The 115,343-nt window shown below is 35.0% G+C and carries 88 protein-coding genes and 4 pseudogenes; 57 read left to right on the top strand and 35 right to left on the bottom strand.

Annotated features, from left to right (window positions below; translation table 11 throughout):
• The first annotated feature begins 560 nt into the window (after positions 1-560).
• The 3 genes and pseudogenes from M014_RS0104710 to M014_RS26400 form a co-directional block, all read left to right on the top strand.
• Complete coding sequence (locus M014_RS0104710; RefSeq protein WP_026590688.1) at positions 561-2,279, top strand: alpha-keto acid decarboxylase family protein; 1,719 nt, start codon at positions 561-563, stop codon at positions 2,277-2,279.
• Positions 2,280-2,519: 240 nt separating this feature from the next.
• Positions 2,520-2,846 (top strand): annotated as a pseudogene (locus M014_RS0104705) (PQQ-dependent sugar dehydrogenase); the annotation flags it as partial.
• Between the two features lie 124 nt (positions 2,847-2,970).
• Positions 2,971-3,599 (top strand): annotated as a pseudogene (locus M014_RS26400) (phosphotransferase); the annotation flags it as partial.
• 324 nt (positions 3,600-3,923) lie between these two features.
• On the opposite strand, the gene M014_RS26395 reads toward M014_RS26400, so the two are convergent.
• Positions 3,924-5,321 carry a sigma-54 interaction domain-containing protein gene (locus M014_RS26395; RefSeq protein WP_035414565.1) on the bottom strand — a complete coding sequence of 466 codons (1,398 nt, stop codon included), beginning with the start codon at positions 5,319-5,321 and terminating at the stop codon, positions 3,924-3,926.
• A gap of 247 nt (positions 5,322-5,568) precedes the next feature.
• Here M014_RS26395 and M014_RS0104690 point away from each other — a divergent pair, with 247 nt between their 5' ends.
• From M014_RS0104690 to M014_RS0104680, 3 genes are read left to right on the top strand one after another with little or no spacing between them, the layout of a single operon-like run.
• Positions 5,569-6,573, top strand: a complete 1,005-nt coding sequence (locus tag M014_RS0104690; RefSeq protein ID WP_051588537.1) for a proline racemase family protein — start codon at positions 5,569-5,571, stop codon at positions 6,571-6,573.
• A 60-nt stretch (positions 6,574-6,633) separates the two neighbouring features.
• A complete protein-coding gene (locus tag M014_RS0104685) occupies positions 6,634-7,875 on the top strand; it encodes a dicarboxylate/amino acid:cation symporter (protein ID WP_026590685.1) in 1,242 nt (413 codons plus the stop codon).
• A complete protein-coding gene (locus tag M014_RS0104680; RefSeq protein ID WP_026590684.1) occupies positions 7,869-8,846 on the top strand; it encodes an ornithine cyclodeaminase family protein in 978 nt (325 codons plus the stop codon). Before M014_RS0104685 ends, M014_RS0104680 begins: the two co-directional genes overlap by 7 nt.
• Before the next feature lie 114 nt (positions 8,847-8,960).
• Here the strand turns inward: M014_RS0104680 and M014_RS0104675 are convergent, their stop codons facing one another.
• The 6 genes from M014_RS0104675 to M014_RS26390 all read right to left on the bottom strand — a co-directional run bounded on the left by M014_RS0104675 (position 8,961) and on the right by M014_RS26390 (position 11,454).
• Positions 8,961-9,275 (bottom strand): hypothetical protein, encoded by a 315-nt coding sequence (locus tag M014_RS0104675; protein ID WP_026590683.1) that lies wholly within the window; start codon positions 9,273-9,275, stop codon positions 8,961-8,963.
• A gap of 180 nt (positions 9,276-9,455) precedes the next feature.
• Positions 9,456-9,773 carry a DUF1433 domain-containing protein gene (locus tag M014_RS0104670; protein ID WP_026590682.1) on the bottom strand — a complete coding sequence of 106 codons (318 nt, stop codon included), beginning with the start codon at positions 9,771-9,773 and terminating at the stop codon, positions 9,456-9,458.
• A gap of 85 nt (positions 9,774-9,858) precedes the next feature.
• The gene (locus M014_RS0104665; RefSeq protein ID WP_035414561.1) at positions 9,859-10,149 is read right to left on the bottom strand and encodes a hypothetical protein; all 291 of its coding nucleotides are present in this window, start codon (positions 10,147-10,149) and stop codon (positions 9,859-9,861) included.
• A 214-nt stretch (positions 10,150-10,363) separates the two neighbouring features.
• Positions 10,364-10,693 carry a hypothetical protein gene (locus M014_RS0104660; protein WP_035414559.1) on the bottom strand — a complete coding sequence of 110 codons (330 nt, stop codon included), beginning with the start codon at positions 10,691-10,693 and terminating at the stop codon, positions 10,364-10,366.
• Positions 10,694-10,720: 27 nt separating this feature from the next.
• Positions 10,721-11,089, bottom strand: coding sequence for a hypothetical protein (locus tag M014_RS0104655; protein ID WP_231503898.1), 369 nt, complete (start codon positions 11,087-11,089; stop codon positions 10,721-10,723).
• Positions 11,090-11,103: 14 nt separating this feature from the next.
• A complete protein-coding gene (locus M014_RS26390) occupies positions 11,104-11,454 on the bottom strand; it encodes a hypothetical protein (RefSeq protein WP_035414557.1) in 351 nt (116 codons plus the stop codon).
• A 66-nt stretch (positions 11,455-11,520) separates the two neighbouring features.
• Here M014_RS26390 and M014_RS0104645 point away from each other — a divergent pair, with 66 nt between their 5' ends.
• Both M014_RS0104645 and M014_RS0104640 read left to right on the top strand, forming a co-directional pair.
• Positions 11,521-12,780, top strand: a complete 1,260-nt coding sequence (locus M014_RS0104645) for a lipase family protein (RefSeq protein ID WP_026590677.1) — start codon at positions 11,521-11,523, stop codon at positions 12,778-12,780.
• A gap of 13 nt (positions 12,781-12,793) precedes the next feature.
• Positions 12,794-13,090: a hypothetical protein gene (locus tag M014_RS0104640; protein ID WP_026590676.1), complete on the top strand. Its 297-nt coding sequence runs from the start codon at positions 12,794-12,796 to the stop codon at positions 13,088-13,090.
• 273 nt (positions 13,091-13,363) lie between these two features.
• Here the strand turns inward: M014_RS0104640 and M014_RS0104630 are convergent, their stop codons facing one another.
• Positions 13,364-13,699: a hypothetical protein gene (locus tag M014_RS0104630; protein WP_442852730.1), complete on the bottom strand. Its 336-nt coding sequence runs from the start codon at positions 13,697-13,699 to the stop codon at positions 13,364-13,366.
• A 383-nt stretch (positions 13,700-14,082) separates the two neighbouring features.
• On the opposite strand from M014_RS0104630, the gene M014_RS29095 reads away from it, so the two are divergent.
• Positions 14,083-14,223, top strand: coding sequence for a hypothetical protein (locus tag M014_RS29095; RefSeq protein WP_155924316.1), 141 nt, complete (start codon positions 14,083-14,085; stop codon positions 14,221-14,223).
• Between the two features lie 130 nt (positions 14,224-14,353).
• On the opposite strand, the gene M014_RS0104620 is transcribed toward M014_RS29095, so the two are convergent.
• A complete protein-coding gene (locus M014_RS0104620) occupies positions 14,354-14,929 on the bottom strand; it encodes a hypothetical protein (protein ID WP_026590674.1) in 576 nt (191 codons plus the stop codon).
• 701 nt (positions 14,930-15,630) lie between these two features.
• On the opposite strand from M014_RS0104620, the gene M014_RS0104610 reads away from it, so the two are divergent.
• Positions 15,631-17,499 carry an McrB family protein gene (locus M014_RS0104610; RefSeq protein ID WP_026590673.1) on the top strand — a complete coding sequence of 623 codons (1,869 nt, stop codon included), beginning with the start codon at positions 15,631-15,633 and terminating at the stop codon, positions 17,497-17,499.
• 5 nt (positions 17,500-17,504) lie between these two features.
• Positions 17,505-19,463 carry a hypothetical protein gene (locus M014_RS0104605; RefSeq protein ID WP_026590672.1) on the top strand — a complete coding sequence of 653 codons (1,959 nt, stop codon included), beginning with the start codon at positions 17,505-17,507 and terminating at the stop codon, positions 19,461-19,463.
• A gap of 152 nt (positions 19,464-19,615) precedes the next feature.
• Here the strand turns inward: M014_RS0104605 and M014_RS0104600 are convergent, their stop codons facing one another.
• Positions 19,616-20,962, bottom strand: coding sequence for an MFS transporter (locus M014_RS0104600; protein WP_026590671.1), 1,347 nt, complete (start codon positions 20,960-20,962; stop codon positions 19,616-19,618).
• Between the two features lie 435 nt (positions 20,963-21,397).
• Here M014_RS0104600 and M014_RS0104595 point away from each other — a divergent pair, with 435 nt between their 5' ends.
• From M014_RS0104595 to M014_RS0104490, 20 genes and pseudogenes are all read left to right on the top strand, one after another.
• Positions 21,398-23,248 carry a PDDEXK-like family protein gene (locus M014_RS0104595; protein WP_026590670.1) on the top strand — a complete coding sequence of 617 codons (1,851 nt, stop codon included), beginning with the start codon at positions 21,398-21,400 and terminating at the stop codon, positions 23,246-23,248.
• An 846-nt stretch (positions 23,249-24,094) separates the two neighbouring features.
• Entirely contained in the window at positions 24,095-24,955 is an 861-nt protein-coding gene (locus M014_RS0104590) for a DUF6602 domain-containing protein (RefSeq protein ID WP_026590669.1), read from the top strand.
• Positions 24,956-26,168: 1,213 nt separating this feature from the next.
• Entirely contained in the window at positions 26,169-28,631 is a 2,463-nt protein-coding gene (helD, locus tag M014_RS0104575; protein WP_026590668.1) for an RNA polymerase recycling motor HelD, read from the top strand.
• Between the two features lie 24 nt (positions 28,632-28,655).
• Positions 28,656-29,252 carry a DUF1819 family protein gene (locus M014_RS0104570; protein ID WP_231503897.1) on the top strand — a complete coding sequence of 199 codons (597 nt, stop codon included), beginning with the start codon at positions 28,656-28,658 and terminating at the stop codon, positions 29,250-29,252.
• Positions 29,253-29,263: 11 nt separating this feature from the next.
• Positions 29,264-29,809, top strand: a complete 546-nt coding sequence (locus M014_RS0104565; protein WP_026590666.1) for a DUF1788 domain-containing protein — start codon at positions 29,264-29,266, stop codon at positions 29,807-29,809.
• A gap of 21 nt (positions 29,810-29,830) precedes the next feature.
• Entirely contained in the window at positions 29,831-33,388 is a 3,558-nt protein-coding gene (brxC, locus tag M014_RS0104560) for a BREX system P-loop protein BrxC (protein WP_026590665.1), read from the top strand.
• 15 nt (positions 33,389-33,403) lie between these two features.
• Entirely contained in the window at positions 33,404-36,883 is a 3,480-nt protein-coding gene (gene pglX / locus M014_RS0104555; protein ID WP_026590664.1) for a BREX-1 system adenine-specific DNA-methyltransferase PglX, read from the top strand.
• 117 nt (positions 36,884-37,000) lie between these two features.
• Positions 37,001-39,547 carry a BREX-1 system phosphatase PglZ type A gene (gene pglZ, locus M014_RS0104550; protein ID WP_026590663.1) on the top strand — a complete coding sequence of 849 codons (2,547 nt, stop codon included), beginning with the start codon at positions 37,001-37,003 and terminating at the stop codon, positions 39,545-39,547.
• Between the two features lie 94 nt (positions 39,548-39,641).
• Complete coding sequence (locus tag M014_RS0104545; RefSeq protein ID WP_026590662.1) at positions 39,642-42,824, top strand: DEAD/DEAH box helicase; 3,183 nt, start codon at positions 39,642-39,644, stop codon at positions 42,822-42,824.
• A gap of 121 nt (positions 42,825-42,945) precedes the next feature.
• Positions 42,946-43,893: a helix-turn-helix transcriptional regulator gene (locus M014_RS0104540; RefSeq protein ID WP_026590661.1), complete on the top strand. Its 948-nt coding sequence runs from the start codon at positions 42,946-42,948 to the stop codon at positions 43,891-43,893.
• 272 nt (positions 43,894-44,165) lie between these two features.
• Complete coding sequence (locus M014_RS0104535) at positions 44,166-45,470, top strand: hypothetical protein (RefSeq protein ID WP_026590660.1); 1,305 nt, start codon at positions 44,166-44,168, stop codon at positions 45,468-45,470.
• A gap of 431 nt (positions 45,471-45,901) precedes the next feature.
• On the top strand, positions 45,902-48,091 hold the full coding sequence (locus tag M014_RS0104530; RefSeq protein WP_026590659.1) for a hypothetical protein: 2,190 nt from the start codon (positions 45,902-45,904) through the stop codon (positions 48,089-48,091).
• Between the two features lie 114 nt (positions 48,092-48,205).
• Positions 48,206-48,349, top strand: a pseudogene (locus M014_RS26380) (nucleoside triphosphate pyrophosphohydrolase); the annotation flags it as partial.
• A 120-nt stretch (positions 48,350-48,469) separates the two neighbouring features.
• Complete coding sequence (locus M014_RS0104520) at positions 48,470-50,200, top strand: sigma-54-dependent Fis family transcriptional regulator (protein WP_026590658.1); 1,731 nt, start codon at positions 48,470-48,472, stop codon at positions 50,198-50,200.
• Between the two features lie 228 nt (positions 50,201-50,428).
• Positions 50,429-52,033 carry an ATP-dependent acyl-CoA ligase gene (locus tag M014_RS0104515; protein ID WP_026590657.1) on the top strand — a complete coding sequence of 535 codons (1,605 nt, stop codon included), beginning with the start codon at positions 50,429-50,431 and terminating at the stop codon, positions 52,031-52,033.
• 38 nt (positions 52,034-52,071) lie between these two features.
• Positions 52,072-52,863, top strand: a complete 792-nt coding sequence (locus M014_RS0104510) for an enoyl-CoA hydratase (RefSeq protein WP_026590656.1) — start codon at positions 52,072-52,074, stop codon at positions 52,861-52,863.
• Positions 52,864-52,952: 89 nt separating this feature from the next.
• Entirely contained in the window at positions 52,953-54,389 is a 1,437-nt protein-coding gene (locus M014_RS0104505; RefSeq protein WP_026590655.1) for a GntP family permease, read from the top strand.
• A 378-nt stretch (positions 54,390-54,767) separates the two neighbouring features.
• Positions 54,768-55,094 (top strand): nucleoside triphosphate pyrophosphohydrolase, encoded by a 327-nt coding sequence (locus M014_RS0104500; RefSeq protein ID WP_026590654.1) that lies wholly within the window; start codon positions 54,768-54,770, stop codon positions 55,092-55,094.
• A gap of 134 nt (positions 55,095-55,228) precedes the next feature.
• The gene (locus M014_RS27555; protein WP_026590653.1) at positions 55,229-56,854 is read left to right on the top strand and encodes an McrB family protein; all 1,626 of its coding nucleotides are present in this window, start codon (positions 55,229-55,231) and stop codon (positions 56,852-56,854) included.
• On the top strand, positions 56,835-58,193 hold the full coding sequence (locus M014_RS0104490) for an McrC family protein (protein ID WP_231503902.1): 1,359 nt from the start codon (positions 56,835-56,837) through the stop codon (positions 58,191-58,193). Before M014_RS27555 ends, M014_RS0104490 begins: the two co-directional genes overlap by 20 nt.
• Positions 58,194-58,596: 403 nt before the next feature.
• Here M014_RS0104490 and M014_RS0104480 read toward each other — a convergent pair whose 3' ends face one another.
• Both M014_RS0104480 and M014_RS0104475 read right to left on the bottom strand, forming a co-directional pair.
• Positions 58,597-60,474: an ABC transporter ATP-binding protein gene (locus M014_RS0104480; protein WP_026590651.1), complete on the bottom strand. Its 1,878-nt coding sequence runs from the start codon at positions 60,472-60,474 to the stop codon at positions 58,597-58,599.
• Positions 60,471-62,717: an ABC transporter ATP-binding protein gene (locus M014_RS0104475; RefSeq protein ID WP_026590650.1), complete on the bottom strand. Its 2,247-nt coding sequence runs from the start codon at positions 62,715-62,717 to the stop codon at positions 60,471-60,473. The genes M014_RS0104480 and M014_RS0104475 overlap by 4 nt, the downstream gene beginning before the upstream one ends.
• Before the next feature lie 460 nt (positions 62,718-63,177).
• On the opposite strand from M014_RS0104475, the gene M014_RS0104470 reads away from it, so the two are divergent.
• The 3 genes from M014_RS0104470 to M014_RS0104455 all read left to right on the top strand — a co-directional run bounded on the left by M014_RS0104470 (position 63,178) and on the right by M014_RS0104455 (position 67,341).
• Positions 63,178-64,038: a DnaD domain-containing protein gene (locus M014_RS0104470; protein ID WP_026590649.1), complete on the top strand. Its 861-nt coding sequence runs from the start codon at positions 63,178-63,180 to the stop codon at positions 64,036-64,038.
• The gene (gene dnaB, locus M014_RS0104465; protein WP_026590648.1) at positions 64,035-65,324 is read left to right on the top strand and encodes a replicative DNA helicase; all 1,290 of its coding nucleotides are present in this window, start codon (positions 64,035-64,037) and stop codon (positions 65,322-65,324) included. The genes M014_RS0104470 and dnaB overlap by 4 nt, the downstream gene beginning before the upstream one ends.
• Positions 65,325-65,838: 514 nt before the next feature.
• A complete protein-coding gene (locus M014_RS0104455) occupies positions 65,839-67,341 on the top strand; it encodes a multicopper oxidase family protein (protein ID WP_026590646.1) in 1,503 nt (500 codons plus the stop codon).
• A gap of 169 nt (positions 67,342-67,510) precedes the next feature.
• On the opposite strand, the gene M014_RS0104450 is transcribed toward M014_RS0104455, so the two are convergent.
• Positions 67,511-68,323: a hypothetical protein gene (locus M014_RS0104450; RefSeq protein ID WP_026590645.1), complete on the bottom strand. Its 813-nt coding sequence runs from the start codon at positions 68,321-68,323 to the stop codon at positions 67,511-67,513.
• A 646-nt stretch (positions 68,324-68,969) separates the two neighbouring features.
• Between M014_RS0104450 and M014_RS0104445 the strand changes: the two genes are divergently transcribed.
• Positions 68,970-69,911, top strand: coding sequence for a hypothetical protein (locus tag M014_RS0104445; RefSeq protein WP_026590644.1), 942 nt, complete (start codon positions 68,970-68,972; stop codon positions 69,909-69,911).
• Between the two features lie 230 nt (positions 69,912-70,141).
• Here M014_RS0104445 and M014_RS0104440 read toward each other — a convergent pair whose 3' ends face one another.
• The 9 genes from M014_RS0104440 to M014_RS0104400 all read right to left on the bottom strand — a co-directional run bounded on the left by M014_RS0104440 (position 70,142) and on the right by M014_RS0104400 (position 79,296).
• Positions 70,142-71,683: a hypothetical protein gene (locus M014_RS0104440; RefSeq protein ID WP_026590643.1), complete on the bottom strand. Its 1,542-nt coding sequence runs from the start codon at positions 71,681-71,683 to the stop codon at positions 70,142-70,144.
• A 98-nt stretch (positions 71,684-71,781) separates the two neighbouring features.
• A complete protein-coding gene (locus M014_RS0104435) occupies positions 71,782-72,831 on the bottom strand; it encodes a glycosyltransferase family 4 protein (RefSeq protein WP_026590642.1) in 1,050 nt (349 codons plus the stop codon).
• 3 nt (positions 72,832-72,834) lie between these two features.
• Complete coding sequence (locus M014_RS0104430) at positions 72,835-73,638, bottom strand: glycosyltransferase family 2 protein (protein WP_026590641.1); 804 nt, start codon at positions 73,636-73,638, stop codon at positions 72,835-72,837.
• The gene (locus M014_RS26370; protein WP_051588536.1) at positions 73,616-74,836 is read right to left on the bottom strand and encodes an O-antigen ligase family protein; all 1,221 of its coding nucleotides are present in this window, start codon (positions 74,834-74,836) and stop codon (positions 73,616-73,618) included. Before M014_RS26370 ends, M014_RS0104430 begins: the two co-directional genes overlap by 23 nt.
• Positions 74,817-76,289, bottom strand: a complete 1,473-nt coding sequence (locus M014_RS0104420; RefSeq protein WP_026590640.1) for an oligosaccharide flippase family protein — start codon at positions 76,287-76,289, stop codon at positions 74,817-74,819. Before M014_RS0104420 ends, M014_RS26370 begins: the two co-directional genes overlap by 20 nt.
• Before the next feature lie 30 nt (positions 76,290-76,319).
• Positions 76,320-77,264: an NAD-dependent epimerase/dehydratase family protein gene (locus M014_RS0104415; protein ID WP_026590639.1), complete on the bottom strand. Its 945-nt coding sequence runs from the start codon at positions 77,262-77,264 to the stop codon at positions 76,320-76,322.
• A gap of 22 nt (positions 77,265-77,286) precedes the next feature.
• Positions 77,287-77,925 carry a sugar transferase gene (locus tag M014_RS0104410; protein WP_026590638.1) on the bottom strand — a complete coding sequence of 213 codons (639 nt, stop codon included), beginning with the start codon at positions 77,923-77,925 and terminating at the stop codon, positions 77,287-77,289.
• 14 nt (positions 77,926-77,939) lie between these two features.
• Complete coding sequence (locus M014_RS0104405; protein ID WP_026590637.1) at positions 77,940-78,560, bottom strand: CpsD/CapB family tyrosine-protein kinase; 621 nt, start codon at positions 78,558-78,560, stop codon at positions 77,940-77,942.
• Positions 78,550-79,296, bottom strand: coding sequence for a YveK family protein (locus M014_RS0104400; RefSeq protein ID WP_026590636.1), 747 nt, complete (start codon positions 79,294-79,296; stop codon positions 78,550-78,552). Before M014_RS0104400 ends, M014_RS0104405 begins: the two co-directional genes overlap by 11 nt.
• A gap of 521 nt (positions 79,297-79,817) precedes the next feature.
• On the opposite strand from M014_RS0104400, the gene M014_RS0104395 reads away from it, so the two are divergent.
• From M014_RS0104395 to M014_RS0104390, 3 genes and pseudogenes are all read left to right on the top strand, one after another.
• Positions 79,818-81,047 carry a helix-turn-helix domain-containing protein gene (locus M014_RS0104395; protein WP_026590635.1) on the top strand — a complete coding sequence of 410 codons (1,230 nt, stop codon included), beginning with the start codon at positions 79,818-79,820 and terminating at the stop codon, positions 81,045-81,047.
• A gap of 445 nt (positions 81,048-81,492) precedes the next feature.
• Positions 81,493-81,690, top strand: a pseudogene (locus M014_RS30560) (transposase); the annotation flags it as partial.
• A 68-nt stretch (positions 81,691-81,758) separates the two neighbouring features.
• Positions 81,759-82,910, top strand: coding sequence for an acyltransferase family protein (locus M014_RS0104390; protein ID WP_081810960.1), 1,152 nt, complete (start codon positions 81,759-81,761; stop codon positions 82,908-82,910).
• 273 nt (positions 82,911-83,183) lie between these two features.
• On the opposite strand, the gene M014_RS0104385 is transcribed toward M014_RS0104390, so the two are convergent.
• Entirely contained in the window at positions 83,184-84,215 is a 1,032-nt protein-coding gene (locus M014_RS0104385) for a S66 family peptidase (RefSeq protein WP_026590633.1), read from the bottom strand.
• A gap of 140 nt (positions 84,216-84,355) precedes the next feature.
• Positions 84,356-84,910 carry a hypothetical protein gene (locus M014_RS0104380; protein WP_026590632.1) on the bottom strand — a complete coding sequence of 185 codons (555 nt, stop codon included), beginning with the start codon at positions 84,908-84,910 and terminating at the stop codon, positions 84,356-84,358.
• 515 nt (positions 84,911-85,425) lie between these two features.
• Between M014_RS0104380 and M014_RS0104375 the strand changes: the two genes are divergently transcribed.
• Positions 85,426-87,099: an alkaline phosphatase gene (locus M014_RS0104375; RefSeq protein ID WP_026590631.1), complete on the top strand. Its 1,674-nt coding sequence runs from the start codon at positions 85,426-85,428 to the stop codon at positions 87,097-87,099.
• A 62-nt stretch (positions 87,100-87,161) separates the two neighbouring features.
• Here the strand turns inward: M014_RS0104375 and M014_RS0104370 are convergent, their stop codons facing one another.
• On the bottom strand, positions 87,162-88,466 hold the full coding sequence (locus M014_RS0104370) for a DUF5068 domain-containing protein (protein WP_026590630.1): 1,305 nt from the start codon (positions 88,464-88,466) through the stop codon (positions 87,162-87,164).
• Between the two features lie 438 nt (positions 88,467-88,904).
• On the opposite strand from M014_RS0104370, the gene M014_RS0104365 reads away from it, so the two are divergent.
• Entirely contained in the window at positions 88,905-89,987 is a 1,083-nt protein-coding gene (locus tag M014_RS0104365; protein ID WP_051588535.1) for a cell wall anchor protein, read from the top strand.
• 243 nt (positions 89,988-90,230) lie between these two features.
• On the opposite strand, the gene M014_RS0104360 is transcribed toward M014_RS0104365, so the two are convergent.
• A complete protein-coding gene (locus M014_RS0104360) occupies positions 90,231-90,761 on the bottom strand; it encodes a GNAT family N-acetyltransferase (protein ID WP_026590628.1) in 531 nt (176 codons plus the stop codon).
• Positions 90,762-90,958: 197 nt separating this feature from the next.
• On the opposite strand from M014_RS0104360, the gene M014_RS0104355 reads away from it, so the two are divergent.
• Positions 90,959-91,339, top strand: coding sequence for a VOC family protein (locus M014_RS0104355; RefSeq protein WP_026590627.1), 381 nt, complete (start codon positions 90,959-90,961; stop codon positions 91,337-91,339).
• A 263-nt stretch (positions 91,340-91,602) separates the two neighbouring features.
• On the opposite strand, the gene M014_RS0104350 is transcribed toward M014_RS0104355, so the two are convergent.
• On the bottom strand, positions 91,603-91,971 hold the full coding sequence (locus M014_RS0104350) for a hypothetical protein (protein WP_026590626.1): 369 nt from the start codon (positions 91,969-91,971) through the stop codon (positions 91,603-91,605).
• A gap of 438 nt (positions 91,972-92,409) precedes the next feature.
• Here M014_RS0104350 and dhaK point away from each other — a divergent pair, with 438 nt between their 5' ends.
• Positions 92,410-94,161 carry a dihydroxyacetone kinase subunit DhaK gene (gene dhaK / locus M014_RS27840; protein WP_026590625.1) on the top strand — a complete coding sequence of 584 codons (1,752 nt, stop codon included), beginning with the start codon at positions 92,410-92,412 and terminating at the stop codon, positions 94,159-94,161.
• A 348-nt stretch (positions 94,162-94,509) separates the two neighbouring features.
• On the top strand, positions 94,510-94,716 hold the full coding sequence (locus M014_RS0104335) for a hypothetical protein (RefSeq protein ID WP_026590624.1): 207 nt from the start codon (positions 94,510-94,512) through the stop codon (positions 94,714-94,716).
• 793 nt (positions 94,717-95,509) lie between these two features.
• On the opposite strand, the gene M014_RS29890 is transcribed toward M014_RS0104335, so the two are convergent.
• Complete coding sequence (locus M014_RS29890) at positions 95,510-95,713, bottom strand: hypothetical protein (protein ID WP_081810959.1); 204 nt, start codon at positions 95,711-95,713, stop codon at positions 95,510-95,512.
• Between the two features lie 480 nt (positions 95,714-96,193).
• Here M014_RS29890 and M014_RS0104330 point away from each other — a divergent pair, with 480 nt between their 5' ends.
• The 5 genes from M014_RS0104330 (at position 96,194) to M014_RS0104300 (ending at position 101,866) form a co-directional block, all read left to right on the top strand.
• Entirely contained in the window at positions 96,194-96,445 is a 252-nt protein-coding gene (locus M014_RS0104330) for a hypothetical protein (protein ID WP_026590623.1), read from the top strand.
• Positions 96,446-96,755: 310 nt separating this feature from the next.
• Positions 96,756-96,980, top strand: coding sequence for a hypothetical protein (locus tag M014_RS29520; protein WP_026590622.1), 225 nt, complete (start codon positions 96,756-96,758; stop codon positions 96,978-96,980).
• 1,054 nt (positions 96,981-98,034) lie between these two features.
• Positions 98,035-99,381 (top strand): SpaA isopeptide-forming pilin-related protein, encoded by a 1,347-nt coding sequence (locus tag M014_RS0104320; RefSeq protein ID WP_026590621.1) that lies wholly within the window; start codon positions 98,035-98,037, stop codon positions 99,379-99,381.
• A 591-nt stretch (positions 99,382-99,972) separates the two neighbouring features.
• Positions 99,973-100,254: a hypothetical protein gene (locus M014_RS0104310; RefSeq protein WP_026590619.1), complete on the top strand. Its 282-nt coding sequence runs from the start codon at positions 99,973-99,975 to the stop codon at positions 100,252-100,254.
• A 409-nt stretch (positions 100,255-100,663) separates the two neighbouring features.
• Positions 100,664-101,866, top strand: a complete 1,203-nt coding sequence (locus M014_RS0104300) for an L-lactate MFS transporter (RefSeq protein ID WP_026590618.1) — start codon at positions 100,664-100,666, stop codon at positions 101,864-101,866.
• A 77-nt stretch (positions 101,867-101,943) separates the two neighbouring features.
• Here M014_RS0104300 and tnpA read toward each other — a convergent pair whose 3' ends face one another.
• On the bottom strand, positions 101,944-102,057 hold the full coding sequence (gene tnpA / locus M014_RS30555; RefSeq protein ID WP_442852731.1) for an IS66 family insertion sequence element accessory protein TnpA: 114 nt from the start codon (positions 102,055-102,057) through the stop codon (positions 101,944-101,946).
• 489 nt (positions 102,058-102,546) lie between these two features.
• On the bottom strand, positions 102,547-103,470 hold the full coding sequence (locus M014_RS0104295) for a hypothetical protein (protein ID WP_026590617.1): 924 nt from the start codon (positions 103,468-103,470) through the stop codon (positions 102,547-102,549).
• 741 nt (positions 103,471-104,211) lie between these two features.
• Here M014_RS0104295 and M014_RS0104290 point away from each other — a divergent pair.
• The 5 genes from M014_RS0104290 (at position 104,212) to M014_RS0104265 (ending at position 109,629) form a co-directional block, all read left to right on the top strand.
• Positions 104,212-104,649, top strand: a complete 438-nt coding sequence (locus tag M014_RS0104290) for a GNAT family N-acetyltransferase (RefSeq protein WP_026590616.1) — start codon at positions 104,212-104,214, stop codon at positions 104,647-104,649.
• 95 nt (positions 104,650-104,744) lie between these two features.
• Entirely contained in the window at positions 104,745-105,290 is a 546-nt protein-coding gene (locus tag M014_RS0104285) for an SMI1/KNR4 family protein (protein WP_026590615.1), read from the top strand.
• A 1,043-nt stretch (positions 105,291-106,333) separates the two neighbouring features.
• Positions 106,334-107,290, top strand: a complete 957-nt coding sequence (locus tag M014_RS0104275; protein WP_026590613.1) for a hypothetical protein — start codon at positions 106,334-106,336, stop codon at positions 107,288-107,290.
• Positions 107,291-107,901: 611 nt separating this feature from the next.
• Positions 107,902-108,663: a hypothetical protein gene (locus M014_RS0104270; RefSeq protein ID WP_026590612.1), complete on the top strand. Its 762-nt coding sequence runs from the start codon at positions 107,902-107,904 to the stop codon at positions 108,661-108,663.
• 114 nt (positions 108,664-108,777) lie between these two features.
• Positions 108,778-109,629, top strand: a complete 852-nt coding sequence (locus tag M014_RS0104265) for a phospholipase C (protein ID WP_026590611.1) — start codon at positions 108,778-108,780, stop codon at positions 109,627-109,629.
• Between the two features lie 141 nt (positions 109,630-109,770).
• Here the strand turns inward: M014_RS0104265 and M014_RS0104260 are convergent, their stop codons facing one another.
• Together M014_RS0104260 and M014_RS0104255 are read right to left on the bottom strand one after the other, a co-directional pair.
• Positions 109,771-109,992 carry a hypothetical protein gene (locus M014_RS0104260; protein ID WP_026590610.1) on the bottom strand — a complete coding sequence of 74 codons (222 nt, stop codon included), beginning with the start codon at positions 109,990-109,992 and terminating at the stop codon, positions 109,771-109,773.
• A 33-nt stretch (positions 109,993-110,025) separates the two neighbouring features.
• Complete coding sequence (locus M014_RS0104255) at positions 110,026-110,463, bottom strand: GNAT family N-acetyltransferase (protein ID WP_026590609.1); 438 nt, start codon at positions 110,461-110,463, stop codon at positions 110,026-110,028.
• Between the two features lie 376 nt (positions 110,464-110,839).
• Between M014_RS0104255 and M014_RS0104250 the strand changes: the two genes are divergently transcribed.
• Together M014_RS0104250 and M014_RS0104245 are read left to right on the top strand one after the other, a co-directional pair.
• On the top strand, positions 110,840-111,640 hold the full coding sequence (locus tag M014_RS0104250) for a hypothetical protein (RefSeq protein ID WP_026590608.1): 801 nt from the start codon (positions 110,840-110,842) through the stop codon (positions 111,638-111,640).
• Positions 111,641-111,817: 177 nt separating this feature from the next.
• Positions 111,818-112,129: a heavy metal-binding domain-containing protein gene (locus tag M014_RS0104245; protein ID WP_026590607.1), complete on the top strand. Its 312-nt coding sequence runs from the start codon at positions 111,818-111,820 to the stop codon at positions 112,127-112,129.
• Between the two features lie 640 nt (positions 112,130-112,769).
• Here M014_RS0104245 and M014_RS0104235 read toward each other — a convergent pair.
• Positions 112,770-113,528: an SDR family oxidoreductase gene (locus tag M014_RS0104235; RefSeq protein WP_026590606.1), complete on the bottom strand. Its 759-nt coding sequence runs from the start codon at positions 113,526-113,528 to the stop codon at positions 112,770-112,772.
• Between the two features lie 146 nt (positions 113,529-113,674).
• On the opposite strand from M014_RS0104235, the gene M014_RS0104230 reads away from it, so the two are divergent.
• Entirely contained in the window at positions 113,675-114,241 is a 567-nt protein-coding gene (locus tag M014_RS0104230; protein WP_026590605.1) for a TetR/AcrR family transcriptional regulator, read from the top strand.
• Between the two features lie 56 nt (positions 114,242-114,297).
• On the opposite strand, the gene M014_RS27830 is transcribed toward M014_RS0104230, so the two are convergent.
• Positions 114,298-114,438, bottom strand: a complete 141-nt coding sequence (locus tag M014_RS27830; protein WP_003195687.1) for a YflJ family protein — start codon at positions 114,436-114,438, stop codon at positions 114,298-114,300.
• A gap of 152 nt (positions 114,439-114,590) precedes the next feature.
• On the opposite strand from M014_RS27830, the gene M014_RS0104220 reads away from it, so the two are divergent.
• On the top strand, positions 114,591-114,950 hold the full coding sequence (locus tag M014_RS0104220; protein WP_026590604.1) for a hypothetical protein: 360 nt from the start codon (positions 114,591-114,593) through the stop codon (positions 114,948-114,950).
• Positions 114,951-114,976: 26 nt separating this feature from the next.
• On the opposite strand, the gene M014_RS0104215 is transcribed toward M014_RS0104220, so the two are convergent.
• Positions 114,977-115,162, bottom strand: a complete 186-nt coding sequence (locus tag M014_RS0104215; protein WP_026590603.1) for a YhzD family protein — start codon at positions 115,160-115,162, stop codon at positions 114,977-114,979.
• Positions 115,163-115,343 lie beyond the last annotated feature (181 nt).

Below are 115,343 nucleotides of genomic sequence, written 5' to 3'. Positions count from 1 at the left end.
AGGTACAATTAAAAATACGTTATTATATTCAATATAATTATATTCTTTCCTCTATATGTTATTAAAGCTCTAATTATTCATACCCAACCTCACTGTTAACTTAATAACCGTTATTCAATTAATTGGCTCTTTAACAGAATAGTTTATTGTCATTCAATGGTTCCTTAATCGATTTTTCAATTCCAGAAGATGTTCTTTTTATTATAAATATGCCCTTTAGATCATCAAAAGGGATAATTTTTATTGTGAAAGAAGGTGCAATCATAATTCTAAATAACTGTTAATATAGCGATATTTGATAGATTTTGACACATTTAAAATGATTAAAGTTTCTTCAAAAAAGTATTCTTTTTTAACTTTTAAACCTTATCTCAAGCCTACAATTGTTTTGAATTATAAAAAATGTATCTTTAATAACAACAGGTTTTTGTATTAGTTAATTGCGTTTGATATACTGCTTTGGCTCAGTGCAACGGATAATGGGTTCAATTAAAGGGTATTATCAAAAAGAATACTATAAAACAAAACAGTTTAAGAAATAGATAAGGGGTGAACAAGTGGTGGAAAACATGATAAATGAGGATAACTTTGGTTTACAAAGGCAACCTTCTCAAAAAACGGTTGGTCAGTATTTATTCGATTGTTTAAAATTGGAGGGCATTACCGAAATTTTTGGTATTGCAGGGGACTATAATTTTACACTTCTTGATACTCTAGAGTGTTATAAGGGTATCCGCTTTATAGAAGGTCGGAATGAACTAAACGCGGGCTATTCTGCAGATGGTTATGCAAGAATTAAAGGGTTGTCTGCTCTTATTACAACTTTTGGAGTCGGAGAACTCAGCGCTTGTAATGCTATAGCCGGAGCTAATAGTGAGCATGTGCCAATCATTCATATAGTGGGTGCGCCTCCCGAAAATGATCAAAAAGAGCATAAGCTGATGCATCACACTTTAATGGATGGGAATTTTGATGTTTTTCGCAACATGTATGAGCAAATTACTGCATACACCGCGGTGCTTACGCCCGAAAATGCTAAAATTGAAATTCCAGCCGCAATTCGAATTGCTAAAGAAAAGAAAAAGCCTGTATATCTAGTTGTGGCCGATGATTTAGTGACCAAGCCGATTAAAACCCGTGTAGAGCCAACACCCCAGCGCCCAACATCTAATTTGAAGACTCTTCATGCTGCGGTGAATCATGTCCATAAGCTACTAGATCGTGCACATCGACCAGTTATACTGGTGGATGTAAAAACCATGCGTTTTGGTCTTCAAACGGCAGTTCAGCAACTAGCAGACACCATGAATGTTCCTGTTGCAACGATGATGTACGGAAAGGGAGGATTCGACGAAACCCATCCAAATTATGTGGGAATGTACTTAGGATCTTTTGGAGATTCTGAAGTTCAAAGTAAGGTAGAAAATGCAGATTGTATCATCGCAATTGGTATGGTATTGGCGGATACTAATACCGCGAGTTTTACCGCAAAACTAAACCAGCTGATAATGGTCAATATTCAACCAGATATGGTTAAAATTGCTGAGGCAGAGTATCCGAATGTTCTTGCAGCTGACATGTTACTTGCAATACAGAATGTGGGTTATAAGGGACAAGGCTTGGTAGAAAAAATGTCATTCCCTTACGACCAATTAAATGCTAACGCCGATGCCCCTCTAATAGCGGCCAACTATTATCCACGTTTTCAGCGCATGCTGAAAGAGGAAGACATTGTAGTTGTCGAGACCGGGACATTCTATAACGGAATGGCAGAGGTGAGACTGCCGAGCGATGTAATATATATTGGGCAAGGCGGTTGGCAGTCCATCGGTTACGCAACCCCTTCGGCGTTCGGTGCTATTATGGCTGTGCCTGAACGGCGAGTGTTGCTGTTTACAGGGGATGGAGCCTTGCAACTGACAGTTCAAGAAATCAGTACCATGTTCTATTATGGATGCAAGCCTATAATTTTTGTCTTAAACAATGATGGTTATACGATTGAAAAATATTTGAATGTGAAAACAAAAAATCAAAAGTACAACAAAATTCCTCAATGGTCTTATACTAGGATAGCAGAAGTTTTTGGAGGCGACGCGTTTACCGTCACAGTTCGTACCTACGGAGAGCTTAATCAAGCAATAAACCAAGCTGAAATAGAAAGTACTGAAAAACTCTGTATTATTGAAATGATTGTAGAAGATCCGATGGACGCACCTAGATATATGCAACAGATGCGCAATTATATGGAGAAGCAGGAAATGCAGCGTACTCAGCAATAGTCTTGAATAGACCAGGAAGATAAGTCTAATTTTTTAAGAGGAATTCTGAAAAATTTACAGAAAAATTGTTAGGTGTATTTTAAAATATAAAGTTGATGAATGTTCGATATATTAGGAAGAAGCGTGTTTTGAAGAAGATAATCATAACACGCTTTTTTAATATTCAATTGCCATCTCTTATTTGATACTAATAGCACAGTCCAAATCATACTCTTATAATAGAAAGGGGTGTAACGTTAATTGATAAAAGTAAAAGTTCGTTTACAACCCATTGTCAGTAAGATAAATCTACCCACCGTTTTAAGAACAACTATACTTTCAGGTGAATCAATTGAAAGATTATTTATTGCAACCCAAATAGGAGAAATCTTTTACATAGGAGATGGAGAAATAAGAACTTTTTTAGATATTCGTTCTCGAATCATAAAATTAGGGAAGTCTGAACAAGGTGGATCTGGTGAAAGAGGATTGCTAGGGCTAGCGTTTCATCCACAATTTTATTATAATGGTTTGTTTTATCTTCATTATTCATTAGCTGAAACACAAGGACCGGGCGCTCTTTCTGAACAACCTAAATCTAGATTCTCCTGATTTCTTTCAACGCCGTTTTATCTTCTTGTTCTTGCAATTCTAAACTAGATAAAAATTACATATGGTGGAGATTATAAATACCTATATTTTATGGGAATTAAAGTTTTTAGGGATTGATGAAAAAGATAGAGAGATATTATCATTTATTGAAGGAGAAGCTGGTAATTATCCTTTAAAAGAATACATGTGGTCTAATGATGTTTTAAAAGAGATAGCGAAGATGCTCCGTCTTTACCATGATGCTGTAAGTGATTTTCCGTTATCGGATGATTGGAAACTAAAGGACAATACCCTAAATAAAATAGAGGTTGTATGCCACAATGATTTTGCAATATATAACATTATTTTTAATCATGAAAAACCAGTAGGTATTATTGATTTCGATGTTGCTGGTCCTGGTCCAAGACTACAGCCTATACTCTTTACACTTGTGCCCCCTTAAGCAGAGTGTATCATACTGAAACAGGTGAGGCAGTTTATTATAATTCATCACAGCATGCCGACCGTATAAAACAAAGAGTTAAATTGTTTTTTGAATCCTACGGTGAGGGCATGGAAGAAGATTATTTAGAGATGGTATTGTTACGATTAGAAGGGTTATGTAAATACATGAAAAGAAAAGCCAAAGAAGGCGATATAAATTTTCAAAAAATGATAGATGAAGGACACCTTGAACATTATCAAAACGATATTACATTCATTCGTGAACATGGAAAAGAGTGGATGTAATGAAATAAGTCTTATGCAAAAGTAAAGCTCAGGGTCATATAGGGACTTTGAGCTTTTTTTGCGTGTTATTTACTATGCAAATTAACCTGTGAATGAATATGTTATGTAGCCCGTTATTTTAGATTTCTCCGCAATAATTGAATTACTTAGGAGTAGCTTTATGGTTTTTTATAATATTTTCTTAACGGAAGGATTCTGCTGTTCAGTTTGTTGCCTGATCATTAAGGATTGCATTCGTAGTGTTTTATGAAGTGAGAAGAGATAGCAAGGTAAGCAAAACTCCAACTTGATAGAAGTAAGTTGGAGTTTTTTAGAGGCATGGTATCAATTTTCTTCTTTATTGAATACAATCCCATACTTTTTGATTTTCTTATATAAATTAGCTCGTGACATTCCTAATATTTTTGCTGCAATGCTTTTGTTTCCATACGTGTCTTGCAAGGTTTGAAGAATGCGTGTTTTCTCTAGACTTTCTTTTTCGTCAGTAAGTGAAAGTACATCTTGGTTCACGGGGCCTGAAAAAGACCTTGTTTGCGGCAGTAGCTTTAGAATGTCTGATTCGTATATTTGGCTGCCTTCGTGAAGGACAATCAATCTTTCTATCATATTACGTAACTCGCGGATGTTACCTGGCCAAGAATATGCATGTAATTGCTTCGTTGCCTCGTGATGAACAAAAGGAGTTGACTTGTTATATTTAAAAGAAAATTCTTTTAAGAAATGATGAGCTAAGTAGGAAATATCATCCGTACGCTCACGAAGCGGCGGGATGCAGACAGCAAATACGTTGAGTCGATAAAATAAATCAGACCGGAAAGTACCGCTTAAAACCATATCTTCTAATATACGATTCGTTGCGGCGATAATTCTGACGTTAATTTTTTTAGGTGTTTGTCCTCCAATTCGATAAATCTCTTTTTCTTGTAAAGCTCTAAGAAGTTTCACTTGCATATCAAGTGGGAGTTCTCCTACCTCATCTAGAAATAACGTACCTCCGTCTGCTAATTCTAGTTTTCCAGGTTTTCCTCCTTTAGCGGCTCCGGTGTATGCTCCTGATTCATAACCAAATAACTCGCTCTCAAACAAAGCATTTGGGATAGCGCCACAATTAATTGGAATAAATGCTTTCTTACTTCTTAAACTAGCATCGTGAATCGCTTGAGCAAAAAGCTCCTTCCCAACACCGCTTTCCCCAGTAATCAAAATAGTCGCATCTGTCTTCGCGACCTTTTTCATATCATGAATAATATGCTGGATTTCCAAGTTATTTCCTTTTATGTTGCTGAAAGGATCATCTCTATTATTTTGAATTATTTGTTGTTTTAATTGCTGGAGTTCTTCAGATGTAGAGGATAACTGTTCATTTAATTTAATCGTAGCGGTAATATCTTGTTCGACGGACATAGAGCCAATTAGTTCATTGCTTTCATTATAAATAGGTGTTGTGCTAATCAATACATGTTTATCTGGCCGCGGGAGGTGATAAATATCCCGAACAGGTTGCTGACTCTCAAGGACTTTTAAATTCATAATATCTTCTTTTAAGAAAAATTCCTGAACATTCCTTCCGATAATATCTTCTTTCTTTATGTTATACATTTTTTCTGCTGCTTCATTCCAATAAAGCATTACTCCCTTCGTATTTACAATAGAAATTGCTTCTTCTACAGAAGAGAGAAGCGTATGCAATGTAGGAATCGCAAAAGAATCAGATTGTTTCATAGAATATCCTCCAATGATTTTATATGTAAACCCGATATAAAACGTATACAAAAGTAGACACTCGTAGACAGATTTGTCGCTAAAAGGATACAACTTTTTCGATACAATGTAAATAAAATTGAATGAATATTAATAATGTTAGGTTAATTTATACTTGGCATGATACTTGCTAATAAAAAGGTAGGATACTTTTAAAATGATAAGTATTTCATAAGATAAGTGAATGACGATAATGGAGGGAAAAGGTATGAATATTAGTAAAATGTACACAACAATTGATGCACACGTAGCGGGGGAACCATTACGTATTATTACAGGCGGAGTGCCGGAGATAAAAGGAAACACGCAATTAGAAAGAAGAGCTTATTGTATGGAACACTTGGACCATCTTCGCGAAGTTTTGATGTATGAACCAAGAGGGCATCATGGAATGTATGGTTGTATCATTACGCCGCCGGCAAGCCCTCATGCTGATTTTGGCGTATTGTTTATGCATAATGAAGGCTGGAGTACAATGTGTGGCCATGGGATTGTTGCGGTCGTCACAGTAGGAATTGAAACAGGCATGTTCGAAGTGACGGGCGACAAACAGAAGTTTATCATTGATAGCCCTGCAGGAGAGGTAATTGCGTATGCAAAATATAATGGAACTCAAGTAGAATCTGTATCATTTGAAAATGTTCCTTCCTTTGTTTACAAGAAAGATGTTCCGATAAAGATTGATGGCTATGAATTTCAAGTAGATATTGCTTTTGGAGGAGCCTTCTATGCAGTTGTAGACAGTAAAGAATTTGATTTGAAAGTAAACTTTAAAGATTTATCGGCCATTCAATCGTGGGGCGGGAAAATTAAACACTATATTGAAAGTCAAATGGATGTAAAACATCCTCTCGAAGAAGGTTTAAAGGGAATATATGGCGTTATCTTTTCTGATGAACCAAATGAAAAAGATGCTACTTTACGAAATGTGACCATTTTTGCTGATGGGCAAGTAGATCGTTCTCCTTGCGGCACTGGTACTTCAGCTAGACTTGCAACTCTTTTTGAAAAGGATGCCTTGCAAAGCGGAGAAAGTTTCATCCATGAGTGTATCACTGACGGACAATTTATCGGTGAAGTATTGTCAGTGACAAAAGTAGAGGAATATGAGGCAGTTATTCCAAAAGTGACTGGGCAGGCGTTTATTACAGGATTTCACCAATTTGTAATGGACCCAAGAGATCCGTTGAAGAGAGGGTTTTTACTAGCTTAATGTTTTTTTAGAGTTGTTTTCTGCTTAGAAAACAACTCTTCTTATAAGGGGGGATTCAGGATGAAGTGGTGGAGGAAACAGAGTTTACCTATCAAAATTTTGATTGGGGCATTCATAGGGATTTTGCTGGGAGTAACGCTAGGACCGAAAGTTGTCGCTTTAAAACCGATTGGGGATATCTTTATCCGTTTATTACAGATGATTATCGTTCCATTGACGTTTTTAAGTATTGTGTCGGGAATTGCCCAGCTCGAAAATCCGAAAATGTTAAAATCAATCGGCGGTAGAATTTTCGTTTACTATGCAGTAACCGCTGTATTAGCCACAAGCATCGGTGTCGCAATAGCCTTTTTAATTAATCCTGGTAAAGGGGTTGAAGGCCTTCTTGAGAAAGGGAAGAACTTTAAGGCAGAAGAATTTAATTTTGTCGAGAACATCACACAGTGGTTTCCTTCTAACGTCATTCAGGCAGCCTCAGAGACGAATATGCTTCAAATTATTATCTTCGCAATTTTTGTCGGTATGGCACTCATTCTTCTTGGAGATCAAACGAAAGGAATTCGTAAATTAGCCCATGAAGGATCGGCATTAATGATTAAAATTGCTGAACTCGTTATTGGATTGGCTCCTTACGGCATTATGGCACTGATTGCTAATGTAGTTGGGACATTTGGAGCTGACATGCTCACGGCAGTCGTTAGCTATGTAGTAGCCGATTACTTGTCATTACTACTTATTTTGTTCATTATGTATCCAATTATATTGAAAACGATTGGGAAAATCAGTCCAGTTTATTTTTTCAATCAAGTGAGTCCAGCTATGCTTGTAGCTGCTAGTACAACATCAAGTAGTGCTACGCTTCCTGTAACAATGGAGGTAGCTCAAAAAAGACTTCATATACCTGAGAAAGTAGCTGGTTTTACCATTCCGCTTGGCGCTACTGTTAACATGAATGGATTATCAGCAGCTCTAGGTGTTCTAGCTATCTTCGCATTAAACGTATACGGCATTCCAATTACGTTTGGCCTTATTGTACAAACCGTATTTCTAGGAATCGTACTTGCGGCGGGGTGTGCAGGAGTAAAAGGCGCAGATGTCATTACCGCAACGATCTTACTCTCGACGTTAGGCCTACCGCTCACAATTATTCCTATTATCGCAGCTGTGTCCCCGCTTGTAGACATGGGACATACAGTTGTAAATATTACAGGTGATTTAGTGGGGGCGCAGGTTGTGAATAAGAATATGGCATCTGGTGAAACAGTGGAGAAAGATTTAGAAAAGGGTGAGCAAACATGTTAGTCATAAGTGCTGATGAGCAAAGAAGTTTAGTAGATATGAGCGAAATAATTGAATATGCGGCCATTGCCTTAAAGGAGTTTTCGGCAGAAAGAACAATCACTCCTATTCGCTCTGCTTTGCCATTTGCGAATGCGCAAAATACCGCATTAATCATGCCTTCAGTAGCTGAAGAACTTGGGGCGCTTGGATTAAAAGTAGTAACGGTGGCTCCAAATAGTAAAAAAATAGGAAAGAAAACAATAAACGGGATTGTTATGCTATCGGATTTTCAAACGGGGGAACCACTCGCGCTTTTGGAAGGATCATATTTAACGATGATTCGAACAGGTGCCTTATCAGGTGTGGCAACGAAGCACCTAGCTCGTCAAGATTCGAAAAGCTTATGTATTATCGGTACAGGAGAACAAGCGAAAGGAATTGCTGAGGCTGTGCTTGCTGTACGAGATATTGAAAGGCTTATCCTCTATAATCGAACAGAACAAAAAGCTGCCGAATTTGCTGTATATATACAAGAGAAATTTAGGAAACCTACCTACATATACTCAGATTCGAATGAAGCAGTACGTGAAGCAGATATTATTGTCACCACAACGAACTCTCACGCGCCAGTCTTTTCAGACACACTCAAACCTGGTGTTCACGTAAATGCTGTCGGTTCTTTCAGGCCGGAAATGCAAGAACTACCTTCTCATGTCATTTCTTCAGCCAATAAAGTAGTAGTAGAATCAAAAGAAGCAGCACTAGAAGAAACAGGTGACTTGCAAATCCCAATACAAGAAGGTGTTTTCAAAGAAAGCGATATCCATGCAGAACTTGGACAAATTATTAGCGGCGAACGAACTGGCAGGGAAACGGATCAAGAAATTACCGTATTTAAATCTGTTGGGCTGGCCGTTGTGGATATTGTAGTGGCGAAGTATTTGTATGAGAAAGCGATTGAAAATGGGGTGGGGAATAGGGTTCGATTGTGAGTGTGGATTTTATTCCTTAATAAAGAGGTTGCCTGCTGTGGGTGATCTCTTTTTGTTTTCAAATTTAAACCTTATAGGATCTTATAAAGAAACAACACTTTTAAGAGTGCCTTTTCAATACTTTAGACTAAAATTTGTGGCTGAGATAGAACCGATATTGTAATTATCGGTATAACCTACTGAAGCCGTGAATTTCTTATTTTTATCATTTTTGATATGACCAGTTATAAAAATCGTTTCAATATCATTAGAAGGAAATCTGTAATTAGTAATAGTTACATCTAAGTTTTCTTTCTCTTTAAAGTAATTAATAGTTGCTTCTTTCGCTTTATCAATTATTTGTTGCTCTTCTTTCTTTTTATCCATATTACAACTTCCTAAAATAGTTATTAAGAAAATTATACTTAAGCTGAAAAAGATTTTTTTCAATCTAGTTCACCTCCATTAACGGTATCCTATAAAGAAAAGACACTAACTAGAGTGTGAAATGTCCGTTTTATAGAATACAGTTTATTTCCTGTTTAATGTTTTAATTTGAAGTTTTTAGGTGTTGAAATGGAACTGATGTTATAGTTGTTAGGATATTTAACTGAAGCGAAACTAGGAGATTTAGTGTTTTAAATCAAAATTACTAGTTGTTGAAATAGAACCAATATGATAATTATTAGCGTATTGGACTGAAGCAGTAAACTCTTTACTTTTGTCATTTGTTACATAACCTGAGATAAGGATAGTTTGAAAATCTTTTGGACCAAATTTATGTTCAGTAATTGTTACATCTAAGCCCTCGATCTCTTTGAAATATTTAATAGTTTCTTCTTTCGTTTTGTCCACTATTTGTTGCTCTTCTTTCTTTTGATCTATAGTGCAGCCACCTAAAATACTTAATAAGAAAACTATACTCAAACTGAAAAAGAGTTGCTTCAATCCCATTCCTCCTATTTAATGGCATCCTGTAAAGAAAAGACACTCAATGAGTGCCTTTTCTTTTATTTAGTTATTATTCAGGGTCTCAGGTAATAGATTCCACTTCATAATTATTATTATAATTGATTGTCGCAGTAACTTTTCTTTCTTTATTTCCTTTTACATGTCCAATTACAAATATTCCACCTAAATCTTTTGGAGCAAATTTTGTTTTCGTTACAACTATATCTGTATTTTCAGTTTCTTTAAAATGTTGTATGGCTATTTCTTTTGCTTTATTAATTACCTTTTCTTGTTTCTTATCATCATTCGTACTACATCCGCCTAAAATACTTAATAAGAAAACTATACTCAAGCTGAAAAAGAATTGCTTCAATTCACTTCCTCCTATTAATGATATCCCATAAAGAAAAGATACTCAATGAGTGCCTTCCTCCAGTTCTTTAATTCACCAATTGTTTTTTCTGTAGGGTTCTAACATGATTAATAAGAAAATATAGAACAGATTTATAAGTTAATAACATTATATTATCAGGTGTTTTCATGCAATATTATATATGAGAGAAGTTATCTAATGAGTGTCAATAAAATTAGTATTTTAATTCAAAACCTTCAGATGTGGTAATGGAACCGATGTGATAATCATTGGCGTACTCAACATCTGCCGAGAATCTTTTATTTTTATCATCTTTCACATGTCCTGAAATCCAAACACTTTGAAAGTCCTTCGGAGCAAATTCATGTTTAGTAATCGCTACATCTAGATTTTCTTTTTCTTTAAAATACTTAATGATTGTTTCATTGGCTATCTCTACTATTTGTTGTTCTTCTTTCTTTTGATCCATATTACATCCTCCCAAAATGGTGATTATAACAATGGATATCAAATAAAAAATAACTCTTCTCCTTTTTATTCTCATAAACCAATCCCTCAAATAGTATCTTTATTATTTCAACTGTAGATTTTCACTTTTAGAAATAGAACCTACTGTATACTTATTTCCACTATATTGTACAGCGACATCAAATGTTTTGCTTTTGTCATCTTTAACGTGTCCTGAGATGAAAATGACTTGTAAATCATTTGGGCCAAATTCATGATCGGTGATTATAACATCTAAATCTTGTTTTTCTTTAAAGTATTTTACTGTTCTTTTTGTTGCTTTATTAATTATTTGTTGTTCCTCTTTTTTATTTTCCGCAGTACATCCTCCTAAAATGATTAATAAGAAAATTATACTCACACTGAAAAAGAGTTGCTTCAATCCACTTTCTCCTATTAATGGTATCTCATAAAGAAAAGACACCCTTACCATTAGGTGTCCTAAATCTAATATTTTAATTCTAAACTTTTACTTTTAGAAATAGAACCTATTGTGTATTCATCTCCACCATATTGAATAGTTATATTAAATGTTTTGCTTTTATCGTCCTTCACATGCCCAGAAATATAAATAGATTGTAAGTCTTTAGGACCAAATTTATGTCCAGTAACTACTACATCTAAATCTTGTTTTTCTTTAAAGTATTTAACTGTTGTCTCTTTTGCTTCCTTTATTACTTGTTGTTCTTTTGTTACCTGTTTTTCTTTGTTTTCTTGATCCATATTACATCCCCCTAAACTACTTAAAATAAGTATAAATAATAAACAAAAACTAAATTTTTTAATAATAATATCCATATTTATCCTCCGTTAATGTTATCTTAATTATTAGAATATCTCAAATATTACAGGAGGGGAAATGTTTTGGATAATAAAAATGAAGTTTTAGATGCCACCTATTATCAATTAGCGGACACTGCATATAAATCTGATAAAGATATTGATGAAGAAGTTGTTATTACTAATAACAAGGGTCAAAGTTTACAAACATGGACAAAGGGAGAAACATTCCATGACAAACAAACAGGAATGGATGCTGTAGTGTTTGAAAGAGTAGTAGATGGGAAAACACAAGTGATGGTGGCTTTTCGGGGGACAGAGGGAGGTACAGCATTCAAAACAGTGAACATAGGAGGAATAGATATACCTATAGGTCCTGGTAAAACATTTAATGATATAAAAACGGATGGGAATCATTTTATTATGCGTGATGGGGTACATGATCCAGCGCCAGCTCCAACAGCAGGAACGGAAGGTGCTCATCCAGAAAAATATTGGAATGAAGAAAATAAACAATGGGAATATCATAATCAATTTGAGCAAGCTGAAAAAGTCATGGAAAAAGTCAACGAACATTATAAAGATAAAGATGTAGAATTATATGTTACAGGTCATTCTTTAGGTGGCGCTTTAGCTGAGTATGTTGCAGCATTTGATGAGAATGCGAGATGTTTGACTTGGAATGCACCAAGTGCAAAACATTTACTACCACCAGATTTGCAAGAGCGAGCTAATAACGGAGAATTTAAAAATAGGATTGTTTCAATTGTTCACGGATCAGATACAATTGGGTATGGTCCATTTGGTCCTTATGATGGCCATATTGGTTCTACATATGCTGTGTCACCACCTCCGTCCAAGGAAGACTTAGATGCCATGCAAAAACTACCCACATCAGATAAGCTTTTTTTCTTAACAAAAAGGTTTATAGATTCTGTTTCAGGACCTGGTTATCATTATCAAAATAATAAATATTTCCCAATGGGAAAGGATGGGAATTTGTCAATTCCATACCTTTTGAATGTGGATACAGGGGAAAGGGTATATGATTCACCTGGTAACTTGTTAGGTAGCGGAGAAATTCGCGTAGTCGTAGAGCATTTAGAGGAAGCTGTAAGACGTATGAAGCAAAATGCACAAGAATTCCAAAACAGAGTACCAAGATTAACTTCGAATATGATGGAATTATTAGAAACAGCTGAAAGTAAACGTTTAGAAGCAAAGATAACGGATATACGTGCTCATGTAGAACATTTGAGTTTTTGGTACATCCGTACAGCTACAGAAATTTCGGATTTTATTGAAAAGAAAGTGAATGATTATAAGAAGGTAGATGGACAATAATAGGGGGATTATTATGCCAAGAATTTATTTAAATGAAGAAGCTTTGAATCAAGCTTTACAACAATTTGAACATATGATTGAAGATTTAAATCATAATAAGAGTGTAGTAAGTGATGTTCATAATTTACTTCTATCAAGTTGGTCGCAACTTGGTGTAGGAAAGAAAGCAATTGAGGACTTAGAAGTTTTCGGAAAAGATATTAGGACAAAGATGGAAGAATTAAAGTCTGATAAACAGGAATTAAAGAGTGCAATTGACTTAATTAAGGCATTAGATCAAAGTTATGACTATATGGGACCTAAATATTAAAAAACACTCGCAACCGAGTGTTTTTTTACTGTTTTGTCAGTAGGGGACGTCTGCACTATTATGAAGATGTTCCTTCAAAAAGTGTTATTTTATACTGAATCCCTGCACATTGCGTGGGAATTTTTTCATAAAGAAAGCCAAACTAATGAGTCCCCTATTCTTTATGTTATTTCAATTTTATAGCTTTTTCTTGGAAGTTGAACCTATTTTTTATTTATTTCTATTATTCAGTAGCAGTATTTTTCATTTTTATAAAGTTAGGTATATGCATCGTTAATAATTTAATTTTAAATTTTCAGAACGTGAAATGCCACTTATTTTATATTCTCCATTAGCAAATTCCACATCTACTGAGAATTCTTTACTTTTATCATCCTTAACATAACCATCTATAAAAACAGTCTGAAAATCACTTGGTGGGAACTCATGTCCAGTAATTACTACATCTAAATTATGTTTTTCTTTGAAATATTTAATAGTTGTTTCTTTTGCTTTCTCTACAACCTGTTGTTCTTCATTTTTTTGATCCATACTGCAACCTCCTATAAATATTAGGATAAAGACCATGATTAATCCTAAACAATATTTTCTCACTCCACTTCCCTCCATAAATGTTATTAAATATTTAGAATATATTAAAATTCTTGGAAGGGAAAATGTTTTGAGTAAAAATAATAAGGTGCTAGATTTGAGTTATTATGAATGAGCAAAGGCTGCATATCGTAGCGATAAGCGACTGAAAAAATTTTTACGTTAAAGATATTGATGATAATGTTGTTCAAACATGGAAAGTAGAAAAAACATTCCATGACAAACAAACAGGAATGGACGCTGTAGCTTTTGAAAGAGTAGTAGATGGGAAAACACAAGTAATGGTAGTCGGGGGACAGAGGGAGGTGCAACATTCAAAACAGTGAACATAGGGGATAGAAATACCTATAGGTCCTAGTAAAACGTTTAATGATATAAAAACGGATTGGAATCATTTTATTATGCGTGAATGGGTGCATGATCCAGTATTACCTCCAACAGCAGGAACGAAAGGTGCTCATCCAGAAAAATACTGGAATGAGGAAAATAATCGAAATATCATAATCAATTTGAACAAGCCGAAAAGTAAAAGAACATTATAAGGGAAGAGATGTAGAATTACACGTTACAGACCATTCTTTAGGTGACGCTTTAGCTGAAGCCGATTTCCATACGATAAGGACATCGGCTTTTGTCTATTTCTTATTGGTGTAGCAACTATGCTCATCAACTTTAAGAAATTGATGGATACCAAGAAAATTTTGTATCACTATCAAGTGGCTTATTCTGAGTTTCTTTTTTAATTAGGTTGAACCATTCATTTAATATTTGAGCTTTTGGTAATTGAGAGGCAGGGTCGTCTTCCCAGATGATGTGTGAAAACCAGGCCTTTGTTTCCCATTCAAATTGCAATTCTGCATACGAGATTGTAGGATGGTCCGCTTCATGAAATTGCTGGTTTACTGCATCTGAAACTTCCGAAGCTTGAGGTAACAACTCGTTCTTAATTCTATTTTTAATCGTTTGATCTTCTAACTGGTTCCAAAAATACAATTGCCCGTCAATTTGATAAAAAATATCAAAAGAAGCCTCTCCTTTTTTAAAATCAAGCAATATAAAAGCGCGTTCCACATTATTGTCAGCGGCCTTTACAGTATTGACAATTAAATTTTGTGCCATTGATACCCAATAGCTATTTGCTTCTTCTATTGGAGATTCAACATATAATTCTTCACTTAATTCATTGAGGGTTGCCTCACCATCGTTTACTTGTTCCACTTTTTTAAAAAATCTACTAAAAAACCCCATAATTTCTCCTCCTCTTTGTTGTCTTTTCCTTTAGTTATTCGATAATTAGATAATATTGACAATGAAATCATAGCATTTTCAGATGAGTTATGGAACCGGGCTAATGAATGGAGCTTGGGTATCCTAAAGAATATAATACATTAGGAAAGCAGTAATAGATCATAAAGTGAAAGGTGTTATCAATACGTCCCGTGCTGTTTCTAAGAATGAAAGACATTCATCGTTTTCTAAGTAATTTTTTTTATTCTTTTCGAAACCCTGTGGGGAAAATACTTGCAATTAGTAGTTAAAAGATTCGTGGTATTTGTATTGCTGCGGATCTTTTATATTTTTAGATCCGTGTCATATAGGAAGAAGCGGAGGGGATGCAATGCGATTAAGAGAAAAAAGTTACTACGAACTCCTAGATATACAAGAGGAACTACATGAAATAGAGATTATGTTTAGAAATAAGAGCTAAAGACGATTGGGAAATGAATGATATAAAAATGCGGTACATTAGAATTTTGTTTCGTGTTCAATACCTCTGATGAAAAGGTGAAGGAAGAAGAGAAATCGGCAGCATTTATATTTAATAGGAAAGTTGAGTTTCTTAGAGTCTAATCTATTACATTCGTAAAATAGCATCTGTATAATAAATTATATGGGTATTTGTGTGTGGAAAAAGAAATGCAAATGTCAAATTAAAGGGGAATTTTTTTATGGTGCATAATATAGCGGATTCCAATCACTTTACTGATGATAGGAATGAAATTACAAAGGAAATGGTTCAAGAACAGATAGATGCCTTTAAGAAAGACGGAGTAATTGGTAAAGAAGTAGTGGCACGAATCAAGAAAGTTCAGAACCTGCCAAATCAGATATGGTTTTATAAGTGCCAAGTACTGAATGTAAATGATTCATTTCATAAACTACATAATCCACTGACGAATGAGCCTTGGACAATCACATTTTTATTAAAGGAGAAACGTTTTGAGAAAGGAGATATTTTAATTGGGGGCTATAATCTTGAAACGCGACCAAAATACATAGGAAATCTGATTAAGTTTGTTCCAAATACATTAAGAAACATTCCGACAGTAGAACATATAAAAGAAAAGCATGGGAAACAGTTTGTAAACGTTCTCCGAAATATGTTTGGTGGAGAAGATCGAGTACTCGGATTAATGTATGAAAGCTGGCTTGAAACGACTGAGCACGATATTGAAGGCTATGAGAAGAAAATAGAAACATTCAACGCGGAATTAGAACTTTTAAACCAGCATGTTGGATTGTTACAAATGAAACAGCAAGATTTAAAAGAAGAAACAGTAAGTTTAGAAGCAGAGAAAAGAGACCTAAAATCTCAAATCAGAAATATTAAAGTAGCCTTTGGATTTGAGGAAGAGGATACTTTAAGTTTAGAGAAAGATACGGAAGAGTTAGTAGAATGTACAGGAGAACGTGACCTTTATAAGACAATCCAGTTGGCTCTTTATCATCATAATGATGAAAACCTCATTTATGAACATCATGTGATTGAGAGGTTTATTACTGCGCTGCAAACGGATCAGCTTGTCTTATTAACGGGCCCATCTGGTACAGGGAAGTCGAGTCTTGTGAATCAGTTAGGGGAAGTGATTGATAACTTTAAAATCCATCATGTTGCTGTACAGTCTAGCTGGACAGATGTTCAGGATTTGTTAGGATTTTTTAATCCGATGAAAAAATCTTATTTGCCTACTCCATTTTTAGAAGCACTTTTACAAGCAGGGCAGGAAGAAGAGAGTATTCATATTATATGCTTGGACGAAATGAATTTAGCTCATGTTGAATATTATTTTTCAAGTTTTTTAAGTGTGCGTGAAAAACATCCAAATCAACGATACATAGATTTATATTCTGAAAGGTTTTACAGAGAGGCCAAATCGGACCTTGAAGCGTTATTCCATAAGCCTTATCAAGAAATAACTTCTGCTGATATTGAAAAACTAAGTTTTCAAGAGCGACAGGATGCTCGAAATAAATATGAATTATTGTTTTATTATCCAGCTAAATTCTTCATTCCACCAAATGTTCGCTTTGTGGGAACACTGAACATGGATGAAACTGTGAAGCCTTTAAGCCCTAAGGTAATCGACAGAAGTTTTATTATTGGGTTAGATCATCCAACGAAACTTGAGTCTTTACAGGAAGAATTAGAAGAGGACATCTTTACAGGATTACTTTCTTTTGATGTATCACGATTTATTCACCCAGCAATCGAGGAGCCAGCTTTAACTATTGAACATATCGAAGTAGTGAAACAAGTTCTTCGTTATGCAGAAAGTGTAAGCAGTATTCCAAATGCTCGTATTAACGGCCGGGGCCAAAAGCATATGAAACGGTATGTATCTTGCTTGCAGCCTACAAAAGAAGTGGTGGATCATCTAGTCTGTTCAAAAGTTCTTCCGCGTATTCAATTTCATAAGCATGATGAAGAAAAGCTGAGGGATTTTCAAGCATTTGTTCAAGCTCTACCAGATGGGATTGCGAAGGGAAAAGCAGAGCGAATGATGCAAGGCGGACGCGTTATTCAATTTTGGGGGTAATACATATGAAGCCTATATGGGTGAAAGCACATTGGAATTGTCCTGAGCACTTTCTTGGAGAATGTATAGAGGGAACAATTGCTGAGTTGCAGGTCTTACAAGAACTCGATATGGAAGACGGTATATTTGTTGCTACAGAGTACAATCGTGGTGAAAACGAATTTCTAACAATAGGTGTACGAGCAAATGAGGATGTAACTAGAGTATATGCAGCGGGGAAGTTTTCTTATGAACGAGAACTGTTACATGTCAATGATGGAATTTGGTTGTCTTCTCCTCAATACGTATGGAATGAACGATTTCAAAGGTATGAAAATGTTAGTCCTCCTATAGGGCTAAATCAGTGCGGGATTATTCGCTTTGTTGGGGAAACAAAAGAAGACGGAAAAATAACAACAGGTGATGTGAAAATTAAGCCTTCTTTGCTAACAGAGGTAGAGTATGCCCAAATGGAAGAAGACCTTCTAACAATTACAGAAGAACTACTCTTTCATACACAAATCAATACAGGAAACACTGGTGAAATGAGAGCCCTCATTCAATTGGATTCTTTACAACAGGCAGTGAAGAATATTGGTGATGTTGTTCAACAACTAGAGAAGAACCCAGCTGAACGCTTAAGTACAAAGCGAGTAAAGACTGATATTGATAAACTGCGAAAGATGGACATAAGGGTGTTACTTGAGCAGGAGATGTATCCATTTAAACGAACAGTAAATGCTCTTACCACAGTAAGATCGCATGATATATCAGAACATAGAAAGTTGAAAGGAGCTCTCATTGATTGTATTGAATCTTGTATGCGGCAAAAAAAGAAGGAGAAAAATGTGAGGGATTCTTTAGAGCGGCAGTTAAAAGAAGTAGAAGAGTTAAGTTATAAAGTATTAATATCGCATGAAAAAAATCTTTACAGCAAATTTATTAGCAAGAAACAATGGCTGTGTAAGCAGATGGAAGAATTAATACCTAGAGATGAACGATGGAAGAAGCTTATTACGTATTTAGAAGATGTGCTTTCCTCTTATCTTTTTCAAGATTGTGAAACGGAAGAGTGGGGAGATACGCACCTATTTAACTTTCATCCTCTATACGAAAAATCGTTCGAAGGGATAGAGGAATTACAAAAGTGCCTTCGTCAACATGAGCCTCTAAAGGCATTTCAGCACGACTTATTGCAATCCCCTGACCTTTATGAAAAATGGGTCTTCTTTAAGGTGCTGCAGCACTTTGTAATGACTCTTGGGTTCGTACCAAAACAAGGAACGACCCTTCAAAAGGTTTTGGAATACTATAAAGAAAACGGCACGCTACGGGGATTTTGTATTCGGTTATATGTTACCGCCTCTTGTTCGATAGTAATTGGAAGTGAAGTTAATATACAAGGGAACTTCCCTGATATCGGGTTTGCGATTGAGCAGGATAAAAAAGAGACAGTATATATGTTTTTAGATGCTAAATACAAGCCCTATAGCCGAATGCGACAACAACTAGAAAGAGATTTGATTCAATCCGCAAAAAGGTACAGAGAATTGATGCAACCTCGTGGAAAAGCAGCATTTCTAGTTCATGCCGATGAGACACTAGAAAATAACTTTGAAGAAACAAGACCTCATCAGTACGGTTACTTTTTACTCAAACCAGGAAAAGAAGAAGGGCTTTCCTTATTTTCTAAAATGATGCTGCATTTCCATCTCGGATGGGAGCGCATATGTCCTGATTGTGGAAACAAAGAAGTTAGCGAACCCCCAACAGATCGTAATTATAAAAAATATTACGAGTGCAAAAGTTGCCAATCATTTTGGGTGCAAAACATATGTTGGAATAGGAATACACACACCATACAAGGTGAAAAGCTATATAAATACTTACATCGTAATTATCATCGACCAACTCAGCATGAGTGGGATGTATATTGCCCGCGTTGTGGGGTTTCTTTTGCTGATAGGAATAGGTTGGGGAAATGATGAGGTTCAGTGAGGTAAATACATATAGAAAATGTAAAAGAAACGTTATTTCTTCAAACCATTCAAGCAGAAAGGCTTCTTATCTAAAAAACCCCTTGATATACAAGGGGTTTTTAGGTGAATTATCGTTTTAAAATAGCTATTTATGGTATTTAAGAGTGCCGTGAACCAGATTTGCGAGTAGCTAGCGTATTTTCATCGTCTAGCTCAGCTTCGATATGAGAGGTTTTTGAAGACTCAGCCATACGCCAATACGTGATAAAGCTTATAGCAATACAAGCAGCTACATAGAAGTAGAAGAGTGACTCGTGTCCAATGCTCTTCAGCCATAACGCGATGAACTCCGCCGTCCCGCCGAACACAGCAACAGTGATTGCGTAAGGGAATCCCACGCCAAGGGCACGGATTTCAGTTGGGAAGAGCTCAGCTTTCACAATCGCATTGATGGAAGTATAACCGGTAACAATAATGAGACCTACCATCATAAGTAAGAAAGCAATGATAGGGTATTTCGTTTGCTCCATGATTAGAAATAGTGGCACTGTTAGTAAAGTTCCGAGGATGCCAAAACCAATCAATAGCGGACGTCGTCCAATCCGGTCGGATAACATACCAGCGAGCGGTTGAAGTACGACGAATACTAATAGGGCGATAAAGTTAATCCAGCTAACGACTTCTTTAGGCAGACCTACAGTATTCACCATGAACTTTTGTAAATACGTCGTATAAGTATAGAAGGCAACCGTTCCACCGAGCGTTAGCCCGACTACTGTTAATACTGCTTTAGGATGTTTCATCAGAGTTTTAATGGTTCCAGCACTCTCGCGGCTTTCAGATCCCATTTTTGAGAATTGCTCCGATTCATCCATCGTACGGCGCAGCCACAATACAGCTACTGCTCCCATTGCTCCAATGATGAAAGGAATACGCCAACCCCAAGACTTCATATCCGGCTCGCTGAGTATTTGCTGGAGGACGATTTGAACACCTAGTGCTACCAACTGTCCAGCAACAAGTGTTACATACTGGAAGCTCGAGTAGAACCCCCGGCGACCACTGCTTGCCATCTCGGACAGGTATGTAGCTGAAGTTCCATATTCTCCACCTAATGACAACCCTTGAAGCAAACGCGCGAGAACTAGAATAATAGGGGCCATTATACCAATGGTGCTATAACCTGGGGTACAGGCAATGATCAGAGAACCACCGGCCATGATGGTGATGGAAAGCGTTAGTGCGGCACGTCGGCCGTGACGATCCGCATAACGGCCCATCAGTAAGCTTCCTAACGGGCGCATCAAGAAGCCAACGGCGAAGATAGCTGCCGTGTTAAGCAGTTGACTCGTCGAGTCCCCCTTAGGGAAGAACTCAGCTGAGAAATACACGGCGAAAGCAGAATAGACGTACCAGTCGTACCATTCAATCAGATTTCCAACCGAACCTTTGAAGATGTTTCCTGTAATGCGCCTCGTATTTGCGTGATTGGTGGATTGAGACATGATTAAACCCTCCCTTTGAACAAATTTCTTTTTCTGCATTTGAAAACTATAGAAGTAATTTAACAGCATTATAGACTAAGTATGAAAGCGTAAATAAATTATATCTTTTAATTTGAAAATTCCCAATATAAAGAAAATTTATCCCATCGTCCCAACGCATGCTGGTGTCAGAGTTACGGCTATTCTATTGTATGGGTAGATCTAGTGGTGGATCGAGTGAGTCTTTCGGTAGATATCTTTTAAGGGGCTTGTTTGCTTGGAGTGTATTGAAGTTGTGAAATGTGTTGGGTGGTTACTATTTTATATTGAATTGCTGATATATTTGAAGGGTAATATAAAGGATGAGATATAAGACGTAAATAGTGCCATATTGTAAGGTATAATTCAGTTATAACAACTTTTGGTTTTATAATCTTGTAAATGGTGGTGCTAGAAATGGATTACAATTTTGAGATTTTATCACTCTTAGATAATTCCATTGAGTTTGAGAAGTTGCACAGTAAGTTTAATCGTTTTAATCCTTTTAAAATATTAAAGGTAGATAAGTTTGAGATTAGGCATTCTAACATGATTTCTTGGTTACTTGATCCAAAGGGAAATCATCATTTAAGTTCGTTCTTTGTAAATAAGTTGCTTTCTAAAACGTTTGTAAAAACAGAAAATGAAGATTTAATTAGTAAGTATAATTTTATTAAATTACATAAGCAATCCTTTGAAGATTTGGAAGTTTTTCGCGAAGTACAGACGAATAAAAATAAGCGAATTGATATTTTAGCAATATCAGAGTCGCAAAAGATTGTGATTCTGATTGAAAATAAATATAAGTCATCGGAATCAGATGGACAATTACAGAATTACTTAGATTTTGTTAATGATAAATATGAAGGATATACTATTATTCCAATATTTTTAAGTTTAGATGGTAGTGCTCCAAGTCATACGGAATATTTAATTTTAGATTATGGAGATATATTAAATATATTGAAAGGACAACTAGAAATTAACAGTGAGTATACGTCTAGTACGATTAAAGATTTTCTTTCCTATTATATTGATATATTAGAAGGTGAACTTGTTCGTGATGAGGAAGATATTGAACTAGCGCTAACTATATATAAAAATCATAAAGATGCTGTTGATTTGCTATGTCTAAGCGGTGATGGGAAAGTAGCCGGAAAGTTTGCTAATAATAATTTGTTAGATGCGGTGAAAGGTTTAAGTGTGGAAGAGAAAGAAGACCTTCGCAAAATTTATATGAATTATGCTGAAACTCTTACTTTTATACGTGAGGCAGGAAATAGTGTCATGAGAGAGGCATTTTTACAATTTGTAAATCAAAATCAAATTCGGACTGACTGTTATCACGAACATATTCGCATTCCGTCTTTTATTTTCCCGGAATGGAAACAACTTGATGATGTTGTCGGCATCCCAACTCATGAGTGGTGGCTAAATAACGCTCTTATTACATGGTTTGAAAGAAAAGCAGATGGGCGCATGAAATTGATTATCGAAGTTGGACCGCTAGAATACAAACAGAGATTAAAGTTATTATGTAAGTTAGAAGAAAACGGAATCAATATTAAAGGAAGATCTAAAGAATCCGGATCCATGTACACAAGAATTTATGCAGGGTATGAAAAGATAAGTGATTGGGCAGATCAAGATGAGATTCTTCGTGTCATGAATGAAATGTATAACAGTAATGATTTTAACAAAGTAATTGAAACGATATCGGAAACGATAGAAGGTCTTATATATGGAGAAGAGACACCTTCTTCTGAAATTGTTGAAGTAGAACGTAATCAAATGGAAGTGGATACTTTAGCGGATGCGTTTCAATTATTCGTTCATCAACAAGGTTTTCAAGAAGAATTTTACAATATTCATCATAGACTTCCATCATTCATCATGCCAGAGTTCCGATTACTTGAAGAACAATTTGGTGTACCGAAATGGAACTGGTGGTTAAACAACTGTGTAATCATGTGGTTTGAACGTTTAAAAGACAACCGTTTGAAGTTCATAATAGAAATTGGACCGCTAGAATCTCATAAAAGAATAACTTTATTAACAATGCTAGAGAGTAAAGGGATAAAAATAAGTGCAAGGGCTAAAAGGCCAGAAGCAGCTTATACACGGATTTATACGAGTACATGTAACGTTGATGATTGGTCAAATGAGGAAGAAGTAGTGGGTGTAATGAATCAGTTGTGTGGTCATGAGGAATGTCAGGGTGTAATAAAGCTATTAATTGAGATAGCGAGGAGTAAGGTGCTTGGATGAATAGGGAAGAAATGGCTTCGTATGTAGTGTGCGGCTCTTTGCATGATCTGTTGGTGTGATGGTTATGCTGCTGAGTAAGCATTTAAAAAGATTTTAAGTTAAGTGCTATATGAAGCGATCATTTATTGGTGTAATTATAAATTAATGGGAATTATTAGCAAGTGCCTTTTTAAATGGATTTAAAAAATAAGGGTTATTGTATAATTATATAGGAGTTTTATGTTACTTTCTGAAATTCTAGTTATAAACATTTAGTTATAGGGTGTTTTTATTATAGAAAGTATCATCAGTTTTTTTAGAGAAAGCTTTTGGGGAGAATAAAAGAATATGATTTAATGTAGAAGATTCAGATGATTCGCAGATGAAGTTTTTATACAGGTATTAATAGTATTTTGGTATACAATTGTTACTAAGGAATTATCAAATGATAATGCTGAACTTATCATTTAATTTATGAAGTAATGGAATTAAAGATCTCCTGTGATTTTCTGGTTTGCAGATAGTCTAGTATTTAAGACCTACGAACATCAAAGGTATTTTCTAGTACTTGTGTATAGAAGGGTGTTTATATTAGAGAGTAACGATTGTTGTGATTAATAAAATTAAATATATTATGTGTACAGCTCGCCAAGTATCAAAATTGATGAAGAAGATACCCAAACAAAAGGTATCCAAAAATTAAGATAGTAAGAGAGAATATAAAGAATTTGTTGGCTGTAATGATCGAATTGTAAATATAAAAATTCGAAAAAAGATAATCTGATTTCATGTATAGATAATATTAATTTTAAAGTTAGTTTTTTTAAGTGTTTTAAATAATTTATTTTTTGTTGGGAGGGGTTAAAAATGGACGGAAAAAGAATTCAGGAGTATTGGTCTAATGAAATGCAAGCCATGTTAGAAACCTATAAACAGTTTCAAACTTTAATTCCAGCCATTGATAGAGAGGGAGCTGCACATAATGGAGAAGATGGGAGATATGTTGAAAATCTTATTAGAGAATATTTGAAGAAATATTTACCAAGAAACTTGGAAGTCATGACTGGATTTATTTTACGCCCCGCTGTAAAAACGGGCTTAAAAAGTAGAAAGAGGAAGAAGGAAAAGGATACGCATTCAACCCAACTAGATATTATTGTGTATGATAGTTTTAATTATCCGATTTTTCAGAGATTTGGTGATAGTGTAATTGTTCCACCAGAAGGAGTAGTTGGTATAATTTCTGTTAAGAAGAATCTGTATGATAAAGATATTGAACATGAGGCAAAGGCTTTAAAAGAGGCATCAAAGTTATGTAGATGTGTTGATAATAATGAGAATGCAGTTAGGGGTCCTTTTTTGGCATTAGTTTCAATGGATTCCTTTGAGAAAAAAGAGAAGAGCACAGAGGAATGGATTTTTGATAAATTAACAGAAATATATACAAAAGACGATTGGTTTGATGATTTAATAGGGTATATCGGCTCTTTTAATCAGTGGAGTATATTTAAAAGACGTCCTAAAAAAGGGGATGTAGCCGAATATATTTATTTTAAGCATAAAGAGCACGAGCAGCATTTGGGATTCCAGTATTTGTTGACGGGACTATTAAGCGTATATTATGATTCAACAAGACATTATTTAACCAGACCCGGATTTACAGGTTTTCCATCTAACAGAGATAGTGATGTTTTTTTAGGAAAGATAGAGGTTAAAGCAATTAGATAGTCAGGCTTTAGATCAGTAAAATATTCTATCATCAAGTGGAAGTGAAGATCGATTTTCGCTAAGTCTATGTAATTTAAGATATCATCATAGTGTTCCTATGATCTTTATTACTAGTAGTGAATCTACTTAAATATTTTTATCAGGTGAAACAAACATGGCGGAAATTAGCGATCATAATTGTTTAAGATTAATGAAACAGTTTAATAATATCTGCGCTGCAAATTTTATTAATTATGAAAGAGTTACAAGAGTAAAAAAGTTTGATTAGCAAAGCGTCTTTCAATTGAAAGGCGTTTTCTCTTTATGGTAAATAAAATTTCAGGAACAAGTTATTCAAACCGCTAATATATATAGTATATTTAAAATTGAGTTATACCTATCTTGGGAGATTTTACTTTATCAAAGCTAACAAAAACTTATATCCAATTCTTTATCAATAATTAAGACGAAGAAGGATTAAAAGACTTACGAAATTATAAGAAATTCGCTGGAACATGCCGTGGACTTCAAAATGATTCCTGAAATATGGAAATTAAGAGTGGGTTTTCAAAGGGGAGTAAAAAGAAATGAATATTTGGAATAAAGAAATGGCAAATAAATTCCTAATAGTTGTAAGAGGGGATCCTAGTTATATAATCTTTGGTTTGGCTTTGACAGCTTGGTTAGTTGCGGGACAGAAATAACTTATTATTTCTCCTTTTCTCTTTGCTTCTCTAATAAAAAATTCCTCAAAACACGTCCTTGATAGCTCTCTAATGTTCGCCCTTTGTAATAATGTATTCCTAATTTTTCACCTCCGTTAAGTACCATCCCTTTGTGCTATAGTACGTGGAAATCAATTTCTTTTTTGTTTTTAAAAAGCATACGTTAAGGAATATATAAAATTCATTTATACAGAATCAGAATAAATGTTAAAAATTCTCCTCTCAAATCTATGAGCTCTGTCATTATGGGTTTCGTTTATTTATTTCCTCCCACATTTTGAGTGTGTTACGAATTGTTCGAGACTTTCGATTTAAGTGACGTAAATACTACATCTTCTTATTGTAAAATAATATCAAGATACTAATTAGAATACTTTGATTCGTATGACCATTAATTACCAAAATGTTCTGTAGGTTCATAAATTGGTTTACACGCGTTGTAAATCCTTCTATAACAACACGTGCTTTTATATTATAATTGTATGTAATAAAATGTAGGGTGATGAGCGATGAATACTATTCTTATAACAGAAGAACAAAAGTATTTAGATAAGACCGTAAATGTGATTGATAGTTTATTAGATCAAACGCAAGATGCGATAAAAAAAGAAGTGACTTCACAAGTGGAAGCGAGCTTAAAAGAAGTAAAACAAAAGCAAATAAAGAAATTGAATGAGGCTCGAAAAAGTCCTTATTTCGGCAGACTTGATTTTGAAGATGAATACGGTGAAGAAACCATTTATATAGGGAAAAAAGGTATTGCTGATGACGGAGAGCTCGTTGTAGTAGACTGGCGTACTGATTTAGGGAAGCTTTACAATGCTTATCAAGGTGTACAAGCCCGCTTCTCTATTGGAAACGATCAGAGTAAACCAGTTCAGATTCTTGGTAAACGCGGTATCATTATTCAAGATGGGGATATCGTTAGTGTAAATGAAATCGGTAAAAGTGGAATTGTAGAAGAGGAAGATGGCCAACAAGTAAAATATATGGACGATTATTTGAATGAAATCTTGTCTAATACAGGGGAATCTCATCAATTAAGAGATATTGTCTCTAGTATTCAAGCAGAACAGGACGAGATTATTCGTTTACCATTAAAAGATACGATTATTGTCCAAGGAGCAGCAGGTAGTGGGAAATCGACTATTGCTCTTCATCGTATCTCCTATCTCTTATATCAATATCATGAACAAGTGAAACCAAAAGATATTTTGATTTTGGCCCCAAATGAAATTTTCTTATCATACATCAAAGATATTGTTCCAGAAATTGAAGTAGATGGCATTGAACAGCGCACATTCTATGATTGGGCATCTACTTATTTTACAGATGTGAACAGTATTCCAGAGCTTCATGATCATTATGTGAATGTTTATGCTGCTTCTAATAAAGAAGATTTAATAAAAATCTCTAAATATAAAGGATCCCTTCGTTTTAAAAAGCTATTAGATGATTTTGTAGAATATATAGGGAGTACAATGATCCCGCATGGTAGCATTATTATTGGAGCAGATGTTATGCTTCAAAAAGATGAAATTCATAAGTTTTATCAAACGAAAGAACATTTACCACTTAATGTTCGTATGAAACAAGTGAAAGACTTCATTACAAATTGGAGTATTGCAGAAACAAAGAAAAAGCTAAAACAAATTGAAGAAGATTTTGAAGATGCATATCAAAAATGGATTATTACGCTTCCAGAAAGAGAAGAGCGTAAAGCTATTTATGAAGCATTGGAAAAAGCGAAAGCATTGCGTGAGAGTGTATTCCGTGAAAAAATGAAAAGTGAAATCGAGTTATACGTAAAGAAAATGCAACACATTTCTGCAGTGCTTATGTATAAATCTATTTTCCAAAAGAAAGTATTTGATACATTCCATAAGGATATAGAGCAAGAATTACTTAGCTTGCTTTTGAAAAATGGACGACAAGTAAAACAAGAAAAATTTACATATCAAGATATTGTACCGCTTATTTACTTGGATGCGAAGATTAACGGTAAAAAGTTGGAATATGAGCATATTTTCATTGACGAGGCACAAGATTATAGTCCATTCCAACTTGCAATTATGAAAGATTATGCGAAATCGATGACGATTTTAGGTGACATTGGGCAAGGGATCTTCTCATTTTATGGATTAGATCGCTGGGAAGAGATTGAGTCCTATGTATTTAAAGAAAAAGAGTACAAGCGTATGCATCTACAGACGAGCTATCGTTCTACAAGACAAGTAATGGATATGGCAAATCGTGTACTGTTAAATAGTAACTATGATTTTCCACTTGTAATTCCGGTGAATCGTCCAGGTGCTGTACCTTCTATTAAAAATGTGACAAGCGCTGGAGATTTGTATGATGAGATGGTACGTTCTATTCAAGCTTTTGAAGAAAAGGAACATAAAACGGTTGCTATTTTAACAGATACGAAACAAGCAGCAATTGACACGTATGATGAGCTTGGGCGCCGAGGAGTAAATGGTATTCAAGTTATTTCAGAAGGAAGACAAGAATTACGTGAAAAAATTGTTATTATTCCATCGTATTTAGTAAAGGGGCTGGAATTTGATGCGGTTATTATGCATGATGTAAGTGAAAGAACTTTTAAAGATGAGACATTACACGCTAAAATGTTATATATGTCCATCACACGTGCACACCATGATTTACATATGTTTTATCGTGGTAATATATCACCGTTATTGGAGGATCGTGATCCGAATGCACCTCCAAAACCAAGAAAATCTTTTGAAGACTGGCTAATCACAGATATTTCTAATCCAAACATCGAACCACAAGTGGAAAAGATGAAAGTAGTAGAGCAAGAAGATACGTTACGTTTGTTTGACGATGAGGAAGAAGAGGTAGTCATGGAAGCATTTGAAGAAGATCGTGAACGTTACTATGACTTTTATGCATGGTTGAAAGTATGGCATCGTTGGGCAGAATTAAAAAAGAAGCTACAGGAATAGAAATTAAAGGGTTGTGATATAGAAATGAAAGTATATTCTGGCGGGTTTACAGCCGAGCATTTATATCGTAATGAAGTGAAGATTGTGGCAGACCTACAATTAAAAGGGATGTCAAAGCAAGATATTAAAGATAAAGTATTTGAAGAGAACCTCTTTCATTGCCGTAGTGAGGCGGCAATGAAAGATATTTTTCCGCGTGTGTATAGAAGATCGGAAAAGTTGGATGATACATTGCGTGGGATGTTAGTAAATGGTTCACGTTCCGATAATAATGCTATTTTGTTATATGCATTTTTGAAGTATTTTAAGTTTCCACGGGATTTTGTATTAGAAGTGATTCATTATAACTTAAAGCGCTTTAAGAATACGGTGACAGAAGGCAATGTCATGACCTTTTTTGAAGAAAAAGGTCAACAGTATGAAGAAGTTCGAAATTGGACGGGTCAAACGAAGTACAAATTAAAGCAAGTTACATTAAAGATCTTAGTGGATGGAGAACTCCTTTTAAAAAAAGCAAATGAGTATGAAATTAAATCGATTCCGCTAAGTAAAGAGCTGCGGGAATATGTGGAGAATAATCCCGAGTGTAATGATTTGCTTATTCTTACATTAAATGACTGATGGTGGTATAAGTGGAAATAATTCAAAAGAAATTGAATCATTTTTTTGAAGAAATTCAAAAAGATGACTTTTTAGAAATGCGTGGACTTGGAAATGAAGTCCCTTATTTTGTGTTTGATTACAATCCTGAATACGAATTAATGGTTAGAAATTCAGTGAAATATTTTGCAGATAAAATGCATGTTAACGTAAAGGTTTTAAATTTATTTGACATGATCATTGACCTGTTTGAAGACATTGGTGGTATAGAGGGATTAAAACAATTTGAAGAAGAGCAAGGAACGAAAGAATTATTCGAAGCAATTCTTCCAACGTTAGAAGAAGAGCAATTGGTAGAACGAATTGGGGAAGAGGCTGAAGATGCACAAATGGTATTTGTCACAGGCATAGGCAGTGTCTTTCAACTTGTAAGTACACAAGAACTTTTAAACCAATTACATGCGAGAGTAACAAATACACCAATTATTATGTTTTACCCAGGAGAGTATACGGGACAAGGGTTGAGCTTATTCAATCGTTTTGAATCAAATGGATACTATCGTGCGTTTTCGATATAGAGAATAAGGGGAGAAACAAGTATGTTACAGGACTCTTTTACAATTAAAGAATTATTTAAAAAAGAAATTGATCGTGAAATTAATGGTGTTGTCCAGGCAGGACAGCGAGATGAAGATGTTATTCAAGATGAATTAGAAGAATACGTTATGACAAAAGAAATTAGCGAGAATATGGCTTATTTCTTTAAAAATTATGCATATAGCTTTAATAATCAAACAACGAAAATGGGTGTGTGGATTTCTGGCTTCTTCGGATCTGGTAAATCGCACTTCTTAAAGATTCTATCGTACTTATTAAATAATGAAAAAGTATATGGCAAGCGAGCTGTAGATTTTTTTGTGGAGAAGACTGATGATCAGGAGCTTTTAAATATTCTTCAGCAATCTGCAAATTATACGAGCCAATCGATTTTATTCAACGTGGATTCTAAATCAGCGGGTGGAAAAAAGGAAAAAGCAACGATTGTTGATGTGTTCTTAAAAGTGTTTAATGAACACTTAGGTTACTCTTCCACACCATGGATTGCTAATTTGGAAAGACAATTAGCAGAAGAAGGTATCTATAGTCAGTTTGTTGAGCGTTTTGAAGAGATAGACGATACAAAATGGGTAGATAGCCGAGCTCGTTTGTTATTTAAGAAAAAATCATTTATTGAGGCGTTAACGCAGTTAGGATATACACAAGATACAGCAGAATCTGTGTTAGCTGCTTCTAATAAGAACTTTGAAATGAGTTCGGATGACTTTGCTAAGTTAGTTGCTAATCATGTGAAGAGTCAAGGTGAAGATTATAGACTTACGTTCTTAGTAGATGAAGTTGGGCAGTATATTGGCGATGATTCTGATCTAATGTTAAATCTTCAAACGGTAACAGAAGATTTGGGTAACTATTGTCACGGAAAGGTTTGGGTCATTGTTACATCTCAAGAACAAATCGATGCTGTAACAAAAATCAAAGGAATGGAGAAGTTTTCAAAAATCCAAGGTCGATTTGCGACAAAAATTCATCTTACAAGTTCGAACACAGACGAAGTTATTAAACGTCGTCTTTTAGAAAAAACAGCAGCAACAGCAGATCGTTTACAAATTGATTTTGATCAAATTGGTCAAAGTTTAAACAACACATTAACGTTTGAAAAAGATAAATGTGTTCTTCAAAATGGATTCAGACATGCAGATGAATATGCATCTATTTATCCATTCGTTCCGTATCAAGTAGAGTTATTACAACGTGTATTCAATAAGGTTCGCCGACAAGGAGAAGCAGGTGCTCACTTATCACAAGGGGAACGTTCTTTATTGAATGCCTTCCAAGAAGTTGCGATTCAGTTAAAAGATGAAGATACAAACCAATTAGCACGATTCTCTCAATTCTATGAAACGGTTAAACGTTTCTTAAGCACGTCTGTTTCATCTACGATTATTGAAGCTGGCAAACGTGACGGTATTACTGAATTTGATGTGGAAGTGCTTAAAATATTATTCATGATTAAAGGTATTGATGAGGTAAAAGCAACTGTTGAAAATATTACAACATTGCTTGTAGATAGCGTAGACTGCATTAAAAATGAATTGGAAAAAAACGTAAAACAATCACTATACCGTCTTCGCCAAAAAATGCTTATCGCAGAAAATGCAGATCGTACATTTGTTTTCTTAAGTGATGATGAGCAAGAAATTAACCGTGAAATTCAAAGTGAGCATGTAAACGAGGCGAATGTGGTAGATGCGTTAGGTAGAGTATTCTATGAAGAAATCGTACAGATGAAATTATATCGTTACCAAAAAACGCATGACTTTGAATTTAATAAGGCGTTTGACACATATAATCGTGGCGGGAAAACAAATGCATTAACACTTCAAGTGTATACAGGTGATGTTTCAGAAGAACAAGCTCGCGCAGATGCAAATTCCGGAACAATGATTATGTATATTCCAGATCACTATGCAGAAAAGTTCTTTGAACCGATGGAATACGCACAAAAGATTCAAGCCTTTGCTAATAAAAAGATTTCAACGAGCTTAACAGAGAAGCAAAAGAGAGTATTAGACGAAAAGCGTCAACAAATTAGTGAGTTTGAAAAGAAAGCAAGAGAAGCATTAGCAGAAGCAGCAACAAACGCAAAATACTTTATTCAAGGACAAGATTACGAATTTAAGAGTACATTAGAAAGCCAATTGCAAAGTGCATTTGAGATTTTAGTTCGAAATACGTATAGCTATTTAAGTTATATTGATGAACCGGTACCTGTGAAAAATGCAAATGACATGGTTTTTGATTGGGCAACAAAAGGACTTCCGGCAAGATTAGACGGTACATTTGAAAATCATCTAGCGTATGACACAGTAGTTCGCTTCTTAGAGGAAAGTCGCGGGAGACAAATTGTTACAATGAAATTGTTAGTAGAGAAATTTAAAGATGTACCGTACGGATGGAGCGAAAATGATATTGCAGGTATGGTTGCAGCAGCTCTCTATAATAAAAAAATTAAGCTGATGTACTTAAATGAAAGTTTTGATACAACGAACTCGCAGTTTATCGCTCGAATCACGAAGGCTTCTGAAAGAGAAAAAGTCGTTATTGAGGCGCAAATTGGTATACCACCACGTGTGCGTAAAGAAGTTGTAGAAACAATGCGTGAACTGTTCAACTTCTATGATATTGGTGAAACGTACGATGAAGTTGCGAAAAACATTCGCGATCAAATTCAAAAATATTTCATGGAACCAATCGGAGATATGCAGCGTACGAAGCAACGTGAAGACCAGCAATATCCATATCCGGGGGGTATTACACTCTCTAAAATTAAAAATAGCATTGTAGATTTATTGGCTATTACAAAACAAGAAAACTTTGTAGAAGAGTTTATTGAGTTTGATGAGGATTTAGAAGATTGGTTAGAAGATGTACAACATTTGAACTCTTTCTATAATGGTAATGCGATTCGTCATTTTGATGAAAGTGTACGCGTCTTGAAAGAACGCCGAGATGATTTAGATGTAGCACAGCATGATGCAGAAGTACAAAAGGTGAAGAATAGCATTGTAAATATCTTAACAAGTGATAATCCATACAAGCAGATTCCTAACTTGCCAATTTTGAATGAGCAATTGAAACAAGGACTTTCGGATTTTGTAAAACGGGAAATTGGTACACAATTGGAGCAGATGGAGGCGATTCGCTTTGAAGTGGAGAGCTTACAAACACGCTATGAAGATATTGATTCTATCAAAGCAGTAGTTCAGGAGAAAATAGCCGAATTACAGAAACGTATAGAGCAAATGCAAGACCTTGAAAGTATTTCTCGTGTGTACACATATACACAAATGGCAAACAATGACTATCGCCGCTTGGAAGAGAAAGTTCGAGAGCTATATGAAGAGTATAGAGACGATCAAGATGATAATGACCAAACTGAAACGGTGGAAATGAATATCTCACAGTTGATATCTGCTTCATTACCAACTGGTCAGTTTGAAATTAAAAACAGCCAAGATTTAAAACAATGGTTGAAAAAACTTGAAGATGAAGTAAGTAAAGAATTAAATCAAAGAAAAACAGTAATGATTAAGAAATAAAGGAGACATAATGCGATGAATAAAAAAGCATTAAAAGAATTTGCAGTCTATGCCCGCAATGAACTTCGTGAACAAATCGCATTACGAGCACAAGCCTTTGGGATTATTCCCGAAGGCTCTCCTGTGCTTGTAACAGGTGCGGACTATGTAGAAATAAACGGAAAGAAATATCCAGCAACTTATAAAAACAGTATTCAAAAACTGCTAAAAGAAATTGAAACAAAAGGCTATGATAATGTAATTGAGGAAGTAGCATATACGTGGTTTAACCGTTTGATTGCAATTCGTTACATGGAAGTACATAACTATCTTCTGTCAAAAGTGCGTGTACTTTCTAGTGAAACGAAAGGGAAAGTAGATCCGGATATTTTAACGGAGTATCAATATACGGATCTACTTGTGAATAAAGAAGAAGTAGCTTCTTTATTAGCGCAAGGAAATCGTGAAGAGGCGTTTCGTAAGTTGCTAGTGGCGCAGTGTAATGAACTAAATGAAATTATGCCGTTTTTATTTGAGAAATTAGCGGATTATACAGAGTTACTATTGCCAGAGTCTTTATTGCATGCAGACTCATTAATTAATAGATTAGTGAGTGAGTTAGACGAAGGTGATTTTCAAGAAGTTGAGGTTATCGGGTGGCTTTATCAATTTTATATGTCGGAGAAAAAGGAACAGGTTGGTGGGCTTAAAAATAATGCTGTAAAAAAAGAAGATTTACCTGTTGTTACTCAGTTATTCACACCGAAATGGATTGTACAATATATGGTACAAAATTCATTAGGGAAACTGTACGATGAGTGGAGGCCAGAGAACAACCTTGTAAAAGAGTGGGAATATTATCTCAAATCATCTGAGAAATTACCTATCCCAGATGTTACAGCTCTGGAAGAAATAAAGGTAATTGATCCTGCATGTGGATCAGGACATATCTTAGTTTATGCTTTTGATTTATTATATGATATGTATTTAGAAGCAGGATACTCGGAACGTGATATACCAAGATTAATTATTGAAAAGAATTTATATGGTCTGGACATTGATAAACGTGCAGTACAAATGGCAAGCTTTGCATTAATGATGAAGGGGCAGGAGAAATATCGCCGTTTCTTAAAAAAAGCAAACGATCTAAAGTTAAATATTCGTGAATTTGTAGATAGTGAAGAAATTTCTAAAGAAGCATTGGCGTTCTTTGCAGAAAAAGTAGGAGATGTTAGCTGGGTGACCTCTTTGCAAGAGCAATTTGAAAATGCAAAGCAGTTTGGGTCACTAATCGTTCCTAGAGAAGTCACTTCTGTATACTTGGAATATATCAAATGCATCGAATCCTATAACTTAGATACAACAGATTTATTAGAGGAAGCTTATATTCTTGAATTAATAGAGAAATTAAGGCCTTTATTAGATCAGGCATATTTACTAGCTTTAAAATATGAAGTGGTGGTAACGAATCCGCCATATCATAATAAATATAATCTAATATTAAAAAAGTTTATGAATGATAATTATAAGGAGTATAAATTAGATTTATATTCTGCTTTTATATATCAATGTAGTCAAATGACAGTAGAAAATGGCTTTGCCGGATTAATGACACCGTTTACTTGGATGTTTATCTCAAGTCATGAGAATTTAAGAAGGTATGTTATTAATAATCAAAATATATCTAGTTTGGTTCAGTTAGAGTATTCTGCTTTTACAGAAGCGACTGTACCAATTTGTACATTTGTAATTCAAAATCAGGCGGAATTACCTTTAGGAGAATACATTAGATTAGAAGATTTTAAAGGTGCAGATATACAATCTATAAAAGTAAAAGAGGCTGTGAAATCTAACGTTTATTATCGTTATACTACTAACAGTAAAAAATTCATAGAGATTCCAGGATCGCCAATTGCTTATTGGGCAACCCAAAACATAAGAAACATATTTTCTGAGAATAAAAAATTAGAGGATATGGCTGCACCTCGTCAAGGTATGGCTACAAGTGATAACAATAGGTTTTTAAGATATTGGCAGGAAGTAGATTGCAATAAGATAGGTTTTAATTATATCAACGCTTCTTCAGCATTAGATGGTGGAGAAAAATGGTTTCCATATAATAAGGGAGGTACCTTTAGAAAATGGTATGGAAACCAAGAATATGTAATTAACTGGGGAGAAGATGGTAAGGAAGTAAAAGAGTATGCAGCTAAGTTATATAAAAGTTATTCAAGAACTATAAAAAATAGTCCTTTCTATTTTAGAGAATGTATATCATGGTCAGATGTAAGTTCTAGCTATTTTGGAGCAAGATATACGCCACAAGGATTTTTATTTGATATAAAAGGTTCTTCTTTATTTATCGAGGATAAAGAACAATTATTATATATATGTGGATTTATAACTAGTAAGATTGTTAGGGAATTTCTTAAATATTTAAACCCGACTATAAGCTTTCAGGTAGGTGATTTAAAAAGATTACCAATTGTTTTGATGGAGGATAAAAGTAGTGTAAACGGTAAAGTTTTAAAAAATATTTCAATATCAAAGCGGGATTGGAATGCTTTTGAAACATCATGGGATTTTCAAAAACATCCTTTCTTGACTTATTGTGAACAATCTAGAACATTAGAGCAATGCTATGTAAATTGGGAATACTATGCCGAAACTCAATTTCGCCAACTCCAGAGAAATGAAGAAGAACTAAACAAAATCTTCATTGAGTTGTATGGATTACAAGACGAACTAACATCAGAGGTACCAGATGAAGAGGTAACAGTCCGCCGCGCTGACCGTGTCCGTGATGCAAAATCCTTCTTATCTTATTGTGTCGGTCTTATGATGGGGCGTTATTCATTAGATGTAGAAGGTTTATCGTATGCAGGTGGAGAGTGGGATGCTAGTAAGTATAAGGTATTCCAACCAGACTCTGATGGGATTATTCCATTAACAGATACAGAGTATTTTGAAGATGATGTTGTAACCCGTTTGCAAGAATTATTGGTTATTATGTTTGGACAAGATACGCTTGCAGAGAACCTTCGTTGGTTAGCTGAGTCACTTACAATGAAAAATAACGAAACGCCTGTTGAGCGTCTTCGTCGTTATTTCTTTGATGAGTTTTATAATGATCACTACAAGATTTATCAAAAACGCCCAATTTACTGGATGGCGGATTCAGGTAAGAAGAAAGGATTCCGTGCGTTGTTCTACTTGCATCGTTATACACCAGAAACATTAGCGACAATGCGTTTCTCTTATGTGCAGAATTTACAAGAGAAATTGAGCCAAGAACAAAAACGTTTAGAACAAGATCTTGTAAATCCAGATTTAACAGCTGCGATGAAGAAGCGGTATAATAAGCAGTTAACAACAATTAAAGCACAGCAAGACGAGCTTATTGATTTTGATAAGAAAATGGCTGAACTTGCAAATCAACGTATTGCACTTGATTTAGATGATGGAGTAGTTGTAAACTACAAGAAGATTGAGAGCGTGCTTGCGAAGATTAAATAATAATAAAAATGGATAGAGCGTGCTCTCTATCCATTTTTTTATTTGAGTTGTTTACAATCGTCCTTTTCTTTTTTATTCTAGGAGTTGGACAATAAGTTTAGTGAGAGTTGGTGACTGATGAATATCATAGAAGAGTTACTTCGACTGTTTCATCAACAACAAGAAGAAAATAAAGGTGCGAATCGTTCACTTGTGTTTTGGTATGATGCACAGAGTGAAGATCGCGATGAGACAGAAATAGAAGAAGCACTCAAACATGAAAATATTCAAGTGCATTATTTAGACGAACATAATGCTTTCCGCACAAAGGTTTTATTGGAGAAGGAAGATACGGATAATTCATATTTAATTTATGCTCCATTTCCAAAACCAGAGGATCGAGAAAACTTTTTATTAGATATTTTGTTATATAGCGGAAGTTACGGTGAGTTTCAAGCTGATGTGATTGCGATTCGAATGAAAGAATTACGTTTAGATCATCTTGCAATTCGTCCGTTTTTAGAAAAACATACGAAATTCTTTGATAATAAGCAACGTGTAGCGAAATTTCAAAAGTTGCTTCCTAATAAGCCAACAGTTGATCAAGTAAAGCAAACGATGCTGGCTGTGTTATGTAATGCAAAAAGTATTACTCCACAGGATATTTTAAAAAGTGTTGTAGCTGGTGGAAGTTTGTCTGATACAAACGAAGTACTTGAGCAAGTTGCTAAGTATTTGGATACAGAAGTATTTTATACGTTCATTGAAGAGTATTTTGGGATTTCTAAACACGAAAGTAACCGTCTAGCTCAAATTATGGAAACGATCGTGTTTCAGCATTATGCTGCATACTTGGATGAGAAGTTACTAGCATTTAAGTATGAGTCAACAGTTCCGAATATATGTAAAGTGTTTGTTGAGGATTGGTTAAAGTCTGAAGAAAGAAATGTATTAGAAGGAACTTTAGACATATTAGAACAAAAATGGAGTGTAGCACAATCAGTGGATCAGTACACTTATCAAGCTTTTCTTCGATGTGACACGTTTGCAGTAGTAGAGCGTAAAATTCTTGATGTTTTACATGAACTTCTTTTAAATGAAACAATTGTGATAACGGAATGGAAGAGTATTTTAACGGAACGAAGTAAGAGTTATTGGTATAAGACTCGTTTTCATAGAGAGTATGAACTATTAGAGAAGGCTCTTCGTGTATATGAGTGGAGATCTATATTTGAGCGTGATGATGCACCAAAGAGTGAAGAAGAGTGGTTTACGTTTTATACAGAGAAATATTACAATGTCGATCAAGCATACCGCCATCTTCAAGTACATTATGTAAATGAGTCTAATTTAGACGAATATGGTGAGTTATTGGAGCGATTAACGTTTTGGTATGAAAATCAGTATTTAGTGGAGTTAGGCCGTTATACAGATGAGATAGTAGAGGCTAAATTAAAAGAGAACTGGCCAGTTACTGATGTTATGCAGCAGAAAAACTTTTATCGCTATATGATCCGTCCGCTTGTGGAAGGGTCAAGAGAGCGTATTTTTGTGATCATTTCTGATGCACTTCGTTATGAAATTGGAAAAGAGCTGACAAATAGTTTTAGTCAACGTTTGAATACGGAAGTAAGATTACTCCCAATGCAAGCATCGCTTCCTACATATACGCAACTGGGAATGGCTGCGTTATTACCTGGCAAAATATCTGATATTGCAAGTGATGGAACTGTTTATGTAGATGGATTTTCTACAAGAGGATTAATAAATCGAAATAAGATTTTACAATCTCGTGAACCCGATTCTGTTGCATTAAAAATGGAAGAGTTTATTGGATTAAGTAAGGAAGAGGGATTAGGGTTAATTAAAGGAAAACGCGTTGTCTATTTATATCATGACAATATCGATGCGATTGGTGATTCTGGTAAAACGGAAGGTTATACGTATGAGGCTGTTGAAAATACGATAGAACGTGTGAAGGTTGCTGTTCGAAAGCTGACTGGTACGTATGAAGCTGGACGCATTTTTATTACAAGTGATCATGGCTTCTTATATCAATCTTCACAGGTAGAAAAATATCAAAAAACAGAAAGTATAAAAGGTGATGTTTTTGATAAGAATCGTCGATTTGCTATTGGGAAAGATTTAATAGAGCCTGAGGGAACAGTAAAAGTTTCTTTAAATTACTTAGGGTTAGAACAAGAAGCGGTTATTACGAAAGGATTAAATCGTTTTACGGCTGGTGGTGGATTGCGCTTTGTTCACGGGGGAGCAATGCCACAAGAAAGTATAGTTCCTTTAATTGAGTATCGTCAGTTAAAAGGAAAGGCACGTAAGACAGAAAAAGAACTTGTAGATGTTCGAGTTGCTTCCATTCAAAAAGTCATTACAAGTTATCAATTTATCGTGCCATTTTTTCAAGAGGAAAAAGTGTCAAATGAGTTATATCCAAGAACGTTGCGTGTAGCATTCTATCGCAACAATGAGCGTATTTCAAACGAATTAACAATTATGTTTGATTCTAAAGGAGAAGTAGCAGAGCGTCAGACGGATGCTGTATTCCATCTCCTTGAAGATCGTTATAAAACTGGTGATGTTTGTGTACTGCGCCTAGAAGATGTTTCAGGACGTACGACAGAATTGTATAAAGAAGAAGAGTATGAATTGAAGTTATATAGTGTTTAAATATGTAAAAGGCCTTCCGATTATTTCTAACATTGGAAGGTCTTTTCTTTTTGCTATAATAAAATATAGAAATGTTACTGGTAGGAGGAATCGTATGTTAGAGGTGGGCGATATTGTCAAAGGTCCGCTATGGCCCGAGATAGTAGAAGTAAAAAGATGTGAAGATATACATGGCAGTCTTTATCGTGTTGAGGCATACGGAAAAGACAGCAATAAGTACTATCAAGTAATTGTACTTCCAGAACAATTGCAATCTATTGAAAAACTAAATGCTTCACCTGAAAAACTTTTGCTATCTCCAAAGCAATTACAGCGTTATATGTTATATCAGGAATTTTTAATTGATCGGAAATTTTCGAAGTCTCGTGCATTGGGAAATAAAAATGTTCTTCCGCTTCCACATCAGATTGAAGCGGTCTATGGAAGAATGCTGCAGGTACCAACTGTACGATTTTTACTTGCAGATGATCCAGGAGCAGGGAAAACCATTATGGCGGGAATGCTGATTCGTGAATTGAAAGCAAGAAGAAGTGCAGATCGGGTTTTAATTCTCGTGCCTCCATTAGTATTAAAACAATGGCAGCAAGAACTATATGAAAAGTTTGGAGAAGAGTTTACGATTGTGACGCGTCGTACTTTAGAGGAATATAGCGGTAAAAATCCATTTGTTGAACAAAACTGTATATTAACTTCCCTGTATTGGGCAGCAAGAGATGACATTAAAAGTCTTGTGATGGAAGCCGACTTTGATTTAGTTATTGTAGATGAAGCACATAAGATGGCAGCCTATACAACAGGCAGTAAAAACAAAAAAACGAAACGCACAAAGATCTATCAGTTAGGAGAAGTAATTCTTCGGCATAGTGAACATGCTTTGTTATTGACCGCGACACCTCATAAAGGAGATGTAGAAAACTTTCGTCATTTAATGCGACTGATTGATCCGGATATTTTCTCTTCTATTGGAATAAAAGAAACATTACGTGATAAAACGAATCCGTTTATTATTCGGCGATTAAAAGAAACTTTGAAACAATTTGATGGTACACCTTTATTTCCAAAGCGCACAACGAAAACAATAAAATACGATTTGTCAGATAAAGAATTAGAACTATATGAAACTGTGACAGAGTATGTAAAGGTACATTTTAATCGCGCAATGAATCGAGGAAATAACAGTACTGCTTTTGCGATGATGCTATTACAAAGAAGGTTAAGTTCTTCTATAGAGGCGGTTCACTTATCTTTAGTACGTCGTCATCAACGATTGGTAACATTGTTAGAAGAGACGGAGCAAAACCAGGTTGATCTTGTTGATATATCTGTTGAAGATTATGAGGAAGCAACACTGGAAGAACAAGAACTGTTGGAGCAAAATAGTGAAGAGAGTATAGATACAATTGATCCACGCGAACTGGAAGTAGAGATTATGGAATTAGAACGTCTCATTCACTATTCTGGTCATATTAGACAAAACTATGTTGAACGTAAATACATAGAGCTTGAAAATACCCTGTTTGGTACAGACGGCCTTTTACAAAAAGGTGAAAAGATTCTTATTTTTACGGAATCAACTGATACGTTGCACTACTTGGAAGAACGGTTGGCTGCACATGGATTACATATTGCTAAGATTATTGGGAAGTATTCTATGGATGAAAGACGAAGACAAGTGGAGCTGTTCCGAAACGATTATCCAATTATGCTTGCGACGGATGCAGGTGGAGAGTCTATCAATTTACAGTTTTGTAATCAAATGGTGAACTATGATATTCCATGGAATCCAAATAAACTAGAGCAGCGTATGGGACGTATACATCGTATTGGACAAAAAAATGAAGTGTTCGTATTTAACTTAGTGGCTGGCAATACGCGTGAAGGTGACGTACTACATACTCTTTTAGTAAAAATGGACAAAATGAAAAATGATTTAGGACAAGACCTTGTTTACGATTTTATAGGAGATCGCCTCGAAGATCGAATGATAGATTTACCTACACTTATGCAGCATGCAGTTCTCAATCGAGAGCGATTAGAAGATATAAAACAAGAGATGGACCAAGCTTTGTCTGAAGAATATGTAGAGTTATTAAGGATTGCTCAAGAAGAGCGACTTGCGATGGATAGCATTGATTTACCTGGTATGCAGCGCGAACAATATGAGATTGCAGTACAAAAGGTCCCGATGAGAGTGTATGCAGATTTTACTGCTGAGACGTTAAGTGATCATAGAGTTAGAGTATATCCTTCACAAAATAATCAGATGTATCGTATTGAGAGAATTCCAAAATCTATTCATGAATTTGCGAGAAAGCATCGCATCCCGTTGAAAGGAAAAGAGGATTCCTATCGTTTTACAAGTAAAGAAAAATATATGGATGATGCAGTGTCACTGATCCTAAATGATAATCCGTTGTTTTCTTTATCATTAAAGCTTATGAGAGAAGAGACAGAAGGATTGGCGATTCCTAATTATGAAATCACGTTTTCGATTCAAGAGAGACTAGAGGTTGAAGGATACGAAATTGGATTAACAGATGGAACAGGAAGAGAACTATATAAAGATATTGTGTATTTTGCGAGAAGAGAAAATGGAGAAATAATAGAATTAGATTCATATTGGTTATATGGTTCTTCGTTTGAAACAGCAATTTCTAAGGCAGAGCAAGGAGCTAATTTATTCATGCAGGCGATGACTCATGTCATGAATAAGCGAGAAGAGTTTGCGACAACGAATGAAACGCAGTTGAATAAAAAGATGCAATTTTTACGCCGTGCGTTTGATTCACAATATCAAAACACAATGGACAAGTTAGAAAAATATCGCAATGAAAATATCGATAATCGTAACTCTGCATTGATTAATCAGATGAAAGCACAGTTACTAGATATTGAAGACCGTCGTAAAAGTCGTCTTGAAGAAGTAGAACGAGAGAGAAACGTAAACGTTATGCCACCTCATAAAGTGATGCAAGTAATGTTGATACCTAAAAGCAAAGATACTTATCGCTTATTATCGAGCGATTATATAGAAATGATTACAGAATATGAGAAGATAAAGCATCGTAAAAATGTCAAAGTATATTCTAATCTATCATTAATAGATTTTATGAGTGAAGATGCAAATGGAAATCCACGTTGTATTGTTTTAACAGCTGATGAAAGATTCGCTTTATCAGCTAACCACCAGCAAGATTTGGAAGAATTACCGTTTGATGTTTATACGTATGTTATACAAAATAATCAAGTTGTAAAAGAGTGTAAGTGGAAAGGATAAAAGTTAGAAATAATGCAGTATATACGTGAGGGGATTTAAAACTAGATGTTTTTTTAGAAAAGAGAACAACGTGCGTTCTCTTTTCTAATTTTTTGATAGTGATGTTAAAAGGGAGGAAACTATGAGCAAATTAAGCAATGTTCTCCGTATGATAGAGCTTCTTCACGCCAGGGGGAAAATGAAGATTAGTGAACTCGCAGATGAGCTTGAAGTTAGGGAACGTATGATTCGCATTTATCGGGAGGAGCTTGAAAAAGCAGGGATCTTTGTTGAAAGTGAAAGAGGACGTGGGGGTGGGTACTATATTTCCAATACATCTTTATTCCCAATTAGAAATTTGTCTCATAAAGAATTACGTGCTTTAACATTTGCAATTGAACAGTTGTTATCTAAAGGAAATGCAATTTATTCAGACGATGCACAAATAGCATTGGATAAGCTAAAAGCACTACGAAAGTTGGAAAAAGATCGAGATCGTCACATTTATTTTGTTCAGCGTTCCAGACCAAACTATGAGTTTTCAGATGAGAATCGAAAATACTTACAGTTACAAGAAGCATTTGGTACAAGATGTAAAGTGAAAATTCAGTATGAAAAACGATCTGGTGAAAGATCTGAACGCATTATTGCTCCATATGGATTTGTACATTACAATGAATTTTTTTACTGTATTGCTATGTGTGATCGGAGAAAAGACACACGCATGTTCAAGTTGTCCCGAATGAAAGATATTCGAATAATTTATGATACATATACAATCCCTGAGGAATTTGATATTCGGAAGGAGTTCCCGAGGTTCGGGATTATGAATGAACCGCTGGAGATAGAGTTACTTATTTATCCACCATTTTCTGTGTCTGTACCAGAATCAATTTGGGGAGAAAATCAAATGATTGAATATAACACTGATAAGAGTATATGCTTTCGCGCGACAATGAGTGGGAAAGAATCGATAAAGAAGTGGATTTTGGGTATGGGGGCTTCTGTAAAAATAGTAGAGCCGAAATCTCTGCGAGAGGAAATCATTGAAGAGGGGCGGGAGTTGTTGAAGTTATATGATTCGTTTTGAATGAAAAGTTATGTAAAAATATAAATTATACTTACTATTGCATGTAGATATATAAAGAACTCTAGCTCAACAAAGAGATATTTGAATGAGCTGGAGTTCTTTTGGTAATAAATCCCTTGAAAATAAAAATTCGGGATAAAAGTGACGTTATGATTGCCGTATTTTTTGATATGATGAATATATATTTATAAGTTATTAATAAAAATTATTAAAGTTAGGTTGTATTGTGGAATCAGTTTGGAAATGGAGAATAATGGTGAGGAGATGATAAAATGATTCGAGAATTTAAGCGCGCTTTTTTAGAAGTGACAGCGATATGTGCTGAGAAAATCAGAGTGTATAATGAAGGACGGAAATGGAAGTATCAATTAATTGTGACATTATTGTATAATGGCGTATTTGGTGTGTTTTTATCTGTAATTAGCGCGCTATTTGTTTCAGTAGTATTATCTGTATTCACTAAAAGTTTTTACAGTAGTTGGTACATTTCCTTTAAAATATTTGTGGTGTTAAGTGGTGTAATGCTATTTCTAAATTTATCATCAAGAACATTAAATATACCAATGCTATTCTTAAAAGCTGCATTTTTTATAAAAGACAAATTCACTACAATGAGTTCTTTTGTAAAACATATATTTGTCCCGTATGCTATTACAGGTGTATCTATATATATCATGTATCACATGATTTTAAAGTTTCTTAGTGGATTCGGTATTAATGGTGAAATTGCTGAAATATATTCTATAATTCTATCTGTTGGATTAGCGGTGGCGGGGTGTTATTCCTTTCCGGTGGAAAAAGATGTACGAGATATCAACGAATTGATAATGTCTCCGGTGCTAATTATTGCTAATATCGGGATTAGTTATGCTATTTCGAAAGAGAATGTACTAAATAATTTAAAACAGGGACATGAAGATATAGCTTCATATGTATTCATTCTGTTTTTAATTGCCGCGTGCTTGCAAGTTATCACTTATTTCAAGAAATTGTTCGAAAAACTTCATGATCCTGAATTGTCAAAGTATGAAGAAAATATAGTTATTTATGCTGGTAATGGAAAAGAAAAAATGGAATCTATTAAAGGGCATATTAGATCAATGATTGAAGAGATTAATCAAGTAATAAAAGAATTTAAAGCTATAAAAAAAGATAAACGTTTTTATTTTCAGTTCATGGCATGGATAAGTATTAGTTTAATCATTTTAATTGGGATGAATTATATAAGTAAGATCATATTTATTAAATTTGAAGGACCTATTGTGAGAGTTTTAGAGTATGTATTATCATTTGTATTTTTAATTTTTCTTATAAATAAACTATGTGTTTTCGCTTATTTGGCGTTAGCAAAAAAGACAGGTTTAGAAAAAAGAAAGAGATGGGAATATTTTGGATTAGCGTGTTTTATATTCGGTATGTTATTAAGTGTTGTAACAATGTTGTTTTCAATTAGATTAAACTTTGTTACTATAGCGTGTTTTGTAATTGCATCCATGATTTTTTTGAGTACATCTTTTATCGGTTGGTTATTAAAGAAAGATAAAGTAGATGAGAATATGCAAGAAGAGGTAAAATAGGGCGTTTTAGTGGAGTTGATATAGTTATATGGATACAACTTTACTAAGCCCTTACAATGAATTTCAAGGAGAAAGTGTCCATATGGCAAATAAGTGATTTAATGAAGACTTAAACAATGCTTGTTTTATAGCATCCAGACTAATTTGTTAAAGAATTAAACGACGAGTATGTTGTATCAGAAGTAACGATTTATACATGAATCAAGCAATATTTTCCTAGTGAAACGATTGTGGAGAATAACAGGCCCGATTAATGAAAATTTGCAACATGTAGTTAAAATAAATAAGGAGTATACATTATAAAGAAATCACAAGAAGAAAGTTCCTGTGATTTCTTTTATGTGACATAAATAGTACCGCTTTGTTTGATATATTTAAAGAGGATATAGAAAAGATGTTTTATCAATTAATATAAAGGGAGTTATAGCTATATGAACAATACTAACAATTTACCTGATGTATTAATGCAATTTGATCCAGATATATTAGAAGAACAAATAATAAAATCACTTGTAAATATTCAGGGTGTGATTTCTAAATTTGACCCGTTATCAATTTTGATTCACGTGTATGCATTTAATCTCCTTCAACATGCTATGAATCCCGAAGATGCTGCACAAGGGAATGTTGATCCTTCACTTGATAAGGGAATTGATTTAGTACAAAGTATGATAGTATCATCAAACGTTGCAGTTAATGGTGATGGTTTAAATTCCGACGAGTTTAAGATTTTCTTAGATACTGTAGAGAAACTTTTTGTTACTGCGAACATGTATGTAAATACAGTACCAAAGGATGAGCTAATTAAGTATTCGCAAGGCATGCAATTAAATGTATCGGGAACGTTATACCCTTATTTTGAAGAAGATCATTTTCAGGATTTACTCCTACCATATGACAAGGTTTTTCGGGATATTTTTAATGTATCTGCTGAGGATATTGTGAAAGGACTCATGGCAATAAGTGAACGCTTGAGAACAACAGAGTTCATGCGTCGCCTTATTGATGAGAAGGCATATGAATTAACACCAGATAACATATTAAAAATAGCAGATTATTTTGATGTGCAGAAGATTACGAATTGGCCTATAGAATTTATAAAAGCATTGACTTTACAACCTGGCGATAATGCTGAGTTTTTAAATGAACTGTCGAAGGTTATGTTTAAAGAAAGGCCTATTAAATATAAACCGTTTATATGTATTAAAGGTAAGTATTATTGTTTTTCTGTTAATAATTTAATGGATAATTTCTATAGATCGGTAATGCGTGCATTACGAGAGCAAGATAAAAGTCTAATAAATGTTGTTGGGGAGATTCAGCAAAGGGTGTCTGAAGAAATTCCTTTTAGATTATTTAACAAAATGCTTCCAACAGCTCAAATATTTAGGAATGTATATTATAAGGCTCCAGTTGGTGCTAATGGTAAGAATGAATGGTGTGAATGCGATGGTTTAGTCTTGTTTGATGATGTAATGATTATTGTCGAGGTAAAAGGAGGAGCGTTATCACCTGTATCACCATTTTCTGATGAAGAGGCTTATAAAAAATCATTGAAAGCTTTAGCACAAAATCCTTATGAACAATCCTTGCGATTATTTGACGAGTATAACCGTAGTAATCGAATAGATATTTATAGTAAAGAAAATAAAAAACGTTATAATCTTATCAAAGCTATTGATAATGTGAAGTTTATACAGGCATGCTGTGTTACTCTTGATGATTTCAATGAAATTGCTGCTCAAATTGAAAAAACGGAATTTATTAAGGAAAGTACGTTACCTGTTTGGTGTGTTTCAATAAATGATTTAAGGGTGTATCCTGAGATTTTTGATTCGCCTAGCATTTTTATGAACTATTTATATCAAAGAAGTCTTGCAACTAAAAATCCCCACATTAAGACGAATGATGAGTTGGATCATATCGGATTATATTTTGAATACAATGATTACTCAATGCATATAAGTGAAATGCTTAAAGAGATAGAAGCAAGTGATGTCTTTATCCCAAGCCATAGAGATGAAATAGATATGTATATGGCAGGAAAGGTTAATAACAAATTTATAGAAGAGGATTCAGAGAATTTCTTTGAAGTGTTTTTCGGACCAATAGAAAAGCCAAAGCAAAAAATGGATCCTATATTTGAGCAGTTAATTAGATTATTAGATAATACAAGAGATACTCTCTGTGTTAGAGCTGCTAGGTATCTACTTTTATTAGATTCAGAGACACGTGATAACGTTAGAGAATTTATTAGCTCTAGAACTCAAAAGCTTTTATTACATAAACAGAAGCTATGGACTCCATATGTGGCTTATAATTATAAAAAAGAGGATAGGGTAGATAAATTACCAGTTATTATGATGTTTTTACTTAACGCCTCTAATAAAATTTTTAAAGATGCTGTGGAACGTAAACGTTTTCTAATGGAGAGAGTTGTACATGAAGATGAGCCAATCCTATGTATATTAATAGGTGTTAATAAGGGAAAAGAATTAACGAAGGCTATTACTCAAATAATAACACCTGAGCAGTTTCAGGTGATGTCAGAGTCAGCCTACGAAACTTTGAAAAATAATCGACAAAAAATAGAGCGAGCAAGAAGGTTTAAAGAGTTTTAACATGATAATTAAGCCCTTATTAAGAACAGGAGTAGTCTTCCTGTTCTTTTTTGTTAATTTTAAAAGAGGTAACGTATTATATAAAAATAAAGGTGGAAAAACTTAATGGTTCCAGCCGATCTATTAGAACTCATAAACACACGAGCACAGCATGAAGGTGTAACGCTTGAAGATGTGGAAAAAGTACGGAAACAAAAAGCAGAAAAACGCGGTGGTTTTCAGGAGCGAATCTTTTTAGTTGAGGTATATGATGACTAAAGTCCAGCTTAACCTCTAAAGCATATATTGACTTGAAATCGTCCAAGTATTTCACAAGGTGTTGTAAAATGGATATATGTAACATGCGGGAAAGAGTACGATTTGATAGGAGGCTTCTAAATGAATATAGATGAAGGAGGAAATTTACAATTAACCAGCCAGGCTCTTCAGATAATAAATAACGGAATCGCAGTTACAAACCATGATGGAACAATCACATTCAGCAATCCATCATTCTGCAGCATGCTCAACAAAACAGAAAATGAAATAACAGGTAAGCACATATCAATGATTCTTCCTACTCGTAAACAGCTAGTAGTAAATCAAAATGATAGTTTGCATCAATACGAGTGTAAAATTGGCAACCAAGTGTTCACTGTGAATGAATCTCCTGTATATAAGGGCGGGAAAGAAGACGGATCGATTGTCATTCTAGAAAGTAAGGGGAAAAGCATATCGTCTTTGGAAAGTGCTATTAGCCGATATGAAAATGCTTTGAATTTACTGTCTGAATGTATTATAGGAGTGAATGAGCAAGGAATCATTAATTTTTTTAGTGGTGCTTATGCTCGATTTTTGGGGATTGATGATCCGAAGGAAGCGATTGGTAAGCATTGTACGGAGGTTGTTGAGAATACGCGGATGCATGTTATTGTGAAGACGGGAGAGGTGGAGATTGGGCATATTCAGCGTGTTAATAGTCAGAATGTTATTGCAAATCGTATTCCTATTATGAAGGAAGGGAAGGTTATTGGTGCGATTGGTAAAATTATGTTTCATGATATCCAGCAGTTTAAAGCTTTGGCAGATCAGATTCGCGCGATGGAATCGAAGTTATCATACTATCAAACTGAGTTAAAGCGACTGCAAGAAGGACGGTTTTCGTTTCAAAGTATTGTAGGTGAGAGTGCGAAAATGGAAGAAGTGAAAATTATGGCTTTGAAGGTTTCGAAAAGCCGTTCTACGGTTTTGATAAGAGGAGAAAGTGGAACGGGGAAGGAGCTTTTTGCCAATGCGGTTCATCATGCGAGTCCACGTGCTGATGGTGCGTTTATTCGCTTGAATTGTGCTGCGATTCCGAGGGATCTTTTAGAAGCTGAATTGTTCGGATATGAGGAGGGTGCTTTTACCGGAGCGAAAAAGGGTGGTAAGCCTGGAAAGATTGAGCTCGCTCATAAGGGAACGTTGTTTTTAGATGAGATCGGCGATATGTCTTTGGACATGCAGGTAAAGTTGCTTCGCGTGCTGCAAGAGAAAGAGATTGAAAGAATCGGTGGCACAAAAACGCATAAGATTGATGTCCGTTTTATTGCGGCAACGCATCGAAATCTCCGGGAAATGGTGCAAAGAGGGGGATTTAGAGAGGATTTATATTATAGGCTACATGTGTTTGCGATTGATATACCTCCGTTAAGAGAGCGAAAGGAAGATATGGTACATTTAACGGAATTTTTAATTCGGAAATTGAATGAGGAGCTTGGTAGTAGCGTTCTTTCGTTGGACGACAGGGTAAGGGACATTTTTATGGAGCATGATTGGCCAGGGAATATTCGGGAGCTAGAGAATGTGCTAGAGAGAGCGATGAACGTTGTAGAGGGAACGATTATTCACGTACATCACCTTCCTGTTTATTTACGGCAAAAGGATTTGGAAGAAGAGATATATCATGAGGGATATCAAGGGGAGAACGAGATAAGCTATTCACTGCAGGTGGAAGTGGAATCCGCTGAGAAAAGGGTGATTGCGAGAGCTTTGGAAAAGACAGCTGGAAATAGAAAAGAGGCAGCGGAGCTTTTGGGAATTCATCGGGCTAGCTTATATCGAAAAATAGAAAGGTACGGAATTGGGTAAAGGGCGAATAGGCCCTTTTTTTTATTTGTTGCGTTTTTGCGACGCTTTCTTATAAATGCGACATGGTTGTTATTATTTGTAGCATAAATGCGACATGTGAAGGTGGACATGTAAGAGGAATTGGGGGCTTGTCCCTTAAGGAATAAGGAAATGGGGAATGAGTCGATTTTTGGCATAACTCTTGCTATATAAATGAAAAGAATGTTAATAGGAAGGGGATGGAATCTAGTGCTTGAGAATCAGAGTTTGCCACATTTTCTTATGCAAAGTATCGAGAAGTCGCCTGATAAGGTGTATTTACAATTTGAAGAACAAAAGGTTACGTATGAGGAGCTTTATCACCGGATTACAAGAGCTGCAGCGGGATTGTGTGAACTCGGTATTCAAAAAGGTGACAAGGTTTGTATTATGCTTCATAACAACCCTGAATATCTGGGTGTATGGTTTGCTTTATCTTTTATGGGAGCAATTGCGGTACCTCTTAATGTGCATTTAAAAGGAGAAGGATTGCAGTATATTTTATCCCACTCCGATTGTAAGCTCATAATCGTTGATAAAGAATTTGTGCCTCAAATTGCTTCTTGTTTACCGTTTATACAAAGGGAAATTGGAATTATTGTTCACGATAATAATGAAAGCGTAATCACCATGGGTAACGGTAAAGAACGACCAGTAATCGGATTGAAAGACGTATTGCATACAAATCATCACTATCTTCCAAATGAATCTGTTTCCTCCTCTTCAATCAACAGTATCCTTTACACCTCTGGAACGACTGGATTACCAAAAGGGGTCATGTTAAGTCATTCTGCTTATGTCAATTCTGCACAGTCATTCGCTACTTATATGGTCGGCGCGAATTCGCAAGATATTTTATTTACAGCGCTGCCGCTATTTCATATTAACGCCCAAGCCCATACAGTACTCGGTGCTATTTCCTCAAATGCGACGATTGCTCTTGGAAAGAGGTTTAGTGCTTCGCGCTTTTGGGATGAAATTTGCAGTCATGGCGCAACGATTTTCAATTCTTTAGGGTCTATGATTCCGATTCTTTGTAAACAACCGGAAAAGGAAAATGATTATGAAAATCCAGCAAGGGTGACGGCTTGTGCCGCTACGCCTAAGGAATTTTGGAAGCCATTTGAGGAGAGATTTGGCGTTCGGATTGTGGAAGGCTACGGATTAACGGAAACGACGGGCTTTTGTGTAACGAATCCATTGAATGCTAATAAGCCACCTTCTATCGGAAAACCATATTCTTACGTAGAGACGAGGGTTGTTAATGAGGAAGGAAATGAAGTACGGACTGGTGAAATCGGAGAGATTTTCATCCGCTCGTTACAGGGACAAACATTTATGGAAGGTTACTATAAAATGCCGGATAAAACGGAGGAAGCGATGGAAGGAGGCTGGTTCCATACTGGAGATCGCGGTTATCAGGACGAGGAAGGCTACTTATATTTTTGCGATCGGATCAAGCAGTGTATTAGAAGGCGCGGGGAAAACATCTCTTCTTGGGAAATTGAAAAGGTCGTGAATAATCATCCGAAAGTTCTTGAATCAGCAGCTATCGGCGTTTCATCAGAAGTGGGAGAAGAGGATGTTAAATTGTATGTAATTGTAAAGCAAGGGGAAACAATTTCCCATGAAGAGATTATCGATTGGTGTCAAGAACGCATGGCTTATTTCATGGTGCCGCGATACGTTCAGTTTCGTGAATCTTTCCCAAAAACCGCGACGGAACGGATTCAGAAGTTTAAGTTGCAGGAAGAAGGAATCGGTACTGCTTGGGATCGCGAGCAGGCGGGGTATGTTATTAAAAGAACGAGTTGAAGATTGTCTCATTACATAATTAGAAAGAAGGGATTGCATTGGAAAATAAGCGAGTTGTTTCATGGTCCAAAGAAAAAGGAATCGCGACTATTATCATTGATAATCCTCCTGTGAATGTATTGAGCTACGCTGTGATTGAACAACTGACGACAGTGGTTGATGAAATTGAACGGGATGATGAAGTGATTGTTGTGATTCTAACTGGTGCAGGAGAAAAAGCTTTCGTTGCTGGAGGAGATATTAAGTCATTTCCAGAATGGATTGGGAAAGGAAGTGAATATGCGGAGGAAAAAGCATTGTGGCTTCAGAACCCATTAAATAAAATAGAAAGATTGCCGAAGCCTGTCATCGCTGCGATTAACGGATTAGCGCTTGGGGGCGGTTGTGAATTAGCCCTATCATGTGATTTGCGGATTATAGAAGAACAGGCCAAAATTGGGCTTCCGGAAGTAAAGTTAGGCTTGTTTCCAGGTGCGGGAGGAACGCAGCGTTTGCCTCGCTTAATCGGATCTGCGAGGGCAAAAGAAATGATGTTTACTGGTGAACCGCTCGGTGCCGAAGAGGCCCTGCGAGTTGGGTTGGTAAATCATGTTGTTCCGCGCGGTGAAGCGCTGAATAAGGCGAGGGAATTGGCTGCGAAGATGGCCCGATTTTCTCTTCCTGCTTTGTCGTTGATGAAGCAATCTATCAATAAAGGATTATCTTATTCTCTTGAGGAAGGGCTAAAAATAGAGGCTCAGAATTTTGGCCATGTCTTTCAAACGAGTGATGTAAAAGAAGGAGTGGGTGCTTTTATAGAAAAGAGAGTACCGCTTTTTCAGCATAAATAAAAAGAATACGATGTCTGCCTTTGGTAGGCATCGTAACAACATATCAAGCGTAAAACAAATTTGAGAGAATTGAGGGGGGACTAGGGATTATGGATTTATTGATTGTACTGTTATCGCTTGGCTTGCTTATATTTGTTGCTTACCGGGGATTTTCGGTCATTTTATTCGCTCCGTTATGTGCTTTGCTAGCTGTGTTTTTGACTGATCCAACGCTCGTTTTACCGTTCTTCTCTAATGTCTTCATGGTGAAGATGGTCGGATTTATAAAATTATACTTTCCTGTGTTTTTGCTTGGGGCGATATTTGGTAAAGTGGTTGAGATCACTGGAATCGCAGAAAAAATCGCGAAAATTATCATCCGTTTTATAGGTGTGAAAAGGGCGGTTCTTTCCATCGTGTTAATGGGAGCGATTCTTACATACAGCGGCGTCAGTTTATTTGTCGCAGTATTTGCGATTTATCCATTTGCGGCGCAATTATTTCGCGAAGCGGATATTCCGAAACGTCTTATTCCAGCGACAATCGCATTTAGTGCATTTACGTTTTCGATGGATTCGCTTCCTGGGTCACCTCAAATTCAAAATGTGATTCCAACTACATTCTTTAAAACAGATATTTATGCAGCTCCTACATTAGGAATCATCGGAGCGTTGTTTATTTTTACATGCGGCATGCTGTATTTGGAAAGGTGTAGAAAGAAGGCGGCTGCCAAGGGTGAAGGCTATTTTGGAAAAGGGGATGCGGCTTCTGAAATGGCTGCCGCAACTAATGCACAAGTGGCGCCAACGCCGATTGTTTCAGGTGATAGGATTCCAGCTAGTTACTGGTTGGCGTTTCTGCCGCTTGTACTAGTTGGAGTGATGAATAAAGTTTTTACAGAATTTATCCCCGTTTGGTATACGAAAGGATTTGATTTTGCATCCATCGGTTTGAAGGAGTACGGAACAATTGATATGGCGCAAGTCGTCGGGATTTGGTCAGTGGAAATCGCACTTCTTATCGGTATATTGAGCGCTATATTATTAAACTTCCAAGCGGTAAAAGAACAGTTTCAATCGATTACAAGCGTGGGCGTAAGTGGTTCAATCTTAGCTGCGATGAACACGGCAGCCGAGTATGGATTCGGTGCTGTTATAGCTGCTCTACCTGGCTTTGTTATGATTCAAAATTATTTGACTGGGACGTTTTCCAATCCTTTAATTAACGGAGCGGTTATGTCAAATATATTGTGCGGGCTAACAGGATCAGGCTCGGGCGGAATGAGTATTACATTAGGGTTAATGGCAGACAAATATATTCAAGCAGCAGCGGATTTTGGTATTCCGTTAGAGGTATTGCACCGCGTTATCGCAATGGCGGCGGGAGGGATGGATACGCTTCCTCATAACGGAGCCGTCATTACGCTACTTGCGGTGACAGGATTAACGCACCGGGAAGCTTATAAAGAGATTTTCGGTATTACTTTAATTAAGACGGCTGCTGTCTTCTTTGTTGTTGGGGTTTATCTGATGTTTTCTATTGTATAAGCGTGTATAAGCCATCATTTTATGGAGTGATGGCTTGTTTGTATGTGTTGAATGTAGGTGCTATGTACATATGAAAAGAATCTCTCTTAAGCCTCTACGAATATACCAAATGTAATGATTCGGAGTTTTGTTTGAACCTTCCTTATTAATAAACCCCATCATTAGCAATATAATTTTATGAAGTAATTCTACATTGGAATTTTATATCTTTTTAAATTCATTAAAAGAGTTCTTGGCCTTTTAATTTTTATAAATATGATTTTATTACATTTACAAAAAACGAGGATTGCTGTGAGATTACCGCATGTTTACTTCAATGGAAAAGGAAAATTTTGTATGATACAATAAAATCAAATCGAAAACATTGGAGAAATTCAAATGCCAACTTACAACAAACTAGTACGTGACCGCATTCCGGAAATTATCGAAAACAAAGGGAAGACATTTACAACTAGAATTCTAGATGAAAAAGAATACATAGAAGAAGTAAGTAAGAAGATACAAGAAGAATTATTGGAGTATTTAGAGGCTGAGAGTAAAGAACATAAAGTTGAAGAACTAGCGGATCTATTAGAACTTGTAAATGCACTGGCGCAGTATGAGGGGGTAACGCTAGAAAGTGTTGAGAACAAGCGTAAACAAAAAGCTGAAAAACGCGGTGGTTTTCGGGAACGAATCTTTTTAGTTGAGGTACATGATGAATAATTTTCATCCCGATACTAGCGTTTGTTGTGGGATAGTGCGGGGAATCTTTCTTATCTGAAAGCTCATGTATTGAATTTACTCTGTAAAGTTTCAATTATAATCAATCTACTAGAAATCATAAGAGGTGAAGGAGCATGGCTGAAGTAGCATTAGCACAAAATATCGATGCCAAAACAGTGTTTAGTTGGAAGCTTAAAGAATTTATTGAAAGGGGAAAAAAAATAAATTTTGATAGCCTATTTCCAACGAAAAATAAATTCAATAATAAAAATAATAACTTTTTTATCCTAGTTGTTGCTGCTTTACCATTAATAAAGAAGGATGGAATTTTGAAATTTGAATCCGTAGTTAACGAAACTAAAGCAGCCTTTGGACTTGATAACAGAGAACCTTTTTCGAGTTTGCCCAAGGCTGAAACTAGTGGTTCCTTTTTAAAAGGCTTTAAACTCATTATGGGGAGGAGCAAAACTGGTAAAGAATTAAAGTCATCTGAGGTTGGACAGGGCAAGGGTTATGATTGGGAGGACATAGAGTTTAATCATGAAAAATTTGATAATAACAAAGTTTTCCAATATATATATGATAATATCAATTCATCTCTTGATATAACTCTCGCAGAACTGATTGATAAATTAAAAGAAGACAAATTTGTAACACAAGAGTTTCGTAACCATCTAGATGAAATCGATTGGAATGTTACTGAGGAAAGTGTTGTAAAGAATGCAGAAGTTCAGTTAGGTTCAACTGAAAAAATATTAGAAGACATGATAACGAATGGTGTTAAACAAGTGATTTTAACTGGGCCTCCTGGAACGGGAAAGACATATGCAGCTTTAGCTATTGCTAGAAGGAACGATGAAAGGATTCTTGAGGAAAATTCGATAGATGATGGTAAATTCTATGAACTTGTCCAATTTCATCCGTCATATGATTATTCAGACTTCCTAGAAGGGATTCGTCCCATTCCGTCAACACAGCAGGAAGGGGCAATCGGTTTTGCAAAGGTAGAAGGTGTTTTTAAAGCCTTTTGTCGTAAGGTTGCATTACAAAATAAAGAGGTAGATGAGTATAATAAATATCTTGAGGAAAAGGGATCCAATAAGAAAGAATATAATCAATATTATTTTATTATAGATGAGATTAATAGAGCTGATCTTTCGAAGGTTTTTGGGGAGCTACTATTTGCCTTAGAAGCAGACAAACGTGATCAACCATTTAAGTTACAGTATGATTCATTACCAGTTCATGGTATAGATACAAATGATGTGTTTGCAGATGGATTCTATGTACCCCAGAATGTAATTATCATTGGGACAATGAATGATATTGATCGATCAGTAGAGAGTATGGACTTTGCATTACGTCGTCGATTTATGTGGTTACCAGTGGATGTAACAAGAGAAAGTTTATATGAAGCATTTCATTCTGGACGTTTCTTTGGTGATAATTCAAGAATTGTGCATACTGTTACGGAACAGATTGTGAAATTAAATGACTATATAGCTACTAAAGGTGCGGAATATTTGTTAAACGAAAATTATTATATTAGCCAAGGATACTTTTCTAATTTACCCGAGCCAATCAAAAGTGGGGATGTTGAACGTTTATTGCAATATGTTTGGGAGTATCGCTTGCGCTCTATTATTACAGAATATGTGCGAGGTAATATAGGAGCAGAGCAATTTGTTGGGTCTGCTAGAGATAAGTTTCTAACCATATTAAAAACGAATGAACCGAGTGATGAAGATGCAGGTTCATGATTATCAAAAGGTCTCTAATGAGGAAGAAGTTTCACTTTTAAAACGTGTTCAGCAGAATATTCGTGAAGGAAAGGCGAGAATTACTGTCCTAGGAGATGGTATGAAAGTCTCAGAAAAAGAGTCCGTACCGCTTATTGGGAAATATATTGGTAGGGCTTATTATACACAGCAATATGTTGGTGTTTTGTTTGATCATCAAAACGGGATAAGAATTAATTTTGGTTCTCGCTTTGATAAAAATGATGGTAATAAAAGTTTTTTAAGTTATATGCTAAAAAAGGTATTTGGTTCAAAGGCATTCATTTTTGAAAGCATGCAGGTGAGTGCGAATCGAGATAAAGCTTTTGAACAGATGTTGTTATTTATTTTTGTTTATCTTCTTGAGAAGGCAATGAAAAAAGGCACATTCAAGCAGTATACGAACTTCGATTTTTATGATAGTAACATTAAAGGAACGATTAATTTTAATGTTTATATGAACCAAATTATGATTCAGGATGGACGATTGCCTTATAATGTGAGGGAACGTAGTGCAATTAATCCAGTGAATATAGGGATTTTAACGGCTTATGATGTATTAAAAAGTAAGAACCCAACCCTTGTACAGCAAGTGTTTAAAAAGAATCCGATTCTTTTACGCTTTATTGCACAGATTAAGGGAGAGTTGCCAAACTATAGGAGTATAGATAAAAAGCAACTATTAAAGCAACTCACAAAGTCTATTAGGCACCCGTATTTTACAGAAATTGAGAGTCTGTGGAAAGTATGTATCGAGATTATTCGTCATTCAGGTTCAGACATATTTCAAGAAGAAAATCAAATGATTACAGGCTTGTTAATCGATGTAAATAAGCTGTGGGAGTATTTTTTAGAGCACACGGTTTTTGCTGAGATGAAAAAGATGGCTGCGCTTTATGAAGTTTCAACGCAGGATAGTTATCAAATTTTATATGAACTTAAGGGTTTTGATATGAAAATTAAGCCAGATTTTGTTTTGTCACACAATAAACAAAATCAAGCAGTCTTTGATGCAAAGCACCGCCCAGCCTGGTCTAATAAAGATACAAGTGCAGTAAAGAAGGATGTTTATCAAATCTCTATGTATATGTCTGCGCTAGATGTTAGTATCGGTGGTGTAATTTACCCAACTAATGAAAATGATGATGCTGTGGCAAGTTCGCCAATTTCAACACATTGGAAGAATGGGAAGTTTTATTTAATACCTTACAATGTGCCTAAATCTGGTGATTTAGAAGCCTTTTTGGACAAACAAAACGAAGAGTTAGCAAACAAAATTATAAATATATTAAGGGAATCGAAAGATAGTAACCTCATGTAGATGCGTTACGGTGAACTGTATCACAATTGATAGTAAATCAGAAGTTTGAGGTGGAAATCGTATAGGACATTTTGTAAACATGAAACGCCTTAGATTAAATTTTTAAGGCGTTTCAATATAATAAAAACTATTAGGGTGTAAACCCTTTAATGTTTGGAATTACTAGGTATATAAACAAAACGCCTGAACAGAACAGACATTGTTAGGGTCTTTGTTATTTGATGGTGAACGGATTAAGGAGTGATGATTGATAGAGCAGCACTTTTTTATTGCTGTTCATCAAGCTATATTCAAGTTGATACGAAAAATAGAGGAAGACGAACAACTGCTTGACCTTGTTCATTTTTTATAAAGTCATCCAAAACAAAACACCCCTCTAAAAAAGAGGAGTGTCCCATCAATCTCACGAAGCATCCGCACCTTCAAACTGACTATTATAAAGCGAAGCATAGAAACTATCAGCCTTCAATAACTCTTCATGATTACCTTGTTCTACAATATCCCCGTCTTTCATAACAAGGATTAAATCCGCATCACGTATTGTTGATAATCTATGAGCGATAATAAAGCTTGTTCGGCCTTCCATGAGGTTTTCCATGGCTTTTTGAATCAGTACTTCTGTACGAGTGTCGATTGAGCTTGTTGCTTCGTCGAGTATGAGTATTTTTGGATCCGCTAGAAGGGCGCGGGCAATTGTGAGTAATTGCTTTTGTCCTTGGGATACGTTGCTTGCTTCTTCGTTTAGTTCCATATTATATCTATTTGGTAATGTTTTTACGAAGCTGTGAACGTGGGCTGCTTTCGCTGCTTCGATTACTTCTTCGTCGGTTGCGTTCAATCTACCGTAACGGATATTTTCCATGATGGAGCCGTTAAATAGCCATGTGTCTTGCAGTACCATCCCAAACATACTGCGCAGGTCTTCGCGCGTAAAGTCTTTTATGTCGTGACCGTCTATACAGATCGCACCGCTGTTTACGTCATAGAAACGCATTAATAGTTTTACGATTGTTGTTTTACCAGCCCCGGTTGGTCCGACGATTGCTACTTTTTGTCCAGGTTTAATATTAGCTGAGAAGTTATTGATGATGATCTTATCTGGATTGTATCCAAATTGAACATTTTTGAAGGTAACTTCTCCGTTTACTTTTTGCAGCTTCACTGGATTTTCTGATTCTGGCATTTCCTCTTCTTCTTCTAAAAATTCGAAAACTCGTTCTGCAGCGGCAGCTGTGGATTGAAGTACGTTCGCGATTTGCGCTACTTGAGCGATTGGCTGCGTAAAGTTTCTTACATATTGTACAAAGGCTAGAATATCTCCAACTGCGATGGTTCTCTTTGCCGCAAGCCATCCGCCTAAAATCGAGACAGCGACGTAACCGATATTCCCGATAAACATCATAATCGGCATCATCATACCGGATAAAAATTGAGACTTCCACGCGGAGTGGTAAAGGGTATCATTTACCTCTTCGAATTTTTTCACTTCTTCTTCTTCTTTGTTGAAGGCTTTTACGATATTGTGACCACTATAAATTTCTTCGACTTGCCCGTTTACGTGTCCTAAATATTCTTGCTGGGATTTGAAGTATTTTTGTGATCGTTTTACGACTGCCATGATAAGGATCATGGATACTGGCAAGATTAAGAGCGCGACTAATGTCATTTGCCAGCTGATTGATAACATCATGATGAATACACCAATGATGGTAATAACGGATGTGATGATTTGCGACATACTTTGATTTAAAGTCTGGCTCACCGTATCTACGTCATTCGTAATTCTAGATAATACTTCTCCGTGCGTTGTTTTATCAAAGTAATTCAGCGGCATACGGTTGATCTTTTCATCAATTTCTTTTCTGAAGTTATAAGATACCTTTTGTGCGACGCCTGAAATGATATATCCTTGGATAATGCCAAACGCAGTACTCGCTATATATAATCCAAGGAGCAGAAGGGCAATGTTTCCGATATAGGTAAAGTCAATGGCAGCACCGTGCACGCCTGTTACTTTGTCTACGAGTCCTTCGAAAAGTTTTGTTGTTGCCTTACCTAAAATTTTTGGGCCGACGATTGCGAAGGCGGCACTACCGATTGCGAAAAGGATAACGATTAAGATTGATAATTTATAGGGCTTCAAGTATTGAAGGAGCTTATTCATCGTTCCCTTGAAATTTTTTGCCTTCTCAATCTTTCGCATGCCGCCGCCCATATGACCGCCGCCATGGCCACCACCAGGACCACCTTGTTTATTATGTTCTACTTTTTTCTCACTCATGATGACAACTCCTCTCTTGAAAGTTGCGATAAAGCAATTTGCTTATAAACTTCACAGTTTTCCATAAGCTCTTCATGAGTACCTGTTCCGACTATTTCTCCTTCATCAAGTACAATGATCTTATCTGCATTCATAATGGTACTGATTCTTTGGGCAACAAGTAAAAGAGTACTTCCTGCAATCTCGTTGTTTAAAGCTCTGCGCAGCGCAGCATCTGTCTTAAAGTCAAGAGCTGAGAAACTATCATCAAATATGAAGATTTCCGATTTTTTTGTAAGAGCACGCGCAATAGAAAGTCTTTGTTTTTGACCGCCTGAAACGTTCGTACCACCTTGTGATATTTCTGTACGGAAGCTTTCAGGTTTCGCGTTAATAAACTCCATCGCCTGAGCGATTTCTGCCGCTTTTGTTAGTTCTTCTTCAGTTGCCTCTTTCTTACCGTATTTCAAATTACTTTCGATTGTACCGGAGAATAAAACTCCTTTTTGCGGTACGTAACCGATTTTTTCTCTTAATTCTTTCTGAGATACTTCTCTAATATCAGTGCCATCTATTAAGATTTGGCCGCTTGTGACATCGTAAAAGCGTGGAATTAAGTTGATTAATGTTGATTTACCACTACCTGTACTTCCGATGAAAGCTGTCGTTTCTCCAGGCTTTGCGGTAAAGGTGATATTAGAAAGCACATCTTCTTCTGCACCTGGATATTTAAAGCTAACATTTTTAAATTCAACGTAACCTTTCTTGTCTGAAGAGAAAGGTTTTGGTTCCTCTGCATCATGAATGGTAACGTCAGTGTCTAAAACTTCTGCGATACGTTGTGCAGATACAGAAGCACGTGGAACCATAATAGATACCATTGAAATCATTAAGAAGGCCATGATGATTTGCATTGTATATTGCATAAATGCCATCATATCACCAACTTGCATATTTCCCATATCCACTTGGTGTGATCCAACCCAAATAATCAGTACAGTAACGGCATTCATGATAAACATCATCATTGGCATCATAAATGACATTAAACGGCTTACAAATAAATTCGTTCTTGTTAAGTCTTGATTTCCTTTTTCAAATTTCTTTTCTTCATGCTTTTGATTATTAAAAGCACGAATCACGAGCATACCTGTTAAAGATTCACGAGTGATTAAGTTAATTTTATCTACTAACTTTTGGATACTCTTAAACTTAGGGATCGCGATGCTAAATAAACCAATGACTAAGCTTAAAATGGCGATAACTGCAACTGCGATAATCCATCCCATTGAAAGGTCTGTAGTAAGTACTTTAATAATGCCGCCTATGCCTAAAATCGGTGCATAGAATACAATGCGAAGCAGCATAACCATAAGGGTTTGCACTTGCTGGATATCATTTGTACTTCTTGTAATTAAAGAGGCAGTGGAAAACTTATCAAACTCCGCATTTGAGAAGTTTGTAACCTTCCGGAATACTTTCTTTCTAAGATCTCTTCCGAGTCCCGCAGCTACTTTTGCGGCAAGTAAACTCACGACAACGGTTGCGGCCATACTTACTAAGGATAGAAGCAGCATTTTCCCGCCAGAAGTAAGAATGAAATTGGATTGAAGCTTATCTGTATTGATGCCAATCTTTTTATACTCATTCTCAATGAATGAAACGGCTGACTGTGTTACCATGCTGCCTGGCATATTCTTAAACTTTTCATCTGCCTTTTCTTTCATTGCATTGATTTGATCTTGAGGCATTTTCGCAATGACTACAAAAGGATCTGTATTTGGCGGAAGTTTCGCCGGTGTATTGTTATCACCTGGCGCAGCGGGAGTAAAAGCAGATGGGCCGCCTTTTTCAATTCCTTGTGTAATTAACATTGGTTTCCCAAAGATATCGTTCAGTTCGTTAATTGTATTTTTATTCTCTGTATGTAGCTTATAAAGGGGTTCTTTATCCAGCTGCGGATAATCTTTCAAATCATTTTTTAGCTCACTTTGAGAAAGATTGTTCTTATCTAAAAGCGCATAGTTGTTATCTACTTTTTTCTTCTCATTTTCATTCATAAAGAGCTTAAGTTTATCCATCTCACTCTTACGAATAACCTCAGGTACTGCGTTTTCTACACCTTTTTGCTGAATACCTACATTCACAATTTTAGACATGTAATCTGGCAGTGATAGGTCACATACGGCTTGTATGGATAATAGACATATAACTGCAATGATTGAGGCAGTAAAAGGTTTTAAATGTTTAATTATCTTTAACATTTAATTCATCTCTCCAATTTCCTTGTCTAATTTTTTTAGTTTTTACTTCGTCTCTGTACTTTATTCTTTGTATTCTCCGTAATGCATACTAGCACCTTTTTACATACTTTCGACCACAGATTAAGTATCATTCTATAACTATATGTTTTTTGAATCCTGGTTTACATGTAAATGAAAAAACATAACTGTTGACCAAAAGTTATAAAATGGTGTTGCTGTTTTCATACGGATGTATAGCCCCTCAACAGCCCATTATAAACCCCTACTAAGCCCCTTACAAATAATAAAGCATTACAAAAACAAAATAAAAAACTACTACAAGCATTCCTTCGAAGAAATGTAGTCGTAGTCATTTTTTTGAAAAATATAAAATACCCCCGCCAAAATTCTTCCCTCATCCCTATATACATGATGGAACTCAAAATTACATATGTTTCATTAAAGGATAGGAGGAATACACATGGCAGTATACCGTAATGTACAGGTGAATTTTTGGCAGGATGATTTTGTGCTCGATTTAACGCCGGAGGAGAGGTACTTTTACATATATTTGCTGACGTGTTCAAAGACGACGCAGTGCGGGATGTATTCACTGCCGAAGCGCTTGGCGGAGATGGAAACAGGTTATAACAGGGAGACCGTTGAGAAGTTACTGCAGCGCTTTGTTGATTATGGAAAGATATTGTACGATGCGGAAACGAAGGAGTTATATATTCTGAATTGGTTACGCTATAATCCGATTACGAATACAAACGTGGAGAAGTGCGTGTTACGTGAGTTGAAGACTGTGAAAAGCAAAGAGTTTGTCCGTATGTTTCTTCAAAGATGCTTGGAGGAAGAGTTACATATTCCGTTATTGCTAGAGCATTTCGGTATGCCGAGTGAATTGTCTGAGATTATCCCTAAAGAAACCTTTGCAAGCTGTGAAGCGGATGTGGAAGTAGAAGAAGCGGAACCAGGCAGCAGTGTATTTACGTTTTATGAACAACACTTCGGTAGTTTGTCGTCTTATGCAGCGGAGGAATTAAGTGAATGGATGGCTGATTTGTCGGAGGAGCTTGTATTAAAAGCACTTCAGATTTCTTATGAAAATAATAAGCGGACGATTGCTTATGTGAAGGGGATTTTGCGAGATTGGCACGGAAAGGGATATACGAAGGTTAGTGAAGTAGAAGAGGCGGCAGTGAAGTTTCGGAAGAAGGAGCCGACTGCCGTGTATGAAACTGAGAAGTTCCTTGAGGAGTGCGAGGAGTGGGAGAAAAATGTGCCGTCTGAAGAAGAGTTGCAGAAGTTTCTCGAGGAAGAAGGATGGCGTCCATGAGCATTCAAAATGTTGAGGCAGAACAGACGGTATTAGGGTCTTTACTTCTTGAAGGAGAACTGATTAAGGAGTGCCGCTTGACTGAGCAGCACTTTTCTACGGCTGTGCACCGAGCTATATTCAAGTTGATTCGGGAAGTAGAGGAAGATATGCAGCCGCTTGATCTTGTTACGCTTGTTTCAAGAATGGATGCTGCTTTTTTGGCGCAAATTGGGGGGATGGAATACTTAGTTAATATGATTGAGGGTGTGCCTACTACTACCAACTTCTCTTATTATGAGGGGCTTGTTCGGAATGCTTGGAAAATGAACCAGGCGGGAAGCGTGGCACACAGCATGTGCGAACGGCTTCTTGCGGAGAAGGATGAGAAAGTAATTGGAGAGACGATTACGAGGCTTTGTGAACTGGAAGAGGTGGATTGCACACTCGATTTTGATTTGAAGGATACGTTAGTCGATCTTTATGAAGAGCTTCATCAAGATACAGAAGAACTTACTGGCATTGAGACTGGTTTTCCAGCTTTAAATAAGATGACGTGTGGCTTGCAGGAAGGGGATTTTGTTGTGATTGGGGCGCGGCCTTCGATGGGAAAGACGGCGTTCGCTTTAAATATTGCGCTTCATGCAGCAAAATCAGATGCGGCAGTTGGGTTGTTTTCCCTGGAGATGAGCGATAAGCAACTTTTGAAACGAATGGTTTCTTGTTTAGGTGAGGTATCTGGAAGACGGCTGAAAAACCCGAAGCATCGTTTTACGATAGAGGACTGGGGAAAAACGAGCCGCGCATTTGCGGAAATTGGAGATCTGCCGCTAGAGATTTATGATAAGGCAGGCGTTACAACGCAGGAGATTTGGGTGCAAGTGAGGAAGCTGAAACGAAAGCATGGGGATAAGAAATTGCTTGTTATTGTTGATTACTTGCAGCTTATTACAGGCGATTCGAAATATCGGGGAAATAGGTTTCAGGAAATGAGTGAAATTTCTCGTAAGCTGAAGCTGCTAGCGCGTGATTTAAATGTGTGCGTCGTAGCGCTTTCACAATTGTCTCGCGGGGTGGAGTCGCGTCATGATAAGCGCCCGCTACTTTCTGATTTAAGAGAGACAGGGCAGATTGAGCAGGATGCGGATGTGATTATGCTGATGTATCGGGAAGATTATTATGATAAGGAGACGGAGCATAAAGATATAACAGAAATTCAGATAGCGAAGCATCGGAATGGACCTGTTGGGATGCTAAATCTGCGGTTTCTGAAGGAATTTGGGAGGTTTGTGGAGAGGGAAGGTTAAAAAAAGACTAGTAAGTCCCCCGCCTAAAATGATCTTGATTCTTTTTTCAGACAGTCTGGATAAGATTAAGGATCTGCTAATCGAAAATTTCTTCAAGCAGTAGGGAATAGAATCGAATTGAGGTCTACATTAGGAGTATAAAAAAAGGCACTTCGCCGAGTGTCTTTTTTCTTTCAGATTAAATAGTGGCGATGACTGCTCATACCAGTGTTACAAGAGATGTGTAGTTGCTTGCGTCTAATCATTCTTTTGTACCTGCACTGCTAAAGATGTATAAAATACTTGGAAAACTGATTGTTGGTAATGCAACTGAAATTGCATCAATAACATACGCAACAAAAGAAGAATGTATATATTCTTGCATAGAGCTTTTAAAAGAGAAGAAAATCAAATCCTTGATGAATATGAATACTCCCCCACTTATCAAAAGTTTTGTTAGACAAGTATACAAACAAAAAAATATTTGTTTAATAAAATATACTATACTCTATTAAATGAAAGGAGAGAAAAATGTTTGGGACTAAAAAAATTTGTGGATTCCCTTCCGATTCCTTCCATAATCAAACCAAAAGGAACATATAAAGGAAAGCCGCTTTATGATGTACGCATGATTGAAACACTACACAAGTTTCATAGAGATTTACCTAAAACGAAGGTATGGGGTTATAACGGGTTAGTACCTGGTCCAACATTTGATGTTGAAAAAAATCATCCTATATATGTGAGATGGACAAACGATTTACCTAAAAAACACTTTTTACCAGTTGATAAAACCGTTCACGGAGCCCATGATAATCCAGAAGTACGCACTGTTGTTCATCTACATGGAAGCCCGAGTGAACCAGATAGTGATGGTCATCCTGAAGCATGGTTTACGAGAAACTTTCAACAAACAGGCCCAAAATTCGTGAAAGAGATTTATTATTATACGAATCGAGAACGGGCAACTGCCCTTTGGTATCATGACCATGCAATTGGGATTACTCGTCTGAATGTGTATGCAGGTCTTGCAGGTCTTTACTTGATTCGCGATAAGGAAGAAAGATCACTTCCGCTTCCGAAGGGGAAATACGAGATACCGCTTATCGTTCAAGATAAATCCTTTAATCCAGACGGGTCGCTCTTTTATCCTGCTCAACCAGATAATCCATCCCCTAATTTACCATGTCCTTCTATTGTTCCTCTGTTTTTAGGAAATACAATTACAGTTAACGGGAAAGTATGGCCATTTTTAAAAGTAGAGCCCCGCAAATACAGATTTCGTTTATTAAACGCTTCTAATACTCGAACATATCAGTTCCAATTTAGTGACCTTAGTTCATTCTTTTTAATCGGAACTGATGGTGGTCTTCTTAAACAGCCAATTAGAGTACAAAGTTTGGATGTTTCACCTGCTGAACGTATGGACATCATTGTTGACTTCTCAGGTTTAGAGGGGAAGAAAGTAGTATTACAAAATGGAAGTGATTTAGAAAATTCAACTGGCGAGGTAATGGAGTTCCAAGTAACTAAGCCGTTGTCTTGCCCTGATAAAAGCAAAATCCCATGCCTCTTAAGCAACATTGAATTTATCCCATTAAAGGAAGTTGAGGTAAGAAAAGTAAGACGGTTAACACTAAGTGACTCAGAAGATGAATTTGGGCGTCCTATGCTTTTATTAGATGATAAAGAATGGGACGATCCAGTGACAGAAACACCATTACTTGATTCTATCGAAATATGGGAGTTAGTGAATTTAACCGTTGGAATTCATCCTATCCATATACATCTTGTTAATTTTCGTGTCCTTGATCGCCACGATCTGAATGGGCAATTGTTAGATCCTCTCCCGGCCGATTTCGGCTTAAAAGACACCGTTCTAGTAGGGGGTGAACAAATCGTTCGAATTATAATGAAGTTTGAACCGTATTCTGGAGACTATGTATGGCATTGTCATCGTTTAGAGCATGAAGACCATGACATGATGAGACCATTAAAAATCATACCTTCCAATCCCAATAGGCAGAAATTAAAATGAATTGAAAACGAACTTCCAATAACGCTGATGATATGAATGAAAAGTCCCTTCATTTCTGAAAGGGACTTTTCGGGGTTTTGGGATACTTATTATTTCTGCACATCTACGACTATTTTTTACCAGTTTAATACTCTTTTCTATAGTCTAAAACATTTTTTTATCTTATGAATTATTGTGCCTTAAATTCAATCACTTGATCTTGATTGATTGTTTTTCCATCTAAAAGGCCTTTTGCTGTTATATAAATAATTGTTTTTTTGGAGTCTTCAAGTTGACCAATTGCATATGTTGCGGTGAAGCTACCTGTGCTTAGTTTCCACTGCTCACCATTCCATCTGCCAGTTATTTTTTGGGCATCGGAAGCTTCGACTTTACCATCGTAATTTAGTGTACCAAACTCTGTTTTTAATGTATTGCTAGCAAAATCAATTTGAACTTTGTTTAATAATTTGATTGGAGAGCTAGCTTGAATCTCGTATACATTGTTATTGATCTTTTTGAAGTGAATTTTTCCTTCTTGTCCTTTAACAAGTTTCATATATTGATCTGATGATAGGAACAATTCATATTCTTCCTGTGTAATTCCCATATTTTCATGGTATGCTAATCTTTCTCCAGGCTGTGCTGCTTTTATATACTCCATGTACCATGTATAGTTTTTTTGAAGACTCGCTTTCATTTTTTTATTAATTTCCTCAAGTTTTTGCTTCATATCTTCTTGTACTTGTATTGTCATAATATCAGCAGGTGTTTCTGATTTTACTAATAATGGTGTGATGAAATCTTTTGTACTCTGATTGGTAGGTGATAAAACTTCTTCATCTTTTTTCGGATTCGTATCCTGTTTATCCTCATTTTTTGTAGATTTCGTTTCTTCTTCTGCCGCGGTCTTTTTTGAATCAGCTGGTTTACTTTCAGTAGAATTATTACATCCAGCTAATAACAAGAACGTTGTAAGTGTCCCTAGTATGATTTTTTTCATTAAAAATTCCCCCGTATTATTTTCCTAAAAACAAACAATACCATAATTATACATTGGAAATCTTACCATAACAATTTGCTGTTTTTGAAAGCATGTTACATTCTTCAATTTTTAGTTATTCGTATTGATTGTTTGCATATTACTACAGGTAATTCAAAGTATAGAGGAAACAGGTTTCAAGAAATGGGTGAAACCTCTCGTGAATGGAAGCATATATGGTGAACGAGTTGGTCCGCCATGCTCAGATTATTGCATTTACAAGAGAAAGTGATCGGTTGAGATATGTGTTTTCTTCTGATACTTCGGACGTAAATCTTTAAGGAAAAGAAAATGGTAAGCGTATACACCTTTTGCTTGCAAAAAAGATCTATCTGCAAGAAAATAAAAGAGGTAAGAGTTATAAATAATGGTATAAAACCCAATTATTCTCTTTTTAGTTAAAAATCCCTTGTAAATAAGGTTTAAATATTACTGTATAAAAAGGTGGGTTTTTATACTTCCTGCTTAGGTGAGATCATATCATATCAGTTCATAGAGAATGTATGGCGGTCTTTTAATCTCGTTTCATGACTGTGTTAATACTTGAGGCTATTGACGACAACAGTAGAGTATTCGTATATAACGAACCAAAGAAAGGAAACTAAATATGAGGATGAGTACGATGAAAAAAATAATTGGTTTAATCTTCTTAGGTATAGTACTAATTGTTTTTGTTATTTACTATCAGAATCATTCTAATTCAGACCGAAAAGAGAAGATATATGTTGAGGATTTTAAAGGAACAAGTGATTCTGATAAAATTCAATCAGCTATTAATAAAGCAAAGGATAGTAAAATAAAGACGGTTTTGCTTGATGACAAAAAGTATAAGATTACTTCACCTATCGTTGTGAAGCAAGGTGTTAAGTTATTATTCGGGTATGGAACACAGTTTATTGTGAATGGTAACTTCAGGGTAATTGAACTTGAGAAGAATGCTTCAATGGAAGGGGCCTATATTGCCATTGATGATGCGAATTTTAATTCGGAAGTGATCTATTTAGATGGTAAACATAAATATTATAACACTTGGAACAAAACACATATAAAGGATATAAATATTATCAATTGGTCTGAAACGAACAAGGGTACAGGGATATCGTTATACGCTGGTGGAAAAGAGCATGAGATTTCTTTTGTTAACTTCGAAAACGTTAAGGTAGTAGGAATGAAGAATGGAGTAAAGTTAAAAGTGGATAAACCGAATTCTGGATATGCCTGGATCAATGCTAATCGGTTTCTGAATTTTTCTTTAGAGGATTGTGTAAACATGATTTACATGGATAGTCATTCAACGATACCGAATGAGGCTAGTGGGAATCAATTTACCAATTTACAGATACAACCTTCAAGTAAAACAAAAAGTGTTTTGAAGGTGAGCGGACAACATAATGAGTTTCATGGGATGTTGTGGGATTTGAATGAAATCAATCATGGAAACACGATTGTTGAGCTTACGGATAAGAGTGTGGATACGACCGTTGATATTTCTTCTGTGCCTATGAGCAGAATCTCCGATAGTGGACAAGCAAATAAAGTGAAACAGTAACTGTAAGGTTCTCTCAATCGGACGTGGCTTTCTTAGGAGAAGCCCCTAGATTCATGTAGAGAAGGGGACAATTATTACGTATAAGTTGAAATTGATCTTCTAGGGGCATGATGATGCAAGTAGAATTGTTAGAGTATTTTGTTTTTTTGTTTAGTTAACATTTGAAGATATCGAAGGGGAGCATATGACATCTACTAATGGAAGTAAATGGATCTTGATTTGTATGATTTTCATAGTTTAGATGTGCTAATTTGCCCTTGATCATTTATACTCAATCTCCATTTTGTTCCATTTGGGGAAGTTAACGTCACAGCATTTCCTTTTTGAAATTCTAAATCTCCATATAAAGTACCACCAGTAGTTGGTAACCATGAGGAGCCATGTTGCAGAGATGACCTTGCGAATATTCGATTTATCCGAAAGCGTTTGTGATCTTGTGTATATCCGCTTAGTGTGAACTTAACTTTATACAATATAGTTGACCTTACTTCTGAAAGCACAGTATTTCCGGCATTAAACGGAAGATCTTTAGCAACCTGCCATGGGCCATTTAGGCTCTGTTGATATTCAATTAAAATGCGACTTGGGCTTTCATTCCATCCAAAATAGATACCAATACAATTCAGCATGTTAATAGGCTGCTTAGAAAAATCTAACTCGATTACAATTGGCTGCGTACTCGGAACATCCACGTAATTTACACTTTGCTCATCAAGCAAGTTAAAACAATTATTAATATGTCCTCCGTAGGGGGCTTTTCCAGAAAGTTGGCGCACTGCGTAACGGACATTTGCATTTACTAATATATCATCTTGATTCCCAACTAGCTGGGCTTTTCCTAATGCTAGAGGAGGGTATACAGGAAGCGATTCTTCATGTGGCGTGGTATACCGATTGTATAGGCCACGATCGATAATCGATGTGGAAACTTGATTTGAGAATAGGTAGTTATGATGAGAAGTGGAAGAGAATTCGATAACGAGGGGAGCAGCATCCATACGAAAGACGTCCCATATGATTCCTTCAAATATATTATAGGCACCTGAACAGCGGATTACTTTTTTTGTTTGTTTCCGGCATTGAACTTGGATTCCCGTAAAGGTGTTTCCTGAAATTTCGTAAGGTAATTCACCATTTCCTATAATCTCGATACCATACTGACAACCATCTATAAAAATAGAATGGAAGGAGTTTGCATTAATCCAACAAGGATTGTTTATATCCTCAAGCTTTTCTGTTTTTAAATAGATAGCCGTATTAAAGTTTGTGATTTGGATGGAGTATGCTTTAAAGAAGCTTATGAAATCCCATGCCTTTTTACAGGATAAATGAATTGCGATACCTTGGTAAGTTGTTGTACGGTTTATAATATTAATATTTGATATAGAAGTATGATTATGAATTTCTATTTGATTGGCACCAGAAAGAAAAAGAACGGATGAGTTAAAGCTATTATCCACGATTTCAATCGAACCACCAGAGATTGAAGTGTTTTTTTGAAGCTCAAACACTTGGAAATTCCCTTTAACGATTAATGTTATAGTCGGGTCCATTTCAAGATGTACATTGGACTTCATAACAATAGGGGAGGAGATCGTATACTGTTTCTTCCCGGTAATAACAACTTTAGAATAATTGTTGGCCACGCAATAGTTAATGGCTTCTTGAATAGCTTGGGAATTATCGAGTAAATCTGGATTGGCACCAAAACAATCAATATTAACAACATTTTGATTTTGGCAGTCTTCAGTAAAATTAAGAGGTTCTGTCAACTTATAACACTCCTTATATGTGAGATATTATATAATATGCATGTTTGAAAAAATGCATATATATAAAAGAAAAAACAAACGAGATTATCGTTTGTTTTTTAATATTGATAGGTTTCAAGTGTAGAATGAATCATATTTGAGAGGGAAAAGGATTCTTCTACTTTTTCTCTTGCCGCTTTTCCTAAACATTTTCTTAGGTTTTGATTGTCATGAAGTAACTGGATCTTCTTTGCGAATTCTTTTTCAGAATGATGAGAAACGAGAATTCCAGTTTCATCATCTATGATAGCTTCTTTGATACCACCAACATCTACAGAAATAATAGGTGTTCCAGAAGCCATTGCTTCAATGACTACCATTGGAAACACTTCTCTTAGGGACGTTAGAAGTAGTAAGTCCATACTGCAAATAAATTCATATGGATTAGATGTATTACCTAAAAGCTTCACTTTATGATTTAACTTGAAATCATGAATCATTTTTTCAATAAAATCCCGTTCAGGTCCATCCCCAGCAATATAAAACATTACGTTACGTACATATTTTAACTCATTTGCAATTTTTAAAAAAAGTTCATGGTTTTTCTCTTTTGATAACCGGGCTAAAATTCCGATATTGAGGGTTTCTTTAGGTTGTGTTTGTTGAAATGAAAAATGCTTTACATCAACACCATTGTAAATTGTTCGAATAAGGTCCTTTCTTATACCCAATTGCAGTAAGCTGTCTTTCTCGAAGTTACTCACTGCGATAATTTGATGAACATGTTGATTTAACACCTTTTTAAATAGCGCGGGAAACTTTTTTTCAAGTATTGTAACATTATGTTTTGTATAAATGAGCTTCATTCTTTTTTTCGTGATTTTTTTAATTGCGATAGAATACAGTAACATTCTGAGACTATTTGCATGGATAACATCAATGTCCAATTTCATCACTTGTTTACTTAATGTATAGAGGTTAGCAGGATGATTTTTTAAACTTAAAGGAATAAAATGATGCTTATTATGAATTTGATGATACAACTCACCTGTGGCAGCTGCTGAATAAAACGTCATGTTTTCACCTTTGAGATGGTTTTCTAGTTTGCAAAAATACATCTCAGCGCCGCCCGTTATGAGTTTATCGGTTAATAGTAGAATATTGTTCATTTTTTATTTCCCTCCACTGGTCATAGAAGGAGGTCGGTCTCCTCTGTTTTTCTTGTACGCATGATAGGCATATTGACTAAAATAAAAGTTGGTTTTGACAAAGTTTAACTTTTCTTGGTTTCGTAATAGTTTCCAATATCGGTAGGCAGCTTTTAATTTATTCCTTGAAGTAGAGTTACTTACAATACGATATTTAGATAAACTCTTTTGTAAGCCATATGCTTGATATCCTAGCCGTAATAATACTAACCATAGGGCAGTATCTTCAGGCTGGATAACAGGCATTTCAATTTGTTTAAATTGATGCCTATCTAACATCACGGTTAAACAGCCAATCGTCGTATTTCCCAGCAGATATTTATAATCTACAACTTTCGGTGCATGAACTTGAATATTCATTGCATTTCCTTGTTCGTCAATTAAAGAATAAGAGGTAAAAGAAAAAGCAAGATTATCTTTTTGCATAAAAGCGACTTGTTCTTCTAGTTTGGTAGGTAACCAGAGATCATCGCTGTCTAAAAAGGCAATATAATCTCCTTGAGCTTCTTTTAATGCTATATTTCTAGCTCTAGCAGCACCAACATTTTGAGTTAAAGTAATCAGTTTAATTCGCGGGTCTTTTTCTATATATTGTTTGATGACGTGAACGGAGTCATCTCTCGACTTATCATCAACGATAATCATTTCCCAGTTAGCATATGATTGGGCCTGAACGGATTCAATGGTTTCTTTTATAAAAGGGGAGCTGTTATACGAGGGGGTTATCACAGAAACCAATGATTCGCTATCTTTTTTCGTGTATATCATAAAAACCAGCCTCTTTTCTTTCATATACAGAAATATATTTTAAAGCAATTGCTAGAAAGGAGAAAAGCGCTTCATTAATCATGAGAGAAAGGGATACCATCTGCAATAAGAAAGCAAAAAGTGTAAGAATAATAAAAGGTTTTTCAATATGTAATTTAGTCTTAAAGAGCTTGATAATGAACAGTAATAAAAAAGAAAAGTAAAACAGAAAACCAATAATTCCAGCCTCTACTAAGATTTCTAGATATGTATTATGAACATATAGTTTTTCATTATGTTCAAATGCGTAATAATCCGAAAAATTAAAGGCGCCGATTCCCAAAATGGGATGAGACATAAAATAGGTAATGGCCTGTTTCCATAATTCAAATCGACCACTTCCTTTATCAGAAGAAAAGTCATTGATACGGCTGGAAATAATCTGATTCAAATCGATTTGAATAAAAGAGCTTGCGGCGTACATTACAACTAGGCATAACAGAGCAACAAGTATCATTTTCACCTTTTTTTGAAAATCCGCTAATATTATATACAAAATGATAACGAGTATTAGCGCAACAATACCGCCTCGAGAAAAAGTAAGGAGGTTAGTAATTATACATAAGATAAATCCAAAGGAGTTTTTAAATCCTTTTAAATGTGTTAAATAATACGAAAAAAACAATGTATTATAAAAAATGAAGATGTTTGGGTCATCCAGTAGTCCAATTAACCTTGGATAATCTCTATCTAATAATAATCCGTAAGAAGTAATCTCAACACCTGTTGGGTATCCCCCGGTTATTTGTAGTCCAATTATGTATAGTAACAAACTAATCACGTTAAATAGTATCCCGACATTTGCAATGGAAGTTTCAATAGAATGAATTGAAGCTTGCTCTAGCATATATCTCATGATGAAATAGCAGATAAGGACAAGGATTACTCCTAGAATGACGCGAATACTTGCTTCTGGATACTGTGAAAAAGCACCGCTTAGACAATAGGTAAAATAAAATAAAAGCAATAAAATTTCATAATGATAAAGGGGACGAAAGTAAAAGTCTCGAAAATAAATACAGAAAAAAACGGCTAGAAAAATCATGTAAATTTTTAATGAAAAACCGATGGATACATTATATTTACTAAGTGTAATAAAAAATAACAAAAGAAAGACTTCTAAAGTAGAAGTATTTCTTTTAATTTGTAATCTTTCCATTCCCTCGTTGTCTCCCGTCTTTTAAATGGTTGATATTCTGTTGTTTTTTCTTTCTTATAAAATCTTTAATCAAGCCCCGAGTTGCTTGATCAAATAGTAAAACCATCGTAGACATTAAGATCATGGTAGAAAACATGGCGATAAAAGGAAACTTATATAATAAATAGTGTAATAGGATAAAGCTTATTGAAAAGTAGGATCCGTATGGAATAACGACTTTGGTTAATACGGTTCTTCTAATTGGATTCGCTAATACATAACCAATAAATGATACGATTTCCATCGCTAAAGCAGAAAAAGCTGCCCCCGCTATTGCATAAGTAACACTGAGATAATAAAAAGACAGTAAGCCAATAGAGATGGTTATAAACTGAACAATCGTACGGCGATTTTGCAGTCCTCTTGTTGTGAGTCCGTCTGCAATGGCGATGTTAAATCCTTGTAAGACAATAATAAAGGATAATATTTTTAAAGGTTCAACTGCAGATCCCCATTTATCTCCAAATAAAATCGTTATCAGATAGGGGGATAAATAGAATAAAGCTATTGTCATACACATTCCAATTAAGGACATAAATTTCATTTGCACGATATTTAATTCTGTGTGTTTCTTTATTTCCCCATGACTATAATGTTTAAATAACAGTGGGAAGAATGCACCTGCAATAACCCCTGGTATTTGATAGAGAGCTGAGGGGATTCGGTAAGCTACTGCAAAGAGACCAACAAGCCCTAAAGGAAGTGTTTTTTCTAATACTAATGGACCTAGTTGAGGAGTTAATATAATAAATAACCCACTAATTAAGAACGGGCTAATATTGATCAATAATTCTTTTTGAAAAGGGACTTGCCATTTGAATTCCACGTTTTTTCTGAGTAAATACAGGGAGTAAAGGCCTCCAGCTAAATAAGAAAAACCATATAAAAAAGCTGTTACATGTATATCCACTTGTAAGGTTATACACAAAATGGTTAATGTGACTAATACAATGGCCGAGAAGATTCTTATGGATGCAATAAATTGCATTCTTTCAGATAATTGAAAGTAGGTTATCCCTATACTTTGTAGCACTAGGCCGATGATTAAAGGAATCATTAAACTATACATCATATAAAGAATTTGTTGTTCATGATAGAAGACATGGATACCGAAAGAAAAGATAATAAATGTGAAAAGTAAACATATGACTCGAACTTTTATATAAGAAAAGAATGTAGCGCTTGGGTTTTCTTTTTTTGCTCCTTCTCGAAGGAACGTATTACTGACTCCTAAATCTGTAAAAAAGTGCATGACCATGGAAAGAGCTAGTGCTACACTAAATATTCCATAATTCTTTGAGTTAAAGTAATTTGCCAATAGTATGAGTGTACCTGCATTTAAAACATTAGCTAAAATCGTGCTGTAAAGTAAGTGGAATATATTTTTAATAATTGAGTTTGTTTTCTTATTCACTTATTTCTCTCCCAATTCACAACTGTAAAGTCACTTAAATACAGATGTAGGTTCTTTTTGCTTAAGGTAATAATCATATGTATTCGCAAGACCTTTTTCCAATGCATATACAGGTTGCCAGTCTAATTGTTGAATGCTCTTTTTATTGCAGAGCAAACTTTCTTTGACGTCACCGTCTTTTGCAGGTTGGTAAATGGGGGGAATATTTTGTTTCCCAATCGATTGAATCATCGAGAATACTTCATTGATACTTGTACAAGTTGCTGATGATATATTGAAAGTACCACTTCCATTGTAGTTCAATGCCTTAAGATTGGCGCTTGCTACATCGTCTACATAGATAAAATCTCTTGTTTGTAAACCATCCCCATAAATAATAGATTGCTCCTGTTTAATGAAATGATTTATGAAGATTGAAATAACTCCGCCTTCACCGCTTGCTGTTTGCCTTGGACCATAGACATTGCTGTAACGAAGAATGACATAGTCTATATCATATAATTCTTTTGCGAGTTTTAAATAATCCTCAGCTGTTTTTTTGGAGACGCCATAAGGTGATAAGGGGCGAGAAGGATGTGAGACTGAAATAGGCATGACTTTAGAATCTCCATATACAGCTGCTGAAGAAGCAAATATGATTTTTTTAACACCATATTTCTGAGAGAGTTTTATGATATTTGTTGACCCTATTATGTTGATTCGTGCATCATTTGTTATATTTGAAATGGAGTTTTGTACACTAATTTGCGCAGCTTGGTGAACTACAAAGTCAGGTTGAAATGCCTCCATCGCTTTTTCTAATGATCTTTCATCTTCTACATTATCAAAGAAAGCTATACCTTTCGAATGGACATTATTTACGGATCCAGTGGATAAGTTATCATACACAGCCACTTCATAATTATTATGAATTAATTTTTCTACAATATGGGATCCGATAAATCCGAAGCCCCCCGTTACTAGCACTTTCTTCATTTTTTATTCTTCCCTTCAATATTTATCTAGCACCATTTCCAGTAAATACAATGGCCAATGTTCGACATAAAATCTTGATTTCCATAGCGAATGATCTGTGCTGGATATAGTATAAATCGAATGCTAATTTTTCTTCGGGAGTTAGATCATATCCACCATTCACTTGCGCCAATCCTGTTATTCCAGGCGTTACAAGTAAACGATGTTTAAAATTAGGCAATGACTTATCAAACTTTTTATAGAAATATTCTCTTTCAGGTCTAGGGCCAATGAGCGACATATCTCCTTTTAACACGTTAATAACTTGAGGGATTTCATCAATTCTAGTTTTTCTTATAAAGTTACCTATTTTTGTAACCCTAGGATCCTCTTTACTTGCCCATTGAGGACCATTTTTTTCGGCATCTAAAAACATGGAGCGTAACTTTATTAATTTGAAATCTTTTCCGTTTTTCCCCAGGCGCTGTTGATAAAAGAAGGGAGAACCAGTTGATTCGATTGGGATAAGGATGCAAAAAAGAACTAAAATAGGTGATAAAAGTAACAGCATGAAAAGCGAAAAAATAAAATCTATAAGTCGTTTAACAAGAAGGTAGGATGAAGTTGATAGAGGTGTTACTTGTAGTTCTACCTGTCTATCAATCTTTATTTTTGGGTCCAAAAGTTACTCCCCCTTTATGAAATAATGACTGTACCGATTATTTCATGTTTGCTATGTTCTAGTTGTTTTTTTACATTCGCAATTTTATCTAACTTATCACGGCCTTCCTGTATCATTAAAACAGTGCCATCACAATGTTTTGTGAGTATTTGTGCATCTGGTGTGTTTAAGAAATCGGATGTGTGAAACAGGATGATATCAAAATGCTCTTTCCACTCCTCAATTAGGGTTGGGAAGGTCTCTAATGTTAACAATGTCACTGGCTCATAAAGATCCTCGCCTGTAGGTAAACAAGATAGATAATCCGTTATTTTTATTGGATTATCCTTATTTTTCTCTCTTAAGAGTAAGTTGGTTAGGCCAAATGAATGATCAATATGAAACACATGATGTAAAGAAGGTTGACGCAGATTTGCATCCACTACCAGCACTCGTTTTCGTTGTTCTGAAAAAGCAAGGGCCAAATAAGCAGTAGCATGGGTTATATTTTGTGTTTGTGCAAGGGAAGTAATCATTAATATTGACGTTTCCTTTTGAAGGTTCGGTTCAATATGGTTACATATGCTATAAAATCGTTCTTTGATGGTGATATCATCTGGATTAAAGAAATATTTCCTCTTAAACTTAATAGCCATTATGTTCACCTCGTTTCATAGAAGGTAAGCCCTTATAAGTTGTTTTTTGCTTGTTGTTTCTTTTTTTGGTATGTAAGTTCACTCTTCCTAATAACGGGAGACCAAGGTGTTCGAGCTCTCGACTGGTGTAAGTTGAATTATCAAAGTGTTCTCGTAGAATTGCTAAACCAATTCCGGCAAAAAAGCTGATTATGATTGAAATGGCTATAATGAATTTGGGTTTTGGAAAAAGTAGTTCGGCTTCTTCCATTACCTCGGAAGCATTAAGAATATTAAGTCGGTTTACATTTGCATAGTCTTTAAATTTAGATATGGATTGCTTTGCGACAGATTGTGCAATTTTTTTAGCTAATTGTGGATCAGAGTCTTTCACTGAAATCGTAATAATCTGTGAATCATTTCTATTAGTAACGGAAACCTGTTTCAGCAAATCATAGCTTGAACGAGTTAGGTGTAACTCTTCTTTTACGCCTATCATGATATATGGGCTTTTTATAATATCCATATATGAAAGAGCTAGCTGTCTGTTATCTTGTACCTTATTTACTGGATTTTCCTCTTTTTCTACACCTAAAGATCCAGCAAGAACTTGGGTGGAGTACTGGTAAATCGGTTTCATAAGGTACATGGATGAAATAATAATGAACCCGCTTGTACAAATTGTCGTAAGTATAATGATTAAGAGTCGCCTTTTTAAAATTTGTATAAACTCTTTTATCTTTACTTTTTCATTCATCTCGTTCACCACTTTTTCAATTTAATAGTAGAGTTTTGGCGTGATTTTCCGAATAGGAATTATCACCTTTGATTTAGAAAAAATCCTTATAACATTTATACTGGGGTGGAAAAATTATAAACCTAGCATCTGAACAGAATGCTTCTTCCTAAATTTTTACTATGTAGGGAATAGCCACATCATCATTAAGTTAAGAGTGCCAGGGTATGTTTTTTGAAATGTCTATGACTACAAGAAAGATGTGCATAACAAATATATGAATGGAATGGATATTTAAATGAAGAAGTTGATCATTGTGTGATTGTTCTTATAAATCTAAATAATAAGTGTTTTTACTGAAAATTTATGGTAATATTTTGATGTTAATTGTATTTTATTGAAAATAATAGAATTTTTAGGTATATTTAACTCTTCATAAATCTATTTATAAATCCACAAATGTATTACATAAATGTATGAATTAAAATGTTTGGTTTTTTATATGGAGCTTTATAATCTTATCTAGTTAAAAGGAGACTATAATGAATCATTCTATGGATATACAATATTTGTGTGATATTTTATATAAAACATTTCAAGTATCTATTCAATTTTTATCTGCAGATGAAAAAATCTTATATAAATCTACTTCTAATGATATTTGCAGTCCTTTTTATTCTTCTAGGGAAGAACAACTGAGTGAGCTTTTTCAAGAAAATGATCTCTATAATTTTCCGCTTATGAGGGGAAACAGTTATCTGGAAAATTTCGTTTTCATTCGCATAGTAGATCATGAATCTATAAAAGGAACCTTTTTTATTGGACCTTCTACATATCCCAAAGTATCAGAGGACATGGCCATTAGACTTATGGATGAATTTGGCGAAAATGCTAGAATCCAAGATGGAATTGAATACTATCATTCCGTACCTGTGATAAAAAAAATAACTTTAATTGATATAGGGATTTTATTGCATTACATGATTTTTAAAGAAAAGTTAGATGTAGGTGCTGTTTGGAGAGAAAATAAATTATTAGAGAAACCCGCCTATGAAATTGCGAATCCTGACTTATATATTTCAGCCCGCCGTCAAAATAATCCTGATCATTACGATATATTATTGGAACGGAATTTTTTCACATGCATTAAAGAAGGGGACAAAGAAAAATTAATAAAGTATGCATATGCATTCCCGCAAGAAGATGCTGTAATTTCATCAAAAAGAAATCAGCTAAGAAATCAAAAAAATAATGGGATAATGGCCATTACTTTAGCTACTCGTTATGCAATAGAGGGGAATCTTCCGCCAGAAATTGCTTTTTCGCTTAGTTCTCTCTATATGGGAACCATTGAACAACTAGATAATATGTATTCCGTCAATAGATTAATTGAGGACGCTTTATGTGCTTTTGCTGATCGTGTTAAAGAATATAGCGTTCAAAGCTATTCGAATACAATTACTACATGTTTAAATCATATTAGCAAAAACATTTACCATGAAATAACTCTCAATAATCTCGCTACGCTGCTTGATATTAATCCTACTTATTTATCTAAATTGTTTAAAAAAGAAGTAGGAATTCCTTTAAGTGAATATATTCAAAGGGAACGAGTAGAAGAAGCAAAAAAACTATTAACATTAACTACATATCCATTATCAGATATTTGTGCTTGGCTTAACTTTTATGATCAAAGTTATTTCACAAGAGTTTTTAAAAAAATATGTAACATGACTCCTAAGCAATATCGTGAAAAGTATACCGTGATATAGGTTCGATATCTTAACAGTTAGGTGAGATATGTGTAATACTTGGTCACATATAAATGCATCGATTCAATTTACCCCAGTATTTATGAGTAATAATATTCTTACCTCAAAAAATTTCTATGTTTACCTTTTTAGCTTGGATGAAATGAATGTTCGAAATAAAAAAGAATCCCACGGGATTCTTTTTTTACTTTATTTTCCTATTAAAGAATAATCATTTCGTATTTTCATTTTTTACCAACGCGTGTTATATTTGGTAGCATAAAATATTTTGTGTAAATACATCTGTCTTATGAATAGGGGAAATATAGGAGATTTTTAAGTTTGCGACTAAACAAATTAAGAGAGGAGTACCTTCCTTGATGAATGAAGGTGTACTACAGATGAACTTATATAAGCAGCTAGGAAAAAGTATCACAATTTCTTTCGCGTGAGTAGGAAGACATAGCGAATAATCGATATAAAATATGGAGAAATGTAAGCTTTATCTGTTCCTTGTAATCGAAACGGAGCCTTCCAAACGCAATCATTCGCTCCATATCATCGTAGAAATGGATGGCTAGTATTCGTATGTATCAAAGGGAAATAAGTATATATAGAACGCATTTTAAAACTTTATTATTCTCCTACAACTGTAAGTAACATGATAATTTTGTAAACAAAAAGATTGAAGTCAACTTGTATTTTAATAAAAACCTTTTTAGTAGGTGTAATATGATGAAAAGATATGAGGAGTTTGACTCTCTAAGAGGATTAGCAGCACTTCTTGTAATGATCGGGCATCATATGATGCTATTGCCTGCGTACGAAAATTATCGATATGAGTTAAATAGTCCCTTCATAGTTTATTTATTCAAGGAAACTCCTTTACGTCTTTTTTTTAGTAGCGGCAACGAATCTGTTATTCTCTTTTTTGTATTGAGTGGTTTTGTTTTGTATTTATCTATTCATAATGAGAAATTTCATTATGATACATACATAATAAAACGGATTTGCCGAATTTATATACCATATGTAGTAGCAATCAGCATTGCTATTATTACTAAAATGCTTTTTATTCGTAATGATATGCCATATATTAGTGATTGGTTTAGTAAATCATGGACCACTACAGATACGCTAACTTTATTATTACAACATTTTGTTTTTATCGGTGAGTATAACACGGACGCATATAACAATGTTATATGGTCTCTTGTTCATGAAATGAGAATTTCGCTTGTATTTCCATTTCTGACTTTCTTTTTTATACAAAAAAGGCTCAGATATTCCTTATTGTGGTTTATTGTTTTAAGTTTTTCTTCGACTATAGGTTTGTATTTCTTTGATCCTAGTGGAAGCATAACTAGTGTTTTTTTAAGTTTTCACTACATCACTCTTTTTTTTATGGGAGCTCTATTAGCCAAGTATCGTTCTTTGATTTTTCATTACGTCTTCAATATGAAAAAAGTGGTAAAAGTTGCATTGCTACTGATTGCGATTATTTGTTTTATGTATGAAGGAATGATTGGCGAAGTAGATTTTTTGAACAATTATATATTGAGGGACTACGTTGTCTCATTTGGAGTTTGTATAGTAATGATTATGAGTGTCGCTTCATGGACATTTAGTTCGTTATTAAGAAGAAAAGTATTTGTTTTTCTTGGAAAGATTTCTTATAGCCTTTATTTATATCATCTTATTTCTTTATTCTCAGTTATGCATTTATTTTATGATAAACTACCTACCATATTAATAGTGTTTCTTTCCTTTTCTCTTTCTTTTTTACTATCTTCATTGGGGTATCTATTTATTGAAAAACCTTGCATAAACCTTGGGCGGCATTTAACGAGGGAAGGTGAAGAAAAATATAGTCGTTCTTTATAAGATTCTTCAGTAAAATGTTTCTTATGTTTATCCCGCTATTTGTGGGTAGTAATACCACCTCAAAATTCAGCGAAAGTATTGCACAGTTCCAGTGGCTTCGCTTCTTCCTGTGAGGTAAAAAACACCTCTACGTCAGAAGCTCCATCCCCCTCACATTCTGGACGAGCCACTTTAAGAAGTTAGGTAGGGGGATGAACTGCCTGTAAAAGTTCGATTGGTCGTGCTAATAATCAGTGGGGGATGAAGAAAACTCCCACTGATTCAAGTTTCACCTTATTGCACGCCACTTTCTAAAATCGAGAATTTCTTTTTCTCACAATCTATTTCTGCCACCACGCCATAAGGTAAAATAAACTTAGGTTCGGTATGACCAAAATTTAAGTTATAAAGAATCGGTAAATCTTCTAAACCATATTCTTTCATAACGGTTAGAATTTCATGTTTATATTCTTCATAATATTTCTCGTCTTTCGGTTTGCCGAAAATGATTCCATTTGTGTTTTGTAAAATGCCCTGCGCTGCATAATTTCGTAACCAATATCTGATATAAGTTGGATCTGGTTTGTCTTCAGATGTTTCAAAGAACAGAATGCTGTTTTCCCAATATTTTTTCTCAGGCCAAAGCGCTGTTCCTTTTGCGAACTCCAGTACTTCTATACAACCTCCGATTAAACGGCCTTGTACGATACCCGAGCCTTGAAGTAGTTCATATCCAGTATTTTGCTGCATGGTACGTCGTTTATTTTTGTTCGATTCAATCCATAGTAATCGTTCACTCGTCCATTCTGTAGCCGGCTTGATTTCACTAATCATCTCATTTGAAAAGAGTGTTCGATTTACCATTTCAATTGTATATGGATGCATCTCAACGTTTTCAGCAAAATCAGTCAAAATAGCTGGACCGTAAAAAGAAGAAATACCAGCTTTATGACAAAATAAATGTGGAATGGTCACATCAGAGTACCCCATAAAAACTTTTGGATTTTCACGTATGACATCAAAATCAATATAAGGAAGTAAGCGAATGCTATCTTGTCCGCCAATATTCGCAAAGATCCCTTTAATGCTTTTATCTTGAAATGCTGTCATGATATCTATCGCACGGGCCTCTGGATTCTCATAAATATAATCAGAGCCTTTCAAACTATTTGGCATAGGCACAACCACAAGACCAAACACTTCTTCTAATCTTTTTACCCCTTGTTCATAACGCCATCTTAGTTCAGGATCGCCTGCGCCTCCCCAAGAAGGACTAATTGTTGCAACGCGATCACCTGGTTGTAATCTTTCTGGTTTTCTTAACACCGTAACTCCCACCCTTATATCATTCGATTCACTATATGATTCGCATAGCTGGAAAATATAGCATATGACTTTTTTCTACATCATCAAGAAATTCCCTGCCATTCTGCTAGAGAGAGGAATTCAATTGTTTGTTTTTTTTCCTATTTTTCACCTGGATTGTGGAACGGAAAAATATTATGTAATTCAAGTAACAGTCGCCCTGTCCGTTCTACATTCATTGGATTTCCGTTATGTGGTGAGTATTCTTCTAGTCTCCAAGAGGGTAGCTCTTCTCCTTCATTTGGTAAATCATAATCTCCGCCGCCTGCATCTGATAGACGATATAAAATTTCATTCATAGCGGACCTAGCTATCCAGTACGCAAATAATCCAATCTTTTCAGGTGGGATTCCTGCTTGCACCATTTCTTTTATAATCAAGTTGTTTGTATCGGGTGTTGCTTGTTCATTCGCACGCTGAATCGAGTTTTGAACCCAGCTTTCATGATTATATAAATACATATCCAATATTTCTTGGAATGGCCTTAAAAAACGAAAGCTGGCAAGAACAGCTTCTTTACCTTCTATCTCATCTTTAGCCCAATGTTCAGGGGACTGTACACCGAATTCCTTTAATATTTCGGTTACATTTTCTTTCGTTGGTTCTTTTTTAAAGTCGTCTAAAAGGGGGACTAAATTATCCTTCATATAATCCATATGTTTTCTCCTTTGTCTGTATTTTCTGGTAATCCTGTATTCATTATAATATTTAAAATTAAGATTCGGTTAAAAGAGTAACAGTAATTCCTGTAAAAACTTTTGCAAATACTTGGCTGCCAAGGGAACGAGTTATCCCGCTATTTTAGGACAGTAACATTCCCACCTCAAAATTCAGCGAAAGCGATGTCTAGCTCTAGCGGCTAGAATCTCCGGTCGTTTCGCCCCCTCGGACGAGGCAAAAAGCGCCTCTCTGCCCTTGGCTTCAACGTCCTGTGATTCTGAGCGAGCCGCTTCCGCTTTTCTAAAGAAGTTAGGTGAAAGATGAACTGTCCGTAAAAGCCCGATTGGTGAGGGCTAATAATCAGTGGGGGATGGAGCAAACCCCCACTGATTCAAGTTTCACTTTATTGTTAGCTTCGTGACAATAGGGTACTACTAAATAAGAAGAAACAGTTTGTTTACATACGAATGCTAGAGTGGGGATGCCGAAAACAACCTATGGAGGGACAACAATGACTAATTTTCGGAAAAAGATGATGGGGCCAACATTAGCGGGAACGATAGTGCTAGGTTTATTAGGTGCAGGAAGCATGATGAATGATAACGAGGTAAAAGCTGAGGTGAAAAAAGCAAGGCAGCAACCCAAAAACGTAATTATGATGGTTATGGATGGGACAAGCTCTTCAGCAACAACATTGGCCCGATGGTATAAAGGTGCACCTCTTGCGCTAGACCAAATTGTATCAGGAGGGGTTCGTACTTATTCGGCGGAATCAGCTATTACGGAATCAGCGCCGGCAGCAACAGCTTTAGCGACAGGAAATAAATCAAATTCGAGCTATGTGGGCGTATTACCTTCTGTTGTGAATTCACCTGGCTTAGAACCAATCAAAGAAGAAGACAGGTTTCGTCCAGTTGCCAACGTTTTAGAAGGCGCAGAATGTTCAGGCCGCGCAACAGGAATTATTGCTACATCAGAAATTCAGCATGCCACTCCGGCTGCTTTCTCTGCTCATCATGCGAACCGCAAAGATTTTGAAGTACTTGGTGAACAACAGGTTTATCAAAATATGGAAATTGTATTAGGCGGAGGGAAGGCAGCGCTGCAACCTGTGGGAAACAATGGAATCCGTAAAGACAACGAAGATTTAATAAAAGTGATCCAAGACAAAGGGTACGACTTTGTGGAAACGAAGGATGCCTTATTAAACTCTAAATCCGATAAAATTTGGGGCTCTTTCTCAAATAATGCACTTGCGTTTGATATGGATCGTGAAGCAACCAATCCCAAGCAGCCAACACTTTCCCAGATGACGGGGAAAGCAATTCAAACATTATCAAAAGATAAAGATGGATTCTTCTTATTTGTAGAAGGCAGTAAGCCCGATTGGGCAGCGCATGCCAATGACCCAATCGGGATGGTTAGCGAGATACTAGCATTTGATGCTGCAGTTGCAGAAGCGTTAAAGTTTGCAAAAAAAGATGGGAACACGATGGTCATTGCTGTAACGGACCATGGTAACAGTGGTATTTCCATCGGTAACAAAAATACCACAAAAGGATATGATACCACACCGGTATCTGCCTACATTGCTCCACTGAAAAAGGCAAAAATGACACTTGAAGGTGCTACAAATAAACTAAAAGATGATTTATCTAATGTAACAGAGATAGCTGCACTTTACGGTTTAGGAGATTTAACTCATGATGAAAAAGCAAAGCTAAAAGCTGCACAAAAGAAAACGGATGTAGGTCCAATACTTACTAAGTTATTGGCCAACCGTGCGAACATTGGTTTTACAACGGGGGGGCATACGGGTGAAGATGTATTCTTATACTCTTACGGCCCCGGGAAGCCATATGGTTTCGTCCAAAATACAGATATTGCGAAGGTAATGGCCAAAGCAATGGGCTTTCACTTAGAAGAGTTAACAAACAAATTATTTTTAGATGCTGAATCAGCCTTTAAACAAATTGGTGCAACTGTAAAAATCGATAAAACAGATGTAGCAAACCCGGTGCTCGTAGTAAAACACAATAAAGGGGAAGCTCAATTGTTTGTTAATAAGAATATAATCCGTATCGATGGAAGAGCTTATGAGTTAGGAAGTATCGTTGTAGAGAGTAATGGGAAATTTTATATACCTGAAAAGGCAGTTCATCTATTTACAAAGCATTCTCGGTGAATGCTTTATAAATAGCATTAGCCGGGGGAGGAAACAACCTCACCCCGGCTTTTATTGTGGCTTTATTTCGGTAATGTGAATTTCACTTGTTTCCCTTTTGAAATATCTTTTGCGTCTTTATTTCTCATAGGTCCTAATTCGATCTCGAAGCTTTTGTCTTTCCAAATCTTTTCATACTGCTCCTGATCTAAGGTGAAAACCTGTAATAACTCGCCAGATGTTCCGGCTTTAATCAAATCATTATATTTATAATTCAGCAACATGCCTTCGCTTAGCGTATACTGCGCACCATCATTCACTCTTAGTGTAGAACTTAATGAAGACAACCCAATATCTTCAGGCTCTTTGTTATCGAGTTTAAATTTGGCTGTCATTAAAACAATGCCATTTTTGAAATTTTTAAATCGAGGAGCTTCAACGGAATTTGGCGTGAATTTAGTGAATTGGTATCCCTCTAATGTAACATTGGTATTACCTAATTGTTCACTTTTATTAATGTTTGATTTCTCACTTAGCATTGTTTTCTCGCCCATGTTATTAACAGTTACTTTATCTTGATAAAAAGCTTTATCTGCTGCAGTCTTTTCACTACCTTGTTGATTTAAACTTAACGCAAATTTCCCCGGACTTCCGATTGGAGCATCAAATTTTCCTTTATTAGCCTGCGCTTCAGGAACCATTACTGATACCGTTGATAGCCCTAAAATTTTTGTTAAATCATCTTTACTAAATGGGTAAGCAACATAACCAGAAACGCTTTTCCCTGCTTCTACTAAATAATTATTCTTTGGAGACAATTTCTCAGTTAATTGTTCTTCTGTTGGAATTAAATCTTTATAGTTACTGTAATCCTTTGTAGCGCCTGTAAATGTTATGTTTAAAGTTGGCATATAATAAGCATCTTTATTTGAACTGTTCTTTACAGTATAGTGTGCAAGAATAACCCCACCATTTGTTTGCCTGTTAAAAGGAATATCAAAATTGGTATGAAAATCATTCAATTCAACTAATGTGTAGTTATCAAGTGATACGGAAACATCTTGTAATTTATGTAATTGCGGTTCCTTGTTTTCATAAAGAACTTTCGTTTTACCTTGTGTTTCTTTCTCCATATAGGAGATAAGCTTTGAATAATCACTTGCGTTAGCTGCCGTATCTTTCGTGTTTGTATCTTTAGATTCTTTCTCTTTTGATGTATCCGTTTTTTCTTCTTTCTTTTCTTTTTGTGTATCTTTTTTCTCTTCTTTATTTTCTTTTGTCACATTCTCTTTTTGTTCATTATTTGCTTTATCACTTTGACCACAGCCAGTTATCATAAGGGCTGCAACCATCATGACAGAAAATAAAGACATTAATTTTTTCGACATTTTTCTTCCCCCTGTTTTTTCCCTTTTAAACGTTTAATCTAGGCAATCAAATAATTGAATGTAACCCTTCCTAATCGCTTCTATGTTTTATTATAGAAAAAAGATTTACCGTTTACCAGCTTTTTCTATTTCTCTATAATGTTTAAAGAAAAATGATGTATGAGGTCCAGTTGTAATTACAAAATCTCAATAAAAGCGGAACTGAAATGAAAGGACATAATGTGGAAAGAGAAATTAACAATTTAGGCAGTTAATTTTGGGAATAAGTTTGATGCACAAAGGCAATATACAAAAAGCTTCTCGTGTATTTTATATATCATCCTACTATTCTAGTTTCATTTATAAACATTTGGTATAATTATACTGATATTATTAAATTTTTATATATTAAGATTTGAACGTAAAAACTTATTGCTCATGAAAGAAGAGAGGTACAAAATGATGAGTACGAAAAAAACAGTAGCGATATCCACACTAGCTTTAGCGATGATAACAGGAGCTGATACCATTAATGCTCAAGTTCCTGATACCATCAAAATACATGATTCTATCAAGCAACATGCAGAAGAGAAGTTATCCGAATTAAAGCAAGCGAAACAACAAGCAGAAGAGAGAGTATCTGAATTAAAACAGACGCAGCAAAATGTGGAAGAGAAAGTATCTGAAGCGAAACAACAAGCAGAAGAGAGAGTATCTGAGTTAAAACAGGCGAAGCAAGGTGCAGAAGAGAAGGTATCTGAATTAAAACAGTCGAGGCAACATGTAGAAGAGAAAGTATCTGAAGCGAAGCAACAAGCAGAAGAGAGAGTATCTGAATTAAAACAGACGAAGCAAGATGCAGAAGAGAAGGTATCTGAATTAAAACAGTCGGGGCAACATGTGGAAGAGAGAGTATCTGAATTAAAGCAGGTCAAACAAAACGCAGAAGAGAAATTAACTGAATTAAAACAGTCGGGGCAAGATGCAGAAGAGAAGTTATCTGAATTAAAGCAGATCAAGCAAAATGCAGAAGAGAAATTAACTGAATTAAAACAGTCGGGGCAACAAGCAGAAGAGAAATTATCTGAGTTAAAACAGATCAAGCAAAATATAGAAAATAAATTAACTGAATTAGCACATACGAAGCAAACGATAGAAGAAAAAATATCTGAGTTAAAACAGATCAAGAAAACGATAGAAAATAAATTGATTGAATTAACAGGTACGAAGCAAAATGTAGAAAAGAAAGTAACTGAATTGAGACAGACGCAGCAAAATATAGAAAATAAATTAATTGAATTAACAGGTACGAAGCAAAATGTAGAAAAGAAAGTAACTGAATTGAAACAGACGCAGCAAAATGTAGAAAAGAAAGTAACTGAATTAGAACAGACTAACAAGGCTCTTCAAATGAAAAACGATAACAGGGAACTTCCTAACGCTGGAGGTACAGAATTCAATACAATGCCTCTAGGGGTGTTATCAATCTTAGGTGGAATGATATTAATCGTACGAAATAGAATGAAAAAGGCATTTGATTGATTATTACGAAACACCCGAAGAACTCATATTCCTATTTAAACACACACCGATCCCACCAAGATTTGATGGGGAAATTCATTATAATAAAACGGGAAAAGGAATCCGTACAAGTTCAAACCGTTTTATGATAATAACTAATAATGCTTAATCCTTGTTACATGAGCAGGGGATTCAGGAAAAGCCGTTCTCCATCATTTATAGGCGAACGGCTTTTTTTGCGTGGTACTTGTGATTAGGATTTCACTAAACGAATTTATACATAAGAATATCATCTACATATTCATTATCATTCATTTTAAATTCTTTCATTTTACGGCCTTCCTCAATGAACCCCATCTTTTTGTACAAAGATATTGCGCTATGATTTGTTGAGAAAACTCCTAAACTTACTTTCTCGATGAAAGGATTTTTCTCTGCCCAGTCTAATAAAGCTTGGAGTAGCATTTTTCCAATTCCTATTCCTCTGTAATTTTTACTAATCATTATTCCAAAGGAACCTGTATGAGACAATCGCTTTTTATTCTCGTTCATAAATACAATCCAACCAACAACTTCACCAGCTTTTTCAGCTACAATTAATGTTTCTCTTTCATTCTCCAATACGCTTTGCACCCATTCTCTTTGCTCGGATGATGTTTTTTTAAACTCTTCTGGTAATGAAATAAGAAAGTGACCTTCGGAAACAATTGATTTCTGTATGTCTAAAGTTGCTTCTGCATCTTCTATTTTTCCAGTACGAATCATGTAACTAGCAGTATCTTTTGAAATTAGCAAGGATATTCCTCCCTTATAAAATATTTTGATAATATTCTATCTTCCCTTCATAATCTCCTACCTAAACGAAAAAGCTTCATTCTTTTTAGAAGGAAGTTTTCAGTTATTGTCGTATCTATTAAGTTGTCGCTAGGGTATCAGAAACTTTGGCGATGGAAAAGGTTAGACATTTATTTGTATAGAGGAGTGGAAAGTCTATGATTCATAAAGTCGGTCAAATTATGTTGTATGTAAGTAACCAAGATGAGGCAGTGAGTTTTTGGACAGAAAAAGTAGGATTTCGTGTAGTTTCTGAAGAAGATAACGGTCAAGGAATGCGATGGATTGAAATTGCTCCGGCAAAGGGTGGAGAAACAAGCATTATTTTGCACAATAAGGAATTCGTTGCGAAAATGTCACCAGGATTAAATCTTGGTACACCTTCTTTAATGTTTTTCACGGAAAATCTCGATGCATTCCGTGGCGACCTAGTAAATAAAAATATCACAGTCGGAGAAATTGTAAATATGCCTTCCGGTAGAGTGTTTAACTTTGCGGATCATGAAGAGAATTACTTTGCTGTGATGGAGAAAAAATAAGTTATCAGGAACAGAGGTTAAAAAGGAATTCGAATGTTTCATAGAAGATAATTTGAATGAAATATTAATTTTCTCAATACAAATTATGTTGAAGTGTAGTAGAATGTAATTGGATGAGAATCCAAATGCAATTATATTATTAAAATTAAAGTGGTTATCAAGTCGGAGAAAAAGCACTCATAAGAGTGCTTTTTCTCTTTATATCATATGAAAATAAGCATCTTGAAATGAATACTTTAAAGCTAAGTATTCTCCGTACTTAGCTAATCCGACGAGTCCCCACCATCGAATGAATCATTATGGCTTGCTGAATCTGAGCCATGGCTGTCATTTCCTAAATCATGATCGATATTTGAATCTTCATGGGCACTTTTCATAGCTGCAACAACAAAAGATGTTGTCATTACCGCATTCATCCACTCTGCTTCAGCATCTTTGGTAGTGATTTCTGAATCTTTATATTGCCCTGTGTCTTTTGCCGGAGAATGTACTTTTCGTTCTTTTTCAATAGAACGACGATGATTCGTTTTCTTCCCAGAAAGCTTCATGAATACTGATAAAATTAAACATATGATGGATATGATGATGATAAACAAAATGGAGTATAAAGCTAAATTCACTATATCTGTCATATTTATACCTTCTTTCCTATCTTAAGTGATCATTCATGTTCTAAACAAAATATCATCTTAAATATTTCGATATCTATGTCATCACCGCTTATTTACTATGTAAAGTTAAACAATAACAAAAAATTCGTCACGATGAAACACCAAATATATAAACAAACAGGAATGAAATCGATTTTGAACACAATACAAAAAGCCTCAGATGTATTTATAGGTCCACATTTGAGGCTAATCCTATCTACTAATGAAGTCGATGTCTTTAGACAAATCGTTCATTTTGTCCGTTTACTATAAAACGCTTTCATTTTACTATAGTTAGTGAGAATATGCTTTCAAATATATCATAATTCAGAAGGGCATGTGTCATGTCAGCTAAGTGGAAGTGTGGATACGAATAGGCATATAAAGAATGTAACAAAACGTGTAGAGGAGAAATAAGAAATGAAAAAAATTATAAATCAACCTGAAACTCTCGTTATGGAGATGTGCAATGGAATGGTTATGGCTCATCCAGAACTGGAGTTGCTAAAGAAGTACAAGGTAATTAAGAAGAAAGAAATGAACGAAAATAAGGTCACTTTAATTAGTGGTGGCGGTAGTGGACACGAACCAGCGCATGCGGGGTTAGTCGGAAAAGGAATGCTAGATGCGGCAGTATGCGGAGATGTGTTTGCGTCTCCTTCACAAATTCAAGTATATCAAGCGATTAAAGCAACAGCTAGCAAAAAAGGTACGCTTCTTATTATTAAGAATTACAGTGGAGATATCATGAATTTTAAAAATGGTGCTCACTTAGCTACTGAAGACGGCATTCAAGTTGAATATGTCCGTGTAGATGATGATATCGCAGTAGAAGATAGTCTGTATACAGTAGGGCGCCGCGGCGTTGCGGGGGTTTTGTTAGTACACAAAATAGCTGGTGCCGCAGCGGAAGAAGGTATGGATTTAATGCAGGTGAAAGCTGTAGCAGAAAAAGCAGCGGCGAATGTTCGTACAATTGGTCTCGCATTAACTTCTTGTACGGTTCCTGCCAGTGGATCGCCTACTTTTAAACTGGGTGAAGATGAGATGGAATATGGTGTTGGTATTCATGGAGAGCCAGGTAGAAAACGTGAAAAAATTGCGACTGCAGACGAACTAGCTTTACGCATGACAAATGACCTTGTGAAGGATTTAGGGCTAGAAGACAATGCTGAAATTGCTGTTTTAGTGAATGGTTTCGGCGGTACACCGCTTCAAGAACTGTATCTATTTAACAATGCCGTTACGAGAGAGTTAAGTAAAAGAAATATAAGAATTAATAGAACGTTTGTCGGCAATTACATGACAAGTATTGATATGGCTGGGGTTTCTCTAACTGTAATGAAACTAGATGATGAGCTGAAAACATTACTATCGAAAGAATGTAATACACCTGCGTTTAAGGTAGATGGGCCAATTGAGAGTGTGGAATACATTGATATTAACAGCGATGTAGAAGAGAAGCCAGTTTTCTTTGAGATGGAAACAGCGGAAGAACACGCTATTATCAAGGATGAGGTACTTACATTAAATAATATGATTTATCTTGTAGATAAAATGAGCGAGGTTATTATTAAGAACGAAGTACCATTCTGCGAATTAGATACGCATGCAGGCGATGGTGACTTTGGAATGAGTGTCGCGAAAGGATTTAAACAATTAAAGCGTGAATGGAGCTCGATTTTAGATCAAGAATATTTAAATATTGGGACTTTCCTTGATGCGTGCTCTATGGTGATTATGGAACATTGCGGAGGAGCTTCTGGTCCCATTTGGGGCGGGGCTTTCCGTGCTGCAGGTAAGGCGATTGAAGGAAAAGTGGAATTAACAGTTGCAGAGTTTGCCGAAATGCTGGAGGCTGCCCTTAAAGGGATACAGTCTATTGGTGAGCGATCTTTTGGAAGAGGAGCAGAGGTAGGAGATAAAACGCTTGTGGATGCGCTTGTACCTTGTGTAAACGCTTGGTCAGAAAGTGCTGCAGCTGGTACAGACTTTAAGGCTGCTTTTGAAAAAGGAGCAGAGGCTGCTGTTAAAGGAGCAGAATATACAAAAGAAATCGTTGCTCGAATGGGCCGCGCTGGTACGGTTGGTGAAAGAAGCTTAGGTTATCCAGATGCAGGTGCTTATGCACTAGGGGTTATCTTTACAGAGCTTTCTCGTAGTTTAAAATAATGGTAGTTTGGTGTTTCTGGATACTGGAAATTCCGCGGTATGTAGATGAATAGAGGGAAATGAGAAAGAAGCAACGTTCAATACACGTTGCTTCTTTTTCCCTTTTTTTGCATGCAAGAGCAAAAGGTGTTTCGCCGTGGTATTTAATTTTCAAATTCGCTCCAGGTGCGGGAGTACAAAATTGGATGCCTAATTGGGAAAATAATGATCCTATAAATCAAGTATGAAAAGCTCTTGGTAAACAAGCTTCATATAAACAATTTGGCAATAGAATAGGCATAAACTTTCATAATTTAGAAATAATATCAGGGTCCGTAGTAATTACTAAATGAAAGAGGAGAGATCAATATGCCTACTAATAAATCAAATAATCCAAAAGAAAGCTTAGCACTTCAAAAAAATAAAAATATGGATGGATTGATTAATGCGGAAGATGCAAGCAAAGAGATTCAAGCTGCAATAGAGCCAAAGGTAAGTATGCAAGAAGGAGATAGAGTTTCAATATATTGGGGTGATGAATGGAATATAGAAGAAGGTGAAAAGAGAAAAAAATAATATAACATGTTTTTTAAATAAGGAATATCAAGGGTAAAAAAAGCTGATTTCAAACAACAAGAAAAGGTTTATTCAGTGGCTTTTCTTGTTGTTATTCTAAAGATCTCGCTTTTTATCCCGCATGAACGGCCTGTAAAAGCACGATTGGTGAGGGCTAATAATCAGTGGGGATGAAGAAGACCCCTACTGATTAAAGTTTCACTTTATATATTGTATTTAAATAAAATGTCGAATTTGTAAGAAATTTGAGATTTTTTGTTGATTTATATTATTTTTCATGTTAAACTCATAACAACAAAGAAAGAGTAAACAAAAACCCTTAGCGAATAAATTTTCTGAATTTTTAGTCTTATCGGTCGGTTTACTCCATTTGATTTACATGTTTGAGTATTGTTTTTCCACTCTTTCTTTGTTATACCCTATAAAAGAAAGCAACTTGTTTTTATCCAAGTTGTTTTCTTTACAAAAGTTACTATAGTTTACAGGGGGGGATTTTCAACAGCTAATAGATTGGACATTTCATGTAGAGTTTACATTACAATGGCGTGGAGCCAGAAAGGGGAGAAAACCAAGAAATTTGAATGTCAGTTTTTTAATTTTAGAAAAGGAAGAATAGAAATATAGTGGACATACAATTAAAATAAGGGAATGCAATATAGATCAGTCTATAGGCATTCCCTTTCTAATATCCTGCAATATAAAAGTTCTCCCAAATTTCCACTTATGTTTTCAGGTGAAACGAATCCCCAATGATATTTGTAATGACTCCCTTTTTCCGCATATGTATTCGCTCCTAATCTGTTGACGTTTTATAGTTTTTCTTGATGATATCTCGCATGTCTCTGACAAAGAATAGAAGGAACATTATACCTATGATGCCACTAATCCAAAAATATGTATTTCCGGCTGTGAATTTATTATAGAAGGTATAGGCATTCCAAATAATAAGGATTACTGAACATATAGTAGAGATTACTAATGAACCTAAACTTCTCATAATTGTCACCTCGATTCAAAATGTTATAATTTTTATATAATTATACATTTAAATAAAGGAATTTATAAGGAGATCAGGTTACATTAGTTAGGATAATTGTTAGAAAAATATGCTTAACGTTGTAAAAGCGCAGAATCCTGACGCTCCCATGCCCATCAACTTAAGAATTTAGAATTACCCCAAACGAAAAAATATGTATCGTAACATATATGTTTTTTACCCGTATTTATGAATAACTTTAGATACTTACATGATAAGCATCCAAATAGGATGCTTTTATTATGAGCTAAACATGCACTTACAACTGAGTTTATTTTAATGCGTAAAGACGGTACTACAGCTGGTTTATGGAAACTAGGAAGATTCTTTGTCTTCGCCCATCCTCTTTAGAGTTGTCGCTTTGGTGAGGGCTTTTTTATTTGAATAAAAGGATATTTATGGTTTTTGTTGAATGAATAGATTGGGAGAGGTGGAGAAATTATGCAATATGGAGAAATGTTGAAAGAATTAGCGGTAGGGGGAATATATATTGAAAAACAAATTTCTAATTTGTTATGCAATAATAGAAAAGAATTAACTATTTTATGCGATTCTGTAACAAAATTCGGTGAATCTGAAACAGAAAGATTTCAAGTGATAGGTAAATATGAAATGTATGTTCATAAAAATCAAGGTTACTCTTATCATGCACCATCAAAAAAGACAATGGTTTATGTTATAGAAAGGATTTAAAAGCATCCCAAACGGGTGTTTTTTCTTTGTTATATAGAAATTATACATTAAACTAGTAAAACATTAAATGAGACGGTCATATATTAAAATTATGACACAATGCATTCATTTTTTATAATCGTATTGGGGGAGCACATTGTAGTGCTCTTTTTTATTGAACCAAATGGACATTTGAAGAGATAGTACTTACACTTCCTTCTCTTAAAATATCCTTAAATGTATCTAGATTTAAGGGTATAAAAAAATAAAATGGTATAATTTTCTAAAATAGACTAAATAAAGTTAATTTTAGAAAAGGGGTAGAGGAAAAATGTTTCAGAAATTTAAATTTTATATAATCAGCATTGTGGTCAGCTCGATATTAGGGGGAATTATCTTAGGTGCTAATTTCTTGTTCCAAAACATATACGGATTAATTGCAGGTAAAGGATTTTATTTTAATATGTGGCCTTCTGTTATTATATTTTGCATAGTGTTTATTTCTAGTTTTGCATATATGTTGAGGCAGGGACCAGATATACTTATTAATGATTAATTCTATAGTTACTTCGTTAGGCGCTACCGAGATCGGTTTAGCGTCTTATTTGTTGTTAAGGGGTGATAAAAAGGTAACAAAACAAACGAACACAATGAACGAAAATAGAGATAGTTAACAAATGTCTGTTTTTATAGTTTATAGGTGGGCATAAATATACTTTCAGTTTGTATGTATAAATTATTGTTGAATATAGATATATGTTTCTCTTTAAGAATGCTCATTCTTCTCGATTTATCTATGCATATATTTTTTATAATTTATTATCATATCGATGTTGATTTTATGTGAAATGAAAGATTGGGGTTTTTTAGGAATAAAAAATACAATTAATTGTTTTGTTTAATAAATTCACATAATTCTCAAAATTTAAATCTTTGATTGTTAATATTTGTTATATAATAAAATTGTCAAATCAGTCATTAAATAGTGTCCTTTATGTTTCTGTTGAAACAGTTTGATTGTCCCGTGTATTAACCTTTTAAGTTACAACGCACATGCGTATATATGATTTTCGGTCTATCCATGAATGTATATAAATAGCTAAAAGAATGATAAAGGATTAAAATTATTTTACTTTTGTTTATTGATTCTTGTACAAGAATCAATAAACAAAATATCATAACATAAAAAAAGAATTGCAAGCCATGTATTCTCTGAATATAATGAATATAAATGTGACTGAATCTTTCGAAAACAAAGACGGGTGTTTTGTGAAGGTAAATTGTATAGAAAAAGCATTCATTTAATAGATAGATTGTTAAATTTATTTATATTTAAATACATATATTTAAATTCCGAAAATTGATTTTTCGAATTAGTTTTTAATAGTATAGAATAATATTTACGCCCGTACATTTAGTTAAGTAAGTAGTGCTTTTAACAAATATTGTAAATCTAATTAAACGATAAAGATTATAAGAAAATATTAAATTATAACACAAGAATTATTTATACCTATAAATATCTGAAAAATCAAACTAATATTCTTTTACAGCAAATACAATCAGCATGTAAGGTTTTTCCTAAAAATTTGATGAATGGTGGGAATGAAATGAAACGCAGGATATTAACAAAATGGTTTGGAATTATAAGTTTAATCATTATACTGCTAGGGGTTTCTATTCCGCAAGCAGCAGCCGAGGTAATACATCAAGAAAAGTTTCAAATGAACTGGAATTATATTAAATTCAAAGGTAATAAAGTAAAGATAAAGGCAGACTTACTAAGAACGTCATCAAAAGATGTTGCATATTGTTTATCACCTGATCTGGATTCACCTAATGGAGATGCCCTTCCTGAAATTGGAAAAGAAAGTGATTTAGTATATCGTGTCTTACTTTATGGATACCCTCAAAAAACGCCGGCTGAATTAGGGGTTTCTACAAAAGAGGAAGCCTACTATGCAACTCAACTAGCTATCTGGATTGTATCTAAAAAAATTGAATTTGCCGATTCAAAGCCAGAAAACCAACAGGTATATAACCTTGTAAAACATTTGGTAGAAAAGGCTTATAAAGGTACTGAAGTTCAGGAAATATATTTGAACGTAATACCTACTGGAAAACAAACTGTAGAGCAAAATGGAGAATTTTTTGAAACAAATTTATATACAGTTCAATCAAATTCATTATCTGGAGTATACTCAGTTCAAATGGAGGGCGCACCAGAAGGAGTTAAAATTATAAATGAACAAGGTGAAAAAAAGAATGAATTCTCTATAGAGGAAAAATTTAAAGTGATGATTCCCAAAAACGCAACAAGTGGAAATTTCAAGATAAGGGTAAATGCAAAATTGCAGAGCTTACAAGCAGTTACCTTTGATGGCCAAAAAAGGGTTCAGAATACAACAGCTTTATTACCAAGAATGAGTGAAAAAAGCAGTACAGATATAGTAGTAAGATGGGAATTTTTAGGATCGTTAAAAATTATGAAGGTAGGAGAAAATAGAGAAGCTTTAAAAGGGGCAGTGTTTGAGGTTGTAAGTGAACATGGGGATTTTAGACAAGAAATCACTACAACTGAGAATGGGACTGCTACATTAAATAAACTTCCTACTGGTACATATGTTGTAAAAGAAATTCAGGCTCCAGAGGGTTATGTACTTGATCCTACAATGAAAAAAATGGAAGTAAAAACTGGCGAGATAGCAAAAATAGAAATAAAGAATCAAAAAATAACAAGTGGCCTGGAAATTAAAGAAGTGCATGCTACATATGGAAGTACTAAACAATCTTATGATATACAAAGTAAAGAGCACACAATGGAAAATGATATTGCAAGTAAGGAAAAGCATCACCTGCCATCAACAGGAACGAAGTTTCCAACTGTCCCGTTTGTAGGACTAGGATTTGTTATTTTAGGAATCTATATATTGAAAATAGGGAAAAATCATAGTTAAAAACTATAAACAATAAGGGTTTTGTTACCAATGCTTAAAGTTAAATATGTTAAGAAATGTTTTGTGAAAAAATGTAGATTATAACAATACCTATAAATGAAAACGCTTGCAATAAATGCAATTATGAAAAAACTATATGATATACCTAAGGGCATACAAGAAATAGTCTAAAATCTTACTCAAATAATAAGAAGAAAAAGGGTTCTATTACAAATATATGAAGAAGATTACAGATAGGGGTAGTGCCCCATCGCTATCAAGCTAACAAAATAAAATACCCCCTAAAATGAAAAAATACGCTATTCTTTCTGTAGAATCATAGGGAAGGATGGCGTTTTTGTATGTCTATTTCTGGATTGAATAAATAATGTTACGCAGATTATTGCTACAAATAATAGTATTAAAATATTTCTTTTTTTTTGATTTATACATTTTTTTCTCTTGGAAAGTTTTATTATTAATAATAATAAGTTATTTTTTAAAAGGAGAAAATTATGGAAAGTCTATCAAGCCAATTTATGATGATGGGACCAAAATATTAGAAATAGAAATGAATCATCAAATTTTTAGTGAAAAGGAAGAATATATAATATGGTTTTAGGAGTTTCGTATTTTGATATTTTTTGCATTGTAATTATTGTCTCATTTTTTTTCACTTTTTGGAGATTGAATGTCTGGTATAACAAGAAATATAATGTTCCTAAGGTTTTTCAATGGTTTCCGAGAAGATGGGGAAAAAGAAAAGTTTCAGAGCATTTATCGCAACTAAATAAAAAGTTAGAAGCTGAAGGAAAAGGTATTTGGGTTACAATCTATGCGATAGATTTATATATTGTAACGATTCCTTGTACAGTAAAAAAATATAAATCTTAATACATATATGTTTCTAAAAAAGACAAGGGAATCACTCTTGTCTTTTTTCGTTAGGTTGTGTTAAATTTTAATGTTGCTTTTTTAATATATTTTAGGGGAATCTCGTAAATGTGAATCATATTTCTAAAACCCAGCCGTACTTATGCAAAAAGCTGTTTCGTATATAACAAGCAGCTTTTGTATTTCATCCCGCTTTTTCTGTAACTGATTTCATATATTTGACGTTCTATGTTGTAAGTGCTTACGCAATTACTTACATCCTATACAATAAAGCCATCAAATAGAAAGAGGTGGCAAAAATGAGTGCAAAAAAAGTATACGATTTTTTAACACATTGTATTGCGGATATACGAAACGTCGTTAGACGATTATTGAATAGAATTGAAATGAAAAGAGAGGAGGGGATGGCATGAAACGATCACCTGTTAATCCATGGCTTGTTGTCCTTGGCACAGTCATTGTACAAATGGGACTTGGAACGATATATACATGGAGCTTATTCAATCAGCCTTTAGTGAGTAAATATGGATGGGGTCTTAATGCTGTTGCTATAACCTTCTCAATCACTAGCCTTTCTTTAGCATTCTCAACTTTGTTTGCGAGTAAATTGCAAGAGAAATGGGGACTTCGTAAACTCATTATGATAGCCGGATTGGCATTAGGAATTGGATTAATGCTTAGTTCACAAGCTTCCTCATTAGCAATGCTTTATGTACTAGCAGGAGTTGTTGTAGGTTACGCAGATGGTACAGCATATATCACTTCACTATCTAATTTAATTAAGTGGTTCCCAGAGCGTAAAGGTTTAATCGCAGGTATTTCTGTATCTGCATATGGTACAGGTAGTTTGATTTTTAAATACATTAACGCAATGCTGATTGACTCAGTTGGCGTATCACAAGCATTTATTTACTGGGGCTTAATTGTTACAGCTATGATAGTGATTGGTGCTTGTTTAATCCATCAAGCTGCTGAACAAGGTGCAGTACATGAAACAAATAGCAAGGACTATACAACAAAAGAAATGTTAGGCACAAAAGAAGTATATCTGTTATTTATTATGTTATTTACATCATGTATGAGTGGCTTATACTTAATTGGCATGGTAAAAGATATCGGTGTTCAACTTGTAGGGCTTAGCGCAACAACAGCAGCTAACGCAGTCGCTATGGTTGCAATCTTTAATACAGTTGGTCGAATCATTCTGGGACCGTTATCAGATAAGATTGGCCGTTTAAAAATTGTTACCGGTACGTTTGTCGTTATGGCGATGTCAGTCTTTGTACTCAGCTTTGTTGATTTAAATTATGGTATATATTTCGTCTGTGTAGCAAGTGTAGCGTTTTGCTTCGGTGGAAATATCACGATTTTCCCAGCCATTGTTGGCGATTTCTTCGGTATGAAACACCATAGTAAAAACTACGGAATCGTGTACCAAGGCTTTGGTTTTGGAGCACTTGCAGGTTCATTTATCGGTGCAATTTTAGGTGGATTTAAACCAACTTTCATGGTGATTGGCGTATTATGTGTCGTGTCATTTATTATCGCAGTTTTAATCCAAGCACCTAATCAGAAAAAAGAAAAACAAGAAGAGTATCGCAGTGTAGCGTAAGCACTTTAAATTTTTATTACATTCTAAAAGTAAACGTAAAGTAACTCCGAAATCTACAATAAAAGTTGATTTTGGAGTTATTTTTTGTTTCCTTCACTTTTTTTCAGCCAGTAATATGGCCGATGAACTGATAGGTTCTGTTTTTGACACCAGGCAATATTTGATAATCTACTGTTTTTATAGTCTTGAATATAAGTTTCTTATTTTTTAATAGGGTGTCTTTTCATAAAAAAACCTTCACGTGTAGTATGGGAGATTATTTCATGGGTTATTTACAAATAGTAGGTGGGGAATATTTGACGCTTACGAAAAAAGAAAAGTAGTCTTTTGGAATAGAGGTACTGCCACATCGCTATCAAGCTAGTATTTTGAAGTGACTCCAAAATGAGAAAATTGACATCCCCAGGTAAAAATGTACACAATTTTTGTTTTGAGGTGTTATAAATTTATTAAGTTGATGGATGTGTGGTGAGACCCTATACTTAGTACATTTGAACCTTATAACTATTGAAGTTACAGATTAATAGTAGATCCAAAAAAGTAACCTTACATTTTTGTAGGGTTACTTTTCTGTTCCATATCCCCGGTTACATCGTATTGCTTCGTTGTAATAGGGATTAGGTATTTATTTTTAAACTTCATTTATTTATGATACGGTTCATCGTATCCTTTTCATCGATTTAGTGCATTTCAACAATTGTACCATCTTCAAATACCTTGAATACTCCAGTAAATCCTGATCCAGCTGCGCCTTCTATTTTATATGTCGTACGCACTCTAATTTTATAATATTTCTTTCCATTTTCTACTTGAGTATCCTCAAGAGTGTAAGTGTATTCTTCATTATATTCTTTTTTGATATATCCTATAGCTTTCTCAAAAGTAAATTCATCGTGATTCTTTCCTGTCTCCACCTTTTGGTTCTTCTCTGTCTCTGCCTTTTGGTTCTTTCCTGCCTCTGCCTTTTGGTTCTTTCCTGCCTCTACCTTTTGATTCTTCTCTGTCTCTACCTTTTGGCTCGTTACTGCATCTGTTTTTTGTTCCTTCGCTGTTGCTACTGTTTTACTCTTTGTATTTTCTTCTTCACCAATTTTAGTGATTAATCCTGAGGCTTTTTTATTATATTCTTCAAGGTTCTTGTTATCTTTTGTTTCTAAAACTAGCTTATTTAAAATTTCTTTCGCTTCTGAATAATTTTTCTTACTGATTAACTCTTCACTCTTCACCAGTTGCTCACTATACTTCTTTTTTTGTTCTAAGATGGCTAGTAATGCTGTTCGTTCTTCCTTTGCTTGTTTTATAAGCGTATTACTTCCATTCTTCATGTTCTCTACTTTTTCAAATGACTTAATTGATTCTTCTACCTTTGTTTCTTCTTTTAGCTTCACTGCTTCAATCATTGCTTTCGTTTGTTCTACAAACACTTTTGCATCTGAATCATCTTTTTTCTCATCTAGTGCTCGTTCAAATGATGATAAGGCATTTTTATATTCTTTATTCGTTAGCGCGGTCTTCCCCTCATCCATTGCTTTTTCAAAATCCCCATTACTACATCCAGCTAGCATTAAAAACGTAAGTCCAATTAGTGTTAATAACTTTCTCATTTTCTCTCTCCCCCTATATATTCCTAAAACAATAACTTCATATGTATAAAAGTCTGTGTAGTAATTAGACCGAAAGTAGAATATGTACTACAGTGTGTGTGGGAAAGGAAGTACATTTCATTTACTAACATTACTTAAAAACTCCTAAATAGTTGGTAGTCTTCTTCTTTCAAGATAGAAAGGATTTTTAATAATGGGCATAAAGCTCTAACTCAGACTCTTTACTACACACACTCTTATACACATAGAAAAATTATTTTTAGCTTATAGTTTGCTATTTCTTTAGTTTTAAATAATCTCAGTTGATTGGATACGAACCATAAACCGTAACATACCGAAAACAAAAGAAAACAAGAAGTAATAAAAGTTACATCCGGTAATCGTTTTGTAACATAAATGTAACACAAAGAATTTAAACATACAATAGTTTTTTTTACATTATTTTCCCATATCTACATTTTAAGGAACCAATAAGATTCCAGCCCTTAGTATTCTTAAGTTGATAGGCATGGGGTCTCGCCACATCGCTATCAACAAGCTAAGAAAATACAACTACCCCAGAACGAGATTTTGTCCTAACTTGTAATAAAAAAACGCCACCCCTTCCATTCTCTTTTTTTACCATATTATTATCTGAAATGTACGAAAAAGTGTTGTTTTAGGATACAATAGAGTCAACAGATGCAATATTAGGATAGGTTGAACTATTGATATATCAGTATTAATAGAGGGGGGAATTATATGATTCGTGAAGCTGAACCAAAAGACAGTCATGAAATTGAAAATCTATATAAAAAATTAGCACCGCATAGTAAAAACATTAGGGTTTTACCAGAAAGAATTGAGCAGATAAAGAATGATTCTAATAATTTCTTATTTGTGTATGAGGAAGATTGTAAAGTTAAAGGAAGTATATTTATGACTTTTTGTCTTGATCCTGGATATCAATTTAGACCATATACCGTTCTAGAGTATGTAATTGTAAATGAAGATTTTCGAGGTAATGGGATAGGTGAAAAGTTGCTAAAACATGTAGAACAGCTATCAATTGCAAGGGGATCCACAAGAATTATTTTATTAAGTAGTACAAATAGAATAGAAGCACATAAATTCTTTTCTAAAAATGGCTATGATGGCACTATAAGTAAGGGATTCAAGAAGTATATACCAATTAATTAAATTTTCGTTATGAGGATAATTCAAAACCTTAGATTAATAGTAATTGTGTGTGTTTTAAATTGAATTTTTTGAAATATAATCGGAGGGGAAAAGACATGATAAATTCAGCTGAATTACTATGGAAACGTATAATTAGTAGAGGTTCAAGCCTTGAAGTGAACTTTCAAAAAACATTAAACCTCCAACCGGGTGCAAGTGAAGAAGATTTTCAGTTAATTGAATCTACACTGGGTATTACACTTCCTAAAGAAATGAAAAGTTTTTACGAGATATATAACGGACAAATTTGGGAACCTGGGGTTGAATCTTTTGTAAGAAACTTGGTCCTTTCCCCAACTTCTCAAATTATAGACAACTGGATATTTCTACAGGATGAATTCGATTCAGATGATTTAGAGGCGCATATTGAAAATGAACTTAAACCTGTTCTTTGGAATTCTAAGTGGATTCCAATTGCAGAAAATGGTGCTGGGGATTATCTTTGCATTGATACAGATCCATCAGAATCTGGAGTAGTAGGACAAGTGCTATATTTTTGGCATGATTGGGGAAAACGTTCTGTTGAGGCAAAAGGTTTATTTGAATTCATAGAAATCTGTTTGGAAGAAGATAATAGAATGCAGTGTTCTAATGAAAATTAGAGTTACAAAAGGGGATGTAAATTATTATTTACATCCCCTTTTGTTTTTTTATGACATCATCAGAATTGCACCAGTTAGAGTAATAGGATTGTAGATGGATTTACATCAATTTAAGAGATTGAAGTAGACCCTAAACAAAAAATTTTCTTTCTTTACAGCTAGTTATTTATAAGAGCACCCCTTATTTAAACCTATATTTTGATGTAATTTTACATATCCAAATAAAGGGAACCCATATACAGAGTGTGATTAAATTATATGAATAACATTTAAATTGTATTGAATTTTATTTATGGATTAAAATTGTTATTTTTTTATCAGTTATATTAAGTTCTAACTATTATAATTATTAAAATAAAATAACACAGTCATTTTAGAAGTATAATATTTTTACTTGTATTAATACGTAATAACTAAATTAATCAATATAATCGACAAAATTCTGCTATTTACGCAGCGGAAACCTAATGTTTTAATAAAGGTGTAATTGGTATGACCACTAAGAAAGGAGAAGGCTACACCAATAAAAGTGCGGTAAAATTGCAGGTAACATTATGTCGAGTTAATTATCTGAATGATCAGTTAGTTTGGTTTGGAAGTAATACAGAATCACAAAAGTATCATATTTGTAAAAATAGCATTCTAAGTTTCTACATAGCCAACGTTATTTTATCCTGCAGTAAAAGTATAGACAATGTACAGTATAATTTCATCTTTCGTAATCTTGTAGAAATTATAGAAGAAGAGGAGAGATAGGATAAAATCAATATTAAAAAAGTCACGGCAGGGCTAGCTGTAGGAGCAATGGGGTGAACTATCTAACCTCCTGCAAGTCAAGCAGCTCCAGCGAATAATGAATATTATTAAAAGATAGCATTACTGAAAGACTTTTGTAACATCTATGAAAGTGTATTGAAAGATATTTAAATTAAACTAAACGTAGCAAAAGTTATTTTATTCTTCAGTAAAAAGTATGAGTAGCAAATTGTACAATTTCATTTTTTTGTAGTCTTGTAGAAATAATAAAAAAGAGGAGAGATAGTATGAAGCGTATAAAAAAAATGATTCCTGCAGCATTTGTATTGAGTACAGCTTTACTTGTAGCACCAGGATTTTCTTCGGCAGCTACTGATACTTCAACGAATGTAGGAAATCTTCCGATTGTAGTAGATTCACAAGGACCAAAAGCACCTATGACAGCAGCTCAGGTTGCTAAAAATGGTACGCAACTTCCTTACATTCCTACAGGTCCTTATGAAGAATTTCCTAATGAATGGCATGTGTCTACAGAAGATGGAAAGTTAATTGATTATGTATATGTAGATGTTGTTGCTAAGAGTAATGGAGCGAGAGTTTATGGATTAAAAATAGATGCTAATTCTAAACATAAGGTTTTAAAAGCTGATGGCACTTGGCTTAAAGTTGGAGAAGAATATGAAAAAACAGGTAACAAAGGAGAAGTATTATATACAATAGCAATTCCTAAAAATGATCCAATTTTAGAAGATACGAAATTGAAGAAAGAAGTAAATTGGAAATTGATTGATTCAAATGTAGTAGATAAAAATTCAGGTTATCATTGGAGCAAAGCGGTTACAAGTGGTATTTCGCATAATGTAACTGTAGGGTTATCTTATACAATTGGAATGGAAGTAGGTCTTGAAGGAGTTGCAAAAGTAAATCAATCATTAACTGCAAGTTTTGGTTATGGTGTTACTCTAAATTCAGAAAGTACAGTTACAAAAACATTTGACTTTAATCCAAAGACTGATTATGCATATGATCAATATAGAACTGCATTATATCAACAGGTAGCAACATATTCAGTTACTCCAGGAGAAAAATTACAAAAATGGATGTCTGAACAAAATGGTATTTGGGATAATATTTTTGGTCAATTTGGTGATCAATTTAAGGATCTTACAAGTCCGACAGAATATAAAGTGAAAAACTCAGTTGATTATCCAGTAGATGTTTTAGTGGCTCTTACATCTAAGTAAAAAATTAGGTTCAGTTTAATTCCCTCCTAGCATATGGAGATAGCAACTATTAATCTGTTAGGTCCACATAGATATGATATTGTTGATCTATATGATTGTAAAGAACCTGATTGTAGTAATTCCATAGGTTCAATGAATTGACAAAAGGCCCAAATCATTTAATGGTGATTTATCGTATTACATTTTCGATCTAATAAAAAAATAATGTTATAAACCACTAAGAAGGCACCAACATGCCTCGCAACTTAAGAGATTGTAATGCCCTCAAATACAAAAAACGTTATCCTTCCTAAACAGGCTAGATTAGAAAGGATAACGTTTTTTATGCTTTTATTACCGTAAGCACCTGTATTGATATCAATTCATTTAAATATGCAAAATTGCATATTCATATATGTATTATTGAATAACTGATCTATGAAGCTAATGAACATGCAGGTTTCCTTTTTTACGTGTTAGTTTTATCAGTAAAGAGGTTAGACCTTTGAAAGGGTTTTGTAACATTTATGAAAGAGAAATGAAAGATTTGTTAGATAATCTGAGGCTTATCTACTGGTAGACGATGCGCGCAGATAGTAAAACCATTATTGAAAATAAGAAAGGATTAAGGCATGTTTATGAAAAGAAAACTACCAATGGTTACATTCTTAGCATTCATATTTAGTTTGATTATTACTGTTTTTCCAACAAATTCTGCTTATGCAGCTGGGGACAATCGTATACTTGATATTTATGGGGATCCAGTCAAGACATCTAAAGATTATATAATGGTACGTAAAATTTGGGATGGTAAGCCTCGGCATGCTGCTTATGCTGGTGTAGGTCAGAAAAAACTTGGAGTAACTTATGAGAAGTTTGCGGGTTGGCATTATGTAATTCAATATAAAGATAAATCTTATTATGGTACTGCTGAGATTCATAAGGATACAAAAGGTAATGAGTACTATGGTACACCTATAAATTTTGAAACTCCAGATGGGGTAGAAAGTGATGGATATATAAGACATAGTACGCCAGTTACCATGTCAATGTGGATTGGGGGACCAAATGCAGAGGCAGGAGGAATTAAAAAATATGTCAATGCTGGGAATCGTGGCTGGATTTATTTTAGCGACCAATCAAAAAGTACGTTAACAGTTCAGGAACAAAATTCAAAGGAAATCAATTTAATAACAGGTAAAACTGATTATCTTAGAGATAAAATGGGTAGACCTACCGATTGGTACAATGCAGATCCACAAAATTCTGAGTATGGAGTTACATCATATTTTGAGCTAGAGACTTCAGAGCAACCATTTTCAAATCAAGATAAACTATGGGGAAGTTCTGCGCCGCCATATCAATCTGGTTATGAATTAGTGCCTTTACCATAAAGCATCTAGTACATTTATATAACTGTATTTATTAATGTGCAATGTGTCTTTCAGTAAGGTAAGAGAGGACCCTATGAAAGAAATTTAAATTATATATCAAATGGAGGAATATTTATGAAAAGAAAAATTTTAGCTTTAGCTTCTGTAATTGCTTTAACAGCTCCTATCCAAAGTGTGGCGTTTGCACATGAAAATTGCCACCAAGATCCACCAATTGCTTTAAAGTGGTCAGCAGAATCTATACATAATGAAGGTGTAAGTTCTCATTTATGGATTGTCAACAGAGCCATTGATATTATGTCCCAAAATACGACTGTTGTGAAGCAAAATGAGACAGCTCTATTAAATGAATGGCGTACGGATCTAGAGAAAGGTATTTACTCTGCGGATTATGAAAACCCATACTATGATAATTCTACATTTGCTTCACACTTCTATGATCCTGATTCAGGAAAAACGTATATTCCATTTGCTAAACAAGCAAAGCAAACAGGAGCGAAATATTTTAAACTAGCTGGTGAAGCTTATCAAAATAAAGATCTGAAAAATGCATTCTTCTATTTAGGATTATCACTTCATTATTTAGGGGATGTCAACCAACCAATGCATGCAGCAAACTTTACTAACATTTCGCATCCATTTGGCTTCCACTCAAAATATGAAAATTTCGTTGATACAGTGAAAGACAATTATAGAGTAACAGATGGAAATGGCTATTGGAATTGGCAAAGTACAAATCCAGAAGATTGGGTTCATGCATCAGCATCAGCAGCAAAGGCTGATTTCCCATCAATTGTTAATGATAATACGAAAAGTTGGTTCCTAAAAGCTGCTGTATCACAAGACTCTGCTGATAAGTGGCGTGCTGAGGTAACGCCGGTAACGGGAAAACGCTTAATCGAAGCGCAGCGTATTACAGCTGGATATATCCATTTATGGTTTGATACGTACGTAAATAACAAATAACAAATAACAAATCCATTTGCACATGGCAAAAGTTAAAGCATCATCTACTTCAACATTTGCAATTCAAACAGACGATTTAAAAATAATTCGCCTAGATGTGGTAGAGAAAATTGATTAAACAGAGCTTCCGAAAAAGCTCCTTTAAAATGATAAAACCCCAAGACAGTGAACATTCCTTTTCTCTGCCTTGGGGGTTTTTTGGTTCTGGACAGGCTTATCCGGTAAAATGAGTTGCCCTTTTTTCGTCCTATGCACGGCTTTAACATCACTTATGTAATGACTTAAATCCAAACATAGAAAGAGCTTACCTTTTAATAAACCGAATTGTACAGAGATAATAAAGTTGTTTAATTCTTGTTTCACTAAGGCTGCTCATTTATGATAGCAACCATTTGCTTATAATGGTAAACTCATGGAAACAGTTCTTATGTTAAAGCCCATTTTTTCATAAAGTTTAATAGCTTTATTCCCTGCAAATGCACTTAGACAGACTTCAGAGTGTCCATCTTGTTTTAGATGTTCAATGGCTGTTCTCATTAACCATTTAGAAATTCCATTTCCTCTAAATTCTTCTCTGACAAATAATTCATAAATAAATCCATTCATCTTGTCAGTAAATTGATCTTTACTTGCCCCTATAAGAATCCAGCCCATTATTTTATTGTTTTCTGTTGCTATTAAATAATAACTGCCTTTTTCCAGCAGGGGTTCAACAAGATGCTTAATTTTTTCATTTGTAGGTTTTACTTTACCTAACGTGCCATCAAATACAGCTTGAGGCGATAGTAAAATAATATTTTTAAGTTCTAAATCATTAGGTTTTCTAATTTCCATTAGTAAAATCAACCCTTTTTCGTTTCTTTAAGTTTAGCATAATATCCTAGTAATATTCTTCAAAAGCCTATAATTAAATTGATTTCTTTTTCAAGTAACCTAACCCTTTGAAGTGCATGTATTTCACAATCTCAATAGTTAGTATTAGGTCTTCATTTTAAAAAACTTTATTATGTTTTAAACGATTATATTATTTTTCAAACAACTTTATTATTCGTAAACACGAATGAATGTACGGTTTTAATGAGAGCGCTTAAAATTATATATTTAAAAATGGATTCGATATTAAATCGGATCCATTTTTTTTCTAGGGAATCTCATCTATTTTTGATAGATTAATAGTTAAGACATACAAATAAGGGGTAGGGATGTAGAAATGGAACTATTTGATTATTATAAGCGGAAAGGGAAGTTTAAACTTCTTATTGGAACAGGTATTTTTCTGTTTGCGCTATGGTGTGTATACGGGACTTGGGGATTTGTGAATTGGGGACAGATTATCTTTATTGTTCTTGTTTCTTCTGTTTTTTTCGGAATTGGATTTTGGCAATTACGAAAAGGAAACTTGATACAAAAGAATACGGTGAAAAGCAATGTAACGTTTTGGGATGTCGATACGTTTGTCGTATTAGAATTGCCTAAACAGAATAAACAATTTGGCCTATATCATCCAGATGGGGGATATGTTGCTGGAACAAAGATCATTTCATCTAACATTCTTTTTTCAGTGATACCTTTTTTGAGAAATAAAGATGTTTATGGATTAGAAACGAGTAGCGGGGAAATTCTTGCATATTTTCATACTGGAGCTGACGGATATGATTGGGTAATCTACGATTCGAATTATAACCAACTCGGTATGTTTAAAGAGAAAATGATACAAAGTTTTGGCTCGATACGTGGCTCTTTGATGACGGATAAAGAAACGAAGTTATCTGATGTAAAAGTTGAGGTTGATTTTATTCAAACAACTCTCCGTACAACAGATGGACGTACATTAGCAATCGGTAAGCAAGGGTATATGCCTATAGAATGGAGTGAAAGGTTTATGGGGTTAAACGTACCTACTATTACACTAGGTCCCAATGCGTCTAAGAATGAAAAAATTCTAGGGCTAGGGGTGCTCCTTTATAGTTTATACATAATTGAAATTAGGAAAAGTAGAGAGAGCGTTTAATAGGAAAAATAAAAAGAACAGAGTCCGCGAAAGTGACGCTGTTCTTTTTGCTTATAATTCTTACAAAAGTGTCACCTTTTTGTAAGGTTAGTAAATAGTTTATTTATTTTTTTCATGTAATAATATAGGTATAAGAAACGCAAATACATTTTTATAAATTATAGGAGAGTGTCAGTAATGATTGTAACAACAACTTCTGGAATTCAAGGTAAAGAAATTATTGAGTATGTGGATATTGTAAATGGTGAAGCGATTATGGGCGCAAATATTGTACGTGATTTATTTGCTTCTGTTCGTGATGTTGTCGGTGGCCGCGCTGGCGCATATGAAAGTAAATTAAAAGAAGCCCGTGATATTGCGATAGAAGAAATGAAACAACTTGCGAAGCAAAAAGGAGCAAATGCAATTGTTGGCGTTGATGTAGACTATGAGGTTGTTCGTGACGGAATGTTAATGGTTGCTGTAAGTGGTACGGCTGTACGTATATAAAATACATATTAGATAAATGAATAAACTATCTCTATAGAATAGATAATTTTATAAAGAGATGTTTAAAAGATGGTTTCGATATTGTATCGAAGCCATTTTTTTATATCCGTTTATCGTTTTTATCTTTATTAAATGCACGTGCAGATGTGCTGGCTAAACAGCAGAAGAAGCAATGTAAAGGGGATGAAGATGATTGTTCCTGCAAAAGGAAAGGACAGTACTTATCAAGTTGTAATCATTGATGATGTTTTAAATGAGACTGAGTTAGAGAAAATTATGATTTCCTTGTTGAAATAAAAACGGCATGATAAGAAAAGGGCCCTGGGAGTAGAATAGTGTGATTCACACAAAATGATTGGAGATTGCATAGTTCCTCTCTTCGTATAGGGTATAAGTTTTAAGTATTCGTATGAAACGATAGCTAATCAATTAGAAAAGTTCTATTTGTTATGTAATTGACTGGAAGAAAAGAAGCAACGTCAAAAAACATTGCTTCTTTTCATGTATTAAGCAGATTGTCTCTTTTCTTTTTCAAGCAAACTTGCCAATACATGCGTACCATATGATTCTAGCTTAAGCACGAGATTCAAATGGAACAAATTACGAGCGGAAAGGTGAATATAATAGGTGTTCATGAACATTAATATGAAGTCCAGCCACCGTCTACAGCAATGACTTGTCCGTTTACGAAGCTAGCCTCGTCTGAGCCTAAGAAGATAGCTAGTTGTGCAACTTCTTCTGGTTGTCCAACGCGTGGATTAATTGCCATACCTAATGATTGGCGGCTCATACCAAATTCGCTCAAATGAGTCATTGAAGAAGCTATGTTTGTCATGACTGCTCCAGGAGCGATTCCGTTACAACGAATGTTTTTGTCCGCATACATAAAGGCAGTGTTTTTTGTTAGGCCAACGACTGCATGTTTAGATGCTGTGTAAGCAGCACCAGCACGTGCACCGTATAATCCGCCAGCGGAAATATTATTGACGATTGTCCCGTGTCCTTGTTCTAAGAATAGATTTACTGCAATCCGCATTGCTTTCATGACAGATACCGTATTAACAGAGAAAACCTTCTCCCAGCGTTCGTCTAAAATTTCACCAACAGGTTCCATTCCATCCATAATGCCGGCATTATTAACAAGAATATCTAATTTTCCATAAGTTTGTTTTGTTTCATCAAAAAGACGTTGTAGATCCTCATCGGAAGTCACGTTTGTTTGAACAGCAATGGCTTCTGCACCTATAGCCTTAATTCCCTGTACTACATGTTGAGCCCCTTCTAAGTTTAAGTCTGATACAACGACCTTTGCTCCTTCTTTTGCATAACCTTGTGCAATAGCTTTCCCCATGCCTGATGCAGCACCAGTGACAATTGCTACTTTTCCTTTTAATCTCATCTGAAACGGCCCCCTTTGTCTTTTTATTGAACAGTTGTTCAATAAAAATTATAATCATATAAAAGAACGCTTACAATGAGCAAAATAACGATAACTGTTCAATAATTAACACATAGTAAGAGATGTGTTTAATAAGAGGTGAAAAAATGATGCGTACAGATATGCGTATTGTGAAAACAAAAGAGGCGTTACATAATGCATTGTTAGAATTATTAAACGAAAAAAGTCTAGAAGTCATCTCAATCTCGGAAATTTGTAGAAAAGCAAAAATAAATCGTGGCACATTTTACTTGCATTATACACAAATAGAAGATTTATTTGAGGAATATTTTAAGGAAATTACAGCAGATTTGGCATGTTCTTATCAAGAATCTTATCGCCATGTATCAGTATTGAAAACTAGTAACTTAGATCCTTCTACCATTCGGATTTTTCATCATATCGAAAAATACAAATCATTTTACAGAATTATTTTTTCCAAAAAGGTTCCATTAATGTACTACTATTTACTGTTCGAGGAAATAAAGAAATTGTTACTTCAAGATCAAGAAGCTTTGCTTAAAGAAGGAGTTAATCATTCGCTTTATTCTTCTTATCAAGCGAATGCGATAATTGGCATAATTATTGAGTGGTATCAAAATGATTTTTCGTATAGTACAAGTTATTTAAATGATCAACTTGTTCAATTTTTAAATATGAAAGTAGACGGCTAATTGAACAAAAAAAGAGAAAAGAAACAACGCCATAAAACGTTGCTTCTTTCTTTGTATTAAGCTGACTCTCTCTTCATTCTCTCAAGCAAACTAGCCAAAACATGCGTACGATAAGATTCTAGTTTTTTACCTTCATAAGTACGGATACCTAATTTTTTTAGCTCTTTTACGTACCAACCTTTGCTACCGAAATACATGTAATCGCTCCCCTTCAAATTTGTTTTTGTAATTTATTCTGATTTTGGAGGTTCAGGATGTAGATGAAGGAAATGAATTTCGTGTGAAAATGGTTAACTTTGATGCAAAAGACATATATACTAAAGGTAGTATATAACGAGGTGGGCGCGACGTGATTATAGAGAAGCACGAAATTCAAATTGACCAAATTACGAGCGGAAAGGTGAATATATTTACTTTCTACCGAAATAGAAAGCAAATTGACGATCCGTTTTTAAAATTGCAGGAACCATCGCTTACGGCGAACTACTATTTCCATTTTCATTTGGATGCGGAAAGCCTGAGTCTTCTGCAGGAAGAGTTTCCTAGCATATATCCGTACGACGGGAATGGGACCATTCACGACTGGACAGAAAAGATGAAAGATGAACTGCAGCGCCAAATTCAAACTGGAAAGTGGAATAGACGCGTGCGTATTGGTAATCGGATTCTAGATGTGGTATTTACGTGGTGTGATGAAGAAATAGAATGAAAAAGAAGCGGATGACGCTTCTTTTTTTAGCGCTGGAATAAAACGAGTTTTCCTGCTGAAGATGTGCAGCGATGTGTTTTTTCATGCAATCCTTTTTCTTGTAAAATGGATGCCCCTTTTGATTTCGCTTCTGCTTCTGTTGTCGCCTCGAATGATTCGTCTAGCATTTTGGAACCATCTTTTTCAAAGACTGTTAGAATGTATACTCCCATGAAAATCCCCTCCAAAGATTAAAATCAGAATCTTATAACTATTTTGTCATAAAACGATAGAATATGCAAAGAAATATGTGACATGATTGGTAATAAGTAAGGAGGCTTTTGTATTTACTTTATTTTTGAAGAGAAAGGATGAAGGAACACATTAAAAAAGTTCAAGAAGGACCATTTACAT

The organism is Bacillus sp. UNC437CL72CviS29 (assembly GCF_000482345.1).
Taxonomy (GTDB): domain Bacteria; phylum Bacillota; class Bacilli; order Bacillales; family Bacillaceae_G; genus Bacillus_A; species Bacillus_A arachidis.
The sequence above is the reverse complement of the archived record's forward strand: the minus strand, read 5'-3'. Positions and strand labels throughout refer to the sequence as shown.

Coding starts and splice junctions, on each gene's coding strand:
- M014_RS0104310 (WP_026590619.1), top strand. CDS start 99,973: ATGGTTTTAGGAGTTTCGTATTTTGATATTTTTTGCATTGTAATTATT.
- M014_RS0104445 (WP_026590644.1), top strand. CDS start 68,970: ATGAGGATGAGTACGATGAAAAAAATAATTGGTTTAATCTTCTTAGGT.
- M014_RS0104640 (WP_026590676.1), top strand. CDS start 12,794: ATGCCAAGAATTTATTTAAATGAAGAAGCTTTGAATCAAGCTTTACAA.
- M014_RS0104450 (WP_026590645.1), bottom strand. CDS start 68,323: ATGAAAAAAATCATACTAGGGACACTTACAACGTTCTTGTTATTAGCT.
- M014_RS26395 (WP_035414565.1), bottom strand. CDS start 5,321: ATGAAACAATCTGATTCTTTTGCGATTCCTACATTGCATACGCTTCTC.
- M014_RS26370 (WP_051588536.1), bottom strand. CDS start 74,836: ATGGAAAGATTACAAATTAAAAGAAATACTTCTACTTTAGAAGTCTTT.
- M014_RS0104655 (WP_231503898.1), bottom strand. CDS start 11,089: ATGGTAAGGGTGTCTTTTCTTTATGAGATACCATTAATAGGAGAAAGT.
- M014_RS27830 (WP_003195687.1), bottom strand. CDS start 114,438: ATGTATTTCGGTAGCAAAGGTTGGTACGTAAAAGAGCTAAAAAAATTA.
- M014_RS0104400 (WP_026590636.1), bottom strand. CDS start 79,296: ATGAATGAAAAAGTAAAGATAAAAGAGTTTATACAAATTTTAAAAAGG.
- M014_RS0104255 (WP_026590609.1), bottom strand. CDS start 110,463: ATGGAAATTAGAAAACCTAATGATTTAGAACTTAAAAATATTATTTTA.
- M014_RS0104590 (WP_026590669.1), top strand. CDS start 24,095: ATGGACGGAAAAAGAATTCAGGAGTATTGGTCTAATGAAATGCAAGCC.
- M014_RS0104380 (WP_026590632.1), bottom strand. CDS start 84,910: ATGGATTATATGAAGGATAATTTAGTCCCCCTTTTAGACGACTTTAAA.
- pglX (WP_026590664.1), top strand. CDS start 33,404: ATGAATAAAAAAGCATTAAAAGAATTTGCAGTCTATGCCCGCAATGAA.
- M014_RS0104405 (WP_026590637.1), bottom strand. CDS start 78,560: ATGGCTATTAAGTTTAAGAGGAAATATTTCTTTAATCCAGATGATATC.
- dhaK (WP_026590625.1), top strand. CDS start 92,410: ATGAAAAAAATTATAAATCAACCTGAAACTCTCGTTATGGAGATGTGC.
- M014_RS0104350 (WP_026590626.1), bottom strand. CDS start 91,971: ATGACAGATATAGTGAATTTAGCTTTATACTCCATTTTGTTTATCATC.
- M014_RS0104375 (WP_026590631.1), top strand. CDS start 85,426: ATGACTAATTTTCGGAAAAAGATGATGGGGCCAACATTAGCGGGAACG.
- M014_RS0104480 (WP_026590651.1), bottom strand. CDS start 60,474: ATGAGTGAGAAAAAAGTAGAACATAATAAACAAGGTGGTCCTGGTGGT.
- M014_RS0104275 (WP_026590613.1), top strand. CDS start 106,334: ATGAAGCGTATAAAAAAAATGATTCCTGCAGCATTTGTATTGAGTACA.
- pglZ (WP_026590663.1), top strand. CDS start 37,001: ATGAATATCATAGAAGAGTTACTTCGACTGTTTCATCAACAACAAGAA.
- M014_RS0104215 (WP_026590603.1), bottom strand. CDS start 115,162: ATGGGAGTATACATTCTAACAGTCTTTGAAAAAGATGGTTCCAAAATG.
- M014_RS0104600 (WP_026590671.1), bottom strand. CDS start 20,962: ATGTCTCAATCCACCAATCACGCAAATACGAGGCGCATTACAGGAAAC.
- M014_RS0104520 (WP_026590658.1), top strand. CDS start 48,470: ATGAATATAGATGAAGGAGGAAATTTACAATTAACCAGCCAGGCTCTT.
- M014_RS0104690 (WP_051588537.1), top strand. CDS start 5,569: ATGAATATTAGTAAAATGTACACAACAATTGATGCACACGTAGCGGGG.
- M014_RS0104235 (WP_026590606.1), bottom strand. CDS start 113,528: ATGAGATTAAAAGGAAAAGTAGCAATTGTCACTGGTGCTGCATCAGGC.
- M014_RS0104545 (WP_026590662.1), top strand. CDS start 39,642: ATGTTAGAGGTGGGCGATATTGTCAAAGGTCCGCTATGGCCCGAGATA.
- M014_RS26390 (WP_035414557.1), bottom strand. CDS start 11,454: ATGGATATTATTATTAAAAAATTTAGTTTTTGTTTATTATTTATACTT.
- M014_RS0104300 (WP_026590618.1), top strand. CDS start 100,664: ATGAAACGATCACCTGTTAATCCATGGCTTGTTGTCCTTGGCACAGTC.
- M014_RS0104245 (WP_026590607.1), top strand. CDS start 111,818: ATGATTGTAACAACAACTTCTGGAATTCAAGGTAAAGAAATTATTGAG.
- M014_RS0104285 (WP_026590615.1), top strand. CDS start 104,745: ATGATAAATTCAGCTGAATTACTATGGAAACGTATAATTAGTAGAGGT.
- M014_RS29520 (WP_026590622.1), top strand. CDS start 96,756: ATGTTTCAGAAATTTAAATTTTATATAATCAGCATTGTGGTCAGCTCG.
- M014_RS0104390 (WP_081810960.1), top strand. CDS start 81,759: ATGATGAAAAGATATGAGGAGTTTGACTCTCTAAGAGGATTAGCAGCA.
- M014_RS0104265 (WP_026590611.1), top strand. CDS start 108,778: ATGAAAAGAAAAATTTTAGCTTTAGCTTCTGTAATTGCTTTAACAGCT.
- M014_RS0104630 (WP_442852730.1), bottom strand. CDS start 13,699: ATGGAGGGAAGTGGAGTGAGAAAATATTGTTTAGGATTAATCATGGTC.
- M014_RS0104500 (WP_026590654.1), top strand. CDS start 54,768: ATGCCAACTTACAACAAACTAGTACGTGACCGCATTCCGGAAATTATC.
- M014_RS0104610 (WP_026590673.1), top strand. CDS start 15,631: ATGGTGCATAATATAGCGGATTCCAATCACTTTACTGATGATAGGAAT.
- M014_RS0104605 (WP_026590672.1), top strand. CDS start 17,505: ATGAAGCCTATATGGGTGAAAGCACATTGGAATTGTCCTGAGCACTTT.
- M014_RS0104470 (WP_026590649.1), top strand. CDS start 63,178: ATGGCAGTATACCGTAATGTACAGGTGAATTTTTGGCAGGATGATTTT.
- M014_RS0104530 (WP_026590659.1), top strand. CDS start 45,902: ATGAACAATACTAACAATTTACCTGATGTATTAATGCAATTTGATCCA.
- M014_RS0104620 (WP_026590674.1), bottom strand. CDS start 14,929: ATGGGGTTTTTTAGTAGATTTTTTAAAAAAGTGGAACAAGTAAACGAT.
- M014_RS0104685 (WP_026590685.1), top strand. CDS start 6,634: ATGAAGTGGTGGAGGAAACAGAGTTTACCTATCAAAATTTTGATTGGG.
- M014_RS0104230 (WP_026590605.1), top strand. CDS start 113,675: ATGATGCGTACAGATATGCGTATTGTGAAAACAAAAGAGGCGTTACAT.
- brxC (WP_026590665.1), top strand. CDS start 29,831: ATGTTACAGGACTCTTTTACAATTAAAGAATTATTTAAAAAAGAAATT.
- M014_RS0104330 (WP_026590623.1), top strand. CDS start 96,194: ATGCAATATGGAGAAATGTTGAAAGAATTAGCGGTAGGGGGAATATAT.
- M014_RS0104570 (WP_231503897.1), top strand. CDS start 28,656: ATGAAAGTATATTCTGGCGGGTTTACAGCCGAGCATTTATATCGTAAT.
- M014_RS0104540 (WP_026590661.1), top strand. CDS start 42,946: ATGAGCAAATTAAGCAATGTTCTCCGTATGATAGAGCTTCTTCACGCC.
- helD (WP_026590668.1), top strand. CDS start 26,169: ATGAATACTATTCTTATAACAGAAGAACAAAAGTATTTAGATAAGACC.
- M014_RS0104320 (WP_026590621.1), top strand. CDS start 98,035: ATGAAACGCAGGATATTAACAAAATGGTTTGGAATTATAAGTTTAATC.
- M014_RS0104430 (WP_026590641.1), bottom strand. CDS start 73,638: ATGATATACACGAAAAAAGATAGCGAATCATTGGTTTCTGTGATAACC.
- M014_RS0104680 (WP_026590684.1), top strand. CDS start 7,869: ATGTTAGTCATAAGTGCTGATGAGCAAAGAAGTTTAGTAGATATGAGC.
- M014_RS0104435 (WP_026590642.1), bottom strand. CDS start 72,831: ATGAACAATATTCTACTATTAACCGATAAACTCATAACGGGCGGCGCT.
- M014_RS0104660 (WP_035414559.1), bottom strand. CDS start 10,693: ATGAGAATAAAAAGGAGAAGAGTTATTTTTTATTTGATATCCATTGTT.
- M014_RS0104270 (WP_026590612.1), top strand. CDS start 107,902: ATGTTTATGAAAAGAAAACTACCAATGGTTACATTCTTAGCATTCATA.
- M014_RS0104535 (WP_026590660.1), top strand. CDS start 44,166: ATGATTCGAGAATTTAAGCGCGCTTTTTTAGAAGTGACAGCGATATGT.
- M014_RS0104415 (WP_026590639.1), bottom strand. CDS start 77,264: ATGAAGAAAGTGCTAGTAACGGGGGGCTTCGGATTTATCGGATCCCAT.
- M014_RS0104290 (WP_026590616.1), top strand. CDS start 104,212: ATGATTCGTGAAGCTGAACCAAAAGACAGTCATGAAATTGAAAATCTA.
- M014_RS0104490 (WP_231503902.1), top strand. CDS start 56,835: ATGAAGATGCAGGTTCATGATTATCAAAAGGTCTCTAATGAGGAAGAA.
- M014_RS0104505 (WP_026590655.1), top strand. CDS start 52,953: ATGGATTTATTGATTGTACTGTTATCGCTTGGCTTGCTTATATTTGTT.
- M014_RS0104475 (WP_026590650.1), bottom strand. CDS start 62,717: ATGTTAAAGATAATTAAACATTTAAAACCTTTTACTGCCTCAATCATT.
- M014_RS0104355 (WP_026590627.1), top strand. CDS start 90,959: ATGATTCATAAAGTCGGTCAAATTATGTTGTATGTAAGTAACCAAGAT.
- M014_RS27555 (WP_026590653.1), top strand. CDS start 55,229: ATGGCTGAAGTAGCATTAGCACAAAATATCGATGCCAAAACAGTGTTT.
- M014_RS0104370 (WP_026590630.1), bottom strand. CDS start 88,466: ATGTCGAAAAAATTAATGTCTTTATTTTCTGTCATGATGGTTGCAGCC.
- M014_RS0104365 (WP_051588535.1), top strand. CDS start 88,905: ATGATGAGTACGAAAAAAACAGTAGCGATATCCACACTAGCTTTAGCG.
- M014_RS29890 (WP_081810959.1), bottom strand. CDS start 95,713: ATGAGAAGTTTAGGTTCATTAGTAATCTCTACTATATGTTCAGTAATC.
- M014_RS0104395 (WP_026590635.1), top strand. CDS start 79,818: ATGAATCATTCTATGGATATACAATATTTGTGTGATATTTTATATAAA.
- M014_RS0104335 (WP_026590624.1), top strand. CDS start 94,510: ATGCCTACTAATAAATCAAATAATCCAAAAGAAAGCTTAGCACTTCAA.
- M014_RS0104295 (WP_026590617.1), bottom strand. CDS start 103,470: ATGAGAAAGTTATTAACACTAATTGGACTTACGTTTTTAATGCTAGCT.
- dnaB (WP_026590648.1), top strand. CDS start 64,035: ATGAGCATTCAAAATGTTGAGGCAGAACAGACGGTATTAGGGTCTTTA.
- M014_RS0104595 (WP_026590670.1), top strand. CDS start 21,398: ATGGATTACAATTTTGAGATTTTATCACTCTTAGATAATTCCATTGAG.
- M014_RS29095 (WP_155924316.1), top strand. CDS start 14,083: ATGCGTGAATGGGTGCATGATCCAGTATTACCTCCAACAGCAGGAACG.
- M014_RS0104250 (WP_026590608.1), top strand. CDS start 110,840: ATGGAACTATTTGATTATTATAAGCGGAAAGGGAAGTTTAAACTTCTT.